General features: G+C 61.0%; 101 protein-coding genes and 4 pseudogenes (1 of these 105 running past the window's edge). 34 read left to right on the top strand and 71 right to left on the bottom strand.

Annotated features, from left to right (window positions below; all coding sequences use genetic code 11):
* Positions 1 to 525 precede the first annotated feature (525 nt).
* Positions 526 to 1,620, top strand: coding sequence for an extracellular catalytic domain type 2 short-chain-length polyhydroxyalkanoate depolymerase (locus L0U84_RS38230; protein WP_233858433.1), 1,095 nt, complete (start codon positions 526 to 528; stop codon positions 1,618 to 1,620).
* Between the two features lie 289 nt (positions 1,621 to 1,909).
* Here the strand turns inward: L0U84_RS38230 and L0U84_RS38225 are convergent, their stop codons facing one another.
* A complete protein-coding gene (locus L0U84_RS38225) occupies positions 1,910 to 2,410 on the bottom strand; it encodes a cupin domain-containing protein (RefSeq protein ID WP_233858431.1) in 501 nt (166 codons plus the stop codon).
* A 737-nt stretch (positions 2,411 to 3,147) separates the two neighbouring features.
* Here L0U84_RS38225 and L0U84_RS38220 point away from each other — a divergent pair.
* Entirely contained in the window at positions 3,148 to 3,489 is a 342-nt protein-coding gene (locus tag L0U84_RS38220) for a hypothetical protein (RefSeq protein WP_233858429.1), read from the top strand.
* Between the two features lie 455 nt (positions 3,490 to 3,944).
* Here L0U84_RS38220 and L0U84_RS38215 read toward each other — a convergent pair whose 3' ends face one another.
* From L0U84_RS38215 to L0U84_RS38165, 10 genes are all read right to left on the bottom strand, one after another.
* Positions 3,945 to 5,576: an alpha-D-glucose phosphate-specific phosphoglucomutase gene (locus L0U84_RS38215; RefSeq protein WP_233859833.1), complete on the bottom strand. Its 1,632-nt coding sequence runs from the start codon at positions 5,574 to 5,576 to the stop codon at positions 3,945 to 3,947.
* 1,044 nt (positions 5,577 to 6,620) lie between these two features.
* Complete coding sequence (locus L0U84_RS38205) at positions 6,621 to 7,946, bottom strand: MFS transporter (RefSeq protein ID WP_326491236.1); 1,326 nt, start codon at positions 7,944 to 7,946, stop codon at positions 6,621 to 6,623.
* 49 nt (positions 7,947 to 7,995) lie between these two features.
* A complete protein-coding gene (locus tag L0U84_RS38200) occupies positions 7,996 to 9,303 on the bottom strand; it encodes an NAD(P)/FAD-dependent oxidoreductase (RefSeq protein WP_233858427.1) in 1,308 nt (435 codons plus the stop codon).
* A gap of 12 nt (positions 9,304 to 9,315) precedes the next feature.
* Positions 9,316 to 9,513, bottom strand: a complete 198-nt coding sequence (locus L0U84_RS38195) for a hypothetical protein (RefSeq protein WP_233858425.1) — start codon at positions 9,511 to 9,513, stop codon at positions 9,316 to 9,318.
* Between the two features lie 367 nt (positions 9,514 to 9,880).
* Positions 9,881 to 10,891, bottom strand: a complete 1,011-nt coding sequence (locus L0U84_RS38190) for a glutamate cyclase domain-containing protein (protein WP_233858423.1) — start codon at positions 10,889 to 10,891, stop codon at positions 9,881 to 9,883.
* Positions 10,892 to 10,893: 2 nt separating this feature from the next.
* Positions 10,894 to 12,210 (bottom strand): aminotransferase class I/II-fold pyridoxal phosphate-dependent enzyme, encoded by a 1,317-nt coding sequence (locus L0U84_RS38185; RefSeq protein WP_233858421.1) that lies wholly within the window; start codon positions 12,208 to 12,210, stop codon positions 10,894 to 10,896.
* Positions 12,211 to 12,267: 57 nt separating this feature from the next.
* A complete protein-coding gene (locus L0U84_RS38180) occupies positions 12,268 to 13,272 on the bottom strand; it encodes a glutamate cyclase domain-containing protein (protein ID WP_233858419.1) in 1,005 nt (334 codons plus the stop codon).
* A 14-nt stretch (positions 13,273 to 13,286) separates the two neighbouring features.
* Positions 13,287 to 14,603 carry an MFS transporter gene (locus L0U84_RS38175; RefSeq protein ID WP_233858417.1) on the bottom strand — a complete coding sequence of 439 codons (1,317 nt, stop codon included), beginning with the start codon at positions 14,601 to 14,603 and terminating at the stop codon, positions 13,287 to 13,289.
* Between the two features lie 76 nt (positions 14,604 to 14,679).
* Entirely contained in the window at positions 14,680 to 16,179 is a 1,500-nt protein-coding gene (locus L0U84_RS38170) for an aldehyde dehydrogenase family protein (protein WP_233858415.1), read from the bottom strand.
* A 25-nt stretch (positions 16,180 to 16,204) separates the two neighbouring features.
* Complete coding sequence (locus tag L0U84_RS38165) at positions 16,205 to 17,095, bottom strand: NAD(P)-dependent oxidoreductase (protein WP_233858413.1); 891 nt, start codon at positions 17,093 to 17,095, stop codon at positions 16,205 to 16,207.
* A 208-nt stretch (positions 17,096 to 17,303) separates the two neighbouring features.
* Between L0U84_RS38165 and L0U84_RS38160 the strand changes: the two genes are divergently transcribed.
* A complete protein-coding gene (locus tag L0U84_RS38160; protein ID WP_233858411.1) occupies positions 17,304 to 18,209 on the top strand; it encodes a LysR family transcriptional regulator in 906 nt (301 codons plus the stop codon).
* A gap of 888 nt (positions 18,210 to 19,097) precedes the next feature.
* Here L0U84_RS38160 and L0U84_RS38155 read toward each other — a convergent pair.
* From L0U84_RS38155 to L0U84_RS38145, 3 genes are read right to left on the bottom strand one after another with little or no spacing between them, the layout of a single operon-like run.
* Entirely contained in the window at positions 19,098 to 19,931 is an 834-nt protein-coding gene (locus L0U84_RS38155; RefSeq protein WP_233858409.1) for an HpcH/HpaI aldolase/citrate lyase family protein, read from the bottom strand.
* Positions 19,932 to 19,951: 20 nt separating this feature from the next.
* Positions 19,952 to 21,130, bottom strand: coding sequence for a CaiB/BaiF CoA transferase family protein (locus tag L0U84_RS38150; protein ID WP_233858407.1), 1,179 nt, complete (start codon positions 21,128 to 21,130; stop codon positions 19,952 to 19,954).
* Between the two features lie 44 nt (positions 21,131 to 21,174).
* Positions 21,175 to 22,545: a 2-hydroxycarboxylate transporter family protein gene (locus L0U84_RS38145; protein WP_233858406.1), complete on the bottom strand. Its 1,371-nt coding sequence runs from the start codon at positions 22,543 to 22,545 to the stop codon at positions 21,175 to 21,177.
* A 210-nt stretch (positions 22,546 to 22,755) separates the two neighbouring features.
* On the opposite strand from L0U84_RS38145, the gene L0U84_RS38140 reads away from it, so the two are divergent.
* Complete coding sequence (locus L0U84_RS38140) at positions 22,756 to 23,739, top strand: LysR substrate-binding domain-containing protein (RefSeq protein WP_233858404.1); 984 nt, start codon at positions 22,756 to 22,758, stop codon at positions 23,737 to 23,739.
* Between the two features lie 601 nt (positions 23,740 to 24,340).
* Here the strand turns inward: L0U84_RS38140 and L0U84_RS38135 are convergent.
* Genes L0U84_RS38135 through L0U84_RS38090 form a run of 10 tightly spaced genes read right to left on the bottom strand, consistent with a single transcriptional unit; the run spans position 24,341 to position 33,653 of the window.
* A complete protein-coding gene (locus L0U84_RS38135; protein ID WP_233858402.1) occupies positions 24,341 to 25,375 on the bottom strand; it encodes a branched-chain amino acid ABC transporter permease in 1,035 nt (344 codons plus the stop codon).
* An 8-nt stretch (positions 25,376 to 25,383) separates the two neighbouring features.
* Positions 25,384 to 26,268: a branched-chain amino acid ABC transporter permease gene (locus L0U84_RS38130; RefSeq protein ID WP_233858400.1), complete on the bottom strand. Its 885-nt coding sequence runs from the start codon at positions 26,266 to 26,268 to the stop codon at positions 25,384 to 25,386.
* Positions 26,269 to 26,283: 15 nt separating this feature from the next.
* Positions 26,284 to 27,048 carry an ABC transporter ATP-binding protein gene (locus L0U84_RS38125; protein ID WP_233858398.1) on the bottom strand — a complete coding sequence of 255 codons (765 nt, stop codon included), beginning with the start codon at positions 27,046 to 27,048 and terminating at the stop codon, positions 26,284 to 26,286.
* On the bottom strand, positions 27,029 to 27,799 hold the full coding sequence (locus L0U84_RS38120) for an ABC transporter ATP-binding protein (protein WP_233858396.1): 771 nt from the start codon (positions 27,797 to 27,799) through the stop codon (positions 27,029 to 27,031). The genes L0U84_RS38125 and L0U84_RS38120 overlap by 20 nt, the downstream gene beginning before the upstream one ends.
* 54 nt (positions 27,800 to 27,853) lie before the next feature.
* Positions 27,854 to 28,543 (bottom strand): DUF2848 domain-containing protein, encoded by a 690-nt coding sequence (locus L0U84_RS38115; RefSeq protein WP_233858394.1) that lies wholly within the window; start codon positions 28,541 to 28,543, stop codon positions 27,854 to 27,856.
* 10 nt (positions 28,544 to 28,553) lie between these two features.
* Positions 28,554 to 29,801, bottom strand: a complete 1,248-nt coding sequence (locus tag L0U84_RS38110) for an ABC transporter substrate-binding protein (RefSeq protein ID WP_233858392.1) — start codon at positions 29,799 to 29,801, stop codon at positions 28,554 to 28,556.
* Between the two features lie 36 nt (positions 29,802 to 29,837).
* A complete protein-coding gene (locus tag L0U84_RS38105; RefSeq protein WP_233858391.1) occupies positions 29,838 to 31,181 on the bottom strand; it encodes an amidase in 1,344 nt (447 codons plus the stop codon).
* 2 nt (positions 31,182 to 31,183) lie between these two features.
* Positions 31,184 to 31,570 carry a cupin gene (locus L0U84_RS38100; protein WP_233858390.1) on the bottom strand — a complete coding sequence of 129 codons (387 nt, stop codon included), beginning with the start codon at positions 31,568 to 31,570 and terminating at the stop codon, positions 31,184 to 31,186.
* Between the two features lie 41 nt (positions 31,571 to 31,611).
* Complete coding sequence (locus L0U84_RS38095) at positions 31,612 to 33,093, bottom strand: 4-hydroxyphenylacetate 3-hydroxylase family protein (protein WP_233858389.1); 1,482 nt, start codon at positions 33,091 to 33,093, stop codon at positions 31,612 to 31,614.
* A 32-nt stretch (positions 33,094 to 33,125) separates the two neighbouring features.
* The gene (locus L0U84_RS38090; RefSeq protein WP_233858380.1) at positions 33,126 to 33,653 is read right to left on the bottom strand and encodes a flavin reductase family protein; all 528 of its coding nucleotides are present in this window, start codon (positions 33,651 to 33,653) and stop codon (positions 33,126 to 33,128) included.
* A 272-nt stretch (positions 33,654 to 33,925) separates the two neighbouring features.
* Between L0U84_RS38090 and L0U84_RS38085 the strand changes: the two genes are divergently transcribed.
* Positions 33,926 to 35,137, top strand: a complete 1,212-nt coding sequence (locus L0U84_RS38085; RefSeq protein WP_233858371.1) for an IscS subfamily cysteine desulfurase — start codon at positions 33,926 to 33,928, stop codon at positions 35,135 to 35,137.
* A gap of 20 nt (positions 35,138 to 35,157) precedes the next feature.
* Here the strand turns inward: L0U84_RS38085 and L0U84_RS38080 are convergent, their stop codons facing one another.
* On the bottom strand, positions 35,158 to 35,700 hold the full coding sequence (locus L0U84_RS38080) for a MarR family winged helix-turn-helix transcriptional regulator (RefSeq protein WP_233858369.1): 543 nt from the start codon (positions 35,698 to 35,700) through the stop codon (positions 35,158 to 35,160).
* A gap of 81 nt (positions 35,701 to 35,781) precedes the next feature.
* Here L0U84_RS38080 and L0U84_RS38075 point away from each other — a divergent pair, with 81 nt between their 5' ends.
* Positions 35,782 to 36,327, top strand: coding sequence for a nuclear transport factor 2 family protein (locus tag L0U84_RS38075; protein ID WP_233858366.1), 546 nt, complete (start codon positions 35,782 to 35,784; stop codon positions 36,325 to 36,327).
* A gap of 959 nt (positions 36,328 to 37,286) precedes the next feature.
* Here L0U84_RS38075 and L0U84_RS38070 read toward each other — a convergent pair.
* Positions 37,287 to 38,255 carry a D-2-hydroxyacid dehydrogenase gene (locus L0U84_RS38070; protein ID WP_233859829.1) on the bottom strand — a complete coding sequence of 323 codons (969 nt, stop codon included), beginning with the start codon at positions 38,253 to 38,255 and terminating at the stop codon, positions 37,287 to 37,289.
* A 253-nt stretch (positions 38,256 to 38,508) separates the two neighbouring features.
* Here L0U84_RS38070 and L0U84_RS38065 point away from each other — a divergent pair, with 253 nt between their 5' ends.
* Positions 38,509 to 39,426, top strand: coding sequence for a LysR family transcriptional regulator (locus tag L0U84_RS38065; RefSeq protein WP_233858364.1), 918 nt, complete (start codon positions 38,509 to 38,511; stop codon positions 39,424 to 39,426).
* Positions 39,427 to 39,509: 83 nt separating this feature from the next.
* Here L0U84_RS38065 and L0U84_RS38060 read toward each other — a convergent pair whose 3' ends face one another.
* The 4 genes from L0U84_RS38060 to L0U84_RS38045 all read right to left on the bottom strand — a co-directional run bounded on the left by L0U84_RS38060 (position 39,510) and on the right by L0U84_RS38045 (position 43,665).
* On the bottom strand, positions 39,510 to 40,967 hold the full coding sequence (locus L0U84_RS38060; protein WP_233858363.1) for an MFS transporter: 1,458 nt from the start codon (positions 40,965 to 40,967) through the stop codon (positions 39,510 to 39,512).
* Between the two features lie 129 nt (positions 40,968 to 41,096).
* Positions 41,097 to 41,483, bottom strand: a complete 387-nt coding sequence (locus L0U84_RS38055) for a VOC family protein (RefSeq protein ID WP_233858361.1) — start codon at positions 41,481 to 41,483, stop codon at positions 41,097 to 41,099.
* 1 nt (position 41,484) lies between these two features.
* Entirely contained in the window at positions 41,485 to 42,459 is a 975-nt protein-coding gene (locus L0U84_RS38050) for a hydroxymethylglutaryl-CoA lyase (protein WP_233858359.1), read from the bottom strand.
* Positions 42,460 to 42,474: 15 nt separating this feature from the next.
* Positions 42,475 to 43,665 (bottom strand): CaiB/BaiF CoA transferase family protein, encoded by a 1,191-nt coding sequence (locus L0U84_RS38045; RefSeq protein WP_233859827.1) that lies wholly within the window; start codon positions 43,663 to 43,665, stop codon positions 42,475 to 42,477.
* Between the two features lie 679 nt (positions 43,666 to 44,344).
* On the opposite strand from L0U84_RS38045, the gene L0U84_RS38040 reads away from it, so the two are divergent.
* Together L0U84_RS38040 and L0U84_RS38030 are read left to right on the top strand one after the other, a co-directional pair.
* A complete protein-coding gene (locus L0U84_RS38040; protein WP_233858357.1) occupies positions 44,345 to 44,836 on the top strand; it encodes a hypothetical protein in 492 nt (163 codons plus the stop codon).
* Positions 44,837 to 45,360: 524 nt separating this feature from the next.
* Positions 45,361 to 45,552 carry a hypothetical protein gene (locus L0U84_RS38030; RefSeq protein ID WP_233858355.1) on the top strand — a complete coding sequence of 64 codons (192 nt, stop codon included), beginning with the start codon at positions 45,361 to 45,363 and terminating at the stop codon, positions 45,550 to 45,552.
* 217 nt (positions 45,553 to 45,769) lie between these two features.
* Here the strand turns inward: L0U84_RS38030 and L0U84_RS38025 are convergent, their stop codons facing one another.
* The 8 genes and pseudogenes from L0U84_RS38025 to L0U84_RS37990 all read right to left on the bottom strand — a co-directional run bounded on the left by L0U84_RS38025 (position 45,770) and on the right by L0U84_RS37990 (position 56,645).
* Complete coding sequence (locus L0U84_RS38025) at positions 45,770 to 46,894, bottom strand: branched-chain amino acid ABC transporter substrate-binding protein (protein ID WP_233858353.1); 1,125 nt, start codon at positions 46,892 to 46,894, stop codon at positions 45,770 to 45,772.
* 48 nt (positions 46,895 to 46,942) lie between these two features.
* Positions 46,943 to 48,457 (bottom strand): CoA-acylating methylmalonate-semialdehyde dehydrogenase, encoded by a 1,515-nt coding sequence (locus L0U84_RS38020; RefSeq protein WP_233858350.1) that lies wholly within the window; start codon positions 48,455 to 48,457, stop codon positions 46,943 to 46,945.
* A 72-nt stretch (positions 48,458 to 48,529) separates the two neighbouring features.
* On the bottom strand, positions 48,530 to 48,880 hold the full coding sequence (locus tag L0U84_RS38015; protein ID WP_233858349.1) for a cupin domain-containing protein: 351 nt from the start codon (positions 48,878 to 48,880) through the stop codon (positions 48,530 to 48,532).
* 14 nt (positions 48,881 to 48,894) lie between these two features.
* Positions 48,895 to 50,277, bottom strand: coding sequence for an NAD(P)/FAD-dependent oxidoreductase (locus tag L0U84_RS38010; RefSeq protein WP_233858347.1), 1,383 nt, complete (start codon positions 50,275 to 50,277; stop codon positions 48,895 to 48,897).
* A gap of 109 nt (positions 50,278 to 50,386) precedes the next feature.
* Complete coding sequence (locus L0U84_RS38005) at positions 50,387 to 51,787, bottom strand: amino acid permease (RefSeq protein WP_233858345.1); 1,401 nt, start codon at positions 51,785 to 51,787, stop codon at positions 50,387 to 50,389.
* 148 nt (positions 51,788 to 51,935) lie between these two features.
* Positions 51,936 to 53,375, bottom strand: coding sequence for a PucR family transcriptional regulator (locus L0U84_RS38000; protein ID WP_233858343.1), 1,440 nt, complete (start codon positions 53,373 to 53,375; stop codon positions 51,936 to 51,938).
* Between the two features lie 542 nt (positions 53,376 to 53,917).
* Positions 53,918 to 54,120: pseudogene (locus tag L0U84_RS37995) on the bottom strand (integrase); the annotation flags it as partial.
* 95 nt (positions 54,121 to 54,215) lie between these two features.
* Entirely contained in the window at positions 54,216 to 56,645 is a 2,430-nt protein-coding gene (locus L0U84_RS37990) for a two-partner secretion domain-containing protein (protein WP_233858341.1), read from the bottom strand.
* 375 nt (positions 56,646 to 57,020) lie between these two features.
* Here L0U84_RS37990 and L0U84_RS37985 point away from each other — a divergent pair, with 375 nt between their 5' ends.
* The 4 genes from L0U84_RS37985 to L0U84_RS37970 all read left to right on the top strand — a co-directional run bounded on the left by L0U84_RS37985 (position 57,021) and on the right by L0U84_RS37970 (position 61,030).
* The gene (locus L0U84_RS37985; RefSeq protein WP_233858339.1) at positions 57,021 to 57,455 is read left to right on the top strand and encodes a hypothetical protein; all 435 of its coding nucleotides are present in this window, start codon (positions 57,021 to 57,023) and stop codon (positions 57,453 to 57,455) included.
* A gap of 35 nt (positions 57,456 to 57,490) precedes the next feature.
* Positions 57,491 to 59,209, top strand: a complete 1,719-nt coding sequence (locus L0U84_RS37980; RefSeq protein WP_442794133.1) for a ShlB/FhaC/HecB family hemolysin secretion/activation protein — start codon at positions 57,491 to 57,493, stop codon at positions 59,207 to 59,209.
* 151 nt (positions 59,210 to 59,360) lie between these two features.
* A complete protein-coding gene (locus L0U84_RS37975) occupies positions 59,361 to 59,696 on the top strand; it encodes a cytochrome b (RefSeq protein WP_267940132.1) in 336 nt (111 codons plus the stop codon).
* Positions 59,684 to 61,030 carry a PQQ-dependent sugar dehydrogenase gene (locus L0U84_RS37970; RefSeq protein WP_233858335.1) on the top strand — a complete coding sequence of 449 codons (1,347 nt, stop codon included), beginning with the start codon at positions 59,684 to 59,686 and terminating at the stop codon, positions 61,028 to 61,030. The genes L0U84_RS37975 and L0U84_RS37970 overlap by 13 nt, the downstream gene beginning before the upstream one ends.
* 20 nt (positions 61,031 to 61,050) lie before the next feature.
* Here the strand turns inward: L0U84_RS37970 and L0U84_RS37965 are convergent, their stop codons facing one another.
* From L0U84_RS37965 to L0U84_RS37945, 5 genes are all read right to left on the bottom strand, one after another.
* Complete coding sequence (locus L0U84_RS37965) at positions 61,051 to 61,857, bottom strand: alpha/beta fold hydrolase (RefSeq protein WP_233859825.1); 807 nt, start codon at positions 61,855 to 61,857, stop codon at positions 61,051 to 61,053.
* Between the two features lie 84 nt (positions 61,858 to 61,941).
* A complete protein-coding gene (locus L0U84_RS37960; protein ID WP_442794105.1) occupies positions 61,942 to 63,159 on the bottom strand; it encodes a pyridoxal phosphate-dependent aminotransferase in 1,218 nt (405 codons plus the stop codon).
* On the bottom strand, positions 63,156 to 63,788 hold the full coding sequence (locus tag L0U84_RS37955) for an RraA family protein (RefSeq protein WP_233858333.1): 633 nt from the start codon (positions 63,786 to 63,788) through the stop codon (positions 63,156 to 63,158). The genes L0U84_RS37960 and L0U84_RS37955 overlap by 4 nt, the downstream gene beginning before the upstream one ends.
* Before the next feature lie 15 nt (positions 63,789 to 63,803).
* Entirely contained in the window at positions 63,804 to 64,484 is a 681-nt protein-coding gene (locus L0U84_RS37950; RefSeq protein WP_233858331.1) for an RraA family protein, read from the bottom strand.
* 30 nt (positions 64,485 to 64,514) lie between these two features.
* Entirely contained in the window at positions 64,515 to 65,174 is a 660-nt protein-coding gene (locus L0U84_RS37945) for an RraA family protein (RefSeq protein WP_233858329.1), read from the bottom strand.
* A 137-nt stretch (positions 65,175 to 65,311) separates the two neighbouring features.
* Between L0U84_RS37945 and L0U84_RS37940 the strand changes: the two genes are divergently transcribed.
* Positions 65,312 to 66,223 carry a LysR substrate-binding domain-containing protein gene (locus L0U84_RS37940; protein ID WP_233858327.1) on the top strand — a complete coding sequence of 304 codons (912 nt, stop codon included), beginning with the start codon at positions 65,312 to 65,314 and terminating at the stop codon, positions 66,221 to 66,223.
* 100 nt (positions 66,224 to 66,323) lie between these two features.
* On the opposite strand, the gene L0U84_RS37935 is transcribed toward L0U84_RS37940, so the two are convergent.
* Positions 66,324 to 67,337: an AraC family transcriptional regulator gene (locus L0U84_RS37935; protein ID WP_233858325.1), complete on the bottom strand. Its 1,014-nt coding sequence runs from the start codon at positions 67,335 to 67,337 to the stop codon at positions 66,324 to 66,326.
* Positions 67,338 to 67,682: 345 nt separating this feature from the next.
* On the opposite strand from L0U84_RS37935, the gene L0U84_RS37930 reads away from it, so the two are divergent.
* Genes L0U84_RS37930 through L0U84_RS37910 form a run of 6 tightly spaced genes read left to right on the top strand, consistent with a single transcriptional unit; the run spans position 67,683 to position 72,593 of the window.
* On the top strand, positions 67,683 to 68,927 hold the full coding sequence (locus L0U84_RS37930; protein ID WP_233858323.1) for a dienelactone hydrolase family protein: 1,245 nt from the start codon (positions 67,683 to 67,685) through the stop codon (positions 68,925 to 68,927).
* 36 nt (positions 68,928 to 68,963) lie between these two features.
* A complete protein-coding gene (locus L0U84_RS37925) occupies positions 68,964 to 69,752 on the top strand; it encodes an SDR family oxidoreductase (RefSeq protein ID WP_233858321.1) in 789 nt (262 codons plus the stop codon).
* 55 nt (positions 69,753 to 69,807) lie between these two features.
* Positions 69,808 to 71,046 carry a styrene monooxygenase/indole monooxygenase family protein gene (locus L0U84_RS37920; RefSeq protein ID WP_233858319.1) on the top strand — a complete coding sequence of 413 codons (1,239 nt, stop codon included), beginning with the start codon at positions 69,808 to 69,810 and terminating at the stop codon, positions 71,044 to 71,046.
* Positions 71,027 to 71,497 carry a flavin reductase family protein gene (locus L0U84_RS37915; protein ID WP_442794104.1) on the top strand — a complete coding sequence of 157 codons (471 nt, stop codon included), beginning with the start codon at positions 71,027 to 71,029 and terminating at the stop codon, positions 71,495 to 71,497. The genes L0U84_RS37920 and L0U84_RS37915 overlap by 20 nt, the downstream gene beginning before the upstream one ends.
* The gene (locus L0U84_RS44315; protein WP_442794103.1) at positions 71,425 to 71,604 is read left to right on the top strand and encodes a flavin reductase family protein; all 180 of its coding nucleotides are present in this window, start codon (positions 71,425 to 71,427) and stop codon (positions 71,602 to 71,604) included. The genes L0U84_RS37915 and L0U84_RS44315 overlap by 73 nt, the downstream gene beginning before the upstream one ends.
* A gap of 32 nt (positions 71,605 to 71,636) precedes the next feature.
* Positions 71,637 to 72,593, top strand: coding sequence for a SphA family protein (locus L0U84_RS37910; protein ID WP_233858317.1), 957 nt, complete (start codon positions 71,637 to 71,639; stop codon positions 72,591 to 72,593).
* A 301-nt stretch (positions 72,594 to 72,894) separates the two neighbouring features.
* Here the strand turns inward: L0U84_RS37910 and L0U84_RS37905 are convergent, their stop codons facing one another.
* Positions 72,895 to 73,065 (bottom strand): hypothetical protein, encoded by a 171-nt coding sequence (locus tag L0U84_RS37905; RefSeq protein WP_233858315.1) that lies wholly within the window; start codon positions 73,063 to 73,065, stop codon positions 72,895 to 72,897.
* Positions 73,066 to 73,528: 463 nt separating this feature from the next.
* On the opposite strand from L0U84_RS37905, the gene L0U84_RS37900 reads away from it, so the two are divergent.
* Both L0U84_RS37900 and L0U84_RS37895 read left to right on the top strand, forming a co-directional pair.
* The gene (locus tag L0U84_RS37900; protein ID WP_233858313.1) at positions 73,529 to 74,836 is read left to right on the top strand and encodes an MFS transporter; all 1,308 of its coding nucleotides are present in this window, start codon (positions 73,529 to 73,531) and stop codon (positions 74,834 to 74,836) included.
* Positions 74,837 to 75,002: 166 nt separating this feature from the next.
* A complete protein-coding gene (locus L0U84_RS37895; protein WP_233858311.1) occupies positions 75,003 to 76,754 on the top strand; it encodes an IlvD/Edd family dehydratase in 1,752 nt (583 codons plus the stop codon).
* Positions 76,755 to 76,874: 120 nt separating this feature from the next.
* On the opposite strand, the gene L0U84_RS37890 is transcribed toward L0U84_RS37895, so the two are convergent.
* Positions 76,875 to 77,771 carry a LysR family transcriptional regulator gene (locus tag L0U84_RS37890; protein WP_233858309.1) on the bottom strand — a complete coding sequence of 299 codons (897 nt, stop codon included), beginning with the start codon at positions 77,769 to 77,771 and terminating at the stop codon, positions 76,875 to 76,877.
* Between the two features lie 202 nt (positions 77,772 to 77,973).
* Here L0U84_RS37890 and L0U84_RS37885 point away from each other — a divergent pair, with 202 nt between their 5' ends.
* Positions 77,974 to 78,933: an amidohydrolase family protein gene (locus tag L0U84_RS37885; RefSeq protein ID WP_233858307.1), complete on the top strand. Its 960-nt coding sequence runs from the start codon at positions 77,974 to 77,976 to the stop codon at positions 78,931 to 78,933.
* 166 nt (positions 78,934 to 79,099) lie between these two features.
* Here the strand turns inward: L0U84_RS37885 and L0U84_RS37880 are convergent, their stop codons facing one another.
* Positions 79,100 to 80,017: a LysR family transcriptional regulator gene (locus tag L0U84_RS37880; RefSeq protein ID WP_233858305.1), complete on the bottom strand. Its 918-nt coding sequence runs from the start codon at positions 80,015 to 80,017 to the stop codon at positions 79,100 to 79,102.
* A gap of 90 nt (positions 80,018 to 80,107) precedes the next feature.
* Here L0U84_RS37880 and L0U84_RS37875 point away from each other — a divergent pair, with 90 nt between their 5' ends.
* The 3 genes from L0U84_RS37875 to L0U84_RS37865 all read left to right on the top strand — a co-directional run bounded on the left by L0U84_RS37875 (position 80,108) and on the right by L0U84_RS37865 (position 83,133).
* A complete protein-coding gene (locus L0U84_RS37875) occupies positions 80,108 to 80,941 on the top strand; it encodes a shikimate dehydrogenase family protein (protein ID WP_233858303.1) in 834 nt (277 codons plus the stop codon).
* A 25-nt stretch (positions 80,942 to 80,966) separates the two neighbouring features.
* On the top strand, positions 80,967 to 81,749 hold the full coding sequence (locus tag L0U84_RS37870; RefSeq protein ID WP_233858295.1) for a sugar phosphate isomerase/epimerase family protein: 783 nt from the start codon (positions 80,967 to 80,969) through the stop codon (positions 81,747 to 81,749).
* Positions 81,750 to 81,813: 64 nt separating this feature from the next.
* Positions 81,814 to 83,133, top strand: coding sequence for an MFS transporter (locus L0U84_RS37865; protein ID WP_233858293.1), 1,320 nt, complete (start codon positions 81,814 to 81,816; stop codon positions 83,131 to 83,133).
* A 786-nt stretch (positions 83,134 to 83,919) separates the two neighbouring features.
* Here the strand turns inward: L0U84_RS37865 and L0U84_RS44095 are convergent.
* Positions 83,920 to 84,255, bottom strand: coding sequence for a hypothetical protein (locus tag L0U84_RS44095; RefSeq protein WP_326491235.1), 336 nt, complete (start codon positions 84,253 to 84,255; stop codon positions 83,920 to 83,922).
* Between the two features lie 308 nt (positions 84,256 to 84,563).
* Here L0U84_RS44095 and L0U84_RS37855 point away from each other — a divergent pair, with 308 nt between their 5' ends.
* On the top strand, positions 84,564 to 85,544 hold the full coding sequence (locus tag L0U84_RS37855; protein ID WP_233859821.1) for a glycosyltransferase family 2 protein: 981 nt from the start codon (positions 84,564 to 84,566) through the stop codon (positions 85,542 to 85,544).
* Positions 85,545 to 86,095: 551 nt separating this feature from the next.
* Here the strand turns inward: L0U84_RS37855 and L0U84_RS37850 are convergent.
* The gene (locus L0U84_RS37850) at positions 86,096 to 86,335 is read right to left on the bottom strand and encodes a hypothetical protein (protein ID WP_233858291.1); all 240 of its coding nucleotides are present in this window, start codon (positions 86,333 to 86,335) and stop codon (positions 86,096 to 86,098) included.
* Positions 86,336 to 86,384: 49 nt separating this feature from the next.
* Between L0U84_RS37850 and L0U84_RS37845 the strand changes: the two genes are divergently transcribed.
* The 3 genes from L0U84_RS37845 (at position 86,385) to L0U84_RS37835 (ending at position 89,514) form a co-directional block, all read left to right on the top strand.
* Positions 86,385 to 86,708, top strand: coding sequence for a DUF4148 domain-containing protein (locus L0U84_RS37845; RefSeq protein ID WP_233858289.1), 324 nt, complete (start codon positions 86,385 to 86,387; stop codon positions 86,706 to 86,708).
* A gap of 167 nt (positions 86,709 to 86,875) precedes the next feature.
* The gene (locus L0U84_RS37840; RefSeq protein WP_233858287.1) at positions 86,876 to 87,682 is read left to right on the top strand and encodes an FkbM family methyltransferase; all 807 of its coding nucleotides are present in this window, start codon (positions 86,876 to 86,878) and stop codon (positions 87,680 to 87,682) included.
* A 1,109-nt stretch (positions 87,683 to 88,791) separates the two neighbouring features.
* Complete coding sequence (locus L0U84_RS37835) at positions 88,792 to 89,514, top strand: FkbM family methyltransferase (RefSeq protein WP_233858285.1); 723 nt, start codon at positions 88,792 to 88,794, stop codon at positions 89,512 to 89,514.
* Positions 89,515 to 89,996: 482 nt separating this feature from the next.
* Here L0U84_RS37835 and L0U84_RS37830 read toward each other — a convergent pair.
* The 17 genes and pseudogenes from L0U84_RS37830 to L0U84_RS37750 form a co-directional block, all read right to left on the bottom strand.
* Positions 89,997 to 90,422 (bottom strand): annotated as a pseudogene (locus L0U84_RS37830) (transposase); the annotation flags it as partial.
* Between the two features lie 108 nt (positions 90,423 to 90,530).
* Positions 90,531 to 91,640, bottom strand: coding sequence for an ABC transporter ATP-binding protein (locus L0U84_RS37825; protein ID WP_233858284.1), 1,110 nt, complete (start codon positions 91,638 to 91,640; stop codon positions 90,531 to 90,533).
* Between the two features lie 18 nt (positions 91,641 to 91,658).
* On the bottom strand, positions 91,659 to 92,354 hold the full coding sequence (locus tag L0U84_RS37820; protein WP_233858282.1) for an HAD family hydrolase: 696 nt from the start codon (positions 92,352 to 92,354) through the stop codon (positions 91,659 to 91,661).
* A gap of 17 nt (positions 92,355 to 92,371) precedes the next feature.
* The gene (locus tag L0U84_RS37815; protein WP_233858280.1) at positions 92,372 to 93,247 is read right to left on the bottom strand and encodes a carbohydrate ABC transporter permease; all 876 of its coding nucleotides are present in this window, start codon (positions 93,245 to 93,247) and stop codon (positions 92,372 to 92,374) included.
* Positions 93,244 to 94,104 (bottom strand): annotated as a pseudogene (locus tag L0U84_RS37810) (carbohydrate ABC transporter permease); the annotation flags it as partial. The pseudogene L0U84_RS37810 and the gene L0U84_RS37815, both read right to left, overlap by 4 nt.
* A gap of 145 nt (positions 94,105 to 94,249) precedes the next feature.
* Positions 94,250 to 95,584 (bottom strand): ABC transporter substrate-binding protein, encoded by a 1,335-nt coding sequence (locus tag L0U84_RS37805; protein WP_233858276.1) that lies wholly within the window; start codon positions 95,582 to 95,584, stop codon positions 94,250 to 94,252.
* A gap of 98 nt (positions 95,585 to 95,682) precedes the next feature.
* Positions 95,683 to 96,459, bottom strand: a complete 777-nt coding sequence (locus tag L0U84_RS37800; protein ID WP_233858274.1) for an L-iditol 2-dehydrogenase — start codon at positions 96,457 to 96,459, stop codon at positions 95,683 to 95,685.
* A gap of 223 nt (positions 96,460 to 96,682) precedes the next feature.
* On the bottom strand, positions 96,683 to 97,966 hold the full coding sequence (locus L0U84_RS37795) for a D-tagatose-bisphosphate aldolase, class II, non-catalytic subunit (protein ID WP_233858272.1): 1,284 nt from the start codon (positions 97,964 to 97,966) through the stop codon (positions 96,683 to 96,685).
* Entirely contained in the window at positions 97,959 to 98,945 is a 987-nt protein-coding gene (locus tag L0U84_RS37790; protein ID WP_233858270.1) for a tagatose kinase, read from the bottom strand. Before L0U84_RS37790 ends, L0U84_RS37795 begins: the two co-directional genes overlap by 8 nt.
* Positions 98,938 to 99,870 carry an ABC transporter permease gene (locus tag L0U84_RS37785; protein ID WP_267940187.1) on the bottom strand — a complete coding sequence of 311 codons (933 nt, stop codon included), beginning with the start codon at positions 99,868 to 99,870 and terminating at the stop codon, positions 98,938 to 98,940. Before L0U84_RS37785 ends, L0U84_RS37790 begins: the two co-directional genes overlap by 8 nt.
* Positions 99,871 to 99,938: 68 nt before the next feature.
* The gene (locus tag L0U84_RS37780; RefSeq protein ID WP_233858266.1) at positions 99,939 to 101,525 is read right to left on the bottom strand and encodes a sugar ABC transporter ATP-binding protein; all 1,587 of its coding nucleotides are present in this window, start codon (positions 101,523 to 101,525) and stop codon (positions 99,939 to 99,941) included.
* Positions 101,522 to 102,415, bottom strand: a complete 894-nt coding sequence (locus tag L0U84_RS37775; RefSeq protein WP_233858264.1) for a substrate-binding domain-containing protein — start codon at positions 102,413 to 102,415, stop codon at positions 101,522 to 101,524. The genes L0U84_RS37780 and L0U84_RS37775 overlap by 4 nt, the downstream gene beginning before the upstream one ends.
* A gap of 21 nt (positions 102,416 to 102,436) precedes the next feature.
* Positions 102,437 to 103,252, bottom strand: coding sequence for a DeoR/GlpR family DNA-binding transcription regulator (locus tag L0U84_RS37770; protein WP_233858262.1), 816 nt, complete (start codon positions 103,250 to 103,252; stop codon positions 102,437 to 102,439).
* 278 nt (positions 103,253 to 103,530) lie between these two features.
* Positions 103,531 to 103,845, bottom strand: a pseudogene (locus L0U84_RS37765) (XdhC family protein); the annotation flags it as partial.
* Positions 103,842 to 104,549 (bottom strand): RNA polymerase sigma factor, encoded by a 708-nt coding sequence (locus L0U84_RS37760; protein ID WP_233858260.1) that lies wholly within the window; start codon positions 104,547 to 104,549, stop codon positions 103,842 to 103,844. The gene L0U84_RS37760 and the pseudogene L0U84_RS37765, both read right to left, overlap by 4 nt.
* Positions 104,550 to 104,571: 22 nt before the next feature.
* Positions 104,572 to 104,904, bottom strand: coding sequence for a cupredoxin domain-containing protein (locus L0U84_RS37755; RefSeq protein ID WP_233858258.1), 333 nt, complete (start codon positions 104,902 to 104,904; stop codon positions 104,572 to 104,574).
* Positions 104,901 to 105,428 carry a DUF4142 domain-containing protein gene (locus tag L0U84_RS37750; protein WP_233858256.1) on the bottom strand — a complete coding sequence of 176 codons (528 nt, stop codon included), beginning with the start codon at positions 105,426 to 105,428 and terminating at the stop codon, positions 104,901 to 104,903. Before L0U84_RS37750 ends, L0U84_RS37755 begins: the two co-directional genes overlap by 4 nt.
* Before the next feature lie 312 nt (positions 105,429 to 105,740).
* On the opposite strand from L0U84_RS37750, the gene L0U84_RS37745 reads away from it, so the two are divergent.
* Both L0U84_RS37745 and L0U84_RS37740 read left to right on the top strand, forming a co-directional pair.
* Positions 105,741 to 106,874, top strand: coding sequence for a substrate-binding domain-containing protein (locus L0U84_RS37745; protein ID WP_233858254.1), 1,134 nt, complete (start codon positions 105,741 to 105,743; stop codon positions 106,872 to 106,874).
* Positions 106,871 to 109,678, top strand: a complete 2,808-nt coding sequence (locus tag L0U84_RS37740; protein WP_233858252.1) for an ATP-binding protein — start codon at positions 106,871 to 106,873, stop codon at positions 109,676 to 109,678. Before L0U84_RS37745 ends, L0U84_RS37740 begins: the two co-directional genes overlap by 4 nt.
* 39 nt (positions 109,679 to 109,717) lie before the next feature.
* Here L0U84_RS37740 and L0U84_RS37735 read toward each other — a convergent pair whose 3' ends face one another.
* The 3 genes from L0U84_RS37735 to L0U84_RS37725 form a co-directional block, all read right to left on the bottom strand.
* Positions 109,718 to 110,350, bottom strand: a complete 633-nt coding sequence (locus tag L0U84_RS37735) for a response regulator (RefSeq protein WP_233858250.1) — start codon at positions 110,348 to 110,350, stop codon at positions 109,718 to 109,720.
* On the bottom strand, positions 110,347 to 111,972 hold the full coding sequence (locus L0U84_RS37730; RefSeq protein ID WP_233858248.1) for a response regulator: 1,626 nt from the start codon (positions 111,970 to 111,972) through the stop codon (positions 110,347 to 110,349). The genes L0U84_RS37735 and L0U84_RS37730 overlap by 4 nt, the downstream gene beginning before the upstream one ends.
* Before the next feature lie 254 nt (positions 111,973 to 112,226).
* Entirely contained in the window at positions 112,227 to 112,544 is a 318-nt protein-coding gene (locus L0U84_RS37725; protein WP_233858239.1) for a hypothetical protein, read from the bottom strand.
* A gap of 493 nt (positions 112,545 to 113,037) precedes the next feature.
* Between L0U84_RS37725 and L0U84_RS37715 the strand changes: the two genes are divergently transcribed.
* Together L0U84_RS37715 and L0U84_RS37710 are read left to right on the top strand one after the other, a co-directional pair.
* On the top strand, positions 113,038 to 113,190 hold the full coding sequence (locus tag L0U84_RS37715) for a hypothetical protein (RefSeq protein WP_233859941.1): 153 nt from the start codon (positions 113,038 to 113,040) through the stop codon (positions 113,188 to 113,190).
* Positions 113,191 to 113,302: 112 nt separating this feature from the next.
* Entirely contained in the window at positions 113,303 to 113,614 is a 312-nt protein-coding gene (locus L0U84_RS37710) for a hypothetical protein (protein ID WP_233858235.1), read from the top strand.
* Here the strand turns inward: L0U84_RS37710 and L0U84_RS37705 are convergent.
* Both L0U84_RS37705 and L0U84_RS37700 read right to left on the bottom strand, forming a co-directional pair.
* Positions 113,586 to 114,539 carry an ABC transporter permease gene (locus tag L0U84_RS37705; protein WP_233858227.1) on the bottom strand — a complete coding sequence of 318 codons (954 nt, stop codon included), beginning with the start codon at positions 114,537 to 114,539 and terminating at the stop codon, positions 113,586 to 113,588. The two genes, L0U84_RS37710 and L0U84_RS37705, sit on opposite strands and share 29 nt — an antisense overlap.
* 2 nt (positions 114,540 to 114,541) lie before the next feature.
* On the bottom strand, positions 114,542 to 115,343 hold the 3' portion of the coding sequence (locus tag L0U84_RS37700) for an ABC transporter permease (protein WP_233858225.1). It continues 206 nt past the right edge of the window; the window shows 802 of its 1,008 coding nt (coding positions 207-1,008); its start codon lies off the right edge, out of view; its stop codon occupies positions 114,542 to 114,544.

Genomic DNA, 115,343 nt, shown 5'->3' with positions numbered 1-115,343 from the left:
CGCCAATGATGAGCAACACCTTGGGAGCCAGACCCCGTCTGCCGCGCGGCGTTTGACTTGCGATGTCGACCGCCCGGAACCAGCCGAAGTCTGCATTACGTGGTCGGCTCCAGTCGCTCGTTGATGTCGCTCGATCCCTGTAGTTCCGATAGGCGGGTATCTGAGCGAACCCGGCACCGTCATTCCAACGTCATGGCAAGGAGATCGGCCAACGACCGAATGTGGCCGACAGTACGCGTTCGGTATCCAGCCTCGTACGCGTACGGTCGGATACCCTCGTTCGGGCCAGTGGCCGCTTTGCGGCCTCATAGCCCACTGAGTGCAACCGGCTAGAAGGAAGGGGCCTTCGTCCGAAGCGTCGGCAGGAAATTCAGACGGCAGTCTCAGTCGGCGGATTTAACCCGGCGATGCGCTAAAGTGATGGACGACCATCCCACGCGTCGGACGGCACTTGCCTGGCCTTCCCGCTGCGTTGACGTGTTCTGCCGTATGCCATGAAGGGATGACGATTCACCGGAGCGATTCATGCGATTTGTCTTGCGGCTCTTCGGCTTCGCGCTAACCGTGCCGTCTCTTTGCGGTTACGCCCAAACGCCGCAACAGTTGCCGGCGCTGAATATCGACATTACGCAGACGTCCGTCTCGGGTCTCTCATCGGGCGGCTATATGGCGGTTCAACTGGCTGTCGCGTACTCGTCGATTGTTAAGGGTGCGGGTGTCGTCGCGGCGGGACCGTACTTCTGTTCGCAAGGCAAGCTGTTGACGGCGATGACGCAGTGCTCGTGCAATCCACCGCTGCCGTGCGGCGTGTCCGCAACCAGCACCGCGGTGCCGTCGCTCGTCTTGGCTACCCGCCAGGCGTTTGCCAGAAAGTTAATCGACGATCCGGCCAAACTTGCTGGACAACTCGTCATCACGATTTCCGGACAGAAAGATACGACCGTGCCGCAAGCGGTGGTTCAGCAACTCGCCGACTACTACCGCACGCTGGGGTTGCCCCCGGCCGGTCTGTCGGAGGTATCGCTTGATAATGCAGGCCACACCATGCCGACCCTGAACTACGGCGTGGCGTGCGGCGACTCGGTATCGCCTTTCATCGGCAAGTGCCAGTTCGATGGGGCAAAGGCGATCCTTGGATGGATCTACGGTCCAGCGCCGCTCAAGCCGCGCACGGGTTCGGCGCCGACCGGCCATTTCGTGCAGTTCGACCAGACCGCGTTCCTTCCGAAGAGCGGGCGGTGGAGCGTGCCGGGCGCGGCGGGTCTTGACAGCACGGGCTGGGTCTATATTCCCGAAGACTGCAAGGCGGGCGCGCGCTGTCGTCTGCACGTCGCCCTGCACGGCTGCGAGCAGGGGCAGGACTATGTGCCGGTCGATTCATCCGGTAGCAAGCTGTATTACGGCACGACCTTCGTCAAACACGCGGGCTACGAGCGATGGGCCGACAACAATCAGATCGTCGTGCTTTATCCGCAGGCGGTCGTCATCCCGGTGACCAATCCGCTTGGATGCTGGGACTGGTGGGGCTATACCGATTCGCACTTCGCCGATCGGAAGGGCGTGCAGATGCAGGCGATCCGCGCGATGATCGACAGGCTGAGTTCGGGGGCAAATCAGTGATTCATCGCTTCCGCAAGACTGGCCACAGGACCCCGAATCAAAGGGACAAAAAAAGAGCGCGCTGTCACGTTGAAGCGTTCGCGACGCATCCCGGAAACTAACGATCGGGCTATGTGTACATTTCGGCCTTTCCGGCCATTGGGCTGATCACCGGCCAAATGTCGCATTGGGTTGCTCTGCGGTCGTTGGACGACCTGTTACTTCAAATGACAGCTTTGTGCGCTCCGCCAGAGGACGGCACCCGGCTTTGAGCTGTCTTTCGGCGAAGTGGAAAGCTGTCATTCAACGCTTAGGTCGAGGGGCGTCCTTGCGGTGGAGGCACATCCTCTTGAGCCAATTGCTGGACGGCTGGAATCGGGGCGGCAGGAACGAGCCCGTAGTCGGACATGACTGCCAACAACATCTGGCGGTCAGGCGGACCGCCGGCATTCAAAACTGCCTGTACATCCAGAAAGTATTGCGCACCAAGGTCAGGGGTAAGGACGATCAGTGCCTTGGCAGTGGTTTGATGAGGGTTACTGAATGCATGGACGGAGCCCTTGGGTGTATGCATCCACTGACCCGGCGCCAGATCTCTGACAACACCGTCAACGGAATAGCGGATGAGCCCCTCCAGAGCGTATATGCATTCTTCATTGTGGGTGTGGCTATGTGGTGGTGGTACGTTTGCTCCCGGGGCGATCGTCAACTCGAAGATCCCCATGCCCTTTTTGGCGGATCCGTCTATGAGATAGCGCACTGTCAGGCCACCAATTGTGATTGGCTCGAGAGTGGATGCGTGTGTTGTCATCGCGAATACTCCGAACGGGAAAGGTGCCGTCAGCGGAGGCGCCGGGGCAACAAATAGGAGATGCCTGGCAACCGGGCTCGGCGCAGACGGCTGGCTCGATAGTGCAAACATACTGTCTGCAGCCGAGCGCATAGGAATGTGCGGCCGCCCACGGAAAAGGCCGATTGAATGCGCAATGGCCGTTTGTGGCGGACTCCAGTCCAATACAATCGCAAGTGCCCGGCCCGGAGCAGTCATCGGGCGGTGTTCCATGAGGAAATCCCCCTTTGTTGCATCAGGCTCGGCGCCGCGTCAGTCCACCGTTTATACGCCTGCGAGAACGAAGACAGGTCGCTGAACCCCGGTTCCTGAGCAATCTCCTCGAGCGACATGCGTCGCCAGCCATTCGGTTTGTGAGTCTCATCCGAAGGAAGCTGCTGCGCTGATCGAGCAGGCGGCTCAGCAACGGGGACGATGGCGGTTCGCCTGGGCCCGTCTCCCACGAGACAGCGTGGGATAGGCGCCCCGGAACGACCCATTGACCGCTACCGCTGTCGAAAGCGCCCTCTCGCGTGGCAATTGCCGGCTAAAGCACGAACTGAGCAACCGGGAAAGACTTGGATTGAAGTCGTCCTCACACGAGGTGGCCTTTGCGTTTCGGGGACGAAGTAAACGCTAGAATCGCTGTTTGCCAGACGTAGTAGTGCAAATCTGGAACCAATAGAAATCTGAGCAGTAGTCAGTGGTGAGGAAAAGGTATGCAGAAAGGTAGGCTTCTTACAATTGCTTTCACTGTCGCTGCGGCGTCCTTCGCTGGGTGCGCGAGCATAGCCGAAAAAAACGCCGACCAGTGCGAGCAAATGATGCAAAGCAAAGCAGAACCCGCGCTCGTGTCGGTGAGCAAATCCGACCCGTCGCCTGACGGCCGCTCGGTGCTGGTAACTGGCGTGGTCGAAGATCAGCGCTTAAATACTGTCGTACCTGCAAAAGCGGAATGTCAGTTTAACGGTAAGTCGCTTGCAGCCTTTCATTGGCTAGCTCCTGCCACGCTGGCAGATTCAGGGGTCGCGCGTGCGAACACTGGGAACACGGAGCATTAGACAAACCGAAGGTGCGAGCATGACCTCGGCGTAAAAGAGAGCATGCAAAACCTTGGGGGAGATCGATTGCTTTACTATCCCTGAGTCTATAGCGTGGTTGCGCGTGCTCAGCTCTCTTCCAGGCCGGCGCACGCCTCGTGGCGTCAATGTCCAGACGCTATGACGTATCACCATTGCGATACAGCAGCGGCAAATGAAAACCGCAAACACCGCACGCGTCGGAATTTCGGACGCAGGTGATGGAACTGGTCAATGCAGGGCGCACACCGCAGGAGCTCGCGTGCAAGCTCGAGCCGGCTGCACCGCCATCCGGCAGCGACGGCAGGGATGCCGGCACCGGCCGGCGTGAAGCACGTGCTCGTGAAAGCGAAGCCGCTGGGCCCGGTGCCTGATAAGGATACCTGCGTTATCTTCACCGTCTGCCGATTCCACCAGCCAAGTTCGCAGAGCCGCGATCAGGTTACGACGGTCGGTGCGTTCCTGCCGGTGCGGACCGCGATGTCGGCCACCCGACCGGCGATGGCGATCAGGCCGGCGAGCGCCGTCTGCGTGGGGATGTCATGTTTCGAGCTGTCGACCTCGTATCGTTCAAGATAGACGCGCAGCGTCGCGCCTTCGGTGCCGGTGCCAGACAGCCGGAAGACAATGCGCGAACCTTCCGCAAAGACGAGCCTCACGCCCTGCTTCTGCGACACCGAGCCGTCCACCGGGTCCGTGTACGAGAAATCGTCGGCGGTTTCGACGATGAAGTCATCGAGTCGCTGGCCAGGCAGCAATGGCAGCTGCGCGCGCAAGTGCGTCATTAGCGCGTCCGCAGCCGCGCTGTCGATCGCCTCGTAATCGTGCCGCGAGTAGTAGTTGCGGCCGAAGCGCGCCCAGTGCTCGCGCACGATCGCCTCGACGGGTTTGCCGGTCGCGGCAAGGATGTTCAGCCAGAACAGCACCGCCCACAGGCCGTCCTTCTCGCGGATGTGGTTCGAGCCCGTGCCGTAGCTTTCCTCGCCGCAGAGCGTGGCCATGCCGGCGTCGAGCAGGTTGCCGAAGAACTTCCAGCCGGTCGGCGTTTCGTAGCATCGAATGCCTAACCCGGCGGCGACGCGGTCCGCGGCCGTCGAGGTCGGCATCGAGCGCGCGATGCCCGCGAGGCCGTCGCGGTAGCCGGGCGCGAGCGTCGCGTTCGCGGCGAGGACCGCGAGACTATCCGATGGCGCGACGCAGAAGTCGCGGCCGACGATCATGTTGCGATCGGCGTCGCCGTCCGAGGCCGCGCCGAAATCCGGCGCCGCCGCGCCGCTCATGCAGCCAATCAGATCGGCGGCGTTCACGGGGTTCGGGTCGGGATGATGGCCGCCGAAGTCCTCGAGCGGCTCCCCGTTGACGACGGTGCCTGCCGGCGCGCCGAGCATGCCTTCGATAATCGCCTTCGCATACGGGCCGCCGATGGCGCTCATGGCGTCGAAGCGCATCGTGAAGCCGCGCGCAAACAGCGCGCGGATCGCCTCGAAGTCGAACAGCCGCTGCATCAGCTCGGCGTAGTCGGCAACCGGATCAACGACCTCGACGGTCATGTTCCCGATCGTATGCGTGCCTGGCGCGTCCAGATCGACGTCGGGCGCATCGCTGATCCGGTACGCCGTAATTGTGCCGGTGCGCGTGTAGATCGCGTCGGTTACCTTTTCTGGCGCGGGGCCGCCGTTGGCGATGTTGTACTTGATCCCGAAGTCACCGTCTGCGCCGCCCGGATTGTGGCTGGCGGACAGCACGATGCCGCCGAACGCGCCGGTCTTGCGGATCACGCAACTGATCGCCGGTGTCGAGAACAGCCCGCCGCGGCCCACGAGCACCGTGCCGAAGCCGTTGGCGGCCGCCATCTTCAGGATCGTCTGCACGGCGGCGCGATTATAGAAACGACCGTCGCCGCCCAGCACGAGAGTTTGTCCGACAGTGCCCTCGAGCGAGTCGAAGATCGACTGCACGAAATTCTCGAGGTAGCCAGGCTGCATGAAAACCGCCACCTTCTTGCGCAGCCCGGACGTGCCGGGCTTTTGCCCGGGAATGGGTTGGGTTGCAATGTTTCGGATTGTCATGTCCCTTCCTTTTGCCGGGGGTTCCAGCGTTGCCTTCCTGTTTTTGCGGGGTATCCCTTTCGTGTCTTCTGTCTTCTGTCTTTTGTCTTCTGCCTTCTGGCTTCTCCCAGATTCAGCCGCGACCTCGACACCAAGCCGCAGGTCTAGCAGGTCCGTAAATTTCGCGAAGTCGAATGAGCGCCGCCAGTCAGGCGACGCGCTGGCAAAGCGTCGCGTGCCGAGTTTGTGTCGAAGTTGGGAGAAGTAGAGGCTCACCCACTCGTCGACGAACCGGTTCCAGTCCGGCAGTGGCGGTATAACGGCGTCGCTATGGACACGGAAACCGTAAGAGACTGTACGCTTTCTGAATGACGTACGCTTTCGGAGAACGGCATAGAACCGACGCACGACGTCAACCAGCCGCCTCCGCGTCAACTGCCGAGTCGTCCAAACGCTGAGCGTGCAACGGTTACTGCGTAAGCGCTCGGCTGCGCGACCGTGTATCCGCGCTGTGCCGTTCTCGTCCATCCGACGAAAGCTTCATACGATGGCTGGTGCGGATTAAAACGCTCCCCGATAACCGACGGCGGTGTTCGGCCGGAGCCGACGCTCACCTACCGACCCTCGTCGGACGGCTGTATGGTGCTAACCGGCCGTTCGCCCGAGCCGGCACCGGTGCGGCGGCTCTCACATCGGTGAATGCGTAATTACCATCCCATTCCAGCCACTCGCCCGTGCTGCGTCCCTACGGCGGCTGTCTGGTGCCGCAGCAGCCATTCGTCGGTGGCAAGGTCTACCAAAGCAGGGTGTCTGCGTCGAACCGCTGAGTCCCCCGCTGTGCCGGTCACGGATTGCACTGCCGTTACGGCACTGCTGAGAGCTTCGATGGAGCTCTGCCGCGGGCGTCATGCGGAATTTTAGCAACTCAGTCCGAGCCGTATCGGGCGCACAACGCATCATCCGTGTGCCGGCGTCAGGCCTGTTTCGTGCCGCAGAGAGTATCAGGTGAACGAACGGAGTTGGGGTTTCCGCGTACGGCTGCTTTTGACGGATTGTTGCGTCGGTCTATTTACCGCCAGCCGATTGAGCGAACATAAGCGCCGCGGCTGAAATCGAAAGCGCAACGCAGACGTAGATGGAAACAGGGAGACTCGAATTGTAGTGCTTGAAAAGCCACGTGATGATGAGAAGAGCGAATCCGCCGCCGATAACCCCAGCGAACGTGTAGGCCAGCGATGAGCCGGCGAAGCGCACCTTTGCATCGAACTGTTCCGTGACAAGGGCGGCCTGTACCCCATACATCGCCGCGTGCGCAGTCAGTCCAAAGACGACGGCACCGACAATCAGACCGACCTCGCGGGTATCAAAGAGTTCGAACGCTCCGAAGGCGGCGATGGCACCGGCAACGATTCCAAGCAGGTAGACTCGTCGCCGTCCAACCTTATCGGACAGGGCCCCGAAAGCCGGAATAAGAAGCAATTGTGCCGCAGCCCCTCCGAGCACGCCTGTGAGAGCAACGGATTTCGGCAGCCTCAGGACCTGTGACACGTAGGTCAGGCTGAACGTAGCCATCAGTGCGTAAAGAACGTCGCTTCCAATCCGCACGCCTCCCGCGACCATGAGACTCTTCATATGCAGGCGAAACACGTCCCTGATGGCCGTCGACGAACGGGCATGTTTTGCTTCAAGCTTTTCGAAATCCGGAGTCTCAGCGATGGCACGCCGAACCCACAGGCCTGCGGCGACAAGGCAAACACTGAGGACAAACGGAATACGCCACCCCCAACGCACAAAGTCGGCTGAAGGCATCGCAGACGTTGCGATCCAGAGCGTGGTGGTTGCCAAAAGCGTTCCGGCAGCCGGTCCAATCTGGGCGAACGATCCGTTGAACCCCCGCCTCTTCGCGCTGCCATGCTCCGAGGACAGGAGAACCGCGGCAGCCCAGTCGCCTCCAAGCGCCATGCCCTGCAAGAACCGCAGGCTCACGAGAAACATGGGCGCTGCGACGCCAATGGAGTCGTAAGTCGGCAGAACACCGATGGCGAGGCTCGAAATCCCCATCAGTAACAGCGTGATCAGCAGGACCGTCTTTCGTCCGAACTCGTCGCCGGCCCAGCCGAAAATCACTCCACCGATCGGTCGGGAGATATAGCCAATGGCGTATGTCGAAAACGCAAGAATCGTCCCCACCATTGGGTCGAAGGAAGGAAAGAACAGGCGGTTGAAGACCAGTGCCGCCATCGCGTTGTAAAGAGTAAAGTCGTACCACTCCAGGGTGGCGCCAGCCATGCTGGCAGCAGCCACCTTCACCATGGAGGTCCTGCCCTGCATCACTTTGCTATTTGTAATGCGAGTACCAGTCGCAGATTCACAGGGGTTTGTGTAATCCATGGATTTCGGTCTTCAATAGACGGTTTGGTAAGGGCCTAACGAGGGCTCACTAGTGAAGCTTCACCCGAGGCGCGCCCGCACGGCGGAGACTGTGTGCGAGCAGGCCCACCACCATGCGCCGCACGCCGGAGACAGCCAGCAGATGTTTTCGATAGAGCCCGGCGTACATGACGTTTGCAAGGAGCCCTTTTACGAATACGTTGCCGACGTTTGCAACTGCGGCCACGCTTCCGACAGCGGACGAAGACCCTAGCGAGACGAGTGAGCCGTGGTCCTTGTACTGGAAAACTCCCACGGCCCTGCCTTCCATGCGAGCGCGCAGCGCCTTAAAGAGAAACAGAGCCTGCTGGTGCGCGGCCTGAGCCCTTGGTGGGACCATGCGGTTTTCCGTCCACGAACAGCTCGCGCAGTCCCCGAGTGCGAAGATGTTTTCGTCGGTCTCGCTTTGCAGCGACCCGATTACCTTTATCTGATTGATGCGATTCACCGCAAGTCCATCCAGTGTGGCAAGCACATCTGGGGCCTTGATTCCCGCGGCCCAGATGGTGACGTCTGCCGGGATCAGGCGGCCGCTTTTTGTCCGCACACTTCGCGTGCTTACTTCGGTCACGGGGTCCGAGACCGAAACTTCGATACCCATCGATTCGAGCGACGTCCGCGTCGATACAGAAATCTTCGGTGGGAGAACAGGAAGGATGCGCTCCCCGGCCTCCAGGAGAGTGACTTTCATCACGCCTTGCCCTTCAGGGGCGAGCAACCCGAATTGCCGGAACGCGCTTTCCATACGACGAAGCTCAGCGGCAAGTTCAACGCCGGTCGCACCGCCACCAATGATTGAGATGCCCACGCTGTCCTTTATTCCGCCAGACGCGAGGGCGCGGTTTCTGACGCATGTCTGCAGCAGGTGTCTGCGAAGACGCTCTGCCTGTTCCAGCGTGTCAAGCGTGATCGCGTTACGTTCTGCGCCCGGGATACCGAAAAAGTTTGTGCGGCTGCCTAGCGCCAGTACAAGCGTGTCGTATTCGAGAACTCGGGCAGGAACAATTTCTTCTCCTCGCTCTTCGCTATCCATCATGGCGTTAAGGCGGATTGTGCGTCCCTGCCTGTCAAGGCCGGCCATCTCCCCATGCACAAACTCGAAGTGGTGCCAGTGAGCATGCGCGGCGTAAGTTATTTGATGGGCCTGCGTGTCGAGACTGCCTGCAGCGACTTCATGCAGCAACGGCTTCCACACATGTGTCGGACAGCGGTCGACGAGGGTGACTTGCGCACGGCCCACTTTTCCAAGCCGGTCGCCGAGTCGCGTCGCCAGTTCAAGACCGCCAACTCCGCCTCCAACAATCACGATACGATGCATCACACCCCCCGTTCAGTTGTAGCCGAGAATTGCAGTGAAAAAGACGTCCGCACGGTCACTGACGTTGCTCGCGAGGGTCGACGTCGGGCGCTGCAGCAACGAGGCGTACAGCGAGTTCTGCTGCGGTTTGGCTCGCTCCGCGCGAGTGACACCTGCAGGAATCACTTCGGCTACTTCGAGGGCAATTTGCACTACACGATGCGAATTCATTCCATCCACCTTTTGTCGAAAAACTGAACCATTTGAGCTACCAAGGTGCCCCGTCGGAAAGGCCTGATGTGTGTGACGAGAGCAGTTGGCTCTACTATAGGAAGCCTGAAACAGAAAAAAAAGACGACATGTTTTGACGGTACTCGTTAGTTTTTCTTACTGTGTGGCCAGGTTCGAAAGTCCGAAAATCGCTTGCTGGAAACGCGCGTCGGCGCCTGCCCTATACGATCACGGCAGGCGCAAAAGCCGACGGGCGGAAAGGCCGAAGGGCAACCGATTCAGATAAAAGGCAGATGGACGGAAGTCGTCCGGAGAGGTGTCTTCCCACGTATCGCGAGTCAATACGTGGGAAGCGTGTGGGAAATGGCTACTTGAACGCTGGCGCGATGATGGTCGAAATAAGCTGTACTACAGCCATATGAGTCGCCTCAGGAATGCCGTCGACGTTGCTGTCGATGACATTGGCGACCGAGTTGATAAGCCCGACGTCTACCCCTCGCCTCAGAAGTGCCGCCTCCAGCACAGGACTATGCGCAAGTGTTGTCTTGCCCATGCGCGCTGCAAATGCTCCGGCAATCGCATAGCAACCCCAGTTGGAGCAGGCAGCTGTCACCAGCACGTCCGTGCCGGTCACTGCACCGATACCGGCACTCCCGTCTGGACGCTTGTCGCCGAATTTGACGTATCTCTGAACGGCTTCCGACACGACGCTCATTCCAATCTCGTTGCCGCCGTCCCCGACCGCCACAGTCGGAATCTTCTGCGCAATTGCTTCATCGAACAGAAAGTCTATTCGGGCACGGCCCATTCCGTAGTCGACGCCACGCATACTGCAGTAGACGCCGTCGACGTTACGTCCCACACGCTCCGTGGAGAAAAAAAGCGCCGGTTGATACTTGTCGATGAGGGACCTCGACACATCTTTCGCCCCCGCTTCGTCGAGCGGGAATGGTTCCACACACACGACGGCAAGACTCCCATCGTCGCGTGCGATTTTTGCCTGTTCATAGGGCAGAACGGTCAGTCCGGCAGTGGTGAGAATGGCGGAGGTCGTTGGAATGAGCGTCTCTTCAACGAAGGTGATACAGAGCGCCTTCTTCGCAAGCGATAACGCCCTCACCACCACTGCAAGCCCGGCCGGTCCATCGTTCTCGCCGATGCATGGCGAAACCCACGCACGCGATACCGAGCCTGTTGTCACGAAGACGTTCGCCTTGTCAGGAATCGCCGCGAGCGCATCTGCTGCAGCGCCCACGAGCGGCCCCCCTTGGCGCTTGCGGGCCGCGGCATAGAGTTGCTCGACGCCGCGCCCACCGAGGTCGAGAGAGACGAGCGAATCAAGACGCTCGTCAATGGGAGCAAAGCTGGCTGTTGTCATGTTCAGTTCCCGAGGACCAGTTGCGCAATCGCGGTGCGGTCGTGGATGATCGCAGCGACCTTGTCGAGCGACGACATGACGGCGGACACAACCGCGTCAACCCCGCCGGTGCGGCCCAATGCATCCAGAGTCGGCTTCAGCCTTAGAGAGACACGGGCGCCAGGCTGACCGTGCGTATTCACGGTCAGAATGCCATGGTCCTCCAACAGGACCATGCCGAGGGCGGAGGTTGCCTCGCAGGGGACAACGACAGGCTTTTCATCTGCACGACCGGACAGCTTCAACAGCACGCGCAGCACTGCGTCCTCGTCGACCATCGGACCGAGGTCGCTACGATGAACCAGGTCTTTACCCATTTTCTGCTCAAGTGCTTCGGCAAGCTTCTGGCCCGCCGCCGATTCCTGGCGCAGATCTTCCGGCTGGTATTTCTGAAGCGAACGCAACACTGCAGCGGCGATCGGTGCGCGAGCTTCCATGCCGAATTCAGCGCCCTTTGCCGCTGCGGCCGTCACGAGTTCCTTGCGGCCCACGAGCACACCCGCGCGTGGCCCCGACAGGCCAGCCTTGTCGCAGTTCGTGACGGAAATGTCTGCGCCGAGTTGTAGGCTCAGTTGACCGCCATGTAGCACGGTGCGCAGGCGCGCACCGTAGGCCTCGTCCAGGAAGACTTTTGCGCCCAGTGCGTGCGCATACTGAATGACTTCCCTGGTAATGTGGTCCTCGACGCGTTCGAGACTACTCGTCACCGTCGTGATGACGACGAGCGCGGGCCGGATCGATTCGACAATTTTCGACCATTGCGCGTCAGCCTGAACCTCATGGACGGGAACGTTCGCAATTTTCGAGCCGCGCACGACGGACGCGTGTGAGCGTCCACCGGGCGGAACAACGGAGACAACCGGCTTGCCATCGGCCAGCGCGGCGATGGTCGCGATGATGCCCGCGCTGGTCCGGTTGAAGATGGCGACAGCGTCATCGCTTCTTCCGCCCATATGGCCAATCGCGACCTGGCGTAGCTCTTCAGCAGCCAGTCCCGGACCGACCCATTCCTCGCATAACGTCGCTATATCTTCAGCGTGGATCGGAAAGTCACGCTGATTGCCCGTAAACACGCCAATCGATTCCGCACCCAGCATTTTCACGCGACGCGCGGCCACGGCTTGTCCGTGGCGCAGTCGCAGCGCCTCGTCAATGCTCGAGCGAATAATGGAGCCGCGGGCAAAGCCTACGGTTGGATCAATCGGATTGCCAAAGCTGTCCGTCTTTGTCGAAGCCGTGTCAGAAGACAGCACTGCCTTCATTTCTTTCACGTCACTCATGTCTTACACCTGTCAATTCAAAAATGTTGCTGCTTGATTTGTGGATGTTTCGGGCCTTCAGATGGACACGCTAACGATGCTTCTGAGCAGTTCGACGAACGATGTATGTCCTTCCCAGTTGATGCCGTCTACGGCGACGTCCGCCTTCGAGGTCGCCCCGTCTCTCGCTCCGGCTTTTACCGTCGCCTCGATGAGGGCGTGCTCCAGTCTCGGTGTGTGAAGAACGCTAAGGTCTCCTGCTCTTGCCGCGAGCGCTGCGGCGATGCCGTAAGCGCCCCAGTTCGAAACAGAGGCGCTTACAACAACATCTGTCGCCGTGACGGTCACGACGCCGGACGCGTGGCCCGCGAGAGATTTGCCGCCGAGCGGGTGTACGGCGGTAATGGCATCGCGTACCGCCCCAAACCCCACTTCATTGCCGCCATCTCCAATACCGACGGTTAGCACGCCGCGCCTGCGAGCAAGATCGGCGAGCAAATAGACATGCCCGACGTCCTCCGGATTGCGGCAATCACCACGCACGCCGTGGAAATACCCCTCCTCATTCGGGCCGTCGCGTTCGACGAAGATGATGGCGCGAGGCCGATACTCTTCCATCAGCGCGTCGGCCATCGCTTGGCCTGGTTCGAGCCCCAACGGAAACGAGACCACTGAGATCGTCTGCAAGCGATCTCCTTGTGCCAGTTCCGCGTTGACAACCTCCGCCACAGCAGCGACGGGGGCTGCATGGGCCTCTTCGGTAACCAGCACGACCCGGACGCCGAACGCGAGAATCAATGCGCGAGCCAGAACCGCCGCGCCTACGGGACCATCCGTTTCGCCCTGCGGCAACTTGGGCGCGACACCTGCCCCTGTCGCGATGAAAACAATGTCGCCGCGTGAGAGGGTGTCGGCTAGTCTGCGAGCCGCGAGCGAACTGAGCGGTTCGCCGTGATGGGCACGGCAAACCTCGTACATCGGCACGACGAAGCCGGCGGGAAGTCCCCCATTCAGCGGGCGGATCTCGACGGTCATCAGCCGGTCGATACGCTCGCCGGTAAGTTGTTCGTGAGTGTTGTTCATTTTCAGGCCGGACCTTATTGATCGATAGGTTCGCGGAACGTCTCTTTCACTAACAGGACGCAAACGAGCGTGATGATCGCGGCGACGACGACGTACCACGAAACAGCCATCGAACTGCCGGTGCGGGCGACAAGCCAGGCGGCGATCAGGGGCGTCGGCGCGCTCGAGACAATGCCGGAGAGTTGATAAGCCGTGGATGAGCCGCTAAAGCGATACCGGGTGGGATACTGCTCCGCGTAGATCACGCCATGCAGAGATCCGGTTGAGGCATGGCCAATCCCGAGGCCGAGAGACAGTGCGACGGTGATCAGCACCGGATTTCCGGTGTCGAGCAGCCAGAACATGGGAAACGCATACACGGCGAAGAAGATCGCTCCAAACCCGTAGACCACCTTTCGCCCGATCTTGTCGGAGAGCCAGCCGAAGAACGGCTGCATGATCAGGTCGACAACGGCCGCGATGAGCAGTCCCGTCGATGCGACGCCACGCGGAAGGTGCAGCGTGCCCGTGATATAGGTCAGCGCGTATACCGTGATCAGAAAATACCCGACGTTCGCAGCAGTCTGGAAGAAGACCATGATGAGCGTCTTCTTCTTTTCGTTTTGCCAAACTTCCAGCAACGGAATGCGCGCTACCTTGCCTGCCGCTTTTACCTTTTCGAAGTTGGCCGGCTCCGTGACCTGGAGGCGGATGTACATACCCACGAACAGCAGCGCGAGACTGAAGATGAACGGCAAACGCCATCCCCAGGCAAAGAACTGACTGTCGGGCAACGACGATACGAGAGCGAACGCAGCGGTCGAAACGAGCAGACCGGCGGGCACCCCCATCTGCATGGTGGCGCCAAAGAGCCCGCGCCGCCCTTCTGGCGCGTGTTCGACCGTCATCAGCGCGGCGCCGCCCCACTCGCCACCGAGCGCAAATCCTTGCACCACACGCAGCGCAATAAGCAGGGCGGGGCTCCAGTTGCCAACCGAATTGTACGAGGGCAGAAAGCCAATTGCCGCCGTGCACAGCCCCATCACCAGGAGCGTGAAGATCAGCATCTTCTTGCGCCCGATACGATCGCCAAAGTGGCCGATGACCATGCCGCCGAGCGGACGAAGTATGAACGCGACTGCAAACGAAGCCATGGAAGCCAGCGTTGCCAGTTCGGGTGATAGTTCGTTGAAGAACACCTTCGGGAACACCAGTGCCGCGGCCGTTCCGTAGAGAAAGTAGTCGTACCACTCGACGGTCGTGCCGATAAACGAACTCAGCGCCGCTCGCGTCGAGGTGGCGCGCGACTCGGCGTGCGCGCCTTCTGTGGTTGCTGCCAGATTTGCATTCATCGTCTCACTCCAAACCTGAATAGGGTCGAGTCTGGTGGCGACCCGGTCGATAGCCGGGCCGTCCTTGATGCCGTCGTTAGACGTTGATCGTCACGCTTTTGCGGGAGGTATAAGCCTCGAGTGCGCCTTCGATCGAATACTCGGCGCCAATGCCGCTCTGCTTGGCGCCACCGTAAGACATGCCGGGAATCTGCCCGCCTGCGCGGTTGACCTGTAGCCAGCCGGCGTCGATCTGCTCGGTGGCCTTCAGTGCTTTCGTGATGTCGTTGGTGAAGACATAGGCGGCGAGCCCGTAGACGGTATCGTTCGCCCACCGGATCACTTCTTCCTCATCCGACCATGGAATTGCCACGAGCACAGGACCGAACACTTCCTCACGCGTGACGCGCCACGCGTTGTCGACGCCGGCAAAGATCACCGGTTCGGGGAAGAAACCCTTCGCCTCTTCCACAGGCGGCGGCAACGAACCGGTCAGGACGTGCGCGCCCGCATCGATGGCTTCCTTGATGAACGCCCGGACTTCCGAATAACGCTCCGCGTTGATGATCGCGCCGATATCGTTCGATTCGTCGAGCGAGTCGCCAATCTTCAGTTCCTTGACCTTCGCGACGAGCCTGGTCATCACAGCATCCCACACGTCCTTGTGGACGTAGAGCCGCGAGCCGGCCGTACACGACTGACCCTGACGCGCGAAGCGCATCGCGTTGATGATCCCGGTGACGGTGGCGTCGATGTATTCCGGCGTCGCGGCGTCGGGATAGACGATGCAAGGGCTCTTGCCGCCGAGTTCCAGCGTGGCATGGCCGATGCGATCCGCGACGGCGTGCCCCACGAGTTTGCCAACTTCGAGCGAACCGGTGAACGACACCTTTGCGACGTTGGTATGCGCTGCAAGCGGCGCACCGGCATCAATACCCGTTCCCGTGACGACGTTGAAAACGCCTGCGGGGAAGAGACCGGTCGCAAGTTCGGCGATCTTGATGACAGCCAGCGGAGCGTCCTCGGCAGGTTTCAGCACCAGGGTGTTGCCAGTGCCGAGTGCCATGCCGATTTTCACGGCGGCCAGCACGACGGGCGAGTTCCACGGAATGATGGCGCCGACTACGCCGAGCGGCTCGCGCGTGGAGTAGCTGAAAAGGCCCGGGCCCAGCGGCAGCGTTTCGCCTTTCTGCTCCGCAATGACACCGCCGTAGTAGCGCAGGACCTCGGCAGCGCCAAGCACTTCCGGCCGGCTTTGCGTGCGCAGTGCATTGCCGCTTTCCGCGGCGAGTACACGCGCGATCTCTTCAGCGTTGGCCGTCACGCGGTTGCCGAGTTCCGTCAGCAGCGCCCCGCGGGCGCGGGACGCGAGACGACGCCACTTCGGGAAGGCGGCTGCAGCGGCTGCGACAGCTGCATTCACGTCGTCGGCATCGCTGGCGCCGATGGTCGCGAGCTTTTCGCGGCGCGACGGGTTTTCAACGTCGAGGGTTTTACCCTTGGCTGGTGTACACCATTCGTTGTTGATCAACAGGCCGGTGATGCCAGCCTTCGGCAGGATAACTTCGGCGTTAGGGGTATCGGTACGTGAGTTCACAGTGAGTCCTTCAATCTTTGGATGATTACTGGGCCGCCGGCAGGCTCAGACGCACGCCCAGCAGTTCTTCATAGATTTCATTGACGCTCGTGGAATCCTTGCCGCCCAGGCCCTTCGCGCGGGCGGCGTTGTACGTCTGGAGAACAAGCTGGCCGAGAGGCATCGGCAGATTCGAGAACTCATCCAGACACAGCTTGATGTCCTTGTGCATGAGGTCGATGGCGAAGTTCGCCGGGCGCTCGGCGGTGAACAAGGTCTTCGGCAGGTAGTCGAGCATCTTGCTGCCCGCGAGCCCTGCGCTCAGCACGTCGCACAGGACATCGAGCCTCGCGCCAGCCTTCACGCTTGCCGTCAGCACTTCGCCTAGTGCGACCGTGTTGATTGCGGTGAGCAGGTTATGGCTGATCTTGGTCAGTTGGCCTGCGCCGATATCGCCACAATGGACCACTCGGCCGGCGAGCACGTCAAAGATGGGCTTGAGCTTTTCAATCACGCCTGGGGCGCCGCCAACCATCAAGACCAGCTTGCCATTCTCGGCACCCGCAACACCTCCGCTGACCGGCGAGTCGACGAACAACACGTTCTTTTGAGCAGCCTCTGCGGCAATTTCCTTCGTCGTCGCAGGATCAACCGTGCTGAAGTCGACGATGATTGCGCCTTCGGCTGCTGTTTTGAGCACGCCCTCACTGCCGGTCACTGCATCACGCAGCGTCTTTGGGCTTGGCAGGCTCAGGAGGATCCGCTCTGCGTCGACAGCCGCCTCGGCGGGATTCTTCGTTGCCGTCGCGCCTTTCGTTGCGAGCGCGTCCATCGCGGCCTGGCTCGGATCGTACACACGGACCTGGTGGCCTGCTGCGACCAGGCGCGCGGCCATCCGCCCTCCCATCCGTCCCACACCGATAAAAGCAACCTTCATTCTTTCCTCCAACGGGTCTCTATAGATTGAACCTGCGACGCTCAGGCTTAGCTAAGTCACTGTCTGCCAAGGGTTTTCCCTTGTCGCTGCGGCCTTTTGCGTCCCGGTGATGTGACTATAGAAAGTCCCGTTAAGAAAAAAAAGACGACACTTTTTGACGCTATGGGTAAGTTTTGGTTACGATTAACGGTCGACCACGGAGTCGCTCATGCTCAATCTCAGCCGTCTTCGCCTGCTTCACGAACTGTCCGTCCTTGGCACGATCTCCGCAGTAGCGGATGCCGTGCACCTGACGAGACCGGCCGTGTCGCAGCAGCTTGCCCAACTCGAAGATGAACTTGATACCGTTCTGATTGAACGCTCGGGTCGGGGGGTCCAACTGACCCCCGCAGGGCGGCGCCTTGTTGCTCGAGCCACGGACCTGTTCCAGATGGTCGAGGAAATCGAAGCCGAGGTAGCCGCGGCCAATTTGGAGGTCAGTGGTGAAGTGCGGCTGTCGGCGTTTGGATCGCTCGCCAGCAGTGTGGTGCCACTCGCCGTCAAGCATCTGCTGGACTTGCATCCTCGGTTGAGCGTGATTTTCACTGAACTGGAACCGTCGGAGGGGTTGCGCGCCGCAGCCGCGAAGCAGACGGATATCGCGATCGTCGACGACCTTGTTAGCGCGGAAGCGCTCGCAAGCGTGCTGGAATTTCTTCCATTGTGCGTTGACCACTTCGATGCGGTCGTGTCTGCAAACCACAAGCTTGCCGGGCGCAAGTCGGTTCAGCTCTCTGACCTGGCTCACGAGCGGTGGGCGCTGAACCAGTCTGCTGCCACCTACCACACGTTTTTGCTCAACGCCTGCTTTGCAGGTGGCTTTACGCCCAAGGTCACGACGAGCAGCCGGAACATGGCGGTGACCCTGGAAATGGTGAGAACCGGCGGGGCTGTTGCGGTGCTGCCTCGCCTTGGGCTTCGCCACGCTGAGAAAGATCCAGACTTTTCGATACTGCCCATTGACCCGGTTCTCAATCGTCGGGTCTTTATGGCGCTGCCCAAAGGTACGGCAAAGCGTCCGGCGGTAGCGGCAGTTCTCGACGCGCTTACCCTGGCGGCCAACGAGCACCATTGAGATAGCGGGCTGTCGGTCGGTGGCTTCAACTTTCAGTGGGGATGTAGCTGCTCCACACCCGTGGAACCAATTCCAAACTCAATTTCCCAACGGCTGGTTTTCAGGTCGCAACGGCGGAAGCCTGACGGTCAGGCTACATGCACAATTCGGCCAGAGCCGACATTGGGCCGGGCTGAGTTCTACGTCAGCGATAAGGCGGCGGATTGCTGACGGTCGTGGCACCGACCAGCCGAACGACAGCTTCCTCGATCGGCGAACTCACACTCCCGACCCAACTCGGTCACTCACCGCCGGCGCTCGTCAATGACCGCTTTCAGAGGCGGAGCCGCCGTCGTTTGATTATTCTCACCGTGTCAGTGCGGGCTCGATGGCGTCATAGCGGTGACGAGCTAATTGCGCCCCGTCCTGGGACTTCTCGGGGAGTTGCGCTTGCACAGCGGACCAGCGGCTTCGATTCATCAATGGATGCCTTCCTCACGAACGCGTTGTCCCGCGGAGGGTGCGATCGGTGCCGAAAGGTTGCGGGAACCGGATGGGACCGCAGATTCACCACTTTGTATCTTTGAATGGCGCATGCAGGTCCATCCAGTCGTAGGGCATGCTTGCCGCGATCCAAGGCCAAGTTGCTGCGTCATCTATGGCTTGGCCAGCTGATTTGGTCGCTCCGGGGAGCGCCACGTGGCTCCGCTCTGTCTCATCATTCGCGCATCGGCCCGGCTCATTAATCAAATCCGCGCTTTCCATCGGGACTCTCTCTTCAGTTTATTGACGGAAGTCGTCGCAGAGGGAAGTAATGCTGACGGCTATCTGGAAACTTGCAGCAAAGCAATGCGCAAGCTGTGATTTTTGATAGAGCCTTACTGCGAATCACACAGTAAGGGGAAGGCGTTACGCCAATGGCGCTGGCAAGCTCGCCAGAATCTCGCGTGCTTTCAGAAGGACGGGCGTGTCGATCATCTTTCCGTCGAGTGCGACGGCCGCACCGCCACTCGCCTCGGTCGCTTCGACAACGCGTCGGGCCCACGCCACCTCATCATCACGCCACGCGAACGCCGCATGCACGGCCGCAATCTGCTTTGGGTGGATGCACAGCTTGCCGCGAAATCCCAGGCGTCTCGCCCGCCGCGCCTCCTGTTCTATGACGGCCGCGTCGTCGAATACGGTAGTGACGCCATCAATCGGCGCGGCAATGCCAGCGAGTCGCGATGCCAGGGTCAGTCGCGTACGAAAGTAGAGCAACTCGTCACCGTCGCCTTCGATGCCAACGTCGAGCTGGAAATCGATTGTTCCGAACATCAGACGTTCAATACGTGGTGCGCTCGCGATCGCATCGAGTGCGGCAAACGCGCGCGCGCTCTCGATCAACGGCACGATGCGCAAGGCGTCGTGGGCGCCGGCGGCCGCGACGATCAGCGTCGCAGCATCCTCTGCTTTCGGCACGACCAATCCAGCTACACGCGGCAACGCGCTAAGTGAGCGCTCGTCGGCGAACCAGTCGGTCGTGACCGCGTTGATACGCACGTAAATCGGCGTGGGTGATGCCGAGTCGTCGGGTGCGTTTCCAGCAAGCCATTCACGGACTTGCGCGCGCGCTGCAACTTTGTCGGCCGGTGGCACGGCATCTTCGAGGTCGACTATGACGGCGTCGGCACCTGCGGCGAGCGCTTTCTCAAAGCGCTCAGGGCGATTACCAGGAACGAACAACCAGGAACGGATTGACATGATCGGGGTCTCTTTCGGCATCAAACCGTGTGCTCGGCGTGCATTGCGTCGATCTGAGCGTGGGTCAGGCCCAGTTCGGCGAGAATAGCGTCGGTGTGTTGCCCCAGTGCGGGGATCGGATCCATGCGCGGCGAGAACGACGCCGGCATGCCCGGCGGCAGAAGCGCAGCGACCGGACCGTTCGGCGCTTGCACTTCGGTCCAGCGACCGCGAGCTGCCAACTGCGGATGATCCCAGACGTCGTGCATCGAGTTCAGATTGGCGTTGGCAATGCCGATCGCGTCGAGACGCGCGACCAACTGTGCCGCGGTCAGCTGACTGAACACGTCGTTGATGATGCTGCGCAAGGTATCGCGATGTTCAATCCGCAGTGGATTCGACCGAAAGCGCGCGTCGTCGGCCAGTTCCGGCTTCTCGAGGACCTTCTCGCAGAATACCTTCCACTCGCGCTCGTTCTGCAAGCCGAGCATGACGGTCTTGCCGTCGCCGGCCGGGAAAGGCCCGTACGGATAGATGGTCGCGTGTGCCGCGCCGGCGCGCGGCGGTGGCGCCTGATCGTCGATCGCATAATACAGAGGGAAGCTCATCCACTCGACCATGCATTCGAGCATCGATACGTCGATGCGGCAGCCGCGCCCGGTCTTCTGACGTTGCAGCAGCGCGGACAGGATGTTGGTGTACGCATACATACCGGCCGCAATATCAGCAATCGAGCAGCCGGCCTTTGCGGATTCCTCGGGCGACCCTGTCACCGACAGAAAACCGGACTCGCTCTGGATGAGCAGGTCGTACGCCTTCTTGTTGCGATAGGGGCCGTCGGGGCCGTAGCCCGAGATGCCACAAACGATGATCTGCGGATATTTCCCGGACAGGGCCTCGTACGACAAGCCGAGCCGGTCGGCGGCTCCCGGCGCGATGTTCTGCACGAGTACGTCGGCGTCGGCCAGAAGACGATGCAGCACGTCCTGCGCAGCCGGCTGCTTGAGGTCGAGTGAAAGGCTTTCCTTCGAACGGTTGGTCCACACGAAGTGTGACGACATGCCGTCGACCCGTGCATCGTAGGCGCGGGCGAAATCACCGACGCCGGGGCGCTCGATCTTGATGACCCGGGCGCCGAGGTCGGCCAGTTGACGGGTGCAGAACGGCGCCGCGATAGCGTGTTCGAGCGAGATGATTTTGATGCTATCGAGGGGTCTCATGACAACAGTCTCCGAATACTGATAGTGAAAGGCTGGCGTGGGAATCAGACAATCCTGGCGAGCACGATGAGGCTCAGCGTGATCGTGATTGCGCCGCCGATACGGGTGGCAATCTGTGCGAACGGCATGAGGCGCATGCGATTAGCGGCGGTGAGGATGGCGACGTCGCCGGTGCCGCCCATGCCGCTATGCGTGCCCACGACGATGGCTGCGTCGATCGGGTACATCTTCATGCGGCGTGCGGTGAAAAATGCGGTCGCCATCAGCGTAGCCACAGTCGCGACGATGGTCACGACCGTCGGCACATTGAACGAAGAGATGATCTTCTGCCACGGCGTGATGACCACGCCGATTGCGAACAGCAGCGGATACGTGACCGCCGTCGCGAAGAACTTGTAGACCACACCCGCACCCTGTTCCAGACGGGGCGAAAACACGAAGAACACCTTCGCCGCGACTGCAAGCACCAGCATCACCACCGGACCGGGAAGGCCCAGCGTGTTCTGCGCCAGTGTGCCGACGAAATACAGGCATACGGCGATCATGCCGGCTGCGGCGATGTCGGTGACATCCATCGGCGCGCTGGACTTTGCGCCTTCAGGCAAGCCGTCGTTGCCCGAGCGCATCAACTGGCCGTTGCCTGTCAGCGACGGATAGCGCTTGCCAATTGCGTTGAGCACGCCCGAAAACACAATCGCCGTCACGTTGCCGATCATTACGGCCGGCATTGCCTGCGCGAGCAACTCGCCAGCCGGGTGATGCAGCACTTCCGAATAGCCGAGCGTGAGCGGAATGACACCCTCGCCAAGACCGCCCGACATGACAGGGAGCACGACGAAGAAGACCGTATGGAATACGCCCATGCCGAGCATCGTGCCGACCGCTGTCCCGACCACGCCGGCGACCACCGAGCCTACGGCCAGCGGCACGAACATACGCAGGAAGCCGGCGATCAGAACCTTGCGGTCCATGCTCAGGATGCTGCCAACGATAATCGCGGGAATGAACAGGTACAGGAAGTTCCCGGCCTTCCAGAATTCGACGATTGGCTTGACCACAGCCGGCGGCAATGCTTGGGTGAAGACCAGGTAGGACGGCAGAAACGTCACCAGGATCACCGGGCCGCCAATGCTACGGAACACCGGAATGCGCTGGCCGATCTCCATGCATGTGAAGCTACATATCGCGAGTAAAGCAATGATCGGTGAGAGTTCGGCCGATAGTTTGCCCGTTACCGCCGTCGCGATCAGCGCGAGGGCTAGCAAAATATGCACGGGCAAAGGAACGATGCCGATGCGCATGTCCATCAATCGCCACCATGCGTCGCGAAGCCGGTGCACGCTGCCGGTCGAGGGACAGTTGTCCGACGGGGCATGCTCGGTCGCGCCAAGGTGGGTGCGTTCAGGTAACTGCATTTGCTTGTCTCCAATCTGTGTGTTTTCTGAGGCCAACTATAGGCGCGCAAGACGGGCTGGAGGAAATACTGAATTCGGATGCGGGTATAGACGTGATCTATGGCTTGACACTGGAAGCGGGATCGTCAGCCCAGAATTTAGCCGAAAATTAGTGTTTATCCTGACGCCATATAGCGGTACGCTATGGCCTTCTCCTGTATTGTTTTGGTCATGGATATCCGGCAACTGCGCAACTTCATCGTCATCGTCGATATCGGCAGCCTGTCGAAAGCGGCCGAACGGCTGCTGATCGCACAGCCGTCGCTCAGTCTCCAGATCCGCACCCTCGAAGAGGAATTGCAGACGCAATTGCTGGTTCGCAGCGCGCAGGGAGTGGCGCCAACCGAGGCCGGCAAGACGCTGTATCGCCATGCGCGCGCCGTGTTGCGGCAGATGGAGCAGATTCGCGAAGAGGTTCGCGACGGCGGCGGCAGTGAGGCAGGGCCAGTCGCGGTGGGTTTTCCGACAACGATTGCCGCAATCCTCGCTGTGCCGCTGTTCCAACGGGTGCGTGAGCAATATCCCGGCATCCGCTTGCAGATCTTCGAAAGCATGAGCGGCTACATCAGCGAATTGCTCGCTAACGGGCGGCTCGATCTCGCGATGCTGTTCCGCGACTCCGAGACGCGCGGCATCTCGGTCATGCCGTTATTCGACGAGGAGATGTACGTGATCGGCGGGCATTTGGTGTGCCCGGAGATATTCGATGTTGCCCCGCCCGAGCCGCGCGAGAGCGGCAACGACGTCGCGAGCGGAACGTGCGAATTGGCACGGCTGGCGAATGTGCCGCTGGTTGTGCCGAGTGCATCGAACGGATTGCGCTTGCTGATTGAGCGCAGCTTTTCGCAAGCCAATGTCGAGCTAAACATTGTCGCCGATATCGACTCGCTGCCGACACTCATCGATATCGCACGCGCCGGCGATGCGTGCACGATCCTGCCAGCGTCGGCGCTGGCGCCGCGCGATCCGACCCTGCGGCCGAAGGCGTTGCGCATTGTGTCGCCGCAACTGCAGCGGCCGGCAAGCGTGTGCTGGTCGAACTCGCTGCCGGTCGGATCAGCCACACTGGCCGTGCGGCAGTGCATCGCCGACCTTATTGTCGAATTGCAGGCCGATGGTCACTGGACGGGAATTAAGCTGCGCCCGCAAGCGTAGCGTTGAACTCTCGCTTGCGACGCCTCCATCCTCGCTCGCGTCGATAGCCGCTTGTACAGTCAGTCGGGTGTGCCCACCCGAATACACTTTCTTGCTTCCAGCCATTCATAGCTTCGCCTACCCGGCTGCCCCCGCTCGCCTTCGTTTGTGTAGTCGAACGGCCGCTCTGTGCCGACGAGCGGCCGTCTCAATGTCCTTGCGCGGGATCGGACGAAAGTCCCTTTCTGGCCGGTCACGTCCCGACAGCGAGTTGCGCCGGACGCGACCGGCCGTCTAGCCTGCGCGACGCCCTGATTGAGGCTAGAGCTCGCACCTTCCCGCGGGCGAATAGAGCGTTGATCGTGGAGACGGCGCCACCCAGTACTGGGCTGCAGAAAGCATGCGGCAATCTCTCGTCACTATTTGCAGGTCGAGCAGTGCTTTGGCCGGGGTGGTCCCAAACCACCGATATATGAGAGCGCCGAGCACGAAGCGCGGTGACGACCGCAAGAGCGAAAACGACGATTGCCACGGGTCAGGCAGAGCCGCCCCACTCCCGCCGTTCCCAAAAGGAAATTGCAACGTCGGCTTAGGACTGCAAAGTCAACGCTGGCTTGGAGCGCTATCGCGCTTCGACGGGTCGTACGCCATCACGCGTTACCGGATGTCCAGGCAATCTGCTCCCTTTACTGCCGCGACGCTCGACCCACCGTCCGATTTCCCCGACGATGCCGCGCCGGAACACCAGCACGCAAGCGACGAACATCACCCCGGTCACGATGCTGGCCGAATCACCCAGCTCTCGAAAGCCCGCGATGCGCGTTACCTCGGCCAGCCAGGTTCCAAACGCGGCAAGCTTCGTCTCCAGCCCGACGACGATCACCGCGCCGACCGCCGGCCCCGCGCGCGTGCCGAGACCGCCCAGCAAGGTCATCAGGATCACAGTGCCCGACATAGTCCAGTGCACGTCGGAGAGCGTGGCGAAGCCGAGCACGAGCGTCTTCATCGCGCCCGCAAGCCCCGCGCACGCGGCCGATATGACGAATGCCAGCAGCTTGAAGCGATCGACGTCGTAGCCGAGCGAAACCGTGCGCGCCTCGTTCTCCTTCAAGGCTCCGAGGATCCGGCCGAACGGCGAGTCCATCATGCGTGCGAGGACGGCAAACGCGGCAGCCGTGAGCACCAGCACGACGTAGTAGAGCGTCAGGTCGCTGTCGAGCGAAAGCACGCCGAACAGTCGCCCGCGCGGCACGCCTTGCATGCCGTCCTCGCCTCCCGTGAGCGGCGTCTGCACGCAGAAGAAATAGATCATCTGGGCGAGCGCGAGCGTAACCATCGCGAAGTAGATGCCCTTGCGGCGGATCGCGAAGAGGCCGATCACGAAACCGAGCGCCGCACCGACGCCCGCGCCGAGCAGCAACGCGGCTTCAGGCGGCAAGCCGTGATCGCGTAACGCGCCGCCCGCCACGTAGGCCGCGACGCCGAAGAACGCCGCATGCCCGAACGACAACAGACCGACATAGCCGAGCAGCAGGTTCAGCGATGCAGCGAACAGCGCGAAGCACATCAGCTTCATTAGAAAGACCGGATAAGCGCCGAGCCACGGCGCGGCAGCGAGCGCGGCCAATCCGACGACGAATGCAAAGCGGTTATGCATGAGACACCTCACTTCGATTGACCGAACAGCCCGCTGGGACGCACGAGCAGAACCAGCACCATGACGGCGAATACGACCGTCGCCGACGCTTCCGGATAGAACAGCTTCACCAGACTCTCGAGCACGCCGAGCGCGAGGCTCGTCAGCACCGATCCGGCGATCGAGCCCATCCCGCCGATCACGACGATCGCGAAGACGGTGATGATCATGCTCTGCCCCATCAGCGGCGACACCTGCACGACCGGCGCGGCGAGCACGCCGGCGAACGCCGCGATCGCGACGCCGAAGCCGTAGGTCAGCGAGACCATGCGCGGCACCTCGACGCCGAACGCGGCGACCAGTCGCGGGTTCTCGGTCGCGGCACGCAAGAGCGCGCCGAGCTGCGTGCGCTCGATCGCCCACCAGGCGCCCACGCAGACCGCGAGCGACGCGATCACGACCCATCCGCGATACGCCGGTAGCATCATGAAGCCGAGATCGACGGCGCGCGCGAGGCTGTCGGGCGCCGCGTACGACACCCCGGAGACCCCGTACACCGAACGCGACACGCCTTCGAGGATCAGCGCGATGCCGAGCGTGAGCAGCAAGCCGTACAGAGGGTCCAGCTTGTACAGGCGCCGCAGCATCGAGCGCTCGACCATCACGCCGAGCGCACCGACAGCGAGCGGCGCGACGGCTAGCATCAGCCAGTAGTCGAGGCCGAAGTAATGCGTGCCCATCCACGCGAACAGCGCTCCGAGCATGAAGAACGCACCGTGCGTGAAGTTGATGACGTTCAGCAGCCCGAAGATCAGCGACAGGCCGAGACTCAGCACCGCATAGAAGCAGCCATTCATCAGGCCGAGCACGAGCTGGCCCGATACCGCCTGCAGCGGCATACCGAAGATTTCCATGATGTTTCGCTCCGGTCAGATGTTGAGCAGTGCCTGCAGCGCGGCCGCTTTTTCGTGAAGCCTGGCCGCCTCGAAGGTATCGACGATCCGGCCGTGCTCCATCACGTAGAAGCGATCGGCGAGCGGCGCCGCGAAGCGGAAGTTCTGTTCGACGAGCAGCACGGTGAAGCCGCGCGACTTCAGCACCCTGATGACGCGGGCGAGCGTCTGCACGATCACCGGCGCGAGCCCCTCGGAGATTTCGTCGAGCAGGAGAATGTCCGCGCCGGTACGCAGAATCCGCGCGATCGCCAGCATCTGCTGCTCGCCGCCCGACAGCCGCGTGCCCTGGCTCGCGCGACGCTCGGCGAGATTGGGAAACATCTCGTAGATTTCGTCGAGCGACATCGGTGTACCCCTCGCGCGTGGCAAACGCGGCGGCAGCATGAGGTTCTCTTCGCACGAGAGGCCCGCGAAGATTCCGCGTTCCTCCGGACAGTAGCCGACGCCCAGCCGCGCCACCCCCTGAGGCGGCATGCCGACCGTCTCGCGGCCGTCGATGACGATCGAGCCGCGCCGCCTATCCGTCAGCCCCATGATTGCCTTCAACGTCGTGCTGCGGCCCGCGCCGTTGCGGCCAAGGAGCGTGACGACCTCTCCGCGCGCCGCGCGCAGGTCGACGCCGTGGAGGATGTGCGATTCGCCGTACCAAGCTTCGAGGCCCGTCACATGCACTGCGTCGCCGGATGCGGCGGCGGCATCGACGGCGCGCTGCAGCGGTTCAATGTTCGAGCGATCCATCTTCGGTCCCCATGTATGCTTCCTTCACTTGCGGGTTGGCGGAGACGGTCTCGTAATCGCCTTCCGCGAGAATCTCTCCGCGCTGAAGCACGGTGATCCTGTCCGCGATGCTCGACACCATCTTCATGTTGTGCTCGACCATCAGGATCGTCCGGCCCGCGGATACCTTTTTGATCAGCGCCGTGACGCGATCCACGTCCTCGTGACCCATGCCCTGCGTCGGTTCGTCGAGCAGCATCAGAACCGGGTCCATCGCGAGCGTCGTCGCGATCTCGAGCGCGCGCTTGTGGCCATACGACAACTCGCCGGTCCTCAGATCCGCATAAGCGCTCATGCCGACGTCGTCGAGCAACTCGAGCGCGCGACCGCGCAGACGCCCCAGCATCGCGCTGCTCCTCCAGAAGCGGAACGACACGCCGAGCGGCCGCTGCAACGCGATACTCACGTTCTCGACGGGGCTCAGATGCGCAAACACCGCGGAGATCTGGAACGACCGCACCACGCCCTGTCTCGCGATCGCCGCGGGCGCCGCGCGGGTGATTTCACGGCCATCGAAGAAGATTTGCCCCGACGTCGGTGCGAGGAACTTCGTCAACAGGTTGAAACACGTGGTCTTGCCGGCGCCGTTCGGCCCGATCAACGCGTGGATCGTTCCGCGGCGAACCCGCAGGTCGATGCCGTTGACCGCCGTGAAGCCGTTGAATTGCCTCGTCAAGCCCTTTGTCTCCAGAATCATGTCTGCATGCGTCATCGCGGCTCCTCCTGCCAGATTCGATGCGTGATCTGTTGCTATGCAATGAGCGCGTCATCCGGCCACCGGCAGCGTCTCGATCCGGTACGCGTGCCGCAGCGTGCGTCCGAGCACCGGGTCCTCCAGCACCGTCTCGAAGCACTGGGCCGCACGGATTCCGCCGATGGCCGCGAGCGTTCCGCACAGCATCGCGGTTCCGTCGACGAACTCGCCGCCGCGTTGCGCGAACTGGCCGAGCAGGTCTTGCGGCGAGCGCATCGCGCTGACCCTGCCTTCCTGATAGAGCACGCGCTCGCCGTCGATCGTCGCGTAAGAGCGCAGCAGCAGCTCGTCCCAATGACCGGCCACGTCGCTCAAGCGCCACAGCGTGTTCGAGCACGGCTTGTCGCACATCTGCTTCGACACGGTGATGCCGTACGCCTCGACCTGTCTGTCCGTATGATCCGAGGCCACGCCGACATACACTTCACCGCGATCCTTCACCAGCACGAATTCCGCTTCGCCGCTGCTCTCCTCGCCCGTCACCTGCATCGACGCAAGCGGGCCGAGCCGGTCAGCCGCGACACGATAGAAGACCGGCGTATAAGCGGGCCGTTTGATACCCAGTGCTTCGAGCTCGCGGATGTGTTTTTCCATCGCGTCGACGTCGCGACCGGTCCAGCCCGCGATGACGAGCGTATCGATCGAAATGCCGCGCTCGGTTTGACCGTCGCGCTCTTCGATCCTGAATGTGATGGTTTTCATCAAAGCTCCTCTATTTCGCTGCGACGACCTTGCCCGCGGCAAGCGCGCAATGGCTCGCGCTGAGCGGCGCATAGGCTTCCTGCGCGGGAATCGTCTGTTTGATCGTGTAGTAGTCCCAAGGCTTCTTCGACTGCGCGGGGCTCTTCACCTCGGCGATGTACATGTCGTGCACCATCAGCCCGTCGGCGCGGATCACGCCGTTGGTCGCGAAGAAATCGTTGACCGGGGTCTTCCGCATCTGCGCGAGCACGGCATCGGGCGCGTCGGTGCCGCTTGCCTGCACGGCCTTCAGGTAATGCAGCGTCGACGAATACACGCCCGCCTGAATGAACGTCGGCATGCGGCCGGTCTTTGCGAAGAAGCGCTGCGACCAGGCCCGGCTCGCGTCGTCGCGGTCCCAGTAGAACGGTGTCGTCAGCATCATTCCCTGGGCGTACTTCAGGCCGAGGCTGTTGACATCGCTGATGAACATCTGCAGCGCGGCGATCTTCTGCTTGCCCGGCGCGTTGATGCCGAACTCGCTCGCGGTCTTGATCGCGTTGATGGTGTCGGCGCCCGCGTCGGCGAGACCGATCACCTGCGCACGCGACGCCTGGGCCTGCAACAGGTTCGAAGACAGGTCAGCGGCTTGCATCGGATGCTTCGACTCCCCGAGCACCTTGCCGCCGGAAGCGGTCAACGCCGCTGCCGCATCGTCCTTCAGCGACGCGCCGAGCGCATAGTCGACAGTCAGGAAGTACCACGACTTGTCGCCGGCGCGCGCCATCGCCTTCACGAGGCTCGTCGTCAGCGCATAGGTGTCGTACGTGTACTGGATCGTGTAGGGGGAGCACGCCTCGTTGCTGAGCTTCGTCGTGCCCGCACCGCTCACGATCGCGATGCGGTGCTTCTCTTTCGCGACGTTCGACACCGCCAGCGCAACCGACGACGGCAGCAGGTCCTGCACCATGTCGACATGCTCGTTATCGAACCATTCGCGCGCGACCGTCGCGGCGACGTCCGTCTTGTTCTGGTGATCGGCGCTGATTACCTTGATGGGCGCGCCGAGCACCTTGCCGCCGAAATCGTCGACGGCCATCTGCGCCGCGACGACGGAGCCCTTGCCGCCGATGTCCGAAAAAATCGACGACATGTCGGTGAGCACGCCGATCTTCACGACGCCGTCGCTGATGCCGGCGGCGTGAGCCGCCTGGAAGGCGAATGCGCACGCCACAGCGATGGCGGCGGACGCCGCACTGCACGCGGGTTGTCTGAACATGAAAGTCTCCTTGATATGTAGTTCGGAAAAAGCCGGTCAATGCGGACGCACGACGGCCTCGACACCGGCACCGATTGCAAGCAACTGACGATCGCTCATGTGCCTTCCCATCAACATCAGTCCGACCGGTGCATCCCCTGACGCATGACAGGGAATCGACACCGAACAAAGGTCGAGCATGTTGGCGATCGACGGATTGCGCAGCAGCAGCCGGTTCGTCGACGTGTAGACGGGCTCGTCGTCGAGGTCGGCGATGCGCGGCGCGATGATCGGCACCGTCGGGCAAACGATCGCGTCAAACGGACGCAGTTCATCTTCGGCCTCGCGGCACAGGCGCGAGCGCAGCGCGCGATTGAGCAGGTATTCGGCCGTGCTTTGCCCGCTGCCGAGCCGGATGCGCGCTATCACGCGCGGGTCGTAGGCGTCGGCATGGCGCTTGATCAGTCCGACGTGCCACGCCCATGCCTCCGCAGCGACCAGTCCGCCATGCTGGCCGAGCGCGGCAAGCTGTCGCCAGCTTTCGAACGACACTTCGCGCACGATTGCGCCCGCCGCAGTCAGCCGTTCGATCGCCCGCTCGAACGCGGCCGCGACGTGCGAGTCCATGTCGTCCAGCACGATGCCGGTGGGCGCGGCGAAGCGCAGTCCATGCGGAGCCTGCGACACGATCGCTGCCGCTTCGGTATCGCCTGCCATGATCGAGTCGAGCGCGGCGCAGCACGCGACGCTCGGCGCGATCGAACCGATCGAGTCGTAACTCGACGACAGCGGCACGGTGCCTTGCAACGGGATGCGCGCGGCCGTCGGCTTGAATCCCGCGAGTCCGCACAGCGCGGCCGGTATGCGGCACGAGCCGCCGGTATCCGAGCCGATCGCGGCGGCCGCCATGCTGTCCGTCACCGACACCGCCGCGCCCGACGACGAGCCGCCCGGAATGCGCGCCGCGCTCCTGTCGAACGGATTCGCGGGCGTGCCGTAGTGCGGATTGATGCCGGGGCCCGAGTACGCGAACTCGGTCATGTTGGTGCGGCCGACGAACACTGCGCCCGCCGCTCGCAATCTGCCGATCGCCACCGCATCGTGCATCGCCGGTTCCTCGGCAAGGACGTGGCCGCCGGCGCGCGTGACTTCGCCTTGCACGTCGAAGAGATCCTTGACCGAAACAGGAATGCCCGACAGCGGACCGGCGACGCCGCAGCGGCGCAGCGCATCGCTCGCCGCCGCCTGCGTCGCGGCCGCCGCGCTTACGCCGTGCGGAAAGACCCGCCGGCCTTCGCCCGATGCATCGCCGATCCGTTCGATGCACGAGGCGACGAGCGTCTCGGCCTCGAGACGGCCGTCGGCAAGCTGGGCGCGCAATGTGTCGAGAGCGGGCAACATGATCAGGCCGGATCGTAGTAATGCACTTCGAGGAGCACGCAGCCGCCGTTCGACTTGAACGGGCCGTGCCACGCGCCGGGCGGACGCACCGCGTACGTATAGCCTTCAAAGGGCTTGCCGCCTTGTCCCTGCTCGTCGTTGCCGACCGTCAGATCGCCTTCGACCAGAAACACTTCCTCCCAGTAGTCGTGGACGAACGGCTTCGTCGTGTGCATCCCGGCGGGCAGGCGCAGAAGGCGCGTGCGGCTGCCGCGCTTATTGCCGGTGTCGAGCGCGCCGGACAGGATCAGCTCCTGTGCGCCGGAACCGGGCGCATAGCCTTCCGGTAACTGCCAGCCGTCGGCCATGTCGAGTCCGTGAAACTCATCGTGAAGTTTGTTGATAGCCATGTGTTTCTCCTATGGGGGACGTGGATTGCGTTGAAGCGGTATCAGGCGGCCTGGCGCGTCTTTGCCAGCTCCGCATCGAGCGAATAGCTGGACAGCATGCTGTCGACGAGACCGGTCGCGCGGCGCCAGTCGTAGCTGCGATACGCGTGACCCTTGGTCACAAACGACGCGCCCGCATAGAACAGCTCGTACTGGTTGTGACGCGATGCGAACTCTGAGCCGACCGCGTCCCACGCGAGCTTGAAGAACTTCACGCGTTCCTCGGCGCTGCAGACGGGCGACTTCTGTGTCTTCTCGATGATGCGTGCGAGCTCGGGGTTCTCGAAGTCGCGCGCGCTGGACGGAAGCATGATCATTCCGCCTCCCGCGAGTTCGCGCAGCGTGGTGAGGATTTTTGAATAGAGCTGCTGCGTGAGCACCTGCGAGCTGTACAGCATGTTGCGATCGGGGACGAAGTAGCCGTTGACGACGCTCCCCTTCGCTTCCATGCCGTACACGTAGGCTTCGACCATCGATGCTTCCGATGCGAGCTGACCCAGGATCTCGCGCACCTGCGGGAACGCGTTGGTGCCGTTGACTTCCGAAATCCTGAGACCGAGCCCGACGAGGAACCGCAGCTTCGTCATCAGCCGCACCTGACATTGATAGTTCTGGTAGACGTGTGCGGGCGTTGCATGAAACTGCTTCGCGCACATCGACACATCACCGGCGACGAAGATCCGTTCCCACGGCACCTTGACGTCGTCGAAATACAGCACGGCATCGTTCTCGTCGTACCGGCTCGACAGCGGATTGTCGAACACCGACTGCGCGTGCTCTTCGTACGACTTGCGCGACATCACCTTCATGCCCTTCGCGTTCATCGGAATCGCGAACGACAGCGCGTACATCTCGTCGCCTTCACGCAGCGGCTGAATGCAGCTGCAGAAGACTTCGTTGGCCATGATGCCGCTCGTCGCGAGCATCTTCGCGCCGCGCACCGTGATGCCCTCCGCGTCCTGATCGACGATGCCCACCGCGAGATACTTGTCTTCCTGCTCGTGCGCCGACTTCGACTGATTCGCCTGCGGATTGACGATCACGTAGGTCAGAAAAAGATCGTTGTCGCGCGCGTATCTGTAGTAGTCGCGCAGCGCGCCGGCGCGGGCCGGGTCGTACTGCTCGAACAGATCGATGCCCATGACCATGCCCGAGATGCAGGACGCGACGTGATCCGGCGAGCGGCCCATAAAGCCGAAGTGGAGTTCCGTCCACGCTTCGAGAGCCGAGCGCCGCTCAACCAGTTGCTCGTACGACGTCGGCAGTTCCCAGATGCGGCTCACGCGATGGCCGGAATCCGGCGAAACGAACGTCATCTTCTCGACGTTCTCCGGGCGTGCCTGATAGTCATAGAGGCTCGCATAGCTGCGAATCGAGTTGCGGAACGCGGGATGCACGGTGACGTCGCCGACTGCCTTGCCGTCGAGAAAGACCTGACGTCCGTCGCGCAGTGATGCAATGTGTTGAGTGCCGTTCTTGATCATGATGTTCTCCAGGAATGAGTTCGTCCGCCGTTTCAGGCCGACACTGCGGGCACGCCGTCGAGCGTGTGATAGCGGCCGCCGAAAAAAATGAGCGGGCGTCCTTGCGAGCGCGTCTGGTGACGCGTCACGCGGCCGACGAAGATCACATGGTCGCCGCCGTCGTATTGCGCATAGGGCTTGCATTCGAAGGTCGCGAGCGTGTCGGGAAGTACCACCGGCTCGTCGCGGGGGTTTGCGACATCGCGCCAGCCCCATTTGTCGCCGTTGGCCTTTGCGAACCGGTTCGACATGTCCTGCTGCGACTCTTCGAGCACGTTGACCGCGTAGCTGCCGGCCACGCACAGATCGGCGAGGCTTTGGCTGCGCCGGTCCACCGAGAACAGAATCAGCGGCGGATCGAGCGACACCGAATTGAACGACGCGACCGTCATGCCGATCGGCGTGCCTTCGCGCCTCGGCGCCGTGATGACCGCGACACCCGTCGCAAACATGGACAACGCAGCCCGGAACTGACGCTGCACTTCCGGATCGGCGCTCGGCCGTACGATGCTGTCTTTCATCTCGCTCTCCTTCGCGCCGCACTTCCGGCGGCACTTTCACAAGAATCTACAAAGCCTTGTTATTTAGCTTTGTTACATAGCTTTATTACAGGACAACAAATTCCAACGTTCAAGCTATCGTTTACCCTCGTAACAAAAGCTTTGTATAAAAGACAACCCTACTCGACGAATGGGTGTTGGCCAGATCAGGCAGGCGGCTGGGCTACACTGCGCGCACACTTCTGTTACGAGGCTTCTCGCGTTCGAGAAGACGCTGCACTGGAGCTCGATCAATGACCTCACGCCCCATCTACATGGACTACAGCGCGACGACGCCGGTCGATTCGCGCGTGGTCGAAAAAATGGTTCCGTACCTTTACGAGCGCTTCGGCAATCCGGCATCGCGCAGCCACGGTTACGGCTGGGATGCGGAAGAAGCGGTGGAAACCGCGCGCCGCCATGTCGCCGGTCTGCTGCATGCGGACCCGCGCGAAATCATCTGGACTTCGGGCGCGACCGAAGGGAACAATCTCGCGATCAAGGGCGCGGCGAACTTCTCCAAGACGCGGGGCCGTCACATCGTGACGGTGAAGACAGAGCACAAGGCGGTGCTCGATACGTGCCGCGAGCTCGAGCGGCAAGGGTTCGACGTCACGTATCTGGACGTCGGGCACGACGGATTGCTCGAAGTCGCCATGGTGCGCGCGGCGCTACGCCCGGATACGGTGCTCGTGTCCGTCATGATGGTCAATAACGAGACCGGCGTGATACAGCCGATCGCCGACATCGGCGCGATGTGCCGCGACAAAGGCATCGTGTTTCATTGCGACGCTGTGCAGGCGGCGGGCAAGATCGCCATCGATGTCGGCGCGCTCAACGTCGATCTTCTGACGGTTACCGCACACAAGGTCTACGGCCCGAAGGGCATCGGCGCGCTGTATGTGCGGCGCAAGCCGCGCGTGCGCATCGAAGCGCAGATGCACGGCGGCGGTCACGAACGCGGCATGCGATCGGGCACGCTGCCGACGCATCAGATCGTCGGCATGGGTGAAGCGTTTCGGCTTGCGAACGAAGAGATGGAAGTTGAAAGCAGGCGCGTCGGCGCACTGCGCGACAGGCTGCTCGCGGGTTTGATGGAACTGGACGAGGTCTATGTCAACGGCGACCTGAGGCAGCGCATCGCGCACAATCTGAATGTCAGCTTCGCTTTCGTCGAAGGCGAATCGCTGATCATGGGGATCAAGGGCGTCGCGGTGTCGTCGGGATCGGCGTGCACGTCGGCGTCGCTGGAACCGTCATACGTGTTGCGCGCGCTCGGCCGCAGCGATGAACTTGCGCATAGTTCGATTCGCTTCACGCTCGGCCGCTTCACGACCGAGGCGGAAGTCGACGCGGTGATTCGCCAGGTGCAGGAAACCGTGATCAAGCTGCGCGTGCTGAGCCCGCTGTGGGACATGCATCTGGAAGGGATCGACCTGCGCGCGATCCAGTGGGCCGAGCACTGATCATGCGGGCCGCGGCGCGGTCACGACTTTTCCTGTCGCGCGATCAGATGCGCGAGATCGAGCGTCGCGCGATCGCCGTTGGCGACGAGCCGGTCGACGACCGAGCACAGCGCCTTGAACTCGGTCTTAGTCACGCCTTCGAACAGCACGTTGTTGATGCGCTGCTGCGTCGCGGCGAGTTCGCGGAGCAGCTTCAGCCCGTTCGATGTCACGGTCAGGCGCATCTTGCGCTTGTCGTCGGGGTCCGAGCGTTTGTCGATGAAGCCGAGCTTCTTGAGCTTGCCGGTTTCGATCGTGACGAAAGCGCCGCTCAGATGCAGGTGGTCCGCGAGCCGGTTCACCGTCACCGCCTCGCTATGCGAAAGGTGCGAGACCGAGACGAGCAGCGAATACTGTATGCCGGTCAGGCCGATGAGCGTCCCGAAGCCGTCGCGCACGGACAGAAGCCGCGCCGCGAACGGCAGAAGACCGTTGATCAGATGGCGGAATTCGGTGTCCGCCCCGTCGACGAGACATGCTGGATTGGTAATCGTCAGAGCGGATTCGTCGATCTGCTTCGGCATGGTACTCAAACTCCTGGATGCTAATGTAGTTACCTTTTAAAAATAATTATACGGCAAAGCTTGAAAAAGGAGGTTTAAGCCATGAACCCTTCAATCTCGACCTCTGCTGCCCGGTCGCTGCTCGAATGTTATATCCGCGCGAAGGATCAGAACCGGCCCGATCTGATCTTTGACTGCTTCGCCGCCGATGCCGAACTGACGTTCGAAATCGCAACCGATGCAATCGATTTTCCCCGCAGCGTGACCGGCGCCGCGGCGATCGCCAAAACGCTCGTCGCTGACTTCGGCGAGCGGTTCGATCGTTGCCGTACCTATTACATGTGTGCCGCGCCGGAAGTGGACGCGGATGGCGTCTGCACGATGCCGTGGCTCGTCGCCATGCGACAGAAGGATAACGGCGCGCTGCGGCGTGGAAAAGGCGAATATCGGTGGCGCATCGCGCGCATGGGCGACGGGACCGACAGAATCGTCGAGTTGCACATTGCCATCGAGCGCATGGATACGATCGACGATCCGGGCTCGGCCAGGCTTCGGTCGTTACAGGACACGCTGAGCTATCCGTGGCTGACGCCGGCGGAACTGTTGCCGCGAATGGACTCGTTGATGGGCGTCGTTCGCGGGAAATGACCCGCATGCGCGGCGAGCCGATCTCGGGCACTTGGAACCTCGAGAAGTCTATGATCCGACGACCGGTCTGAGAAGTGAAGCGGACTTCCGCGCGGCGCTAAGCAGCGGATCTTGATTGGCGGCTCATGGCCGACTGCACTCATTCACAGAGGTCGCCCGAAGCTGCCGTTGAAGATTTCAACGGCAGTTCTGCAGAACTTTCATTGAACTGGTGCTCCCGTTAAGGGTTGTTCGCTGCCTGCCCTGATTCTGATCACTGTGAGCGCGCGGCGACGCGTGCGGGCAGGCGGCGAATAAGCCTTAACGGGAGTGTGAGTTCGCCGATCGAGGAAGCTGTCGTTCGGCTGGTCGGTGCCACGACCGTCAGCAATCCGCCGCCTTATCGCTGACGTAGAACTCAGCCCGGCCCAATGTCGGCGCTGGCCGATGACTCGACCTCCAAGCCCGCGGACGCAGCATGGGGAGATCTAGAACGGATCGACTCGGAACCCGAATCCATTGCTTGATAGAACGCGACAAGAGTTCGGTTCTCCATGTGCGGTGGCCGAAAACGCCCGCATTGTTCGCGTCAGGATGCCGATAGTGTGATCCTCATGGAACGGAGAATGGGCAAGTAGTTTGACGAACTGCGTTGCCCCCCGATTGAATCCGAAGGATCGCCGGCCATCCGGAGATCTGCCTGGTGAGCAGCGAGGCGCCCAGTATGACGTTGAGAAGCGCCTCGGCGCCATCAATGAGTTATGTCGACGTACTCCGCCTCCATAGATGAATGGGCGGCTGATTTCGGAGTGAATCCGCGCGTAGCTGAAGTTACGCCTGTGGATGCGTAGTCAATCTCCCCCTCATATTGCGACCGGGCGCAATCCCTTCTCGTCTTGAAGGTGCATCGACACATGCAATTGGCTTGTATATCGTGCCACCGTGGACCATGGCGATTTCGGGTTCAACCCGGCCACGCGCTATTGCGCCGTGACGACATTGACCGGCCTGCCTTCGACGAACGCAACCATATTGCCGATCAACTGATCAGCCAGGCTCTGGATGGCTTCATCGCTTGCCCAGGCCACGTGAGGTGTCAGGATGAACGCGGGATCACCAAGCACTTCATTGAACGGATGCCCTGCCGTCAGCGGTTCCTCGGTGACGACATCGAACCCTGCGCCAGAGATCTTGCCAGACTTCAGCGCGGCAACAAGTGCGGATTCGTCGACGAGGCCCCCGCGGGCGGTATTCACAATCAGCGGTCTGCGTCGTCCTTCACCTATTCGTGTGAACTCGGCCTCGCCGATCAGGTTCCGCGTGGCTGGCGTCAACGGACAGTGCAGAGTGATGACGTCGGACTGCTCGAGAAGCTCGTCGAATGGCGTGTATAACGGTCCCATATCCGTTCGGCCCTTGTAGGCGGAGAAGAGCACCTGCATACCGAGCGCCTTGCCGATGTCGGCGACAGCCCGGCCCAGAACGCCGTCACCGATGATCCCGAGGGTCGCTCCCTTCAGATCCCTGATCGGGAAATCGAAGAAGCAGAACTGGCCCGACTCGATCCAGCGTCCGGCCCGAACGGCGTTCCGGTAAGCGACGAGGCTCCTCCGCAGAGCGAAGATAAGCGCGAATGTATGTTCCGGAACGGTCTGCAGCGCGTAGTTCCGTATGTTGCTCACGACCACGCCGCGGGAGTGACAAGCCCTCAGGTCGATGTTGTCGGTTCCGGTCGCGGCAACTGCAATCATCTTGAGGTTTTCCGCGCCTGAAATGTCACGCTCGGAAAGCTTCACTTTGTTGGAGATGACAATGTCGGCGTGTCGGATGCGAGATGAGACCTGCTCCGCCGTCGTGTGTTCGAAGAGCTCAAGCTCGTGTGGAAATGGCAGTTCCTTCAAGGTCGTCTGCGGCGAAATCGTAGCTCGGTCGAGGAAGACCACTCGCATCGGACGTGTAGGGCGTTGCATATCTGAACCTCTTGTTGAACTTAGACATGCGGACACTGAGAGGTCGCAATCCAGTCAGCAGCCGCGTTTCAAAACATTGTGCACGGCTCCAGTCATGCTTAGGTTGCTGCTTGCTCCACGATGCTTGCCGGGCCGGAAAGGGTTTGGAAAATCGCCAGCATGGCATACAGCACAGGCGGTGTAGACTTGGCCGGTTCCGCCTCGCCCAATCGCCTCCGTTGGAATCTTCGCAATGGTCAACCCCACGCACTTCGATCTGCAATCGCTCAGAGTTTTTCTGCTGGTCGCCGAGTATGGCAGCCTCACGAGAGCGGCTGACCGTGGCCAGCTCACGCTATCAGCAATCAGCAAGCGCATCGCCGAGCTCGAGAGCGTGACGGACTGTGCGCTTCTGATTCGCCGGCCGCGTGGCGTCGAACTCACGGCGGCAGGACGCGGCTTGCTCGAGCACGCAACCCGTCTACTCGACCAGGTGAACAGCATGGCCAGCGATATGAGCGATTTCGCCACCGGCGTGCGGGGACACGTGAGGTTGTGGGCCAATACGTCGTCCATCGTTCAGTTCCTGCCGGGTGATCTCGCGCGGTTCCTCAGCGCCAACCGGTCGATCAAGGTCAGCCTCGAGGAACGTCTCAGTGGGGAAATTGTCGATGCGGTGAAATCGGGAAAGGCCGATCTCGGCGTATTCGCGGACAATGTGCCTGCGCACGGCATCGAGCGGCGTGTATACCGGAGGGATGAGCTGGTCCTACTTGTTCCGCAATCTCATTCTCTGGCGCACGAGGAGATTGTCAGCTTCGGGCAGACGCTCGACGAGGACTACGTCGGACTGAATGCGGGCAGCTCGCTACTGGCCAGGATGACCGATGCCGCGTTCGAAGCCGGTCGACCGCTCAAACTCAGGATTCAGGTGTCGAGCTTTGACGGCATTTGCCGGATGATCGAGGCCGGACTCGGAATCGGCATCCTGCCGCGCGCGGCAGTGAGGCCGGAGCTTCTCGCCACCGCGCTGCACATGGTGAGACTCGCGGATTCGTGGGCACACAGAACGTTGTGGATCGGCGCAAGCGATTCGGTGATGTCCGCGGAGGTCGCCAGGCTGTTCGACTTCCTGTCCGGCGAGTCGGAACCGGGAACGAAGCCGGTTTAGTCACGCTTCGCAAGCGTCGTGGACAGCGATCGTTGGATGCCGCCCACGACCCGTGATGTTGTTGCCGTTTCCTCGCGCGACTTTCACACCGGGTTGATTTCGTCCTGGCTGCGCCGCGTCGTCAACGGGCCAAGCGCGCGCACCGTGATGGCGACGATCAGGAGTGCGGCGGAGATGACGCCAAACATGGCACCCGGGCCATGCTGGTTCAAAACCGGCAACAGAATGAACGGCAGCGAGCCGCTCACGATACGGGACAACGCATACGTGCTGCCGATCGCCGTGGAGCGCACACGTGCGGGGAAGATTTCTGCCTGGTAGATGTGATACGCGTTGCTGAACACGTTTGATGCGCAGGTCGTGAGCACACCGAAGGCGACAATCAGGAACGTGTTGTCGGAATAGGCAAAGCCGAAACCGAACACGGCGATCGACAGAATGGCGGTGATGACGAGCGTGCGGCGCTCGACCCAGTTGAGCAACGGGATCGACAGCAGGGACCCGACGGGATAGCCGAGGAACGACAGAGCCATAAACAGCGTTCCGTCGGTGACGTCGAATCCCCGGCTTTTCACCACGGTGCTCGCCAGCGTTCCGAAGCCGTAGTAACCGAAAGCCTGAAACAGGTGGAATATGCCCAGCATCACGTACCGCCTGCCGTACGGCGCCTGACGCAGGACGGCGATACGCTCGCGCAGTCCCATCGCGTGCGGCTTTGCAGCGCCTTCGGAGATGACTGCGGGCAGGCTCATGCCTGCACTCTGGGCAAAGCGGCGCAACTCGGCGCACGCTTCATCGACGCGGCCGCGGGCCAGCAACCAGCGGGGGCTTTCCGGCAGTCTGTGCTGGACGAAGAGAATGAATACACCACCGAGTCCACCAATGGCCAGGATGATGCGCCATCCCGCCACGGTGCCGACGTGAAGTGGATTGAGCCATACCGCAAGAAAACCCACAAGAGGGACCGCGACATACGACACGGTATAGGCCCACGCGGCCAGCCGGCCTCTGCGTTCCTTGGGCAGGATTTCGGACAGGTAGCTGTCCGCAACCGGGTAGATCGCGCCTACCCCGATGCCTGTCAGAAAGCGGCAGAGCACGAGCATGTCTGCGTTGACGGAAAATGCGCCGACCAGCGAAAAGGCGCTGTACCAGACGAGATTGAATACGAATGCCTTGCGGCGGCCGATGCGATCGGCGAGGCTGCCGAGGCAGAGCGAGCCGAAGAACATGCCGATGAAGGCCGATGCCAGCAGCAGCTTGAAATCGGCACTTTGCCTGTTGAATCCAAAGTCGTGCTGCAGCGCGGATCCGATTGAACTCACGAGGAAGATCTCGTACATGTCGAAGAAGAGGCCAATGCCGACGACCCACACAACGAACCTGTGCAATGCACCGGCCGGCATGTCGTCCATCAGGCTGCCGAGGGTCGCGCCGTGAGCGCTCTGACGGATGGCACGCTGCGTGGCGCTATCGCCGGGCAGCGGTATAGGCGTAACCGCGGCCGCGTCGCCGCGCAGGTCGAGCTTGTTGATATCCATGGTGTCTCCTGTTGGCCAGAGTTGGTGCTTTAGCGATTACTCTGGAGCCATGCAACGCTTGATGTGTATGTCCATGACTGAGCTGCCCGGGGTCTTGGGTGCCCCGGTGCGAGAGCGGTCGCTGTGGCGCTACTTCAGCAGCTCGGAAATCTCGATCAGGTTAAGGTCCGGGTCTCGCACGTAGACCGACCGAATCTTCTGCGTGGCGCCCGTACGCTCGACGGGGCCATCAACGATCGGCCAGTCCACCCGCTGCAGATGCGCGACGACATCATCGAGCGGAACCGCGGCAATGAAACAGAGGTCCAGTGCACCCGGTACCGGCACATGGGCCTTAGGCTCGAACTCGGAACCACGTACATGCAGGTTGATCTTCTGATTGCCGAAACGGAAAGCCAGGCGGCCCGCACCGAACGTCTCCAGATCCATCCGGAGCACTCGCGTATAGAAATCCTTTGTTGCCTCGGGGTCGACACAGGTGAGAACGAGGTGATCAAGATGGTCAATCAACGCCATTTCATGCTCCTTGTTGCATAGGTGCGCGCTGTTCTGGAATGCCGTCGGCTGCGACGGCGGGCATCGGGTGGAGGTCAAGGCGGCGACCGGCCTTCAGCAACTGGCTCGGGACGTCGTGGCCAATGAGGTCGGGCAGGAGGGCCGCTGCATCGAGTGTCGCGGCAAGATCGACGCCGGTGTCGTACCCGTCCAGCGACAGCATGTGCAGGAGCTCCTCGGTACAGACGTTTCCCGTCGCACCGGGCGCGTAGGGACAACCGCCGAGCCCGCCGAGCGATGAATCGAAGCGGTCAATCCCGGCATCGAGAGCGGCGAGCGTATTGGCCAGCGCCATGCCGCGGGTATTGTGAAAGTGCAGCGTGAGTTCGAGCTGGGGAAAGGTGTCGATTGCCTGGCGGCAGAGATTGCTGACTTGCGATGGAAAGGCCATACCCGTGGTATCGCACAGCGTGATGCCATGCACATCCAGATCGGCGAACCGACGCATCCAGCCCAGCACCTCAGCGACGGGGACATCGCCCTCCATCGGGCAACCCATCGCTGTGGAGAGCGAGACATTGATCGCAACACCGGTCTGGCGCACGACGGCAACGACGTCGCGAAGCTGCGCGAACGACTGTTCCCGTGTCATGCGCAGATTAGTCCGGTTATGGCTCTCGCTGACCGACATCACGAGATTGACCTCGTCGATGCCGCAGGAGAGCGCGCGTTGCGCACCGCGCACGTTGGGCACGAGTACCGTATAGATCACACCCGGTACACGTGTGATCTGCTGCATCACGGCTTCGGCATCGCGCAGCGCCGGAATCGCTCTCGGCGAAGTAAAAGACGTGACTTCGATTTTCGCGAAACCGCATTGGCTCAGACGGTTTACCAGTGCGATCTTTGCGTCCGTATCGACGAATCGTGCTTCGTTCTGGAAGCCGTCGCGCGTGGCGACTTCGTGGATGTAGAGCTTCTTTCCTGATTTCGACATGTCGTCGACTCCTTGCTAGATAAGGCCGCGAGAGCGCCACGCGCCGCGGGTGTCTGCATCGAAGCCCAGTGCGTCGAGCACGTCGTCGGTGTGCTCGCCGAGTGCCGGGGCGGGATGTGCAATGGTGCCGGGTGTCTCGCTCAGCTTCGGTACGACACCTGGCACCTGGACCGGCGTACCATCGGCGAGTTCGGCGTCCACCAGCATCTCGCGCGCCTTGTAGTGCGGGTCGGCGGCGATGTCAGCGACGTCGTAGATGCGGCCGGCTGGAATCTTCGCTTCGTTGAGTGCGGCAAGCACGTCGTCCAGCGAATGCCTGGCCGCCCACTCGCCGATCGCGGCGTCGATGCGCTCGACTTCCTTCACTCTGCCGTCGTTCTGTGCGAGGGCCGGGTCAAGGCCGAGATCAGGCCGGTCAATCAATTCCATGAGTCGGCGAAAAATGCTGTCGCCATTGCCTGCAATCAGCGCGTATTTGCCGTCGCGACACTTGTAGGCGTTGGTGGGCGCAATGCCGGGAAGACTGCTGCCTGCCGGTTGCCGGACAGTGCCGAAGACGGAGTATTCGGGAAGCAGGCTTTCCATCATGTTGAAGACGGATTCGTACAGCGCGACGTCGACCACCTGACCCCGACCGCCCTGTTGTTCGCGGTGCCGAAGCGCGAGCAGTATGCCGATGACGCCGTGCAACGCGGACAGCGAGTCGCCGAGCGATATACCCACGCGCACCGGCGTGCGGCCCGGTTCGCCGGTCAGGTGCCGCAATCCGCCCATTGCTTCGGCGACGACGCCGAAGCCCGGCCGGTCGCGATACGGCCCGGACTGCCCGTATCCGGAAACGCGCAGCATGATGAGACCGGGATTGATCTGTTTCAGGTCTTCCCAGCCGAGATTCCAGCTTTCGAGTGTGCCTGGGCGGAAGTTTTCGATCAGCACGTCGCTTTGCGCGATCAGGCGGCGAGCGACGTCCTGGCCCTCGGTGGAGCGCAGATCGAGCGTCACCGATTTCTTGTTGCGGGACTGCACTGCCCACCAGACGGAGGTCCCTTCATGGAGCAGGCGCCATTTGCGCAGCGGATCGCCCGCTTGCGGCGGCTCGATCTTGATGACGTCTGCGCCGAACTCCGCCAGCATTTTCCCGGCGAAGGGGCCAGCAATGAGCTGCCCCATCTCGAGTACCCGAACACCCTCCAAAGGCCGCTTCATCACCGTGTCTCCTTTCATCGACTTCATGGCGGCTATGGTGCGGGATTTTCGCGAGCGCGATAATCGATCGATGATCAAGCATCCTTTCCTGGGGGGAAAGGCTCAGGAGCCGCGTCCGCGAGACTTTGACGGGACTACCAGGGCTTCGACGTTCATTCGTGGATGGCTGCTGACCGCTTTCACCCGCTGAACTACTACGTTCAGGGTTCTTCGACGTCCGCCGTCATTCACATGACTGTGAGCGGGCCGTGGCGCGTCTGGGCATGCGTCGAGTAAGCCCTAACGGGAGTGTGAGTTCGCTGATGCAGGAAGCCGCCGCCCGGCAGCTCGATGCTGCCACCGTCGGTCTGTTCGGCAGTAGGCGCAAGTGACAATTTCTGATCGCGTCCGGCCGGTTTCACTTCTGAGCTCTCCCTCGACCCGACTCGTCACGACGAATTCATACCGCTCTGGACGGCTGTGAAAGACGGTCGCCTGGCAGACACGATCGTGGTCCAGCCGCGACGCCCGCCGCGTCAGCAGCGGCGCGCACACATCGACTTCAAGACAGGTGGCAACGCCCCCCCGGAAGACCCGCGCCGCACTGGAAACGTCTGTCTCGAGATCGAGTCGCCAGGCTGGTTTAGTAAGATAGCGCTACTGCACAAACTTCAATGAACTCGCCACTTACAGACACTCAATGGACATTTTTTACTATTGGCAGAAACTCGAGCAAAATCTGAAGGAAGGACCGCTCGGCTATTTCGGCTCGAACAATACAAAAATTCTGGAGCTGACACAGCGATTGCCCAAGCGTATCTGGGTCTTCAAGACTCCGAGAGGAATGAAGGGTTCCATCCAGTTAGTCGGATCACTCCTCGTCAGCGAGACACCGCGCGTCGCGGTCAAGACCGACTATACCAACGTGATTTACTACGACCCGTTCTCGTCCGAGTCGGTAATGTACATCGACTCGGACACACCACAGCGCATCCAGGAGGTCTCTGGATACTTCCAGTACCGGTTTCACTCTGCCTTCAGCTCAAACTTTCAGGGAGACGCCGGTCTGCAGGCTATGGAGTCGAACGTAGTGCGCGGGTTGGAAGCGCTGGTCGCTGACTGGGACACGTGTCAGATGCTCGACCGCGTCAAAAATCGCGAGAAGGTTCAGCCCATCAATCCTTTCGCATGACATTCGCGCCTGACAGAGGCTTCGTTGCGTGACCTGTCCGGTAGCTGAGTTGGCGCGGCTAGCCGCACTGTTGGTCGCCGCTCCGCTCACGAAAGCCACCTACCTGCTTGTCGATCCAGTCGCAAAGGCGTTTATCGCTGCGCTTTTCCTCCACGTCGGCCGCCGTCTCGCCAATTCGATTCGGTCTCCCGCCTCAAGACCGAGCTGGTGGCTCACGTCCACGGGGATCGTGACCTCGCCCTTCGAAGTGATAGTTGCTGCTGTCATGGTGGGTCGATAACTGACGCGTTCCCCGCGGCAAGTTTGAGCCGCGGGGTGCGCTCTTCCCAAAGTACCCCGGTCGCGCCTAATCGTTGCGACGTGTTTTCTAACAATGCGCGGAAGCGCACACAACGGGGCAGATCGGCGACCGTCAATCAGGCTTCTCAAGGGCTTACCAACGTTACACTGCCTTCAGAGCCCTGCCCCTCCAGCGCCTGCGTACGCTCAAGACACTTCTTAACACGTCGCCCGAACGAAAAAACATGGACATGCGAGTCAGTTACGAACACAGCCTTGCTTCGCACCCGGACCAGTTCATCGTTCAGGTCCCGTCGCAGCTCGTGACCGATGTCCCTGCCGACCTCCCGCGCGAGTTACTGCCCGACTACATTGCCAACCTCATCATTACGCGGTCGCCGACAATCGGAAAGATTCGCAACCTCAGGATTCTCTAAGCTGCGAGCCCCACTGAGCATTCCCGTTGCGAGCCTTGCACCACTTTGCTCATCAGGGAACAACTGCCAGGGTTGTGTCAGAGAGGAACATGCCGCCAGTGCCGGAAAGGCCGCATTACTGCGCAAAGACGGGACCGGGCTGCGAGGACTTTGCTGCAGCCCGTCCTCTGACGCTTATGCCTCGACGGGCGTACTTACGAAGTCCGTGAGACTTCGCCTACCTGACATAAGGAACGGGCACGCCATTTCGAATGACATACACCGTTGTTGGCGCGCCCTTCAGATTTCCCTCAGCATCAAAGGAATACGTGCCGGCTATGCCCTTGTATTGTTCGTTCGCCAGTTGTGCGATCAGTTTGCTTTTATCAGTCGTGGTCCCGGCTTTCGTCATGACGTCGGCCAACATCTTGACTCCATCGTAGTAGTTGACCGCATAAACTTGCATATCAGTATGATAAGTGTCCTTGTACTTCGCAATAAATTTCTTACCTTCGTCAGTCTGGTCCAGGGCGGTCCCACCTTGGGAACAATAGACAATCGAGGCCGCATCGCCTGCCACCTTTCCCATGTCGGCTGTACAGATGGCGTCTCCTCCAAGTAACTTCGCTCTCAGACCGCGCTGCCGCATCTGTTTAACCATGGGCGCAGCTTGAGACGCATAGCCGCCGAAGAAAATCACATCAGGGTTCCTGGCTTTGAGCGCCGTGAGGATGCCGAGGAAATCAGTTGCCTGGCCGTTGGTGAATTGCTTGTCGACAATTTCCAGGCCGTGTGCCTTGGCCGATTCCTCGAACTGTTCTGCGATTCCCTGCCCATACGCGGAACGATCGTCGATGATCGCAACCGTTTTGACCTTCAACTCCTTCGCCGCAAAGTCTCCCATTGTCCCGCCAAGCTGCGCATCACTGGCGCCGATCCGGAAAATGTTTTTGAAGCCCTGCTTTGTGATCGACGGGTTCGAGGCGACGGGCAGGAGCGGAACCCCGGCGTTGTTGTACACGCGAGATGCGGGAATCGCCACGCCCGAGTTGTACGGCCCCAGCACCGCGACGACGTTGCGGTCAACGAGGATCTGCGCTATCTGCACGCCCGTCTTGGGGTCGGCCTGATCATCTTGCGATTCCAGCTTGAACGTGACCTTCTTACCAGCTACCACCACCCCTTGCCTGTTGAGTTCATTGATAGCGAGGCGCGCGCCATTTTCATTGTCCTTGCCGTTTGCCGCTTGAGGCCCCGTTAGCGGAGCGGAGTGTCCGATCACGACAACTTCTTGCGCCATTGCCGGCAGCGTGAGAGCGACCGCCGTGCAGGCCGTCGTGCTAAGAGTAATGAGTTTGCGCATGCTTTGTCTCCAAACAATAGGTAGGTGTTATTTGTAGGCTTCAGAGGCTCATTTGGCCGTCGGCATCGCGAACTCGGCGCCCTTTTCGATGCTCTCGGACCAGCGCTGCATGATCGACTTCTGCCGCGTATAGAAGCGCACGCCTTCTTCACCATATGCGTGCATGTCGCCGAACAGGCTGCGTTTCCAGCCGCCAAACCCATGCCATGCCATCGGCACCGGAATCGGCACGTTGATGCCGACCATCCCGACTTCGATCCGGCGGCCGAACTCGCGCGCGATATGTCCATCACTGGTGAAGCACGCGACTCCATTGCCGAACTCGTGCGCATTGATCAGCTCGACCGCTTGCGTGAAGTCCTTGACGCGCACACAGGCGAGCACCGGTCCGAAGATCTCTTCTTTATAGATGCGCATCTCCGGTGTGACGTTGTCGAACAGCGTGCCGCCGGTGAAGAAGCCTTTTTCATGACCCGGCACTTTCAGTCCGCGTCCGTCCACGACCAGCGTCGCGCCTTCCCTGACGCCCTCCGCGATATAGCCTTCGATCCGCTCGAGCGCCTCGCGCGTGACGATCGGACCCATTTCGGCGTCCTGCTCCATACCGTTCTTTACGATCAACTCGCGCGCGCGATCCGCGAGGCGCGGCATGATCCGATCAGCGACGTCGCCCACCAGCAACGCGACCGAAATCGCCATGCAGCGTTCGCCGGCCGATCCGTAGGCGGCGCCCACCAGCGCGTCGATGGCCTTGTCGATATCGGCGTCCGGCATCACGACCATGTGGTTCTTCGCGCCGCCCAGTGCCTGGACGCGCTTGCCGTGCTTCGCGCCCGTTTCGTAGATGTAGTTCGCGATTGGCGTCGAACCAACGAAGCTGATGGCCTTGACGTCCGGGTGCGTGAGCAATGCATCGACGACCGTCTTGTCGCCTTGCACGACGTTGAATACGCCACTGGGGAGCCCGGCCTGCCTGAACAGATCAGCGATGAACAGGGATGCCGAAGGGTCACGCTCGCTCGGCTTCAGGATGAACGTATTGCCCGCCGCGATGGCGACGGGGAACATCCAGCACGGCACCATACAAGGAAAGTTGAACGGGGTGATGCCCGCGACGACACCCAGTGCCTGGCGCGTTGTCCAGTTATCGATCCCGGTGGAAACCTGTTCCGTGTAATCACCTTTGAGCAACTGCGGAATTCCACAAGCGAACTCGATGATGTCGATCCCGCGCGCGACTTCGCCCTGCGCATCCGAGAAGACTTTGCCGTGCTCCGCGGTAATGATCGCCGCGAGTTCGTCGCGATGGCGGTTCATCAGATGCAGGAAATTGTGCATCACGCGCGCACGCCGGATAGGCGGCATGTCAGACCAGGCCGGGAATGCCGCTTTGGCGCTGCGCACGGCCATGTCGACGTCGGCGGCGTCGCCGAGGACCAGCTTGCGGGCCGCTTCGCCCGTCGCCGGATTGAAGATCGGCTGCGAGCGTGCCCCTGCTCCTCGTACGCGCTCCCCATGAATGAAGTGCACCACATCGGACGTATCGTTGAAAGCGGCTGTCATGTCTGTTCCTTCGATTAAAATTTCGGTGTGCAAAACGTAGTCGTCGTCCGAGCGACGGCGGCGTGGATCGTCTCAGTAAATTGCGTAGATCTTCCGAACCGGCTCGAGGACATCCCAGCGACCGGTCCAGCCGGGCGGCAGGATCACGAGGTCGCCACTGGCGATCTCGGTCACTTCTCCGGTCGAGTCGTCGGTGAGCCTCGCACGGCCGGAAATGATGTACGTGAATTCGGTATCGGGCCGGTTTATGACCGGCCAGCCTCCGGGCTGGCATTCCCATATACCCAGATTGCCGAGCGCCTCGGGCGCGACAGACCGCACAGCGATCTGGGGATCGCCGCTATCGGCTCCGGCCCGCTGGCCGGCCGAGGCGAGTCGAGCCGACGCAATATCGGCGGCTTTGACGATGGTGAACTTCGCCATGTATCACTCCTTTTTCAATGGGCACCGGTCAGCTTTTCGAGAACCCGTGCTGCACGCGATGGTTGGTTGGTTACACGTTCTTCAAAATCACTGAAGCCCGCCGCTGTGAGACCGCCATTGACGCCGATCCAGCGGAAAGGCTCCGGCTCCCATGCCGGAGAGCGATGGTTGACCACCGGCAACTGGTTGATCTCGTCTTCGCGATCGAGAATAAGATTGCGCAGGATCCGGCCTGCGAGGTTACTCGTGGCGACTCCATCGCCGACGTAGTTTCCCGCCCAGGCAATGCGCGCGTCTCGGTCCATACTCACGGTCGGGCACCAGTCCCGCGACACCCCCAGCGCGCCGCCCCAGCGATGCGTGATGCGGGCATCGGCCAGTGCGGGAAAGAACTCGAGCATGGCGGCGTGGATGTTGGCATGCACCTTATCGACGAGATCATCCTCGAAAGAAATTCTGGAGCCGAAGCGGTATGGCGCGCCGCGGCCGCCAAACACCAGTCGGCCTTCCGCGGTCACCTGTCCGTACACCCTCAGGTGGCGCATGTCGTTGAACGCCAGGCGATGATCGAGCCTCAGCCGCTGGCGAAGCGCCTGAGGCAACGGCTCCGTCGCCAATACCAGCGAGTAAAGCGGAATGACGGAGCGGCTGTTCTCCGGCAGCTGGCAGGAAAATGCCTCAGTCGCACGCACCACTGTCTTTGCCTTGACGGCACCATGCGCCGTGCTCACTTTCCCGGGCGCGATGTGAAGAGCGGCCGTCTTCTCGTAAATGCGCGCGCCCATGGCCTCTACAACGGCTGCCAGTCCACGCACCAGCTTGCCGGGATGGATCAGCGCGCAGTGCTCGGTGTAGAGGCCTCCGAGCACACGCTCGGCGCCGATCCGCGTCGAAGCCTCCTTCGCATCGAGCGCGCGCCATTGGTTCGGCAATCCGAAGCGGACCGACGCATCGACCGAGGCCTGAATTCGATCGAACTGAGGCTGGCTGCGTGCAAGGGAAAGAAAGCCTTCCTTGGCATAGTCAGCATCGATGCCTTCAAGATCGAGCACGCGCCCAATTTCATTCACGGTCTCGTTCATCGCTGCCTGCAGATGCAATGCCGCGGCGTGCGAGTACATGTGCGCCACGCGTTCTAGCGAGATCGGAAATATCGCCGACGCCCACCCTCCGTTGCGGCCCGACGCGCCGAAGCCGACCGCTTCCCGCTCCAGCAGGACGATGTTCAGCGATGGTTGCGCCTTCAATAGATAGTACGCAGTCCACAACCCTGTATAACCTGCGCCGACGATGACGACATCGGCCTGCTCTTCCCGCTCCAGCGTGTCCCGCGCGCGCGAGTGCTCATACCACAGCGGGCGGTTGGGAAGTTGCGTCAGTTCTTGCGCGGATGGCATCCGTTTCTCCTACCAGTCCTGGTTCTTGTTCATGCAATTCGAGCGCATTTGCAACTGCGGCGATTACCGTGTGGGACCAAACCGCAGGCTTGAATCGTCGATTTCGGTGTCATGTGCGATTTGCCGCCGAAGGTGTCGCGCTCCGCGCCTGACTCCGCTTGCCCTTGGCGCAAAACACCGGGTAAGAGGCCACGATGACGATCAGGGCGACGACACTTTGCAGAAGGCTGATCTGGCTTTTGGGATCTAGCGCCATGCTCACCAGTACGGCGACGATGGTGACGGTCACGAGAAGCGGCAGCCACGGATGGCCCCACATCCGGATCTTCAGCAGGCCCCGACGTTCCCATTCGCCCCTCAGCTTGAGTTGTGACAGGCAGATCATCAGATAGACGAACAGAAACACCGCACCCGACGAATTGATCAGGAACAGGAAGACCGTGTCGGGCCACAGTGCTGCGATCACCACACAACCGTACCCGACTAGCGTCGAAGCGATGACGCCCCGGGCAGGTACGCCACGACCATTGACACATCCCAGCCACTTCGGCGCCTCGTTGTTCGAACTGAGGACCAGAAGCAGACGCGACGACGTATAGAGTCCAGCGTTGAGCACGGACAGCACGGCCACGAGGATGACGGCGGTCAATACGGTTGCGGCGCCCGGGATGCCGATCTTCTCAAGCGTGGCCACGAAGGGGGATTTGCCTGGCACGATGTCCGTCCACGGCTGGGCCACGACAATGAAGAACGCGGAAAGAACGAAGAAGATCAGGATGCGGGCCATCACCGTGTTGACTGCACGCCGAACGTTGCGTTCGGGATGCTCGGATTCCGCGGCGGCAATGGTGGCTACTTCGACGCCGGTCATGGAGAAGATCACGACCACGACGCCCGTGAACAGTTTCCCCACGCCTTTGGGAAAGAAGCCACCGTGAGCGGTCAGGTTGGAAAACGTTGCTGTCGATCCTGGCCAGAAATGGAAGACGTAGGCGCCCGCGATGATCAGGAAAGCGGCAATGGCCACGATTTTCACGCCCGCGAACCAGTATTCGGCTTCTCCGAATGATTTGACGGACAACAGATTCAGCGCCGTCATCATGACCATCAGCCCTAGCGAGATGATCCAGACGGGAATGGCGGGAAGCCATGCATGGATGGTTTGTCCGCCTACGACGGCCTCGAACCCAACCACGATGACCCAGAAATACCAGTAAAGCCATCCCATCGCATAGCCAGCGACATCGCCGTAAGCGAGGCGCGCATAGTCGACGAATGAACCCTTCATGGGTTGAGCCGCGGCCATTTCGCCCAACATGCGCATGATCAGGGCGACGATCAATCCTGTGATGGCGTAGGTAATGAATGCACCGGGGCCGGTCGACGCAATGACCGCGCTGGAGCCTACGAACAAGCCGGCTCCGATCACGCCGCCGAGAGCCAGCATACTGATATGCCGGGTTTTAAGAGAGTGTTTCAGCCGCGGATCGAGCTCCGTCTGGATAGGCATGGATTGTCTCCTGGGAATGAATCTGTCTTTTGTGACCTCCATTAAAAGCAATACGCGCGGGCCAGGCTATGCGCAAAATTTCGTCTCGAAGAACGGCTTTTGTACAAATGTATGACTATCCGTCTGAAGATTCCGACTGGCCGCCGGACTACAACAGGTTGGCCGCCTTGCCGGCCTTGACCGCGAGCCACAAGCGGGTGATGCCGTCGGTTGTGGTCGGTTTGACGCCGATCAGTTGTTCAATTTGTTTGAGGCGGTAGACAAGCGTTTGGCGGTGGATAGCCAGGTCAAAGGCGGTGGACTTCCAGTTGCCATCGTTCTCGAGAAACCTCGTAAGCGTCGCGAGCAGTTCGCTACCATGGACGCGGTCGTACTCGATCACGGGACCGAGATAGCGGCCAACCAACGCGCTCGCCTCTTCGAGTGATCTCGGCATCGTGATGTAGCCAGTTTCGATTTCTCCGTAGCGCACGACACCCGTTCCGACTTCACGTGCCTGTGCCAGCGCGAGGCGCGCCTGGCGCACGCTCTCGCGAAAGCCGGCTGCCTCAGTGACGGGTCCACTGATGCCGAGCACGGCGCCCTCGCCCAGGTCTAACCGAAAGCATTCGAGCGTGTCGGCGTGATCCTGAGCCAGCGCCAGCAGCACGTCATCGTCGAGCAGCAACGGCGGCCGCGCGTGCAAAGGCGGCGCATGGTGGATCTCGGTGACGCTCCATGGGCCGTGCTTTCCGGGACAGACCGCGAGCACGACGAGCGTGCCCGTCAACCCGCGGCGCTCCAGCATGGGACGAAAAGAAAACTCGGCCTCGCCCTTCAACAGGCTGCGCAAGAGTGCCGCGCCTTCTTTGCGCAGGTTGTCGCGGTCAATCATCATCCGCTCGAGCTCGATCTCGAGCAGGCCGAGAAGAGAGCGCACTAGGAGCGGATCCTGCAAAGCTTCCGCGTCCCGGCGATAAATAACCAGGTTCGCCCTCGCCCGGCCGCCGATAGCAACGCGTTCCACAAAAACCGCGTTGGTTTCATCAGAAGCTGGCAAGGGGCTGGAGGAAACGATGATCGAGCCGCTGCGAGCATCTTCGATTGCGAGTCCGAGTCGCAACCGATCTGACAAAACAGTGAGTCGTCCGGCCATGTCCGGCACGTCGCGCAGCGCGCTCGCATAAGTCTCGAACAGTTGTTCGCTGGCTCTGAAACGATCGCGCTGGGCTTGCAGCACACTTTCGATCACATGCTTGGACAACTGCACGAATTCAAGCTCGAAGCTCCCTGCCAGCACCGGGAACATCAGGCGGTCTGCTGTTTCCAGCATCTCGGGTGACAGTTCCGGCGCATCAGCCCGGCGTGCGACGACTAATGCACTCGCATTGCTCTGGGCCAACTTCTCCAGCCAGGCAATCTGGTCTGACGCATTGCGTGGCAGGCCCGCACCCGTCGTCATGACCAGATTGCCGGCAGTAATCCATCTCCAGGGATCGGGAAGATCGACGGCATGGGCCCAGGTGATTGTCCGCATCAGTCCGGACAAGCCAGCAAGACCAGCCAGCTTCAGAGATTTGGTATCGAGTAACTCCTGCACGGTAATCATGGCTTGCAGTGGATAAGTAGATAGCGGGGATGATGTGAACGACCAGAGTACCGGCGACCGTCGTCGGCATCCGCTGTGTCATGTCGTCCACTTTGAAGCGTACCAAGGCTGGGCTTGCTGTGCGTCCTGCTTATCGTACCGTGGGTAGCGGGCGCCAATTCGGCGCTGCGAGGTTTTCGCCCAGAACCGGTTAGGCATGGCACGGCGGCTGCACACCAGACCGCAACTAGACTGTCCACCATGGGTGCCATAGCAGAAGCGCTGATTGTGCTCATCGAGCCGCACTGCCCTCATGGCAAGGCTGACCGCCGCCCAGTGTTTGCGCTCTGGAAGATGCCGCATTCATTTTTCTGCAGTAGTAGTTTCAGGCGGCTCAACCTGATTCGGATTTTGGATGGGGACGATGCCGGACGATCGATTGCCCACGGCCTGGACCGACCGTTGATGGTTGCGTATCCGACGCCGGAACGTCTGAGCGAAGAATCGGATGAACGTCGCTTCCAGGCCGGTCAGCGACCACTCGCTAACCGGCCTGGGACAACCTACACCTCTGTCTGTTCGGCCATTTCGAGTGCGTCATCCACCTCGATGCCGAGGTATCGCACTGTACTTTCAAGCTTCGTGTGGCCGGCGAGTCGTGAATTCTGCTCGGGAACAGGAAGTCAGTTGCATGCAGCCCCGCATGCCCTATCCATGCTGCCACGCTCTCGCGAGTCTGTTCGGTAATCTCGAACTGTACAGGCCGCGCTGCTCCTCTCCGAGCACAGCGGACATTTGCAAGGCGAATCGTCGGCGTGTTCGCGGCCTTTACGGACGCGTGCCTTGACGCAAGTTCGTGTGTCATTGCGCCGTTTGCCAGCGCAGCACCGGATGCGTCGCGCCGGCAGGCATCGCCCACACCCCCGTCGGGCTGAAGTCATACCCCACGAACGATGTCGGCGTGCTCATCTGAGCGGTGGTCAGCCCGTTCGCCGAGGGAATCGGCGTACCGTATTTGACGCCGATTGTGGCGCCCGTGGTGCTGGTGTTCCAGTACACATCGTTCGTAATCGTGCCTACGTTGTCCCGCGCGATGCCGAACGATCCATACAACGGCTGGATGACCGGACCGGTTGCGAATGACTGGGTGATTGTCCCTGAGTTTTCGACGACGAGGGCGGCCCCGCCGCAATGCGTATTGGTGGGGCGGCATCCCCCATACCTTGTCGTGCCCGTTGCATAAGACTGGCTGATCGTGCCACTGTTAGAGCCGACGAGGCCGCCACCGCCCGTATTGAAATAACCCCCCACTGTGACAGACCCCGTGGCGAACGACTGGCTGATCAGGCCGCTATTCACGCCCACCAGACCACCGCTCGACCCCGGCGAGAGCACATCGGCGCTGCTCGAAGAACGCAGGACCGAGCCGGCGTTGACGCCCACGAGCCCACCGGTTGCCCCACTGTCAAAAAGGCTCCGGTTGCCATATCCCGTGACCGTGCCGGCCGTGCTCACGCGCAGGACGGTACCGTTGTTCAGGCCGGCGAGTATGCCCATATCGAAGTCCGCCGTCGATACGAGCCCGCTCACGTTTGCCGCGTTCGCCGTGCCCGAAATGTCGAGGTTGCGTACGACGCCCTGGGTACCGATCACACCGAACATGCCCACTAGTGGCTGCGGTTCGGTCGCGGAGTACAACAACCCGCCCAGCGTGAGCGAGGTGATCGTATTGCCTTGTCCGTCGAACTGCCCCGTGAACGGTGTGTTGCTATTGCCGATTGGAACGAAGGGGCTGTTGCTCGTCGCGCTCGCGTCGATGTTCCTGCCGAGCGCGTAGTTACCGGCGAGATCGTTGCCAACCTTCGTCAGATCGGTCAGGGAGTTCACAAGCCTGTACGTGGTGATCTGCGTAACGAGGCCGCTGAATGCGGACGGTTTCCATGCCGGGTTGCTCAGCTGCGTACCGGCAACGTGTGTGCCGTTCATGTCATAGAAAGCGCTCAACGCACCGGTGCTCTTCGACCAGTCGAGCGTGCCGTTGTTGGTGACGCTGCCGCCGTTGTCGATGCCGGTTGCGTCGGCGCGCAAGCTGAGATTGCCCGCGCCCTGGTTCGCGATCGTCGCGCCTTTCCCGATCGACACGTTGCGGTACGCGTCGAGCGTCAGTGAAGCGGCACCGCTCCATTTCAGGTTCGATGCGACGTTGATGTCTCCCGTCGCGCCGGTCGTGGTCACATTGACGGAAGTGCCTGAATTCAGGCTGCCGCCCAGTGCGCGTGCAGCGGATTGGTCGATCGTGAAGGCGGGCGTCGAGAGATTCCATTCGCCCGCATGCACGGCTGCCGTGGCGCCGAATGCCGCTTGCGCCGCGTCGGTATCGACCGTTCCGCCGCTGCCGTTCGCGTTGGTGGCCGTGATCACGCCCGACTGCTCGACCCTACCTTTGTCGGCGACGAGCCACACATGGCCGTCGCGATTCGCCGTGCCCGTCGCCCGGATGCGCGTGCCACCGCCGGCGAGCGCGAACACGTTGCCGTCGGCAGCCTGCAGGCTGATCTGCGCGCCTGCAATGCTTCCGCTGTTGACGACCGTACCCTGGCTGCCGGTCTGAACGAACACCTGTTTGCTGCTGGCCGAGTCCTGCAACAGCACCTGTTCGCCGACGGCCAATTCAGCCGTGCCGTTCGGCGCCGTGATAGAGCCCGCGTTGATCACGACGCGTCGTGAGATCAGGAAAATGTCGCCGCCGGTCGAACTGATCTTGCCAAGGTTGATTACGCTTGCGTCCGAATTGCCCGACAGAACAAGTGCGCCGCCGTTCATGAACGCGCTGTCGCTTGCGTCCAGGGTGGATGCAACGAAGCGTCCGCCCGTCGTCAACGTTCCGGACGGCCCCACGACGACGCCCTGAGGATTGATGACATACAGGCTGCCCGTTGCGCTGAGCCTGCCGAGTATGGCGGAGGGTGAACCACCTGTCACCCGGTTCAGCGTCGCGCCATTGCCGTTATTGAACGTGACGCTGTTGTTCGCGCCGATCGAGAAGCTGTTCCAGTCAATCACACCGTGTGTCGAACCGGGTTGTGTGATCACCAGTCCGTTGCTCGTGCCCGCTATCGTACCGGTGCCGGCGACGTACCGGCCGCCCGTTGGTAGGATGCCTCCCGCGCATGCCACGTGCGTCAAGCAGAGTTCAGCGAGCGAAATGCCGATCGCGAGCCAGATGCGTCGGGCTGAATGCTGACAATGCGGTATGCGTCGCGGGGGCCGAGACAGTACTGGACGTGTCATACATCCCTCTTTCCGCTTGGGCGCGGATTAGTTGCCGAATGATCTTCCGATGTGTCATCTACCGTCGGCTGAACGGTAGAGCATCTATAAACGGATCAGAGACCTTGCTCGACTTTTATGTTCGGTATCGCACAAAAGGCTTTGCGCGATGCGTTCGCGGGCTTGACTGACTCGGACGTTCAGCCTCTCAGTGCCAACGCCAACAGATCAACTGGCCCCCAGCAGATATTATGAGCACTTCGGGTTTGGCGAGTATCCGCCGCATACAGATCTGGCTCACTGGATCGTGCCCCCGCGCAACCAGACACATCGCTGCGATAACGGCGTACTTTGCATGTCCGGGGAAACGTCACGCAGGAGTCCCGAGGCCGTGCATTGACCGCATTTACCTGGACTCACTTCGTGACGACGCAAGTTGAATTGCATCCTTTGCCCAAAAAGGCTCGACTGTACCCGGAACGAACGAACAGATCGGAGGTCACCAGTGCGGACTACGCACTTGAATCGACGATTTGCCTGGAGATGCTCGCCCGGGCAGCGCTGGCAAGCGTTTCACCCGTGTTGCTCGCCGAAGACAGAGATTGGCGGAACCTCTCCTATGCATTTGGCCACACCCCTACATCCAAGAAATTTGTGCCCGGTTCGATCGGAGTAAAGGAAGCACGTTCCCGGCTCAGCGAACCAGAGCCGAACGCGACTCAAGAGATCACCAATTTCTGCACGGATCAATTCAACAAACGCAACGCGGAGTTGCATTCTGGCGTGTTGGCATTTCATGGATCCGGGTCTTCGGCTTGGCAACCTCGATGAAACCGCGATCCGCCGACTGCACGCGTCTTCTGATAATGGCGGCGTGCATCGCTGTCATCATGCATCCCTCACCGGCGGCGGCGCAGGCATGGCGCGACCTGGCACCGCAACCCACCCCACCGGTGCCGCGACGCGCATCGTCACCGTCGTCATCAGAGACGCAGACCGAGTCCGCGCGGATCGCTGTCGAACGGCTGGCCAGGCTCATCTTCGAACCCGCCGGCGCGTCTACGGCTTCATCGCCGACGCCGGCAGCACCCATCGTCGCGCGAGGATTGCCGGTACTCGACGACGCCTTCCTGCAGAGCTTCGCGACGGACCTCGACAAGCCGCTGACTTTCGGCCGCCTCGCCGAAATACGGCGCGCGGTGGTCGCGCACTACCGGGCGGCGGGAAAACCGCTCGTCGACGTCTACGTGCCGGAACAGGACGTCAGTTCGGGCGTCGTGCATATCGCCATTGCCGAATTCAAGCTGGGTCGGGTTCATGCAAGCGGCAACAGCTACTTTTCGAACCGGCTCCTCGAACGTGAAATGCCGCTCGAGCCCGGCGCAGCGATCCCGCAAGCGGCGGTGTCGAAGGGGCTCGCAGTGCTGAACGCGAATCCTTATCGACGGGTCGATGCTGTGTTCGCGCCCGGCGATGCCGCGGACACCACCGACGTCGTGTTGCAAACCGAAGACCGTTTGCCGCTTCGGGTCAACGCGGGTTACGACAATGAAGGCGTGCCCGACCTCGGCCGCGACCGCTTTTTTGCAGGTATAGGCTACGGCAACCTGTTTGGTCTCGATCAGCAGATCGCCTATCAATTCACGGCCAGTAACGATTTCTTTAGCGGCAATCCGGATATCGAAGGCCGCCCCAACCGCGCCCGCTTCACCGCGCACGCGCTGAATTACACGGCGCCGCTGCCATGGCTCGACAGTATCGAGTTGTTCGGCGTCTACGCGCAAAGCACGCCACGCCTGCCCGACACGTATGGGCAAACGGGCATTTCCGCGCAGCTTAGCTTTCGCTACGACTTGCGTCTGCCCACCATCACGGACACGGCACAGTTGATCCAGATCGGATACGACTTCAAGCGGAGCAACAACGATCTGGAATTCGGCGGCTCGCAGGTTTTCAACTCGAATACGCACATCCATCAATTCGTGCTGGCTTACGATATCAGCAAGCCGACCGAGGTTGGCACGGCGCACGCCGCGGCGACACTCGTCGCCAGTCCGGGCGGATTCGATGGCAACAACCAGGACGCGGCATTCAACGCGGCGCGGCAGGGCGCCACGCCCCGGTACGTCTATATGCAGTTGACGGCGTCCCGTGCCACCGGGCTTGGCGCTGGCTTCACGCTGATCACGAACGGAACGTTCCAGTGGACTCCGAACACTCTATTGCCGAGCGAGGAGATGGGGCTCGGCGGGGAGTCGAGTGTGCGAGGCTACGACCCCTATGTGACGCAGGGCGATCGCGGCTGGAACATTCAGACCGAGGTACGCACGCCGGCGATCCCGCTCGGCGCGAGCAATGCGGCTGTGCAGCCCTTCGTGTTTTTCGATGCGGGCCGGGTATGGAACACGATCGACCAGCCGGCGGAAAATAACCCCGGTCTGCTCGCGGGCGTCGGCGCGGGCGTGCGCTTCCAATGGTCGCGGTTTGTGGATTTTCGCTGCACGTATGGCGCGCCTTTACGCTCGGCGACGTCAAATGGCTCGAAGGCGCCGATAGTGCTGTTGTATGTGTCGGTCGGAACGTGAACCGTCGATGGTCAACGTCTAGCCGCACCAACGGGTCATCCGTCGTCAGCCCCGATTAACCGTCGCAGACTGCGAGGTCGAGCGCCGCATTTTGGGTCGGTCGATCGACTCTTGGCGACCAAGCCTCGGCGGCCCTCAGGGACATTGCGGCATGTCAGTCGCGCGCACGCTGCACTGGCTAACCGTCCTGTTGGTCGCTATTCAATTTGTGATCGGCTGGACGATGCCGGATGTCCACAAAGACACGCAGCCCGTTAATTTGATCGCCTGGCATCCTGGCGTGGGCGCGACGCTCGTCGCCGTGATGGCAATCCGGGTGATCTGGCGATTGACGCATTGGCCCACGCCAGATGAGCTGCCGCGGCTACTCAGCGTCGTCTCGCGCATAGCGCATGTTTGCAGGCAACGTCACGGGCCGGCTTCTTGCTATTCCTCCCAAGCATCAACAATTAACGCTCTTCGCTGGGAACCCGCATGCGCCTGCTAAACCGTGTGGCTATTTCAATGGTATTGCCACTGGCCTCCTGCGCGCTCGGACCATCAAGTTCGAGCGACGCGGGCTTCGGCGCGTCGCCCGCCATACCGGCCCCGGAATCGTCGTTGGTTCCGATGGTCAACATCGCGCCCGTTCAGGCGCGACCCGACGGTTTCACGCCCACCGCTCCCGCTGGCTTTCTCGTCACCAGGTTTGCCGGTGGCCTCGCGCACCCGCGCTGGCTTTACACGCTGCCCAATGGTGACGTACTGGTAGCGGAAAGTGACGCGCCGAACGAACACGATGAAGGCAGCAGCCTATTCGGCTGGGTCAGAAAGCAGGTCATGAAGCGCGCAGGCGCCGGTGTGCCGAGCCCCGATCGCATTGTGCTGTTGCGCGATGTGGACGGTAGCGGCGTCGCGCAGACCCAGACCGTGTTTCTGCGCCGCCTGCACTCTCCGTTCGGGATGGCGCTCATCGGCAATCAACTCTATGTTGCCGATACGGACGCTCTGCTGCGTTTCGACTATGTGACGGGCACCACCCAGATTACAAGCCCTGGCGTCAAGATTGCCGACTTGCCGGCCGGGCCGATCAACCATCACTGGACCAAAAATATCCTGGCCGATCGCTCCGGCAAGCATCTGTACATCACGGTGGGATCGAACAGCAACGCAGGGGAAAATGGAGTCGACGCCGAAGAAGGTCGAGCGCGCATCCTCGTGTTCGACATCGACACCGGCCATGTGCGGCCCTATGCGACTGGATTGCGCAACGCCAACGGACTTGCCTGGCAACCGGAGAGCGGCGCGTTGTGGACGGCAGTCAATGAGCGGGACGATCTCGGCAACAATCTTGTCCCCGACTACATGACCGCCGTGAAAGATGGCGCTTTCTATGGCTTTCCCTACAGCTATTACGGCCAGCACATCGACACCCGTGTCAAACCGCAACGCCCCGATCTGGTTGCAAAGGCCATCGTGCCGGACTATGCGCTCGGCAATCATACGGCTTCGCTAGGTCTGGTCTTTTACGACCGGACGCTTTTCCCGTTTCATTATCGTGGAGGCGCATTTGTTGGCCAGCATGGATCATGGAACCGGAAACCGCGTACCGGCTACAAGGTGGTGTTCGTGCCGTTTGTCGATGGAAAACCTGCTGGCGTACCTGAGGATTTCCTCAGCGGCTTTCTGACGGCAGACGGCTATGCCGTGGGTCGACCCGTTGGCGTCGCGCTGGACGCGCATGGGGCCTTGCTGGTGGCTGACGACGTCGGTAACGCGGTATGGCGAGTAGCGCCGCTTAACGACGACAAATCGGCCGACATCGAGCCGGCAGGTAAATGACACAGCCATATAGCGGGACGTCACTCAGCACGCTGATGAAACCCGGCAATGGTCCTCCACATCAGCGGGGGATTTGAATACATCGGGAAATGCCCGCAATCCGGGATTTCAGCCAGCTCGACGCCCTGTTCGCGGATATGGCTCAGGTACGAGAGCGTTGCGTTCTGATCGCCGTACATGAACATCCGCGGGAACGGCAGGCCGAGGAACTTCGTCATCAGGTCGCCGTTGTCCGACAGGTCGACCATCGAACGGAAAATTCCGCCGACAGCTTCGGCGCGCACCTTGTGCCAAAGGCTCGCCGAATAGAGCGCGCTCGCATATGCCGGGGCAAGCCGGGCGCGCTCGATGAAGTCGCGGAAAAACTGCTGTCCGCCGTCGCGCGGATGCTCGACGATCTGGCGACTGAGAAAGCAGTCCTCTGGCGCGATATTGCCTTCAATGTCGACGAAGCTGATCACCCGCTCCGGATACCGGTGCGCAAGCATCAGCGCAGTCAGCCCCCCCATCGAATGCCCGACCAGATGAAAGCGGTCGAACCCGACCCGATCAAGTACAGCAAGCGCCGTTTCCATCAGGAACGCAATGCTGATCCTCGACAGGTCAGCACAATGCGTCTCGCCACAACCCGGCGCGTCATACGCCACAAACGGATGACCGGCGAATTCCCGAAAGCGGACGATGTCGGCATAGTCCTCCTTCGTCGATCCGAACCCATGCAGGAACAGGATCGGTGCCTTGTCACCCTCGCGATGGATGGCCGACACGTCCAGCGCAGTACCATCGATGGAAAACACGAACTGCGCGCGGTTAAATTCTGCTGGCATCTTCTTTACTCTTCGGATAAGGATCGCTTCGCGCCGGTCGCAACACATCGCGTGCTGTCGAGACCAGCCACCGCCGCGACGGGTTCAATTTGTCAGCGTCTGGCAAAAATCCTGAATGGCCACGCACGCGCGCGACAGCGACTCTTCATCCAGCGCATAAGCAATACGGATGTAAGGCCCGAGACCGAACGCACTTCCATGCACGGTCGCGACGCCCATCTCGTCGAGCAATGCGTTGACCACGGCCTCGTCCCCGTCCAGGCGCGTTCCGGCCCGGGTCGTCTTGCCGATCAAGCCTTCGCATGACGCGAACGCATAGAACGCGCCCTGCGGCACTGCGCAGTGCAGGCCCGGTGCCGCGTTGATCTGCCTGACGACCAGATCGCGCCGGCGCTGGAATGCCTCGCGCGAATGCCGGATGAAGTCCTGTGGACCCGTCAGTGCCGCAAGTGCTGCGTACTGCGAGATCGTAGACGCACCGGAAGTCTGCTGTCCCTGCAGCTTTTCCATCGCTTCTATCAGCCAGCCCGGACCGGTGCCATAGCCGATGCGCCAGCCCGTCATCGCGTAGGCCTTTGACACCCCGTTCATCGTCAGCACACGCTCACGCAGGCGGGGCTCAACCTGCGCGATCGTGAAAAATTCAAGGTCGTCGAAGATCAGATGCTCATAGATGTCGTCGGACAGCACCAGGACCTGCGGATGTGCGAGCAGCACTTCGGCCAGCGCCTGCAATTCCTCGCGGCGGTAGACGGCACCGGTCGGGTTCGACGGCGAGTTCAGGATCAGCCACCGGGTCTTCGGCGTGATGGCAGCCTGCAATGCATCGGCCGTAAGCTTGAAGTCGCTCGTGGCGCCGCACGGCACGATCACGCACTGCGCACCGCAAAGCTGCACGATCTCCGGGTAGCTCACCCAGTACGGCGCCGGCACGATGACCTCGTCGCCTTCGTTGAGCGTGGCAGCCAGTGCGTTGAAGATCACCTGCTTGCCGCCGCTGCAGACGAGCGTGTCGCGCCAGTCGACGTCGAGCCCGTTTTCGCGCTGGAATTTCGCGGCGATCGCCTCGCGCAGCGCGCGCAGCCCGGCTACCTGTGTGTATCGCGTATGACCGGCCCGGATTGCGGCGATGCCCGCTTCACGAATGTGCTCCGGCGTGTCGAAGTCGGGTTCGCCGGCGCTCAGCGAGATCACGGCTGCACCGCTCGCACGCCGCGCCGCGACACGATCCATGACCCTGTAGGTCGCCGACGGGCGTGCCGCGGCGAGGAAACGGTTCAGCCCTTCAGACATCCCGGTCATTGCTTCTCCCTCCAGCCCGTGAGTCCCATCAATTCCAGCGTGCTGCTGCCTTCGCGCAATGCGTCCATCATCTTCGCCTCGTTGTCGGCGCGTGCCTGCCCCTGCGCAAGCGTCGGTGCGACGTGCGCGGCCGGGATCACGAGCACGCCGTCATCATCCGCGACGACCAGATCCCCGGGCGCCACCGGCGTGCCCGTGAAGCTGATCGGCCGGCCCACTGAAGGCGAACTCGCCTTGATCGTGCCGCGCATGGAGATGCCGCGGGAGAACACCGGGAAACGCCGCGCCGTCAGCGCCGCGATATCGCGCACGCCGCCATCAATGACCAGGCCCGCCACGCCGGCCGCCTCGGCCGCCACAGTGAGCACCTCGCCCCAGTAGCCCGCGACGAAGTCGCCAGTGGATATCACCAGGATGCTGCCGCGCGGCACCCTCTCCATTGCGATGTGGATGGCCAGGTTGTCGCCCGGCGAGCATTCCAGCGGATAGGCTGGGCCAGCGACCGAAGCGCCCGCCCAAACTGGGCGGATGGCGCTATCGGCGGCGCTGGTAGGGATGCCTGAAGCCTCAAATAGCGTGGAGGTGCCGAGCTTGCAGGCCTGTGCGAGTTGTTCTGCGCTGTAGGTCATGGTGCTTGCTTCTTCCTATTCCTTGGTCTGGAGCTTGTGGTAACCCAGCGCGGCGCGCGCTTCGCCCAGGGTCTTGCCCTGTGCGATCTGCTCGCGGATGCGCGATTCGACTTCTTCGATCTTTCGGGCGGCTTCGGCCACCTCGCGGGCGCGACCACGCGGCACGACGACAACGCCGTTAGCATCGGCCACCACGATGTCGCGTGAAGCCACGCGCACGGTACCGATGGCGACCGTGGTGCTCACCGATTCGACCTGCACGCGATCCTTGCCGGTGCGCATGAAGCGGCCTGCGCTGAACATCGGATAGCCGTCGCCCAGCGCCTTGCTCACGTCGCGGCACACGCCGTCGATCACCGTGCCGGCAATGCCGCGTCGGCCCGCATACTGGGTCATGATGTCGCCCCAGACGGTGCAGTCGGTGCGGCCGTCGTTGTCGATCACGACCACATCACCCGGTGCCACGTCGTCGATGAAGTCGCCCACCGTCTCCGGCGGGTTGCTCGCCGGCACGTACTTGACCGTGAAAGCCGGGCCCACCACGGCCTTGCTGTAGTCGGCCAGCGGCATGATGTCCAGCGCCTGGCCGTGTAAGCCCAGCTTGTCCATGGCGTCAGAGACGCCGGGGGTATCCAGCCCTTCAAAGAGGGCCACCAGTTCCTGGTCTTCGGGATTAGCCCTCAGGGAATTTGCCATTTGAGATGCTCCAAAAGAGGATGGGGGGTGTCACTGGGCGCGAATCGCCTCGAATTCCTTGTCGTGCATCACCTCGGCGACCGAGCGGCCGGCGCGCACAGCAGCGACCATGCCGTCCTGGCGGCGGGCGATGCGTTCACCCAGATCAAGCACGTCCCCGATGCGCGCCGCAGGCACGAAGACAGTGCCGCAGCGATCGGCGATCACGTAGTCGTCTTCGTGGACGGTCACGCCCGCCATCTGCACCGGCTTGCCCGCATCGATCTGGATCACCCGGTTGCGGGCGCTGATCATGGTCACGCCGCGACCGAAAACGGGATAGCCGATCGACTCGCTGCCTTCTATGTCTCGGCTCAGTCCGTCGATGACCGAGCCACGGACCTGCTTCGCGGTGGCCGCATTGGCGAGAATGTCGCCCCAGCACGAGATGCCAACCGCCCCGCCGGCAATGACCAGCACGCGGTCGTCCGTGGTCACCGCGTCAATGACCGGTGAAATCAGATGCACAGTCGGCTTCGCGTCGGCTTTTGGTCCGAGCTGGATAGTGCTCGCCCGTCCCACGATCTTCGGGCAGTCCCATAGTCGACGCAGCCCGTAAGTCGCACCGGGCAGACCGAGAAAATCGAGAGCGTCAGAGACTGTGTTGGTGTCCAGCGCCGCGAGGCGGTCAAGAATCGAAGTCGGATTCATCGCACGAGGTTCCTTTGGAAAGTGCGACAATCCTCGCGTGGCCGGATTGATATGTAAATTCCGCATTTTATCTCGGTGATACGATTTTCGGAACACGTATGGTGGGCAATCCACGACTCTCGAAGGAGACGGTCAACATGCGCAATACGATTGACTTCAGGCTGATCCGGCAGCTATGGATGTTCCTCGCCGTCGCCGAGGAACAGCACTATGGGCGGGCGGCCAAGCGGCTGAACATGTCACAGCCGCCGCTGACAGAGCAGATCAAGGTGCTTGAACAATCGCTCAAGCTTCAGCTTTTTCATCGATCTCGCCAGGGCACGCAACTCAGTCCCGCGGGTGCGGCGATCCTGCCGGCCGTCCGGCAATTCGCTGGCCAGGTGGAACAACTCGAACGTGTAATTCGGGAAGTGGCGGCCGGTCAGACAGGCGTGCTGCACGTCGGCGCCATCACCTCCGCCATGCTGGAAACGGTGCCCTCGGTGCTGGAAGCACTCAAGCGCGCTCACCCGCACCTGACCGTATTCGTTCGCGAAATCGATAGCGTCGAGGCCATACCTGCGCTCGAAGCCGGTGAACTCGATCTGGCCTTTGTCCGTGTAGATGGCGAGGTGGGAAGCGGGATCGCCACCCTGCCGCTGGCCGAGGACCGGCTGGCCGTCGCGCTTCCAAAGGATCATCCGCTGGCCGCCCAGTCCAGAGTGCGATTGCAGTCCCTGGCAAACGAACAGCTCGTGATGTCGTCGCGCCAGGTCAGTCCGGTCTACTTCGATCTGCTGACGTCGGTCTGCCGTTCCCACGGATTAACTCCGCGTGTCACCCACGAAGTACGTTCAGTGACGTCACAGATTGCGTACGTCGGATGCGGACAGGGTGTGGCGCTGGTCCCATCCTCGATGCGCAAACTGGCACCCGAGAATGTCGTCGTCCGGCCTCTGAAAGAAAGGGTCGTGGTCGTAACGGCGGCTTTGGTGTGGAGTACAAAGCGCCACCATCCGATGGTCGACGAAGTCGTGGCGCGATTGACTAAAGGGGCAATGAAACGGTGAGCACTTTGCATGCGTCGACCAGCTGCTTACGGCGACCCAGCAGGAAGAATTGCGCAGTTTCTCCACGCGTGCCACTAGTCGCAGACGCTCAGTCTTTGGTTCAGCCGGAACGGCTTCGTAGCGAAACAGAGGGCGATTCGCCAAACGCCCGCTTATATTCCATTGCGAACCGTCCCAAGTGGGCGAACCCCCATTTGAGTGCGACGTCGGTAACGGAAACCGGTTCGACAGTCGCTCCTCGCAATTCATCGCGCACACGTTCGAGACGCAGTTGTCGCACCCAGGCCATCGGGCTCACGCCGTGGCAATTGCGGAAACCAGAAAACAGGGCGCTTGCACTCACCCCGGAATACTCGGCAAGCCGTTCGATCGTCAGGGGTTCATGCAGATGCGTAAGGATGTATTCCTCGACCCGCTTCACATAGAAAGGCGCAAGCGGTGCGCGCGAGGAGCGTACGCCATCGCGCGCGGTGTTGGCCTGCCCGTAGACGAGCGCGTTGAGGACGGTGGATACGAACTGCTCGTAGGCCAGCGGATGACGCAGCGGGTGCGCAGGATCGCTCAACGCACTCCCCAGCAAGGGTAGCAACGGCAGAAGGCACCTGCTCGACGGCGACGTCAGGTCGAATGCCGGCTCGAACTCCACCACCCTACGCTCTTCGGTACCGAAATGACGCGCGCAGTGGTGTTCGATCGCTTCGCGCTCGATGCGCAGTACGACTTGGGGACAATCCATCCAGCGCATCCGCAAAGGCAGCGTCGGCGATACGAGCGAAGCAACGTTCGGCGTCGAATCGAAACGATGGTCGCCGCATTCCACTTCAGCGCCACCGCTCAAGGGGATCTGCAACAGGAAGAAGTTGTCGAGACGTTCGGGGTCGATCCTCACATCGCCGCCATAGTGCAGCAGATTGAGCGACAGACTCCCGTGCCTCGCGTGATACATGCGGCTCTGCAAGGATTGCGAAGCACTCAGCAGGGCGAGCTTGTGCGGCTTGAACACGGAGCCGACGCACGCGCGCACCTCGTCAAGGTCGCCCGATTCGAGCAACAAGGTACCGCTATTGAAGCAGGCCGCGCCGACCAGCGCATTCGCAGCGGGAAGAGGCTCCATAGCAGTTCTCCAATTACGTCACCATCTGCACCTGAGCCGTGCGCGATTTTCCCCACTTCAGGAGCCGTCTGCGGGAAGCGGATAGCCGAGTGCGGATTCGGACAGTTTCCTTTCGGTGCGAAAGAAAGCCGCAAGAAACAGGCCATCTTCAGATAGCTGCGTACTGTAGGGCCGGCACACGCCGGCAACCATCCTCATTTACCCGCGCCCCGTCTTGCAGGGGTTTTCCCTCGTTCCGCATGTTTCTGGATTCCCCGGATAGCCGTTGCATGAAACGGATAGAGCCAGTCGTTTTGTCGCGGAACACTGGGGGCACTCGAGCTGCAACCCTATCGGAGAGCCCCAATGAAAGGACGATACATCGACATTCCCGCACCGGACGGCTGCACGTTCCGGGCGTACCTGACGACCCCTGCTAGTGGCAAAGGTCCCGGAATTGTGCTGTGCCAGGAGATCTTCGGTGTCAACGCGACCATGCGCGACGTCGCCGACTACTACGCCGAAGAAGGCTATACGGTGCTGGTGCCCGACCTCTTCTGGCGCGTCGAACCGGGCATCGAGCTCGGTTATACGGAAGCCGGTTTTGCCCGTGCATTCGACCTCTATCAGCAATATGACGAGAACACGGGCGTCGAAGATATCCGCGCAACGCTCGACGTACTCCGGACATTGCCTGAATGCCAGGGCGAGATCGGTGTGCTCGGTTTCTGCCTGGGCGGCAAACTGGCCTGGCTCGCGGCCTGCCGTCTGCCAGTGGCGTGCGCCGTCAGCTACTACGGCGTGGGCATCGAGCAGGCGCTGGATGAAGCGGCCAATATCAAGGGGCGCCTCGTCCTGAACATCGCAGCACTCGATCGCTTCTGCCCACCCGAAGCGCAGCAGCAGATCGCGGCGGCGCTAGGCCATATGGAGAACGTCGAGGTGTATGTCTATCCGGGCGTCGATCACGCGTTCGCCCGCAAGGGCGGCGACCACTTCGACAAGGCATCCGCGATGATGGCGCACGAGCGCGCGGTGGCCGCGTTTCGCAAGACGATGGGTCCGCACTACGATTTGTCGGCACTGTGGGAAGAGCACCTCGCCCACGAGTTCGCGACACGCGACGTCGATGCCACGATGGCAACGATGGTGGCCGAGCCCTACGTCAACCATATTCCGACGCTGACCGGCGGTGTGGGCTACAAGCAATTGAAGCGTTTCTACCGCCACCACTTCGTGCATGCCAATCCGCCTGATACCGCCATCACGCCGATCTCACGCACTGTCGGCGCAACGCAGATCGTCGACGAAATGCTGTTCTGCTTCACGCACACCACCGAGATCGACTGGATGCTGCCCGGCATTGCGCCCACGGGCAAACGCGTGGAGATCCCGTTGCTGGCCGTGGTGAAGTTCCGCGGCAATAAGCTCTACCACGAGCACATCTACTGGGACCAGGCCAGCGTGCTGGTGCAGATCGGCCTCCTCGACCCGAGTGGGCTACCAACCACAGGCGCCGATACCGCCCACAAACTGCTCGACGAGACCCTCCCGTCGAACACGTTGATGCCGCGCTGGCAGGACAGCGACCGCGCCGACGATGCCCATTGACCGCATGAACCTCTGAAGAACATGGAGCAAGCCATCATGACCTCACTCGCAGGCAAGACCGCCATCGTGACGGGCGGAGCCACGCTGATTGGCGCGGCCGTCGCCCGGGATCTCGCAGCCGCTGGCGCCAGCGTCGCCGTGCTCGATATCGACGTTCAGAACGGCAGACGCATAGCCGACACACTCGGCGCCAACGGCCTCTTCATCGAAACGGACATCACCAGCGACAGTGCCCTGGAGCAGGCGGTTGCGAAAACCGCGCAGCAGCTCGGCGGCATCGACATCCTCGTCAATCTGGCCTGCAGCTATGTCGACAACGGCATTCAGGCAGGTCGCAATGACTGGCTTGCCGCGATGAACGTGAACGTGATCTCGGCGGTCATGCTGGTCAAAACCGTGCACCCGTATATGGTCAAGCGCGGCGGCGGCTCGATCGTCAACTTCAGCTCGATCTCGGCTGAGTGCGCGCAAACGGGACGATGGCTCTACCCGACCTCGAAAGCCGCGCTCAAGGCGCTCACGCGCAACATGGCCATGGACCTGGCCCAGGACAGGATCCGCGTGAATTCGGTTTCGCCCGGCTGGACCTGGTCGCGCGTGATGGATGAACTCACGCATGGCGATCGCACAAAGACTGACCGCGTGGCGGCGCCATTTCATCTGCTTGGACGTGTCGGCAACCCGGAGGAAGTCGCGCATGTCGTCACCTTCCTCTGTACCGATGCAGCGAGCTTCGTGACGGGCGCCGACTACGCCGTCGATGGCGGCTATTCGGCGATGGGTCCCGAACAGGCGGCGCCGGCCATTCCGAAGCTGGCTGAGTAAGGCCGGGCGATCCGCAAACACACTCCCTTCATCTATCGACTTCGAGGTATTCGCCATGAGAAAGATCGCCATCATCGGCGCCGGCCAGTCCGGCCTGCAACTGTCGCTTGCCCTGCTCGAGCGTGACTATCAAGTCACGCTCCTGACCAATCGCGATGCCGAGCAGATCCGCACCGGCAAGGTCATGTCGAGCCAGTGCATGTTCAATACGTCGCTGCAGATCGAGCGTGACCTCGGCCTGAACTGGTGGGACGACTCGTGCCCGCCCGTGGAAGGTATCGGCCTTGCGGTGCCGCATCCGGACGTGCCGGGCCGCAAGCTGATCGACTGGTCCGCGCGTCTGACGCACCCTGCGAAGTCAGTGGACCAGCGCGTCAAGATGTCGGCCTGGCTCGAAGCCGTCGGCCAGCGTGGCGCCGACGTGCGGATTTGCGACGTTGGCGTGCCCGAAATGGAAGCGCTCGCGAAAAGCCATGACCTCGTGCTGCTCGCGGCCGGCAAGGGCGAGATCGTCAACCTGTTGGGCCGCAACGCCGAACGCAGCCCGTTCGACAAGCCGCAGCGCGCGCTGGCATTGACCTACGTGCGAGGCATGGCACGGTCGACGTCCTTTTCACGCGTGCGATTCAACATGATTCCCGGGGTGGGCGAGTACTTTGTGTTCCCCGCTCTGACCACGACCGGTCCCTGTGAAATCATGGTGTTCGAAGGCGTTCCCGGCGGTCCGCTTGATTGCTGGGCGGGCGTTAAGACACCGGAGCAGCATCTCGAAACCAGCCTCGCTCTTCTCCGTCAATATCTGCCGTGGGAAGCCGAACGCTGCGCCAACGTAGAACTGACCGACCCCAACGGCACGCTGACCGGTCGATTTGCGCCCACTGTGCGCAATCCTTTTTTCAGATTGCCATCTGGCCAGAACGTATTTGGCATGGCCGATGCGATCGTCGTGAACGACCCGATCACGGGCCAGGGCTCGAACAATGCCGCCAAGTGCACGAAGGTCTATCTTGACGCCATCCTTGAGCACGGCAGCGCCGCCTTCAGCGAGGACTGGATGCAGCAGACCTTCGACCGTTACTGGTCGTATGCGCAAGCGGTCGTCAAATGGACGAACTCGCTGCTCACGCCACCGCCGCCCCACATTCTCGAGTTGCTCGGTGCAGCCGGTCAGTTTTCTTCGCTGGCCTCGACGATTGCCAACGGCTTCGACGACCCGCGCACGTTCTCGCCATGGTGGTTCGATCCGGCTGCCTGCTCGGCTCTGATCGCCGAACATGCCAAGCGCGCGGCGTAATCGACACAACAGGAGAAAGCTCATGTCAAGCACACACGAACCCACCGCCGCTAAACCCGATCACCTTCTCAATGCGATGCGGCAACTGCGCAACGCCTTCGGGCAGTATCCGACCGGGGTCACCGTCGTCACGGCTGCCGCGCAGGACGGACGCAAGATCGGTCTGACCGCGAACTCTTTTGCGTCACTGTCGCTCGATCCGCCTCTCGTGCTCTGGAGCATCGGCAAGTCTTCGCCCAGCTGCCCGGACTTCGTGAATGCCGGGCACTTCGCGATCACGTGCTCGCCGAAGACCAGATCGAACTGTCCCGCCAATTTTCGAAGTCGTCGCCCGACAAATACGCTGGCGTGGCATGCCGCGAAAGCATCGGCGGCACCATGGTGCTGGAAGGCTGCAGCGCACACTTCGTCTGTCGTAACCTGGCGCAGCACGAAGGCGGCGACCACCTGATCTTTATCGGGCAGATCGAGCACTACGAAGCGGACGGCCACGCGCCGCTGGTCTTCCATTCGGGGCAGTACGCCGCGGTTGCAGATAACGCTCCTGTTTCTGATTAATTTATTTAGCACTCTTTAGAATGGGAATTTACATGAAGCACCGTCGCTCCCACAAGCTGCTCTTCTGCCTCGCTGCAACTGTCCTCGCTTTCAACACGCCGGCAATTGCCAGCGACCTGCCCAACATCAACCTTGGTTTCACGAGCTTTCTCGATGGCGCGCCGCCAGCGGGGTCCGGCTGGTATGCAACGCAGTATCTCGAGTACTACACGGCAGACCGCATCAACGACAATGCCGGCAACAAGGTCGCTCTGCCGAAGCAGAACATCGATATCTTTGCGGGCCTGACGCAACTCGTTTACCAGTCGCCGCTCAAGATTGCCGGCGCGCATCCTGGCATTGACGTGATCCTGCCGTGGGTGGCATCGGCCCATACCGACGACGGCATGGGGGACGTGGCGCTGAACGCGCGCACCGGCTTTGGCGATTTGCTTATCGGGCCGTTCATCCAGTTCGACCCGGTCATGGGCCCCGACGGACCTCGTTTCGCGCAACGTTTCGAATTCCAGATCATTGCACCAACGGGTGCCTACGACCCGAGCAAGGCGATCAGCCCGGGCAGCGGCTTCTGGTCAGTCGATCCGTACTGGGCGGCGACTGCCTGGCTCACGCCCAGGTGGACGGTTTCCTGGCGCCTGCACTACCTGTGGAACGCCACGAACAATCGGCCCTATCAGGGCCTGGGAGCGGACACGACGTCATCTCAGGCCGGGCAGGCGCTGCACGCCAACCTCGCCACGGAATACGAGGTAAATCCGGGTTTGCGCATCGGCCTCAACGGTTACTGGTTGCGCCAGATCACCGACATGAAGGTCAATGGGCAGGATGTGGCTGGACAGCGTGAAGCTGTATGGGCGATCGGTCCGGGTGCGATGTATAGCTTCTCCCAGCATGACCACCTGATGTTCAATGCGTATTTCGAGGCGGATGCACGCAACCGGCCCGAGGGAACGCGCCTGGTGCTGCGCTACGTGCATCACTTGCAGTGACGCGCTTATCAAGATTTCGCGAGGGGCTGCGCTCGGCGAGACTCCGAAATCGCGGCCATCAACAGGGCGCGCTCATCCATAGCGCCGGGCTTCGCGGGACCACGCCCAAATCCGGCGACGACCGTCGTGCAGCGTACATGGCGTTCTGCGCTCGTCCTGGACGTCGCGTAACGTGACCGTTGTTGGGACGCCAGCCGCGATCTCGTGAGCAGCCGCGGGAACATGCGCCAAGCGACTGGTAGAGCATGGCCCACCGCATGCTCCCTGGCTGTTAGGGAATGCCTGCCCACACGACTATTCTTCAAATCGCGTCGGCAGGCCGATGCTCATCCGTATCCACACAGCACACCAGCACTTCCGCCGGCTTCTTGCCGGTGCTCAGAGAGCGCGGCGAAATCGCGCTTGTCTCCGCCTCAGCCGTCTTCGTCCCGACCGCCGCCACTGCAGCCCCCACCGTCAGTGCCACAGGCATGGCTCCCATCACCTCGGACCGCGGCACCGCCTTCGGCCCCGCCGCTTGCGCATGTGTCGCCGTCGCGGCGGATGGACTTACGGGCATCGCCTGCATCGTGAACGTATCGCGACCCTTCCGGGCACCCGGAAATGCAAACACTCGCGCGGCCTATCCTGCTTTCGATACGACAACTCCCGGCCGCGTGGCGAATACCGTCCCGCCAATCGGCACCAACCGTAAAACGGCAAACCGAAAAATTTTTTCGTTCTGAACGATATGCCATCACCTTCTATGCCCGAAGGCGCTGCTGCATATTTCAACCATGGATAGTCAGAGGCAGAGTCCCCATGCCTGACTGCGATCCGGTTCGAGCGGTTCAGCGAATTCTGAAGGTCAACAGTACAGGCAAAGCGCCTCCAGTCATGAGGGGCGGCATGCCGTCGTCGAACGCTCAATCACGACGACTAATCAGGAGACAAAGATGTCCTCACATCCCGCAATGTCTGTGGATGCCAATCGCGCGTCCGCGGATGCTACGTTTCGAAAGGCGGCCTGGCGCTTCATGCCACTTCTATTCGCCTGTTACGTGGTGGCTTACCTCGACCGCGTGAACGTGGGGTTTGCAAAGCTCCAGATGCTGAACGATCTCAACTTCAGCGAGGCAGTCTACGGTCTAGGAGCAGGCCTGTTCTTCGTCGGCTACTTTTTCTTCGAAATTCCGAGCAACTTGTTGCTTCACCGGGTCGGTGCGCGCCGCTGGATCGCGCGCATTATGGTGACCTGGGCTGTTCTCTCGCTCGCAACGGCGTGGGTCACAACCCCAACCATGTTTTACGTTGTCCGTTTCCTGCTTGGCGTCGCCGAAGCCGGGTTTTATCCGGGCATGATTTTGTACCTGACTTACTGGTTTCCGTCTCATCGGCGCGGAAAGATGATGGCCGTTCTCACTGCGGGCAATCCTGTGTCAGGCATGCTCGGCGGCCCCCTCTCGGGCCTCATCATGCACTCTTTCGCTGGAGTCGCAGGTCATGCCGGATGGCAGTGGCTCTTCATTATTGAGGCCGTGCCGGCAATCGCGCTTGGCATCATTGTCTTCTTCTTCCTGGACGACCGCGTGAAAGATGCGAACTGGCTCAGCGACGAAGAAAAGGCGCAAATCATGCAGGAAATCAATGGCGACGCGGCTAGGCGCACTCATGGCTCGGTCAAGGACGCATTCTCCTCCGGCTGGGTTTGGCTTCTGTGTCTTATCCTATTCGGCATCATCATGGGGTCGTACGCAATCGGCTTCTGGCAGCCGACCATCATCAAGGCTTCCGGCGTCAACGACCCGCTGACGGTCGGATTGCTCACCGTGATTCCGTACACCTGCGCTCTCGTCTCCATGATTCTGGTTGGTCGTAGTGCCGACCGTAAGCGCGAGCGTCGCTGGCACGTTAGCGCCCCTGCGCTGGTAGCTGCGCTTGGATTCTGTATCTGCGCGTTTAGCGGCAACCAACTTGTGCCCGCAATGATTGGCTTGTCACTCGCCGCGGCGGGCATCATTTCCGCACTGCCGATGTTTTGGGCGTTGCCCACCTCGTTCCTCGGGGGCACCGCTGCGGCAGCGGGCATCGCACTCATCAATTCGACCGGCAATCTCGCCGGATTTGTAAGTCCTTCGGTGATGGGATGGCTCAAAACCGAGACGCATTCTTTAACCTCAGGCTTGTACCTTGTTGCAGGAAGTCTGGCGCTCTCGGCGGTACTGATTTTGGTGTTCCTCCCAGCACGGGTGGTGAACCGGTGATGGATGCAGGTTGGCTGCAAACCGCCGTAGTTGCGCATTGATCGTTGGTGCACCACTTAATCGATTCGTTAGAACGCGCTCAATGCGTCCAGGTGCGCCCACTTCCTCACAGGTCACAACCAAAAGAGTGGGCGACAGCGAGCAAGTGCAAATTTTGGAGAAAGTCATGGCTGACAAGATAGATCCCCCGCAAACCCCCACTGAAGCGACTGGCATGAGGCGCGGACTTACCTCGTACGGTGACCAAGGGTTCTCGCTGTTCCTTCGAAAGGCGTTCATCAAAGGTGCTGGTTACACGGACCAGGCCCTTGACCGCCCGGTCATCGGAATTGTGAATACCGGCAGCGGCTTCAATGCATGCCACGGAAACATGCCGCAACTTGTTGAGGCAGTGAAGCGTGGTGTCATGCTGGCAGGTGGCTTGCCGGTCGACTTCCCGACCATCTCTATTCATGAGAGCTTCTCCTCGCCGACATCGATGTATCTGCGCAATCTGATGTCGATGGACACGGAGGAAATGATTCGTGCGCAACCGATGGATGCGGTCGTACTCATTGGCGGGTGCGACAAGACTGTGCCGGCGCAATTGATGGGCGCCGCCTCTGCCGGCATGCCTGCTATCCAACTCGTCACTGGCGCGATGCTCACAGGTTCTCATCGAAGCGAGCGCGTTGGCGCATGCACGGACTGTCGGCGCTACTGGGGCAAGTTTCGTGCGACCGAAATCGACCAGGAAGAAATCAACGACGTCAACAACCAGCTCGTGGCGAGCGTGGGAACGTGTTCAGTCATGGGTACAGCGAGCACGATGGCGTGTATCGCCGAAGCCCTCGGCATGACTGTTCCCGGCGCAGCGACCCCGCCTGCGGTGACGGCTGACCGTATCCGAGTCGCGGAGCAAACCGGTACGACCGCCGTCAAGCTAGCCAGCGAACGACTGACCATTGACAAAATCCTCACGCCAAAGGCTTTCGAGAACGCGATGCGCGTGCTTCTGGCTATTGGTGGGTCCACCAACGCTATTGTGCATCTGAGCGCAATCGCCGGGCGCCTGGGTCATAAGATCGACCTCGAGACGCTCGATCGGATGGGTAAGGAAACGCCCGTTTTGCTCGACCTCAAGCCGACGGGTCAGCACTATATGGAGGACTTCCATAAAGCGGGCGGAGTCGCCACTCTGCTTCGTGAATTGAAGCCCTTGCTGCATCTCGATGCAATGACCGTAAGCGGCCACACGCTCGGCGAGCAGATTGAGGCAAGCGGCCCCGGGTTCAGGCAAGACGTGGTGCGTTCGTTCTCGCAGCCTATCTATCCACAGGGTGGATTGGCGGTTCTCCGCGGCAATCTCGCTCCCGGCGGCGCAATCATCAAGCAATCTGCGGCTGACCCGAAGTTGATGGAGCACGAAGGCCGTGCAGTTGTGTTCGAGAACGTCGAAGACCTCATCAATCGCGTCGACGACGAATCATTGGACGTGAACGCTGACGATGTCCTGGTTCTCAAGAACATCGGGCCGGTGGGTGCGCCGGGAATGCCAGAGGCCGGGTACATTCCGATTCCCCGTAAGCTCGCGCGGGCTGGCGTGAAAGACATGGTCCGCATCTCCGACGGCCGCATGAGCGGAACTGCGTTTGGTACGATTGTCTTGCACGTTACGCCCGAGGCGGCCGCCGGGGGGACGTTGGCATACGTTCGAAACGGTGACCGAATTCGTCTCAGCGTTCGGAATCGCGAGGTGTCGCTTCTTGTCTCCGACGATGAACTGAAGCAGCGTGCAGAGGATACGCCGATCAAGCGACCGACAGCCGACCGTGGTTACCGCAAGCTCTTCTTGCAGACAGTGACGCAGGCGGACGAAGGGGTGGACTTCGATTTCTTGCGAGCAGCCAGTCTTCAGAAAGACAACCCGTCTGCGTAAGCATGCAGGTCCGAGGCAACGAGAAGTGTCTCGGACCGCACGATGTCATCGTGTCAGGCACGCCAGCAAAGGAGCGTGGAGTCTTACACAGTTCCGAGACTCCTCACGGTTACGCCGGCTTCACGCCAGCATGTCGTCGTGAGGTCGGTTAAACGTGGTCGCTGCGGCCTGTGAGAACAGCTTCACTAACGCAAACCGAGGCGAGTGCCGCGCGATAGCAAGTCCGATACGACGTACTGGTGCGCGTTCGGGAAGCGAAATACGAGCGATAGCGAGCCCGCTTGTCCACAATGAAGGCCAGTCGGGCACCAACGATACGCCGAGTCCCTTGTCAACGAGCGTCGCGATTGCGAGCAATCCGTCAATTTCGAGTCGCTGCCTGGGATGCAAATCATGGTCTCGTAAATAGCGGTCTGCCAATTGACCGCCGAGCACAGAACGAGCGTATCGAACAAAGGGCTCGGACGTAAGTAGTTCATGTGCATCTCGTCCAGCCATCGATTCGTGCGCCACCACGATGAGTGGCTCTTCAGTCAGCGGGTGCCATTCGCATGTTTTAGGCATGGCGAATTGAGGCTCGACAACGATGGCGACGTCGAGCTCGCCGGAACAGACCTTCTTGCAGAGATCGACCGAACTTCCTGTATCGACAAAAATCTTGAGGTCGGGGTACGAGGCATAGACGCCCTGCAAGACGGACGGCAGTATGCTGACCATGGCCGACTGGAACACGCCGACCCTCAGTTCGCCGATTTGCATCTGGCCATCTTGCGCTACGGCCTGCATATCCCGCACGGCACGAAGAAGTGCATGCGCGCTGTCCAACACCTTCACGCCTTCTGCAGTGGGTCCAACGTTGCGTCCTGAGCGTTGAATCAGCGTGGTTCCAAGGCTTTCTTCGAGCGAGCGAATCCGCGCGGCAACTGCTGTCGCCGTCAGCCCAAGGCGTCGCGCTGCTTCGGCGATGGAGCCACTCTCCACCACGGCGACGAAACTCTGCACATAACGAATGTCCATAACCGATTCTATGACACAGGAGCACTTCTTTGGTAGCCGCCGTCGCTGGCGCTCCTCGAGATAGGGCGAAGCAGCGTTCGGACCGCGCAAATATTCTTCGGTCTGAAATCGAGGATTTCTTGTTCTCCGAGGCGACATCCTCGCGATACTTCCGGATTCGAGGTACTCACCTTCCAAGAGTCCGCATATCCAGGAGACAACCATGACGATATTCAACGACAAACGACGGTCAGCTCTGAAAACGCTCGGCGCTCTGGCTGCGGCCAGTAGTGGTGTTTCACTCGCGGGATGCGCGCATGCACCTTCGAGCCCGGTTGTCTGGTCGGCTGGCACCGAGCCCGCCCGAGTGAAAATGCCGCCGAACGCCACCGACTGTCACCACCATATCTATGACCATAGCTACCCATGGGCGCCAGAAGCGACCCTGAAGCCAGGAAACGCGACGGTCGCGGATTATCGTCAACTCCAAAACCGTATTGGAACGAGCCGCAACGTCATCATTCAGCCCTCCAGCTACGGCATCGACAATCGGCTGTTGCTTGCGGCGATTGCACAGTTTGACGGACGCGCACGCGGCGTTGCTGTGGTCAATACGAGCGTTACGCAAGCGCAGCTAGCTGAGCTGCACAAGGGCGGCGTGCGCGGTATCCGATTTAACCTGGCGCCGCCTGGGACCACGACACTCGAAATGGTCAAGCCGCTAGCGAAGCGTATCGCCGCGATGGGATGGCACATTCAGGTCAATGCGCCGGCAGCTTATCTCCTTGATGCCAGAGGCACATGGTATGACCTGCCGTGTCCAGTGGTGTTCGACCACCTCGCACACATACCTGAGCCCGATGCCGTTCATCATCCGGCATTTCAAATGGTGTCCGAGTTGCTTGTAAGCGGCAAAGCGTTCGTGAAGCTAACAGGCTTCTACAACGACACGAAAGTCGGACCTCCGAATTACTCTGACAGCGTGGCAGTCGCTGCGGCGTACGCGCAAGCGGCACCGGACCGCGTCCTGTGGGGGAGCGATTGGCCGCATCCGACCGAACAGCCACTCAACCGTATCCCCGACGACGCGTTGTTAGCAAATTTGCTTATGGTAGTGGTGCCAGAGGAGGCTCGACGAAACAAGTCGCTGGTCGACAACCCTGCGGGGCTGTATCAGTTCTGACGCCCGTCAGCGTGCACGCGATAGTGACAGCCATCTTTGCTTGAGTTCCCCTTCACAGGGTCCGTGTCAGTACACAGGACAACACGGTTATCTTCGGTATCCGCACCATCAAGCATCTGCGGAAATACATGGTGGTATTGGAATGAGTGCATCGCGAGGGTGTCGCTCATGATTTCCACAACGCGAACTCGCCGTGCGCGAGTTCCTGCTTGAGAAAATCGATGCACACGCGCACCTTCGCCGATTGCGCGGCGCGCGCCGCCGACATCGCCCATACGTCGGCCGGTTGCTCCCACGCAGGCAGCACGCGCTCGAGCGTGCCCTCCGCGAGCGCTTGAGCCACATACGACTGCCCGACCATCACGATGCCGTGACCATCGCGGGCCCAGCGCAACACGACGTCGCTGTGATTCGAAGCCAGCGGTCCCGTGACTTTTACCGTGCTCCAGCCACCCGGCCCGAGAAGACGCCACACGCCGAATGGCTCGTCGCGCTCCCGAAAGACGAGGCAGTCGTGCTGGGCGAGTTCCTCGACGCTCTTCGGTCTGCCATGCGCGTCGAGGTAGCCGGGCGCCGCGCACAGCACACGGGGACTGACGGCAATGTGATGCGCGATCAATCCCGGTTCCTGTGCCGCGCCTACGCGGATGTCGAGATCGAAACCCTCGTCGACGATATTGACGCGCCGATCGACCAATTCCAGCCAGATTTCGAGTTCCGGATAGCGCTTCTTCATCAGCGACACAATCGGCGCAATGTGACTGCGCCCAAGGCGCTGGCTCGAACTGATACGCAGCGACCCCCTGGGATTTACCCGCAGACTGGACAGATCGTCACGCATCGCATCGACGTCCTGGAGGATTGCGCGCGCCCAGCGATTGACCGTTTCGCCATCCGTCGTGAGCGACACACGGCGTGTCGTGCGGTGGAGCAGCTTCACCCCGAGGGTCTTTTCCAGCAAGGCGATGCGCTTGCTGACGTGGGTCTGCGAATTGCCGAATTCGTGCGCCGCGGCGACGAAACTCAGCCGCCGCGCGACTTCGCAAAACAGGCGGAGATCGCCGAGCATCGGTTCATTAAGCATGATCTGGTGATTATGGGGTGCAATATCGGATAATAATAGTTCGAATCAGCGATAGTAACCTTGGATCATGCTTTGAAAACGGAGCCAAGCATGATCAATGGCAAGACCGGGCTCGTCGCCCACATCGGCTATCCGACGCACGCCTTCAAGTCGCCGATGATCTACAACCCCTACTTCGAACACGCCGGCGTGAATGCCGTCGTCGTACCGATGGGCTGCACCCCCGAGCATTACCCGGCCTTCCTCCGCTCGATCTTCACGCTCGAGAACATCCGCGGCGCGCTCGTCACCATGCCGCACAAGGTGACGACCGTTGGCTTGCTCGACGACGCCACACCCACAGTGAAGATTGCCGGATCGTGCAACGCAGTGCGACGCGCGGAGGACGGACGCCTCGTCGGCGACATGTTCGATGGCGAAGGGTTCGTGCGGGGAGTACGGCGCAAGGGCTGCGAACTCGCAGGCGCACGCGTGCTTGTCGTGGGCTGCGGCGGAGTGGGATCGGCGATCGCCGCATCGCTGGCCGCGGCGGGTGTGGCCTCGCTCGGTCTCTTCGATGCGCGGGCCGAATCGGCACAAAGCCTGAAAGAGCGCCTCACAACGCATTACCCGAGGCTCGAAGTCACGACGGGCAGCAACGATCCGGCCGGTTACGACCTCGTTGTGAACGCGACGCCGATGGGCATGAGCGACGGCGATCCATTACCGGTGGATGTAAAGCGCATCGCGCCTGAGACCTTCGTCGGTGAAGTCGTGATGAAGAACGAAATGACGGCCTTTCTGAAGGCCGTACAGGCCCGCGGCTGCCGCTTCCAGGTTGGCTCGGACATGCTGTTCGAGCAGATTCCCGCCTACCTCGAATTCTTCGGCTTTCCGACAACCACGCCGGACGTGCTGCGTTCTGTCGCGAAGCTGAGCTACTGAACCCTTTGCAAGGCAAGGAGACGATATGACGACGATCCCCCGATTCGGCTGGTGTGGACCACTTCAGAACGCCGCACTGATGAAAGAGGCCGGGCTCGATTACATCGAGGCGCAACTGGTGCCGATGAAGCTCGAAGACGATGCGGCCTTTGTGGACGCCAAAGCACGTGTAGGCGATTTACCGTTGCCTGCGCTCGCGTTCAGCTACCTGTTTCCGCACGATGCGCGCATCGTTGGGCCCGAAAAGGACGAGCGGCGCAATCGCGCGTATTTCGATCGCGTCGTCGAATTGATGACGATGGCACGCGCACGGATCGTCGTGCTCGGCAGCGGTTGGACGCGCAACATCCCCGATGGCTGGTCGCAAGCCCAGGCGGAAGACGAATTCCTGAAGACGCTTTCATGGTGCGCCGATGCGTTGCACGGCACGGGCGCGACGCTCGTCATCGAGCCACTGAATCGCAAGGAATCGAATCTGGTGAACAGCGTCGGCGATGGCGCGCGGCTCGCAAAGCTGCTGGGGCGCGACGAAGTGCGCGGTCTCGCGGATTTCTATCACATGGATGAAGAAAGCGAGCCGCTCGATGAACTTCAGACGCACGGCGAATGGCTCGCGCATATCCATCTCGCGGACACGGGTCGTCTGAATCCCGGTACGGGCACCTACGACTATCCGACGTTCTTCGGCAACCTCAAGGCGTGCGGATACGACCGACTGCTGAGCGCCGAATGCGGCTTCAAAGGAGAACCGCTCACATCGATGCGCGAGAGCGTTGCGTTCATGCGGCGTGCGTGGAACGACGCCTGACCATTTCATCGAATCATCGAAGGGGCCGGTACAGGCCCGCAACCCTCGAAGGAGGAGACACATCATGCAAGCTGATTCCCTCGGCAACGCGGCCGCCGATCGCGCGGCCGACAAGGCGACGCGTCGCCTGATCCCTTTTCTGCTGTTGATGTACGTGCTGGCGTTCCTCGATCGCGCGAATGTCGGCTTTGCGAAGCAGGCTCTGCACGACGTCGTCGGGATCTCCGACGCAGCGTTCGCGTTCGGCGCAAGCATCTTCTTTGTCGCTTACGTGCTGCTCGAAGTGCCGAGCAATCTCGCGCTTCACAAGGTCGGCGCGCGCCTATGGATGTGCCGCATCATGGTGACATGGGGACTCGTGTCCGCCGCGACGATGTTCGTCAAAGGGCCGACGAGCTTCGTGGTGCTGCGCTTCCTGCTCGGCGCATGTGAAGCAGGCTTTTTCCCAGGCGTGATTCTTTACCTGACCTACTGGTTCCCGGATGCGCGTCGCGCGAAGGCAATGGGTCTGTTCTACTTTGGGGCGCCGCTCGCGTTCATGTTCGGCTCGCCGTTGTCGGGGTTTCTGTTGCGCTTTGACGGCGTGCTCGGCTTGCACGGCCACCAGTGGATGTTCATGCTCGAAGGTCTCGCGGCGGCGGCGGTCGGCGTGTGGGCGTATTTCTATCTCGACGACAAACCCGCCGATGCATCGTGGCTCGACGCCGACGAAAAACGCGAACTCACCGCCACGCTAGCTGCCGAAGATGCAGCGAAGGCGTCGCACAGTCCGCATAGTCTGGGAGCGGCTCTAGCGAATCGCACCGTGCTTTATTTCGGGCTCGTGTTCTTCCTTATCCAGATGGGCGTGTCCGTCGTGGTGTTCTATCTGCCAACATTTATCGGCAAATTGCTGGGCACGGGGCCGAACACACTGGTCGGCCTGGTCGTTGCGATCCCCTGGGCATGTGCGCTTGTTGCAACCTACGCCGTGCCGAAAGCAGCCGGGCGTACCGGACGTCTGACACTTTTCGGCTGTGCAAGCCTCGCTGTCGCCGCTTTCGCGATGTTCGCGTCAGCCGGCGCTTCGCCGGCCATCTCGGTGATCGCGCTGTGCATCGCCGTCGCGGGGCTCTGGGCTGTGCAACCGATCTTCTGGACGATGCTCACGAACTGCGTCGGCGGAATCGCTGCCGTGTCGGGCGTCGCAATGGTGAACACCATCGGCAACGTCGGCAACTTTGTGTCGCCGAACGTCAAAGCGTGGGCCGATGCGAGCTTTGGATCGAATGTCGCGGGGCTCATCGTGCTGAGCGGCGTTGTGCTGTTGGCGGCCCTTCTTTTTATTGGGGCACGTGGTACCGCGGGTCGCCGGGGACCGGTCGACGAAAGGGCGGTCATTTGAGGCGGCGTGGGCAGTGCCCCGCACCGTCTTGACAGCACTGGCCACGTTCCAGGCGGTCGTGGCTCACGATCGGCATGCCAATAGTGCAGGGAAATCATTGGGAGTATGACCGCTCTCCTCCAAAATGCGCCGCAGCGGTCGTCGGAGGGCGATTAGCCGCAATGGTTCGGGAAGATGCACCTGTTTGTGGATGTCGCCGAACCGACCTTCAGCCGCCGCACAGCCCCTGTTCGGCGACCGGCGGCTTCGGCCGAGATTTGCCGGGTTGCTTTCTGTTGCTGACTGGCCGTCCGGCAGTAGGCATCGTTAGATCCCTGAACGGCACCACCTAGCCCAGGCCGGAAGCGAACATCGGTCAAATCCGTCCACAGAGTGCGCCAAGGTCGGGTACCACAATTGAACTCCCATTATCCCTGTGGGAGATTGTGATGAACACCGAAAAATCTCGCGAGGCATGGAACAAAAGCAAGCTGGTCGGCCAGAAGCCACCGCTGAAGCCAGAAAGACGTCCAGGCCATCGGGATCCATCTTCAAAACGCCCATGCTGTTCGCAACCTCGCCCTGTTCAACCTTGCACTCGACAGCAAACCGCGTGGTTGTGATCTTGTCAGTCTGCGAGTCCGCGAAGTGACGCACGGCAATCAGGTCCTGGCGAGGGCACAAGTCATTCAGCGAAAGACACAACGTCCTGTCCAGTTTGAACTGACCGAGTCGACCCGGAAGGCGGTCGGCGCGTGGCTTGAGAAGGCTGCCCTGAGGTCGGAGCAGTACCTCTTCCCAAGTCGCCTATTGGCGCCCCCCATCTTTCAACCCGCCAATACGCCCGGATGATACGTCGATGGGCAGATGCCGCGGGGCTTGATCCGACAGCGTATGGCACGCATTCGATGCGGCGTACCAAGGCAACGCCAGTTCACGCCCGAGATGGGCGAGCTGCTCTGCGACTTCCTTGCTCCGTTTTCCACGAATACCAGGGCCGCACTCGAGCTGCTCCGGCGGAGTGGCGGTGACGATTTCGCGCGCAAGGCCGACGTGAAGTTTCCCTGCTCGCACATAAGTTCGACTGCCTCCATCTGCCGCGGCGGCCTCATCAACTTCAACCAAAGCGTTGGCATGCGCCAATACCTCACCAGTTTGCGCCGGTTCCTCTCATATTGGTGCAGCGAAGCATATATAAAGACTTTTTAGAGTACTTCGTTCCTGCCCGCATGCTGGTCGACTTGGTCCTGTGGTTGCGCTGCGACGGCCTGGGCCCAATTGTCTGCTTATTTCGGTTCCTGGCGATCCTCGTAGACCAGGACGGCTGGCACTTCAGGTCGGCCCGGTTTGCCTCCACAACATCATTCGTGATTAGCTAATTTCTTCGCGAAACAAGCGTTTGCGATATAGACGGTTAGTTCACGCCGCGCTTAGCTCCAGGAGCATTGTGTATGTCCGCACCGAGAATCAGCGTTCTGCTGCCTGTCTACAAGGTCGAAGACTATATCGAGGACTGTCTCGACTCGCTGCTGTCGCAATCCTGCACCGATTTCGAAATCATCGCCGTCGACGACAGCAGCCCCGATCGCTCCGGTGAAATCGCCGCCCTGGTTCTCGGGCAACAGGATCGCATTCCCTGGAAGCTCGTCAGAAACATCGACAACAAAGGACTCGCTGAAACGCGAAAAATCGCCGCATCGGAAGCGCGCGGCGACTACGTGCTCTGCGTTGACAGTGACGACCATGTCCATCGCGATCTCATTCGCACCGTGCTGCGCGAAGCCGACCAGCACGACGCAGATGTCGTCATTTTTGCCGCCGAAAGCATCAGCCCCGATGGCACCGTGAACTATGACATCGATTCCGGCGACGGCATCATCACTGGCGTGGAAGCCGTCCAGAAAATTCTCGAACTCAGGCTGCCAGCCTTTTGCTGGAACAAGCTCGTGCGCCGCTCCATCTTCGTCGCGGCCGAGCATCCGTGCGGTCTCATCTTCGAAGACGTTTGCGTGTCGGTACAAACGCTCGCCAACGCGAAGGTGGTTCGCCTCATTCCCGACAAGCTCTATTCATACATGCTCCGTGAATCAGGAATTTCGAGACGCTTCAACCCGCAGGTCGTCGACCTTTTTGCCATCATGGACCGCGTGGAAAAAAGTACTGCTTCCCTCCCGATTACCGACTACAAGCGGCTCTTCTTCCGGCTCAAATACAGCTGGGCATTCCGCGCGATCGCGTTTCAGACCGCGATTACCGCGCCGACCTACCGCCTCGCGAGCCCCATTTTGCAAAGTGTATCGGAGAAGCTGCACGTGAAGCACCTGCTCGGCATGTTTGCCGATCGGCATCTGAAACTTTCCATCGTTATGACCATGCTCAAGATCCATCCGTGGATCTTTTATTGCGTCGTAAGACGATTCAACCGCCGCTGACACGGCAGAATGCGCCATACGGCCGATCATTTAACGCCGAGCGCGTTGGAGGTGCACGAGATCGCGTGACCGAATCGAACGTGCCCTTCTTTCCCCCAGTAGGCACGCGGAGAGTACTGGGAACTTGCAGTTAATTGTGCCGCCTAAAATTTTGCGTATTCGTCGCTGTTGAGTGGGCATCGGTTATTGCTCGCCGCTCGAATTTGAAAACCCGCATGCGCCAAAGCAACCAACATCGCTGCGCTTTGCATTCCTGTTCTCACTGCTCCGCGCCGTGAGGCCAGCTATCAGCGACGCAAGGGCTGTCATACGCGAGATGATTGTGCTCGATGGACCGTATTAATCATGTTGGCCGGTCAATGGACCAGCGCGGTGCGACGACGTTGTGCCGCACAGAAGGGGCGGACTGCGGACGAGTCACGGTTCGACAACGAAGTGTCAGTTTAAGAACCTATGAGGGCTCATCTTCATGCGAGGAACTAGGGCGTTGATGTGTGCGCGTCTCTTTCCTGTTTTAATAAGGCTTCTAAAACATCGCTGGACGACGTGATCTAGCGACGTGCCCACTCAATGGCGTCGGCTTCGGCCAAAACCTTGGTCGGCTTGTCCGCACAGCGAGAGAACTCGATCTTCGGAACTATGATGGGTTTCGCGCAGTCGTCTTGACAGGAAAACCGCGCTTCGGCCGTCCATCCGTCGACGGCGGAACGCATCGGCTTTCGCGCGCGACCGACGAGGTTCGTATCGAAGTTGAAGGCGTGGATGCCTAAACTTTCCTTGCCAGTGATCAAGCCATGCTTCAGTATTACCCAACCTTGGCATCCACAAGGAGGTTCCCCCATGAGAACAATTGCTATGGCGATCGCCGTGATGTCGGCGCTCGCGGTGCCAGTCGCCGCACTCTCTCAGACGGATGCGACCCCCACTCGTGCGCAAATACGCGCCGAGCTACAGCAGCTGGAGCAGGCCGGCTATGACCCAGGAAAAGGAGAAGTTCCGAATTATCCGGCAGATATCCAGGCGGCTCAGGCGCGCGTATCGAGCCAAAACGGCACTACTGCTTATGGCGGGGCGACGTCGGGCACATCCGTATCCGGCTCTCGCGCTACTACCCATCCCGCTACTACAGAGGAAATGAAGCAGCTTTATTTTGGAGGTGATTAGCAGGTTCCAATTCTGGCCGCATGTATCCAGCACGCGACGTAAGCGGCACGACGGAGACACGGGAATCGTTAGGGTGGGAGAGGCGAATCTACCCTCACCCTTGGCGGAACCGTACAGGCATTTCGTCCACGGGTGCCCCTCTCGGTAGAACCACGCGGAGATTCGATATGCACGACCTTGTGAAATCCACCCTGAAGGAGATATTGCCGCCGGGGCTCGTACGATTGCTGCGACCTAAAAATCGGTCTCTCGATGCTTGGGGAACCCCTCGATACGGTCTGCATGGGTTGAAGCTTCCCGGCGGACAGCACTTCAATTTCCGACCCTCAATATCGGACCGGGCGGTGTGCAAACAGATTTTTTTTCGACGCGACTATGCAACGGACCATCTTCTCCGGTCGCAAGAAATAGTCGACTTTTATCGGGCCTGTCCGGATCCGATCATCGTCGACGCAGGCGCCAACATCGGGGCTAGCGCGGTCTGGTTTGCGCTCACGTATCCGAAAGCGAAGATTCTAGCTATCGAGCCGGATGTATCGAACTTCGAATTTCTCAAGAGCAACTCGATTCCGTTCCCATCGATAGTCCCGCTGAATGCCGCCATTGCATCGACCAGTGGTACGCTTTATCTGGACGATCCCGGGGGGGGCGCCTGGGCATATCGTACGGCTCAGCAGCCCACCAATCACTCGTACCCAGTCGAAGCGATGACGTTGAAACAGGTGATGGCGAAATCGAGCGGAACGCCGTTCATCCTGAAGATTGACATCGAGGGTGCAGAGGAGGACCTCTTTTCGCGCCCCTCCGAGGACATAAACAGATTTCCGCTGGTGATCATTGAACTGCACGATTGGATGATTCCACGGAAATCGAACAGTCGGAACTTCTTGAAGTGGCATGTCGAAATGCAACGTGATTTTGTATATTCCGGCGAGAACGTTTTTTCGATTTCCAATGCGATTCGACCGGTGTGAATTGACGCCAGGTGTCGGGAGGTCGTCACTGCGCTTCGCTAACCGGCACGACCATCCCGGCTGGGTCGAAAAACAGCCGTCGATTCGCGTACAAAGATCCCCGAATCTCGACCAGAGTACCCACATCTGTTCGGGGCCGAATGGCGCCCTTCGAAGTCGCTTTGCCGGAACTTCTTCGGGCGACGACGATAGCTAAAGGGGATGAAATGACAAGCGCCAGGCTTGGCAAACATGAATTGCTACCGTTGCCGTAGCGGATCTGTAGCACACGAAAATTCACTCTCAGAGCATTAGCCGACCGCTACGCAAATGGCGGAGAACGGCTGAGATTTTTTTCTCGAGTGGCTAACGCATTCGGCACCGAATGTATGCCGGTAGGCCAACTCATGCCCCATTTGTCGCTCGGCTGTCGGGACCATCAGTCGTGCATACCGGAGGCGGCAAACGGCTTCCAGTTGATAAGACCGTAGTGCGGATACGGAGGCAGCATGGTGACCAATTCGCTCTTGCAGGCCAACCATCTGGCCATAGGAGCCGCTGGGATTTTCTCGGCCCGATACGCCAAGCAGCAATGCATCGGTCTGGGTATCGCGATCCGCCAGCCGAGTATTGATCGTAGACGGCGACCATGGCGCGCGTACCGCGTTCGGCAGATTGCTGCGCGCGTCTGGTTATCTCGTCGAATCGCTGGACAGTCCTGAGGCCTTGCTAGAGGGCGCCGATCTGATGAGCTAGCCCGTCCACCTCGTGCTGGATCTGATAACGCCACGCATGACTGGGCTGGAAGTCCAGCAATGACTCGCCGGCCCCCCTTGCAGTCGTCGACCAGTCCAGCAGCGCGACGGTTCAAACGTCTCGTCTCCATCCATCAAGTCTGGGAGCCGTGTGTGGCAAGTGCTTCAAGAAAACGAGCTCTATTGCGCCGAACTCAACAAATGGACGCGAAACGAAGTGCTGATCGCTTTCGGGCGAGCGTTCGAAACGGCCAATTTGAAGCCGATGAATCGTGCATGGTTCACGGAATGCGGACGAGCGGTGAGAGCGAAGAAATGCTTGTAAATCGCTCGAGATCGTCTAGGCTACGGCGATAGGCGCAGATCGATCACTGAATGCAAGCCACCATGTTGACTTTCAAAGACATTCCTCACTCTATATGGCTTATACGAAAGACCTGGATAACGAGGGGCGCTCGCCTGTACTATTCCCAATATGGAGAAGATGCCGTACTGCGCGAGATCATCAGTCCGTCCTTCAACAACGGTGTTTATGTGGATGTGGGCGCTTACCATCCCATTAAATTCTCGAACACATATGCGTTGTACCGGCGAGGTTGGCGTGGCATCAACATCGATATGGATCCGGTGAAAATCGAGGCATTCAAGCTTGCGAGGTCTGATGATACCAACGTGTGCGCAGCAATCTCTAACGAGAAGGCAACGCGGCAGGCCTACAGTTTTTCCGCTTATGGATTGACTTCTACCATAGATCCCGGAGAAGTCGCGCGACGAACCGAAACCCCTATCTCCGTGAGGAACGTTGAGACGACGACGCTCAATGAAGTGTTGGAGAATAGCTGTTACTCCGCGCGGGAGATCGATCTACTTTCAATCGACGCGGAAGGTCACGACTATCATGTGCTGCGGTCAATCGATCTCAAGAAGTACAGGCCAAAAATTGTCATCGTGGAATCGACATTGATGTCGATGAATGACATCATGAACTCGGCAATTTATCGTTATCTCGTGGAGCGCGACTATCGGCTAATCGGTTGGACCCATCTATCACTGATCTTCCGGATAGAAAGATCGGAGATATTTCGCTTCCAGTTATAGTTTGCATCAGAGAAGTTAGTGGCATGAATAGAAGTCGTTCCATTATGGACTCGTGCTATCCAGGTAGCGAAAACCCATAACTCCTCAGATGCACTTTGGGCTGCCACTCACCAAATCGCCTATAGAGAGAGTTGATAGCCGAATTGTCCATAAGATCCCGGGTCTGCTGGAGCAAAGTTTCCAATGTCGATGTTCATTGACGCGCGGGGCACTGTCACTGCGCGCAGAACCCCATCCATGCCGGATGCTGGCACGGACGGCCGCGCGAACACTATGCGCACGAAGAGTTTCGTGACTCCGATAGCAGGCGGGATGCCGCAACATTTCCGAAGCCGCCGGATAGCTTCACAGGTCATCGCACTGCTCAAAGGTGGGCGACGCATGTCACTTACTCCCGCACTAGTGAACAATCGGCTGAACGGCTTTCTTACCTTCCCGACCCGTCGTCTCTCGTCCGCTCGGCAGGCATAACGGGTCGGGCCTTATGCACCCGCCAGTCGCATCGCTTTCATTGTTCTCGAGAACCCCAGTATTCTTAGCACTCGCATGAGGTTGTAGCTCAGCACATGCAGGCTCATCTCGGTACCGACGTTGGTCAGCCTGCGTGTCAGGAAGTGCGTGTAACCCATCCAGTGCTTGAACGTCCCGAAGACCTGTTCTACGGTCCGCCTTCGGACTGTCATCGCATCTGGCGTTTTGTCGAGCCGCCGCTGGACTACCTCCAGCACTGATTCGTGCTCCCATCGGGAGATTCGTCGGTACACGCTCGGCGTGCATTGCGACTTCATGGGGCACTGGGGACAAGCACTGCTCCTGTAAGAGCAGCGTTGCAGTCCCTTTTCCTCCCTGGTAAAGCGGTAAATCGCGCGTTGGCCGGCGGGACATTGATATTCGTCATCTCGTGTGACCGGGAATCAGCCACGCGAGCAAGTCAAACCCTTGTCGAGAATCCCCCCGGTTGCCGAGGTTTGAACCCATACTCCACTAGAAAATGTACTTGTCTGAATCAAAATGTCTTAAGCCGCCAACGCATGGCCGCCAAATCTTCTGAACGCGATGCCGGCAGCATCGAAGACGTGGCAATGGTCGGACGACGCCGTCAAGTTCAGGCTGTCACCGTGGGCGTGACGTTCCAGCGGAGGGATCCGAGCAATCAAGCCGTCAGGTGCGAGCGAACTTTCTGCGTAAAGGTAAGCGGCGTCACCCAAGGATTCCACGGCCATAACCTTCGCTGCCAACCCGTCCGAAGACGAGCCTACGAGGAGGTGTTCAGGCCTCACGCCCACCGTCACTTTGTCGCCGGGGCGTGCCTTGCCCGCGTCGACGGCTGCGAGCTGCATCGCCCCCGTTGCATATCTGACCATGACGCCGTCCTGTCCGACCGAGTCGACTGTCCCCTCCAGGAAGTTCATTTTCGGCGATCCAATGAAACCCGCTACAAACCTGTTCGCCGGCGCATGGTAAAGCTCGTTCGGCGTTCCAACCTGCTCGATGTTTCCCGCCGACAACACGACAATCTTGTCCGCGAGCGTCATCGCTTCGACCTGATCGTGTGTCACGTAGATCATCGTGGTCTTGAGTTCGTCATGCAGTCGCGCGAATTCAAGCCGCATTTTTACGCGCAGTGCAGCGTCAAGGTTCGACAGCGGTTCGTCGAACAGGAACACCTTCGGCTTGCGCGTGATTGCGCGACCGATTGCAACGCGCTGACGCTGGCCACCCGATAGCTGCTTGGGCTTGCGTTCCAGCAGATGGTCAATGTGAAGGATCTTCGCTGCATTGCGCACAGCGGCATCGATTTCAGGTTTTTTCGCGCCCGCCAGCTTCAGGCCAAACGCCATATTGTCGTACAGCGACATGTGCGGGTAGAGCGCGTATGACTGGAACACCATCGCAATGCCCCGCTTGGCGGGTGGCACCTCGTTGACACGCACGCCGTCAATATCGAGGTCTCCACCGCTGATCTCCTCGAGTCCTGCGATCATCCGCATGAGCGTCGACTTGCCGCATCCGCTTGGACCAACAAATACGACGAATTCACCGTCCCTGATATCGAGGTTGATATCGCGCATGACTTCATTCTCGTCATAGCGCTTGCTTACGTTACGCAAAGTCAGACCTGCCATGGTGCGTCTCCTTTTCCTTCATTCCGCCGTTACCGGCGGCCAGCTGAATCCGAGCTCCCTTGTCCACGCCTTCGCGAGGCCAGGAAGATCACTCATTTGATTGAACGTAACCTCGACCCCGACACTACTCAGTTTGAGAGCCTGCTCTCCTGGGTCATGCGCGCCTCCGGCATATCCGAGCACTGTCATCCCGGCCGACACTGCCGCCGTTGCGCCCGCGACACTGTCTTCAACGACAAGGCATCGCGCGGGCGAGATGGCCAACTTTGTTGCGGCGAGAAGATATACGTCCGGCTCTGGCTTCGGATTGGCCACCAGATCTGCGGTGAACAGCCTTCCTTCAAAGAATCGCTTTAAGCCGGTGCGATCAACGGTATGGGCAACGTAATCCGAGTAGCTGTTGCTGGCGCATGCTTTCAGCAGAGGGATGCTCGCCAGCGCAGCATCGATCCCTCGCACCATCGGAGCGAGGATCGCGGCTGCTCTGACTTCGCGATGAATTGCCTCAATTTCCTCAAGCGTCAGTGTCTTGTCGAGTGTTGCCGCCGTTGCCTCTAGGACCCGTTCAGTCCGAAAGCCAAGCAGCGGCGTCACAACCGGCTCGATCTCGATGCCAGGCCAGAGAGCTTTGAGTTCGCGAACTATTGTCGCGCCCGCGATGGTCTCGCTATCGACGAGCACGCCGTCGCAATCGCAGATCAGAGCAAGGTGCATTTCTCCGCGATTGTCCGTCACTTGACCGCCCCGAACGTGAGCCCGCGCACCAACTGCTTCTGCGACAGCCAGCCGACGATCAGGATCGGCGCGACCGCCAGCAACGAAGCGGCCGACAACTTGGCCCAGAACAGTCCTTCAGGACTCGAATACGACGCGATGAACACCGTCAGCGGTGCCGCGTTCGAGCTCGACAGGTTGATGCTCCAGAACGCCTCGTTCCATGACAGGATCACGAGCAGCAGCGCGGTCGACGCGAGCCCGGGCAGCGCCATCGGCATCAGCAGATAGACGATCTCCTGCCACGTCGCCGCGCCGTCGATCCGCCCGGCCTCGAGAATGTCGCGCGGTATTTCGGCGAAGTACGTGAACGCCATCCAGACCGCGATCGGCAGATTCATCAGCGTATAGACGATGACGAGACCCGACACCGTATCGAGCAGGCCGCTGCTTTTCCACAGCAGATAGATCGGCACCAGCACGCCGACCGACGGCATCATCTTCGTCGACAGCATCCACAGCAACACTTTCTGCGTGCGCCGCGTCGGGAAGAACGCCATCGCGTACGCGCACGGCACCGCGAGGATCAGGCACAACAGCGTGACGCCGACCGAGATCAGGATCGAGTTCCACGCGAACGAGAAATAGTTGCTGCGCGCGAACACCTCGCGGAAGCTGTCGAGCGTCGGCATGAAAAACAGCGACGACGCGTAGGCCTGCTGCTCGGTCTTGAACGCGGTGATCGTCATCCAGAAGATCGGGAAGAACAGCAGCAGCGCAACCAGCCAGGCGAGCACGCCGGGAATCGCGCGCAGCACCGGCTCAAAAGGCGACTTGTGCGGCAGCGCGACCGGCTGCGTCGTCGATGCAGGAGTGGAGGCAACATGGCTCATTTTTCGTACTCCCCTTTCAGGTTCTTCGCGAGCATCCGCACGAGGAAGAACGACACGATATTGGCCAGCACGACCGCGAGAATGCCGCCCGCGGACGCGAGACCAACGTCGAACTGTTGCAGGCCGAGCGCGAAGATCAGGTACGACAAGGTGGTGGTCGCGTTGCCCGGACCACCGCCCGTGGTCGTGTAGATCTCGGCAAAGATCGACAGCAGGAAAATCGTCTCCATCATCACGACGACCGCGATCGCGCGTCGCAGGTGCGGCAGCGTGATGTAGAAGAACATCGAGAACGGACCCGCGCCGTCGATCTTCGCGGCTTCCTTCTGCTCCTGGTCGAGCGACTGGATCGCCGTAAAAAGAATCAGGAACGCGAACGGCAACCACTGCCACGCGACGATCATGATCACCGCGGTCAGCGGATAGTCGGCGAACCAGTCGATCGGCTGCATGCCGAGCGCGCGCATGCCCTGAGCGACGAGCCCGTAGACCGGGTGCAGGATCATGTTCTTCCAGATCAGCGCGCTGACCGTCGGCATCACGAAGAACGGCGCGATCGCGAGCAGGCGGGCCACGCCCTGACCGTAGAACTTGCGATCGAACAGAATCGCCATCAGCACGCCGCCGACCACGGTGATCACGAGCACCCACACGATCAGCTCGATCGTATGCGCGATCGACGGGCCGAACGACGGATCGGTCGCGAGGTAGCGGTAGTTGTCCAAACCGGCGAAGCCGCGCAGATCGGGATTCAGCAGGTTGTAGTGCGAGAACGAAAACCAGATCGTCATCGCAAGGGGGATCGCCATCCACAATACAAGGACGCCGACGGACGGCAGGACCAGCCAGCGTGCAGAAGACGCACCTTTCTGATCGAGTCCGCCGGGTTGCGCGACCGGCGGATGCGCGGAAGTAGCAAGTTGCTGCATGATCGTCTCACCTGGAAGTGTGTGGTAGCGCTGGGAGTTGCCAGCGCCACCACAATTTCAACGCATTCCGGCCTTACTTCTGGTAGCCCGCCTGACGCACTGCGCGATCGGCGGTCGCATTGCCCGCCTTCAGGGCCGACGCCACGTCTGTTTGCCCTGCGACTACGCCAGCGATGTCCTGGCCCACGATCGTGCCGAACGACTGGAATTCAGGAATTCCCACGAACTGGACGCCGGAATACGAAACCTTCTTGAGCGTCGAATCATTCGGGTTCGCCGTCTCGATGGCCTTCAGCACGAAATCGCCAAACGGTGCGGCCTGCTTGTACTCAGGACGTGCGTAGGTCGATTTGCGTGTGCCGGGCGGAACCGAGGCCCAGCCTTCATCTTTCGCGACCAGTTCGATGTATTGCTTCGACGTTGCCCATTCGGCGAATTTTTTCGCGGCATCCTGCGACTTTGAAGTCTTCGGAATGGCGAACGACCACGACCAGAGCCAGTGCGAGCCCTTTGGCGTCACCGCAACCGGCGCGGCTGCAAAGCCGATCTTGTCCGCGACTTGCGACTGGGCTTTGTTGTAGAGCATGCCGGCCGCGACCGTCGCATCGATCCACATCGCGCACTTGCCCGAGGACGTCAGCGTCAGGTTTTCGTTGAAGCCGTTGGAGCTGGCTCCAGGAGGGCCGTCTTTCTTGAGCAAGTCCGAGTAGAACGTAATGGCCTTATTCCACTCGGGCGTATCGATCTGTGCCTTCCAGTTCTCGTCGAACCATCGGCCTCCATACGTGTTCACCACCGTCGAAACATAGGCCATGTTCTCGCCCCAGCCTGCCTTGCCGCGAAGGCAGATGCCGTACTGCTCCCTGGACTTGTCGGTGAGCTTGTCGGCGAACTCCTTGATCTGATCGTAGGTCGGCTGGTCCGGCATCTTGAGACCCTTCGACTCAAAGAGGTCTTTGCGGTAGAACGTCATCGAACTCTCGACATAGAACGGGAGCGCCCACAACTGGCCGTTCGACGAGAGACCATCGCGTGCCGTCTTGACGACGTCCTCGAGGTCATAGTCGGCCGGCAGGTTGTTCATCGGCGCGAGCCATCCGCGCTTGCCCCATTGCGGTGCTTCATACGTCCCGATGGCGACGACGTCGAACTGGCCGCTGTTCGTAGTGATGTCGGTTGTCGCCCGCTGGCGCAGCACGTTTTCTTCCAGAATCACCCAGTTCAGTTTTATGTCCGGGTTAGCCTTCTCAAAATTGGCGGACAGCTTCTTCAGTTCGAGCATGTCCGGGTTGTTGAGGGTTGCGATCGTGACGGTCGCCGCGCTTGCCAGTTGGGCTACGCAGAGGGCGACGCCAGCGAATAACGCCTTGCGCAGGAACGCACGGCTCGTGGGGGTACTCGTCTTCATGTGTGTCTCCGATGTTTGTTCGCTTCGGTTGGGGGTGCTACTCCGTGCGCCGTCCCGCGGTTCTCGATCCAGTAAGGCGGCGTCCTGCCAGCTGTGAATCAGCTCATCCAGTTGCCGCCGTCCACGTTCAGCGTTTGTGCGGTGATGTAGTCCGCGTCCGCGGAGGCCAGGAACACCGCCGCACCCGTCAACTCGTCCGGCCGACCCATCCGGCCCAACGGCACTGCCTCGCCGACCAGACGCTTCTTCTCGCCAAGCGGACGGTTTTCGTACCGGGCAAAAAGCGCGTCGACTTCTTTCCACATCGGTGTGTCGATAACGCCTGGCGCAATGCCATTGACATTGATGTGATGCGGCGCGAGCGCAAGCGCGGCCGACTGCGTGTAACTGATGACGGCGGCCTTGCTCGCGCAATAGTGGGAAACCAGTGCTTCGCCGCGCCGGCCAGCCTGCGACGCCATGTTGATGATCTTGCCGCCGCCCCCCTGCTCGACCATCTGTTGCGCGACCCGCTGCATCAGGAAGTACATCCCCTTGACGTTCACCGAGAAAATACGGTCGAAGATTTCCCACGATTCGTCCAGCAGCGGACGCATGTCGAACACAGCAGCGTTGTTGAAAAGAATGTCGACGCGGCCGAACTGCTCGACGGTCGAACGCACAATAGCTTCGATGCTCTCGCGCTTCGTGACGTCTGCCTGGAGCAGTAGCGGATTGGCCTTGTCGGCATCCGCATAGGTCGACTCGAGCGCCGCCTTCGGCTTGACATCGACAACAACGACTTTCGCCCCTTCTTTCAAATAGCGTCGCACGACCGACTCGCCGATTCCTGTTCCACCACCCGTGACGATGGCAATCCTGTCTTTCAGTTGCATCCTGCCTCTCCTCAGATTGGACATTGAATCCAATGCCCGTTTAATCATTACATCAGTAGACCTATCTATCACCGAGGGATTTCATCCGGTTCATCACCCGGCTCGTTGCCAGTACCGGTTCTCTTCTTCCCGCCAACAGACTCCGTGCCGTGTCTAAATCCCCGACCGAAGCAATTGATTCAAACTTCGTTATTGCTTTCGATCGATTCTGGACCGCAAAGCATCACACCTTGCATGCTGCGGCGTACACGTCGATGACTTCGCGAATCCTGCTCTGAATAAGGCTCATCGGTGTGGCATCGATATTCCCGTGTCTGAGCTGCCTGTATTGTTCCGGCAGGTAGAGGCTAAGCAGATTTTCAGAGATGACTGTGCCCGTCAGATTGCTGATCAATTTGCCGACGGCAGCATCGATTTCCGGGTCCGCCCAGTAGTAACGTACGCGGTCGCTGTAGCTGTACGTTCTCAGTAGCCGTTTTTCGCGGTCGTCGCCGTGGTAGTACTTCTCCCAGTTTCCGGGTTTGGAGAGCATGACTCTTTCCACCACATCGCGAAGCTTTGACCTCGCTTCCGGCGCGACGAGCTCGTTCTCGATGTCCGCCAGCGCATAAAGGGCCTCGCGCAGCGCGAAGGTAACGCCGGGGCCCACTTTCAGAATCACGAATCCGTCCCTGACTAGTGCGGTGAGCGCTTCCGGCGTTTGGTAGTCAGTGGAGTGCGCCTCGAAAACCATTCCGGGTAGCTGCTCCAGCACCCCGGAGAGCTTCGTCGCCAGCTCAGGCTTGTAATCCACGACCTTCGTGTGATCGAATTCCACGCCGGGCTGGACGACGAGCGCAATCACGCGCTGCCACGCAGCGTCGAGCCCGCGGTCGCGCCACGCATTACGATGAACCGCGACGGTATCCAGCGCGGCGTCCGGACCGGTGACTTCAACGCTCTCCAGTTCCTCCGCAGCGCCACCCGGAACGGGCACCTCTGTGCCAATGATGTAGACCGGCTTCTCGCTTTTGCCCTCGCGCGAGGCCGCCATTTCTGCGATCGAGCACAGACGCGAGGCCCGCTCGGCGACGACATCGTCCGACAGCCGTGCGGGGTCACCGGCGCAACTCATGCTGGTGTCGAGGTGGATCTTCGTGAACCCGGCCGACACATAGGCGTCGATGAGCGCTTCCGCGCGTCGCATCGCCTCCTCGGCCGGCAGGCTACGCCATGCGTTGGGTCCAAGGTGGTCACCGCCGAGAATCAGCCTTGTTCGCGGCAGGCCAACCCGATCAGCGATCAGATGGACGAAGCGCACGAATTCGGCTGGTTTCATGCCCGTGTAGCCACCAAACTGGTCCACCTGGTTCGATGTCGACTCGATCAGAAGTGGTGTATCGTCGTCGAGCGCCTGTTTCATCGCCGCGCCCAGCACCCAGGGATGCGCGGAGCAGATGGAATAAATGCCCTTGAGTTTTTTCGCTGCGCCTTCATCGCCTGAGAGACGCGAGACTACGTTAGCCATGAGCTTGCTCCGACGGGTTCGCGATGAATGCATCGAGTTCAGCCAGCGTCGCCGTCCCTTCCATCGGACCGCGGAAAGTCACCGCGCGAGCCCCAGCCGCGCAGGCGTAGGTGAGCGCCCTCTCGATGCCAAAGCCTTGGGCACGACAGGCGATATAAGTCGCACCAAAACAGTCGCCGGCTCCCGTCGGATCAACCTCAGTGACAGGCACGGCAGGGAGATTGAGTTCGGTTGTGCCGTCGTAGTAGCTGCATCCGTTCTTCCCTCGCTTGACCACGACTTCACGCACGCCGCGCTTCAACAACTCTTCGACGGCTCCCTGCTCGTTGCTTGCGCTCGCGAGCAGCATCACTTCGTGACCGCTCGGCATGAACACATCCGTGTAGTCGAGGATGAAGTCGAGCGCTTCCCGCATCTCGGGAATACGCAGCATCTCCTTGCGGATGTTCGGATCGAAGCTCACCGTGCCGCCGTGCCCTTTTACCGTCTCGATCACCTTCTTCATCGCCTCGATGATGCGAAACGAGAACAGCGACGATCCCATCACGTGAAAGTGATTGCATTGCTTCAGCAGATCGTCGCGGATGTTGCCGACAGACAGGTGCCCGGAGGCACTGTTCGCAATGTTGTAGATAAAGTCGCGATCGCCGTCCTCGCGATACGTGACAAATGCGCTTCCTGTCGTCGCAGTCTTGATGACGGAAATGCCCGAGACATTGACGCCGTCGGCCCGAAGCCGCTCGACATTGAGCACGCCGAAGTCGTCGTCGCCGACACAGCCGATCATCGCGCAGCGGCTACCGGTTTTCGCGACCTGGTCGATGAAGATCGCGGGCGCTCCACTGGCATAGGGGCCGATCAGAGCGCCGGGTCGACGGAAAGACTGTCCGCGCTCGGTGGCCATGATCTCGACCAGGATTTCGCCCATCGTCAGGATGTAGCCGGACTTGCCGGCCTTGTGCAGTTCGGTGTTAGCCATGGCGTTTCTTCGTTTGTACGTCGATGCAAACGGCGACGAGAATGACGACGCCCTTCACGATCAGTTGATAAAAGTACGGCACACTCAGCAGGTTCATGCCGTTGTTGATGACGCCAATGATCAGTGCGCCGATCAGCGTCCCTGCGATCGTGCCGTAGCCACCGCTCAGGCTCGTGCCGCCGAGCACGGCCGCCGCGATCGCGTCCAGTTCGTAGCCAAGTCCGGCATTCGGTTGCGCCGAATACAGCCGTGAAGTCATCAGTACGCCCCCGATACTGGCCATCAGCCCGGAAATCATGAAAACGAAGATTCGGAGGCGCCGGACGTTGATACCCGAATACAGCGCGGCTTCACGGTTTCCACCGGCGAGATATGCCTTGCGACCGAATACCGTTTTTGCCAGGATGAAATGGTTGACGCCCAACAGAATGAGCAACACCCAGATGGGGATCGCGATGCCGAGAATGGTCGAATTGCCGAGCGCCGCGAACCGGTCATCATCAATCGAGATCGGCACGCCCGTCGACGCGATGTAGGCCAGCCCCCTGAAAACGCCCATCGTCGCGACCGTCACAATGAAAGACGGAATCGTCAGCATTGCGGTCAAGGTCCCGTTGACGAACCCGAGAACCAGACCCGCAGCCATCGCAACCAGAACCGCAAGCGCAGGATGCAGTCCATGCTGCATGGCAAACGCTGCAATGGTTCCAACGAGCGCCATGACTGCACCAACGGAAAGATCGATATCGCCCAGCAGCAGCACGTATGTCATGCCGAAGCCAAGAATGGCGATGATCGACACTTGCATGACGATGTTCAGCAGGTTTCCCAGCGACAGGAAATTCGACGACAGGACCGAGAACAGCACGCAAAGCAGGATGAGACCGCAGACGATTCCGCCATAGTGACGGACCCACTTCGACATCGCGGTAACGCTGCGCATGCGCTCGCCCGTTTCGCCCTGGCCGGCGTTCCCTGTGAGTTCGGATGGTTTCATGCTTGTGCTGCTCCTGTTGCAAATGACATCACAGTCTCCTGAGTCAGCCCTGCCGTTGCGAATTCCTTGACGAGGCGCTTCTCGCGCATTACGACGAGCCGGTCACTCATCGCTAGCGCTTCCGGCAGTTCAGAAGAAACAAGAATGATCGCGGTGCCGGCGTCGGCGAGTTCGCGCATCACGCGGTAGATCTCGAACTTCGCGCCGACGTCGACGCCGCGCGTCGGCTCATCAAGAATGAGGACCTTGGGTCTAAGCGACAGCCACTTTGAAAACACGACCTTCTGCTGATTGCCGCCGCTGAGATCAGCGACCGCCTGATGGGGTCCTGCAGTCCGGATCTTCATACGGGTAATCGCTTCTCGCGTTTCGTTCTGCTCGAACCGGCTATTGAGAATGCCGAAGCGGGAACCCTTGCGCTCGAAGCTCGCCATCGTGACGTTTTGCGCGATGGAGTGCATCAGCACGAGGCCTTCGTGCTTTCGGTCCTCAGTGACAAAGGCGATCCCTGCGGAGATGGCGGCCTCAGGCGAGCGCAGACGGAGCGCCCTGCCACCCATGACGATCTGCCCGGTCGGGCGACTCATACCGAACAGCGCTTTCATCACGTCGGAGCGTCCGGCACCGATCAGGCCAAAAAAACCGAAGATTTCTCCCGGTCGGACATCGAAGCTGATGTCGTGGAACCTGCCTTCGATCGTCAGGTTCCTGACCTCCAGCAGCGGCGCTTTCCCGGCATTCAGGGGCGTGACGCGCGGAGGATAGACATCGCTCATTTCCCGTCCGACCATCAGGTTGATCAGCGCTCCGATCGTCGTCTGGCCCTTCTCGTGCGTACTGATGTATTGACCGTCTCGCATAACGGAGATGTCATCCGAAATCCGCATGATCTCCTCCATCCGGTGCGAGATGTAGACGACGGCCGTCCCTCTTGCCGTGAGCTTCGTCACGATGTTGAAGAGCACTTCGGCTTCCCGGTCACTCAGGGACGACGTCGGCTCGTCCATGATCACGAGTTCCGCATTACGGCTGAGTCCCTTCGCAATTTCGACGAGTTGCCGCTGGGCCATGGACAGTTTCGCCACAGGCGCGTGGGCGTCGATTTCGATTCCAAGGTCATCCAGCAGATTCTGCGCTCGTCGGAAAAGCGATGTGAAGTCCACTATGCCGAACCGCCGCGGCTCGTGGCCCGCGAAAATGTTTTCTGCTACGCTCAGATTCGTCGCGAGGCTCAGCTCCTGGTAGATGATCGAGATGCCGGCGGCTTGCGATTCAGACGGGTTGGCGAACGTGACACGCTGCCCGCGCAGAAGCAGTTCGCCACGGGTCGGCTCATGCACCCCCGCGAGAATCTTCATCAGCGTCGACTTTCCCGCACCGTTTTCTCCCAGGATCGTATGGACACGTCCGCTTCTCAGCGTCAGCGAGACGTTCCTGATCGCCTCGACCGGTCCGAACGACTTGGCGATCGACTTCAGTTCAACCAGCGGAACCTCGGTACGCTCGCCAAAGCGCGCATCCCGCAGCGTCGAGCTTGTTGCGCCCGACGTATGGATCCGCGGGCTGATCGGGCTCGCGTTCATTTGGTGGTTTCGTGCAGATAGACCCCGGGTGTCACCGGAATCAGCTTCGCAACCTGCTGCTTCTCGGCGACTTTCACTGCCGTGTCTACAGCAACCGCACCCATCTTTTCGGGGTACTGACGAATCACGCCAACAAAATTGGGATTTTTGTCGACGGCTGCGCGCGCTTCGGGCATGCCATCAAACCCGATGACCTTGACGTGATTGCCTGCGGACTTTCCCGCGACCGCCGCGGCCATCGCTGCATCGTCGCCAAATCCGAAGATGCCGTCGAGGTCCGGGTGCGCCTGGAGCATGTTCTGCGCGGTCGTCAGCGCTTCAGCTCGAGTGATGCCCGGCTGGACGGCGACAACCTGCACGTTCGGGCACGCACCGAGCGCCTTCTTGAACCCTGCAACGCGGTCGATCACAGACTGCACCGTTGGGTAGTCGATCACACCGACCTTGCCTTTTCCACCGAGTACTTTGCACATGAGCTGACCGGCCATCTGCCCGCCCGCGTAATTGTCGGTTGCGATATGGGACGCCACCTCGACGCCTTGCGCCCCAATGTCCACCGTTATCACGGGGATACCCGCCTTCTGCGCCGTCATCACGGCAGCCTTGACGCCCTTCGAATCAACGGGCGACAGGACAATCACATTGACCTTGCGTGTGACGAAGTCCTGCACGTCGGCGATCTGCTTGCTCAGATCCTGGTTGGCGATCGAGATATCGAGTTTCGCATTGTCTTTCTGCGCTTCCTGCTTCATTGCATCCGCCAGAGCGACATAGAACGGATGTTGCTGGGTAAGGAGCGAGGCTCCAATCGTTACCGGTTCAGCGTGCGCGAAAGACGCAGCGACTGCCGTAGCAAGGACGGCTGCGATATGTTTGGGCATCACCTTCATGTGTCTCATCCTCTTTATGGGTTAGATCGTGGACTTGCGGAACTCAAGGATTCCGTTTTCTCTTCTGTAAAGCTCGAGGCCGTTGCCTGGCATCAACTCCATGGTTGGCGGGTCGATACCGTCATCAATCAGTAGCGCGTCGACGTCGCTGACCTTGGCGAAAACTTCGCCCTCGCGCTCATTCAGTTGCGGCTGGTAGGCGACGACGATCGTTCTTTCAGCCGCCTGTGCAGCGGCCTGGAACACCCGCGCCACCCCCTGATCCGCGCACAGCAGATGGCCATCCCGGTCCAGTCCTGATGCTTCGAGAAAACAGAGATCAATAGACCGTCGGGTAATCGAAGCCTCTGCATCGGGACCTGTCATGGCCGAGGTGCCGAGCTCCAGTTGGCCGCCTGTCAGTGCCAACTCGCAATGCAGAAAGCGTTGCGCCGTTTGAACCATCCCGACGTCGTGGACGAGAAGTGCCAGATTCGACCGATCCGACAGGAACGGCAGTATCTTGTGGACGATTTCACCGGTGCCAACCATCAGCGACTCATGATCGCCAACGGTTTCGGCCGCAAAACGGGCAATTGCCGTCTCCGACGCCTTGCGGGTTGCTCCATCGGCCACCGGAGCCAGAACGTTCTCGCCAGGTTTTTGCGCGAGATAGCGGGCCTTACCGAAGGACCGAAGCAGATAGCGCTGCTGTTCGAGATACGTCAGATCGGTACGGATCGTGACGCTCGATACGTCGAATATCTGACTTAGCTCTTCGACTGAAACCTCGCCGCGCTTGCGGACCAGTTCAACGATTTGAAGCCGTCGCCTCAGCGAACTCTTGTTTGCCTGCATGTCTCCGATCTCGAAAGATGTACTTTTGTTTTGAAAGAGTTTAGTTTCGACTCGAAAGAAGGTCAAAGTAATTTTCCATCACGCAGAGTAGGGGTTTTCCCGGGTTCTTCGCGTCCGGCGTGCCGCCTGAGTGAGGCGCTTCAGGCATCCGGACCCCCGCGAGCTGCCAGCTGCGTGGTCGGTTGGCGGGTCCGCGATCAAGTCCAGTGATACGGCGGAATTGCGGCAACTTGCAGGTGAACAACGCGAGCGCACCACGAAGGCCAAAGAGCCCTGCTTCAGAGCCTTGATTCCGTTTCCGATTTTCCTGCGTGCACGTCTTGCAACCGCCCTATGGGTACTCGATTCCGGCTTGCAGTGACCGCAGCGACTATCGACAGCGCTATCTCCGGAGGCGTGGTGCCACCGAGGTAGAGGCCAACAGGAGCGTGGAGCTTTTTCAAAGAAGATTCGCTCAGGCCGAATAGCCCGAGGCGTTCGCGTCGCGCCTCGCTGTTGCGCCGCGACCCAATCGCGCCAACGTAGAAAGCCGGCGATTCCAATGCCTCAGTCAAGGCAAGGTCGTCCAGCTTGGGGTCGTGTGTGAGCGCTACGTGTCGCGCAAGCGCGCCAGGACTGCCGCGACGACACTGTCGCAACGCGTGCCGCCAAACTCGAAGATCTCGGGACCTAGCTTCTCGACTTCATCGGCGAGCGACTCACGCAGTAACACTTTTGCCCTGAAATGACGGCTACGCACGGTGGCCTCGGAAATGTCGAGGCACTGCGCGGTTTCCTCGACGCTCATCTCTTCGACGGATCTCAGCACGAACACCGTACGAAAGCCCGAGGGCAGCGCATCGAGCTTGCGCTCCAGCAATGCGCGGATTTCCGCGCGTGCGGCCGCCTGATCGGGTGCGCTGTGGTCATAGGTAGTCATCGGGTCCATGGCAGTAGACATCTGCTCGTCGTCGGGACAATCGTCCAGCATCGGCAGCACGTTCTGGCGGCGTGCGTCGCGGCGCATTCTCGCAAAGCATTCGTTCAGCACAAGACGCGACAGCCACGTGAACAGCCGCGCATCGCCGCGAAACTGTGCGATCGCCTTGTATGCATTCAGATACGCGTCCTGCAGTGCGTCTTCCGCTTCGGCGTCGTTGCGCAACGTGGCGCGCGCGAGCCGGTAGAGGCGCCGGTTATGGCGGCGCATCAGCAGTTCGAACGCGTCGTGATCGCCCGCGACGATGCGGCGCACGATCTGCACGTCGTCGTCGGCGGCGGGGACGGGGATCGGTACGTTGACCGTCAGGCCGTCCATTGTGTCGTCCTTTTCGATATCGTCATCGTGTCGGCTCGACAATCAGTGTGCCATGCATCGTCGGATGGAAGATGCAGCGGTACGCGTAGCTCCCCGGCTTGCTTGCGCGATAACGCCATGACGCATCGGGCGCGATGCTCTTCGAGTCGAAACCCTTCGCGTAGGCGCTTGCAGTATGCGCGACGAGGTCTTTGTTGACCCACACGACCTCGTCGCCGCGATGCACGGTCAAGGTCGGCGGATTGAAGCGCATCTGTTCGATGGTCACGACATAGGTGCCTGCGAACGCTGGCGCGGCGGCCGCGAGCCACGCCAGCGCGCAAGCATGCCGGATGGCAGTGCGAATGCCGCTCATTGCGCTTTCGGCAGCGACGACTGCACCATCTTCGCGTGGTCGAGATGCGCAACGAACGCGGGCCGGACCTTCACCAGCAGCGCTTTCAGATCCGCATTTTGCGCGCTCGGAATCAGCGTCTTGTCGAGCGCATCGATCACGGTCTGGTGATATGTCACTTCATGGTCGATATACGCGCGATCGAACTGTGCGCCCTGCATCGTCTTCAGGTTCGCGACGTTTTCCTCGCCGCCCTGCTTAAGGCTGTCGCTTGTCTGATTCGTTTCCGGCTTCACGCCGAGCTTGTTGACGAGATCGACAGCGGACTTGTTGACGGCCGTATGGTCCTTGACCATCTGCTGCGCGAACGCCTTCACGGCTTTCGAATGTGCTTTCGATTCCGCGAGTTTGCCCGCGTCTATATCGGCCCGATTCGCCGCGACGACGATCGCCGCGATCTGCGGATCGGTTGGGCCCGAGCCCTGAGCCCAGGCGCAAGTGCTCGCTAACGCGAGCGTGATGAGCAACCAGCGTGTGGATTTCATCTGACGTCTCCTCGATATGGCAATGGGCCTCCCCGTCTTCGCGAAGGGCCGGCGTGTGAACGCTATTCGAGGAGTTAGATGTCACGTGCCGCAAGCCTGTTCCGGCACGTGTCGGCTGTGGGCTCGCCGCGATGGAGGGCCCCGTCGAAATCGCTTCAGCGGCAGATCGAAATCACTGGACAGACGACCAGCGCCAGGGCACGACCCATGAGCCGCAGAAATCAGGTTGTAATATCCTGCTCAGAAGGACCTCCGCGAGCGATTTGGGGCGACACCGATCGAGCTCGACGGAGCCCACTAAGGGGGAACGTCATGAGGAGCTTCCTTCTGGCATTGGCATGCGCGGGTGTGCTGTCGGGCGCCGCGGCGCAGGATTTGGTGCGTGACCCAGCATCCGGAACCGCCGCCGCCGCGACAGACCTCCTGGCCGTTGCAAGGCGAGTGGTCGATGCCGCTTCGCGGCCCGCTACGCCCTGGAACGGGCCGCGCACCGGACCTCGTGCGCAATCTGGAAAACACATCGCGGTCGTCGCCGAGGATTTGCGCAACGGCGGCGTCCTCGGTGTGGTCGATGGGGTGCTGGAGGCGGCCAGGGTGATCGGTTGGCACGTAAGGATCTTCGACTCCGGAGGTGCGGACGACCTGCGTCTAAAGGCGCTCGCGAATGCGCTGGCAAGCCAGCCCGACGGCCTGATTCTCGCGGGCGCCGATGCGCGCGCGCTGCTTCCTGCCCTGCGGCCGTTCGCCGAGAACGGCATCCCGATCGTCGGCTGGCATGTCGCGGCCCAGGCCGGACCGGTGCCAGGCACGCCGGTCGCGATGAACGTGTCGACGGATCCCCTCGAGGTCGCGCGCGTGACCGCGCTCGCGGCCATCCTGCAAACCGGCGGACATGCCGGCGTCGTCATCTTCAGGGATCCCGGTTTCCGAATTGCAAAGGACAAGGCGGATGCAATGGCTGCCGTCATTCGCGAATGCAGTGGCTGTACCCTGCTTGAAGTGCGTGACGTGGCGATCTCGCGCAGCAAGGAACTGGTGCCGGGGGCGACACGCACCCTGCTCGCGCGCTACGGCCCGCGCTGGAACTGCGCGCTGGCAATCAACGACATTTACTTCGACTACGCCGCCCCGGTGTTGACTCAGGCGGGAATGCCGAACGCTGCGATGATCATGCTGTCGGCCGGCGACGGCAGCGAGTCCGCCTTCCTGCGCATCCGCACGGGCACGTTCCAGACGGGCACCGTGGCCGAGCCGCTGAATCAGCACGGCTGGCAACTGATCGACGAAATGAACCGGCTTTTCGCGGGCGTTGGCGTTACGGGCTACGTGACCCCGGTGCATCTCGTCACAGCGGACAACGTCACCGCGGACGGCGGCAATCGTCTACTCTACGACCCTGACAACGGCTATCGCGACATTTATCGCCGGATCTGGCAACGACCGTGAAACTGCCCTTCCCACAATCGCTTACCGCTCAATTTTCGCTCGTCGTTTCGTGCCTGGCCGCGCTGGTGGTCGTCGTCGGCGCCACGACGATTTACTCGTTGGCCGGTTCGGCCCACTCGATCCGTCAGTTGGCCGAAGAGCGGCTGGCGCGCCTCGCGGACGCGCAGGATCTGGTACAGCACACGCTGACGATCGAACGCCTCGCATTGCAGTTGTCTCGCGACGATACGATCGATGCCGTGCGCGAGACGCATCGGCATGTGCTCGAACAGTTGGCATCCTTCGACCGCCTCGTTGACCGCCTCGCCTCCGCGACCTCGAACGACGACCCGGGGGTCGACGCGCTGACGCTATATCGGTCGAGCCAGCGCTTTCGCAACATCGTCAACATCGAGGCGCAGGTGCGCGAGACCGCGCTCGGCCCCCGGGATGCGCCGGCGGACGGGCAACGGCCGGGCGTGTCGCTGACGAGCCTCGACAAGGACCTGCGCGGCGCGGCCGAAGCGCTTGCGGTCGCGGCGCAACGGCAGTCCGATTATTTGACGCGCGACTATCGCGAAGCAGTCCAGGATCTGGCCGCTCACGCGGATCGCACTCGCAAATGGGTGGCGGGTGAAGTCGCGGTGAGCCTGCTGCTCGCCTGGCTGATCGCCCGCGAATTCCTCGGGCGCCATGTCGTGGCGCGCCTGCGCCGCGTCAGCCACTTTCTGCGGCACGGCGATGCCGGGAGCACGCAGGCCGGCGTCCCCGTGCGCGGCGGCGACGAGATTGCCGATATGGCGCGTGCAGTCGAGCAGTTCCTTGAAGACCGGCGTCAGCGCCGCCAGGCCGAAGATGCGTTGAAGGAGCTCAACGCCGGACTCGAGGCGCGCGTCGCACAACGCACGGCCGAGCTCAGTACGGCGCTTGCGGGCCAGGCGGCCGAGATCGCGGAACGGCAGCGCGCCGAAGCCGCCGTCCGGGAAAGCGAGACCTTTCTCAACAGCATCATCGAAAACATCCCGGACCTGGTCTTCGTCAAGGAGGCCGCAACCTTGCACTACGTGCGACTCAACAAGGCGGTAGAGCAAATTCTTGGCTACCGCCGCGAGGAACTCCTTGGCCGGTCCGACTACGACCTGTTTCCCGCAGAGGAGGCGGAATTCTTCACGCTCAAGGATCGGGCCGTGCTGGAGTCGCGACAAATGATCGATGTGCCGGAGGAGCCGGTTCATACCCGTCATGGCGTGCGCCTGCTGCACACGATGAAGATCCCGATCGCCGATGTCCGCGGTGCGCCGCAGTTCCTGCTCGGCATCTCACGTGACATCACGGATCACAAGCTTGCCGAAGCGGAATTGCGGCGCTACCGCGAGCACCTCGAAGACATGATCCGCGAACGGACCGCGGAGCTGGCCGTTGCCAAGGAACATGCCGATGCGGCCAACCAGGCAAAGAGCGACTTTCTAGCCCACATGAGCCACGAACTGCGCACGCCGCTGAATGGGATTCTTGGCTACGCGCAAATTCTCAAACGCGACACGCGTCTCGATCAACGCCAGATCGACGGACTCAATGTAATCCAGCGCAGCGGCGAACACCTGCTTATGCTCATCGACGACATTCTGGATATCGCCAAGATCGAAGCCGGAAGAATGGAACTCAATCTTTCCGACGTTCTGCTCGAACAGTTCGTCTACTTCATCGCCGAGTCGATACGGGTGAAGGCAACCGAAAAAGGCCTGGCGTTCGCTTGCGAGATGCCGCCCGATCTGCCCGCGGGTGTGCGAGTAGACGAAATACGGTTGCGCCAGGCGCTGCTCAACCTGCTCTCCAATGCGATCCGATTTACCGAACAGGGAAGCGTGCGTCTGAGGGTGGCTTTCATACCGCCCGCGCGACTGCGTTTCGAAGTGCAGGACACCGGCATCGGCATAGATGAAGCGCGACTGGAGGAAATCTTCCGCCCTTTCGAGCAAGTCAGCGACGACCGCCACCGCTTTGGCGGTACCGGGCTCGGGCTCGCCATCAGCCGGCAACTCGTGCGCCTGATGGGAGGTGTGATCCGTGTCGAGAGCCGCCGCGATATCGGTAGCACCTTCTCGATCGAGCTGGACGTCCAGGTGGTGACGCCCCCCGCGACGCTCGCCGTGTCCGAACGGATCGTGAGCGGCTATTTGGGGCCGCGCAAGACTATCCTGGTCGTGGACGACGTGGCCGAGAACCGTGCCGTATTGGTCGATATGCTGGGGCCGCTCGGATTCGACATGGCGGAGGCTGGGAATGGATCCGAAGCTCTGGAGAAAACCCGATCCCTGCATCCCGCGCTCGTCCTGATGGATGTGGTCATGCCCGGGATGGACGGGCTCGAAGCCACGCGTCGCCTGCGCGAGATGCCCGAGTTCCGGGATCTACCGGTCGTCGCAGTCTCCGCAAGCGCCTCTGGGACCGATGCGGCGCACGGTCTCGCTGCCGGCGCAAACGCTTTTCTCGCCAAACCGATCGACTTCGAACGGCTATTGCACCATGTCGCAGCCCTGCTGAATGTCGAGTGGATCGACGAAGCCAGCGAAGCACAAATACCCGCTGCTGCTCCTTTTACCGCACCCTTGATTGCACCGCCGCCCGAGGAGATCGAAGCGCTGCACTACCTGGCGCGACTCGGTGACATGCGCGCCATCGTGCAACACGCCCAACGCCTGACCGAGCTCGACGAGCGCTATCGGCCTTTCGCAGACCACCTCTGCCGCCTGGCGAAGGCCTACCGGTCCAAGACGATCCTCGCGTTCGTCGAGCAATATCTGGAAAGAAGGCTCATCCGCTGAGCTGCGCCGCGGACCATGAACCGCATCGTCCTTCGTTGTCTACTCGACGATCATTCCGTGGCGGATCGCGTACCGGATCACCTCGGCGTTGTTCGAAAGACCGAGTTTCTGCATCAGCCGCATCTTGTGTGTACTGATCGTTTTCGCGCTGAGGGCACATGCCTGGGCGATTTCATTGATGCTTCTGCCAGCCGCGAGCATCTGCAGGACCTGGAATTCGCGATCCGACAGGACTTCATGCGGCGGCACGTCGCCGCGCTGGGTATCGAACACCATCGCATCGACGAGCTTCGGATCGATGAAACGGCCGCCGTCCGCGAGCTTGCGGATCGCCGCGAGCAGCACCTCCGGGTCGCTGTCCTTGGTCAGATAGCCCGTTGCTCCCGCGCGCAGCGCGCGAGACGCGACCTGTGCCTCGTCGTGAATGCTCAGCACCAGCACGGGCAGCGAAGGATGCTCCGCCCGGACTCTTCGGATCAGCGCGACGCCGCTGATGCCGGGCATCGTCATGTCGAGCAATAGAAGATCGACAGCGCACGGGCGCAGCTTGTCGATCACTTCCGCCCCTTGTGCCGCTTCCGCCGCAACGACGATATCGCTCGTGGTCGCGATGATCTGTCTGAGTCCGCCACGAACGATCGCATGATCGTCCGCAATGAGGATCCTGATCATGTTCGTGTTCCGCCATCGAGCGGAATGTGAATCGAAACCACGGTGCCCGCACCCGGCGAGGTGTCGATCGAAAGCGATCCGCCAATCAGCCGCGCGCGCTCGTTCATGCCGAGCAGGCCATAGGAATAGTCGCGGCTCACTACTTGCTGGTCGAAGCCGCGGCCGTCGTCACGCACATGCAGAAGGAGCTTCGCCGCCGTGGAAACGAGCGTCACCTCGACACGTGTGGCGTCGGCATGACGCGCGACGTTCGTCAGCGAAGCCTGCGCGATGCGGAACAGCGCCGTCGCATGCGCATCGGACAGCGCGGGTTCACCGCCTTCGATGCGCAGTTCACACGCAATCGCATTGCGGCGGTTGAACTCGTCGACAAGCCATTCGAGCGCGGACACGATTCCGAAGTTGAGCGCGGCGGGCCGCAGGTGGCTCGCAACGTTGCGCACCATCGAGATCGTGCCTTCGACCAGTTGGCGCATTTCATCGGCTTTTTTTGTCGCTTCCGGGTCGTGCGTGATGCGCATCTTGAGCAGGGACACGTCCATCTTGAGCGCGGTCAGCAATTGCCCCAGTTCGTCGTGAATCTCCATCGCAATGCGCTTTCTCTCCTCCTCGCGGATCGCCTCCATGTACGCGTACAGGTCGCGCTGCTGCTCGCGTGATTCGACGAGCTCCTGTTCCATCTGCTTGCGCCCCGTGATGTCGTTCAGGCCCACATAGATCGCGGGAGAATCGTCGTAAGTCGCGACACGCGCCGTCGCCATCACCCAGAGTCGTGTACCGTCCGGGCGCCGGAACTGTACCTCCGTGTTGCGCAAGCTGCCGTTCGTGCGCAGATGTTCGATCAGACGCTCGCGCTCGCCCGGCTCGGCGTAGAAATCCGCGATATTGGCTGACAAGCCGTCGTCCATGCCAAAGAGTTCGCGCAACGGCGGGTTCGTGTAAAGGATGCGCCCATCCGGCATCGACGTGATGCACAGCGGCACCGGACTCGTTTCGACGATCGCGCGAAAGCGAGCCTCGCTCGCCTGCAGGCGCTCGTCCGCGCGCCGCCGCTCGTCGATCTGCGCCTGCAAGTTCGCGTTGGCGCGGGCCAGTTCTTCGGTGCGCAATGCGACACGTCGCTCGAGATCGTCGCGCGCGTGCGAAAGCGCAGCTTCCGTTTCCTTGCGCACGGCGACTTCCGCCAGCAGTTGCCGGTTCTGCGCGAGAACCTGCTTGTGCATCACCCGCAGCTGGAGGTGCACGCCAACGCGCGCGACCGTCTCATCGACGCGCAATGGCTTGGTCACATAATCGACTCCGCCCACCAGAAAGCCTTCGACGCGGTCCTCGTTGTCCATCAGCGAGGTCATGAATATGACGGCGATATCGCTGGTGCGCTCATCACGCTTCAAGCGCCGACAGGTCTCGAAGCCGTCGATGCCCGGCATCTTCACGTCGAGCAGGATCACATCGGGTTGCGAAAAGGCGGCGCGCTCCAACGCTTCGATACCGTCGAGCGCCACCAGCACGCGAATGCCGCGCACCACGAGACTGTCGACAACCACGCCAAGATTCCCCGGCGTATCGTCGACGATCAGAATCGTGCCAGTGCACGCGACCGGCGCGGCGAGATGACTCATGATGCGGTGTTCCCTTCGAGATACCGCTTAGCGAGTTGCAGGAACTCGCACCGCCATGCGTCGAAAACGTCGAGCGCCATATATCCCCGCGAGTGCCGCCGTTGTGGATGTCCTATTCTGCACTCGATGCCAACGCCTGGTCTACCGCACCCTGCCTCGGGTTCAAACGTCCGATGAAACAGAGCGCGCCGCAGCCTCGGCGCCGCAGCACGCTGCCTGCATGCTGTTCCGCGCTTCGCCTGCGCTTCAGTTCGCTAGTCCGGCGCCTCGCCCGCCACCGCCATCAGCCGGACCGTGCGCGGTGAGACCAGTTCGTCGATCAGATCGGCCGCTTCGCACAGCGCGCGAAAGTCATACTCGTCGATCTGATCCGCGTGATGACGCCGCAACTCACGCATTGTTTCGCCGAGGCGCCTGAGCGCGTTGGGCGTGCTGTCGATCAGTGGCCAGCAGTGCATCAAATACGCAAGCGATGTCACGCTGCGCGCCTCGCACCAGGTGTCGAACAGTCGCAGACATATGGAGTCGATCTGCTCGACGACGTTTTCCCGCTCCGACAGATAGCCCATCATGACGCATCAATTCGACATGGCATTTCGATGGCTCATCATCTACGACCAGAACGTGTGTCGCATTCGGCGCAAGCTGGAAAATCAGGGTGTGACATTCTGATTCGCGTGTCAGGAAATCCCGAATTCCATCCATTCAGAAAAAGCCTCGCGAATGGGTAAAAACCCTAAATGCCGGTCTGCGTGCTGTTTCTGATTCAGGAAGTCCTGACAGCTGAAATCAGAGCTTCCTGAGGCGACATTCCGCTGGCGCCGATTGGACGCACGCACCAATCGCCATAGCATCGATTCATCGTGGATCGAGGAGTTAAGTCATGGCGGCCAACAGATCGCTGCGTTCTCAGGTCGAAAAACTCGTTGGCCCGGCGCGAGCCCGCGGGGCGCGCGTGAGTCTGCTGGAGCGCTCCCGCTCAGGTGCAACACGCAGCGTGCGCGTTCAGATCGATTGGCCGACCGGGGCGTTTTCAGTCTTCCTCTTTCGCCACGCCGACGGCGCATGGCACGTATTTCCGCCGGGCCAGCGCCGTCCAGAGATGGGGATAGGCCGCGTCGCGGCCTGATCGTTCGGCAAGCCTGGCTCGAAGGCTACTTCAAGGCGGGCCTGACGCCAGCCGAAGGCGCCATTCTCTTCTCCGGCGTCGTGCATTGAGAGGTGAACGGTGAGGTTCGAAGCGTTCGATGCCCGCCCGTCGCGAATCGATTGGACGCTCTGCAGTTTCGGGCTGTAGAGGTTAGGGCTCGAAAAACGGTGAAGTCAATCAATGAAACATCACATTGTCGGACGTTATCGCGGATTCGTTATCGAAGCCCACATCGAGCCGCGGACAGCCCGGTTGTCCGGTGCAATCGCGCTAACCTATCGCGTGACGTGGTCGTTGCGTAGAGCGACGCGAAAACAGGACGTCGCCGGTGACTTCGCCGATGCCACTACCTACGAGTCGGAGAGCGTTGCTCTCACGTGCGTCGACCGCGAGGCTCGCGCTCTTATCGATGACATGCTGTCGCGCCGAGGAGTTGAAGGGAACGGCAATCCAGACCCAATGATCAAGCACTGCGTCGAAGCGCTCCCTTGAACGACCAACCGTTGAGCGCGAGGAAGACGAGCAGCGTTGCGCCGAAAATGCATTGGCGCCCCGCTTCACCGATCTGCAGCGCGGTCAGCAAACTCGTGAGTACGGTCAGCAACACGGCGGCGATCGCGACCGCGATGTAATCGCCCCGCCCCCCTGCGAGCGACACACCGCCGATCACCGCTACGACGACGCTCGGCAGCACATAGGTCGTCCCGAGCCCGAGAAACGCCTGACCGACGTAGCCGACGAGCAACACGCCCGTCACAGCGGCGATGCTTCCGCTCGCGACATAGACCGCGATCCGGATGGCTCGCACTCGCGTACCGGCAATGGCGGCCGCGACCGGATTCGCGCCGGTCGCCATGAGGCGACGCCCCCACGCCGAATGGTCGAGGAAACGCCACATCAGCACGCCCGCGACGAGCCATATCAGCGCGACGCTCGGCATGCCCCCGACCGTCCTGCCGGCGAGCGCCGCGAGTGCGGGACTTGCCGCCGTGTTGACGTGCATGACCGACGACCAAACGATCAATCCGCCATCGATGAGACTCGCCATTGCGAGTGTCATCACGAGCGGCGGGATGCATAGCAGCGTGATCCCGACGCCGTTGAGCGCGCCCACCACTGCGCCGGCCAGCGTCGCGACGGCGAACGCGGCCGGCAATCCCGCCGATGCCGGTCCGAGCAGCGCGGCGCCAAGAATGCCCCCCAACGTCGCGGCCGCGCCGACCGACAGGTCGAGCCCCTGCTCTCCCGCGATCATCACGAGCGATTGCGCGATGGCGAAGAGCCCCAGAAACGTCGCGATCTTCAACTGATTGGCGACCTGGCCCAGGCTCGCGAAACCCGGCACCGCGAACTGCCCCGCGATCAGCACGATCACGGTGAGCGCCAGCAAAAAGGCCCGGCGCGAATTCGGTTTCATCGTCATCTCCCTTTCGCGCCCACGAACGTGAAGCCGAGCGCAATGACGATCACGGCCCCCTTGAACACTTCCTGATAGTTGCTCGGGATGCCGGCGAAATACACGACGTTGCCGATCAGCGTGAGCACGAGCGAGCCGCAGACGGCGCCGATCATCGAGCCGCGCCCACCCGCGAGCGAAATGCCGCCGATCACCACGGCCGCGACAGAATTCAGTGTGTACGGCAGTCCGAGACGCGCATCTCCAGACGCGGTCTGTGCGCTCAGGCAGACCGCCGCCGCGAACACGAAGAGCCAGGCGAGCAGATAGCCGAGCAGCTTGACGAGCCGGACATCGATGCCGGCCTTGAACATCGCGTCGGCGTGACTGCCGGTCGCGATCAGCCGGCGTCCGAAGCGATGCCGCTGCAGGAGCACCCACAGCGCGAGAGCGGCGAGCACGGGCAGCGCCGCGAGCGGAATCACGAAGACGCGCGCCGCGAACCATTCGCCCAAAGCGTCGGGCACGGCGCCACCCGGCTGTGGGATCAGCAGGAGCGCGCAGCCGAACCAGACTGCCCCGGTCGCAAAAGTCGCGATCAGCGCGCTTTGCTTCGCATAGCCAACCAGCAGACCGTTGCACGCACCGGCGAGCAGCGCGGCGGCCAGCGCGGCGAGACACGTCGCGCCCATCCCCCAGCCCATCAGAGCAGGCGCGGCGGCGAGCACGCAGTTGACGAGCGAGATGCCCGCGCCCATCGACAGATCGAGCTCTCCCATCAACACGACGACCGCCTGCGCCATGCAGATGAGAATCACCGGCGCG

The organism is Paraburkholderia sp. HD33-4 (genome assembly GCF_021390635.1).
Lineage (GTDB): Bacteria > Pseudomonadota > Gammaproteobacteria > Burkholderiales > Burkholderiaceae > Paraburkholderia.
Note: the sequence above shows the minus strand (reverse complement) of the source record. Positions and strands in the feature narration are given on the sequence as shown.

Coding starts and splice junctions, on each gene's coding strand:
- L0U84_RS38010 (WP_233858347.1), bottom strand. CDS start 50,277: ATGCCATCCGCGCAAGAACTGACGCAACTTCCCAACCGCCCGCTGTGG.
- L0U84_RS38030 (WP_233858355.1), top strand. CDS start 45,361: ATGGACATGCGAGTCAGTTACGAACACAGCCTTGCTTCGCACCCGGAC.
- L0U84_RS37885 (WP_233858307.1), top strand. CDS start 77,974: ATGACGATATTCAACGACAAACGACGGTCAGCTCTGAAAACGCTCGGC.
- L0U84_RS37980 (WP_442794133.1), top strand. CDS start 57,491: ATGGCGGCGTGCATCGCTGTCATCATGCATCCCTCACCGGCGGCGGCG.
- L0U84_RS37800 (WP_233858274.1), bottom strand. CDS start 96,459: ATGCAACTGAAAGACAGGATTGCCATCGTCACGGGTGGTGGAACAGGA.
- L0U84_RS38095 (WP_233858389.1), bottom strand. CDS start 33,093: ATGATCAAGAACGGCACTCAACACATTGCATCACTGCGCGACGGACGT.
- L0U84_RS37955 (WP_233858333.1), bottom strand. CDS start 63,788: ATGACCTACAGCGCAGAACAACTCGCACAGGCCTGCAAGCTCGGCACC.
- L0U84_RS37920 (WP_233858319.1), top strand. CDS start 69,808: ATGAGAAAGATCGCCATCATCGGCGCCGGCCAGTCCGGCCTGCAACTG.
- L0U84_RS38190 (WP_233858423.1), bottom strand. CDS start 10,891: ATGACAACAGCCAGCTTTGCTCCCATTGACGAGCGTCTTGATTCGCTC.
- L0U84_RS37845 (WP_233858289.1), top strand. CDS start 86,385: ATGAGAACAATTGCTATGGCGATCGCCGTGATGTCGGCGCTCGCGGTG.
- L0U84_RS38060 (WP_233858363.1), bottom strand. CDS start 40,967: ATGGATATCAACAAGCTCGACCTGCGCGGCGACGCGGCCGCGGTTACG.
- L0U84_RS38115 (WP_233858394.1), bottom strand. CDS start 28,543: ATGAAAACCATCACATTCAGGATCGAAGAGCGCGACGGTCAAACCGAG.
- L0U84_RS37965 (WP_233859825.1), bottom strand. CDS start 61,857: ATGCCAGCAGAATTTAACCGCGCGCAGTTCGTGTTTTCCATCGATGGT.
- L0U84_RS37735 (WP_233858250.1), bottom strand. CDS start 110,350: ATGATCAGGATCCTCATTGCGGACGATCATGCGATCGTTCGTGGCGGA.
- L0U84_RS38160 (WP_233858411.1), top strand. CDS start 17,304: ATGCTCAATCTCAGCCGTCTTCGCCTGCTTCACGAACTGTCCGTCCTT.
- L0U84_RS37785 (WP_267940187.1), bottom strand. CDS start 99,870: ATGTCGAAGTGGGTCCGTCACTATGGCGGAATCGTCTGCGGTCTCATC.
- L0U84_RS37945 (WP_233858329.1), bottom strand. CDS start 65,174: ATGAATCCGACTTCGATTCTTGACCGCCTCGCGGCGCTGGACACCAAC.
- L0U84_RS37770 (WP_233858262.1), bottom strand. CDS start 103,252: ATGCAGGCAAACAAGAGTTCGCTGAGGCGACGGCTTCAAATCGTTGAA.
- L0U84_RS38120 (WP_233858396.1), bottom strand. CDS start 27,799: ATGACGCATGCAGACATGATTCTGGAGACAAAGGGCTTGACGAGGCAA.
- L0U84_RS37880 (WP_233858305.1), bottom strand. CDS start 80,017: ATGCTTAATGAACCGATGCTCGGCGATCTCCGCCTGTTTTGCGAAGTC.
- L0U84_RS38070 (WP_233859829.1), bottom strand. CDS start 38,255: ATGCGAGTGGTCTTCCTCGACCGAGCTACGATTTCGCCGCAGACGACC.
- L0U84_RS37725 (WP_233858239.1), bottom strand. CDS start 112,544: ATGATGGGCTATCTGTCGGAGCGGGAAAACGTCGTCGAGCAGATCGAC.
- L0U84_RS38025 (WP_233858353.1), bottom strand. CDS start 46,894: ATGCGCAAACTCATTACTCTTAGCACGACGGCCTGCACGGCGGTCGCT.
- L0U84_RS38165 (WP_233858413.1), bottom strand. CDS start 17,095: ATGAAGGTTGCTTTTATCGGTGTGGGACGGATGGGAGGGCGGATGGCC.
- L0U84_RS37705 (WP_233858227.1), bottom strand. CDS start 114,539: ATGAAACCGAATTCGCGCCGGGCCTTTTTGCTGGCGCTCACCGTGATC.
- L0U84_RS37790 (WP_233858270.1), bottom strand. CDS start 98,945: ATGGCTAACACCGAACTGCACAAGGCCGGCAAGTCCGGCTACATCCTG.
- L0U84_RS38180 (WP_233858419.1), bottom strand. CDS start 13,272: ATGAACAACACTCACGAACAACTTACCGGCGAGCGTATCGACCGGCTG.
- L0U84_RS37935 (WP_233858325.1), bottom strand. CDS start 67,337: ATGGAGCCTCTTCCCGCTGCGAATGCGCTGGTCGGCGCGGCCTGCTTC.
- L0U84_RS37890 (WP_233858309.1), bottom strand. CDS start 77,771: ATGGACATTCGTTATGTGCAGAGTTTCGTCGCCGTGGTGGAGAGTGGC.
- L0U84_RS38050 (WP_233858359.1), bottom strand. CDS start 42,459: ATGTCGAAATCAGGAAAGAAGCTCTACATCCACGAAGTCGCCACGCGC.
- L0U84_RS38200 (WP_233858427.1), bottom strand. CDS start 9,303: ATGCATCGTATCGTGATTGTTGGAGGCGGAGTTGGCGGTCTTGAACTG.
- L0U84_RS37900 (WP_233858313.1), top strand. CDS start 73,529: ATGTCCTCACATCCCGCAATGTCTGTGGATGCCAATCGCGCGTCCGCG.
- L0U84_RS38105 (WP_233858391.1), bottom strand. CDS start 31,181: ATGTTGCCCGCTCTCGACACATTGCGCGCCCAGCTTGCCGACGGCCGT.
- L0U84_RS37870 (WP_233858295.1), top strand. CDS start 80,967: ATGACGACGATCCCCCGATTCGGCTGGTGTGGACCACTTCAGAACGCC.
- L0U84_RS38135 (WP_233858402.1), bottom strand. CDS start 25,375: ATGCATAACCGCTTTGCATTCGTCGTCGGATTGGCCGCGCTCGCTGCC.
- L0U84_RS38215 (WP_233859833.1), bottom strand. CDS start 5,576: ATGACAATCCGAAACATTGCAACCCAACCCATTCCCGGGCAAAAGCCC.
- L0U84_RS37855 (WP_233859821.1), top strand. CDS start 84,564: ATGTCCGCACCGAGAATCAGCGTTCTGCTGCCTGTCTACAAGGTCGAA.
- L0U84_RS38175 (WP_233858417.1), bottom strand. CDS start 14,603: ATGAATGCAAATCTGGCAGCAACCACAGAAGGCGCGCACGCCGAGTCG.
- L0U84_RS37940 (WP_233858327.1), top strand. CDS start 65,312: ATGCGCAATACGATTGACTTCAGGCTGATCCGGCAGCTATGGATGTTC.
- L0U84_RS38125 (WP_233858398.1), bottom strand. CDS start 27,048: ATGGATCGCTCGAACATTGAACCGCTGCAGCGCGCCGTCGATGCCGCC.
- L0U84_RS38130 (WP_233858400.1), bottom strand. CDS start 26,268: ATGGAAATCTTCGGTATGCCGCTGCAGGCGGTATCGGGCCAGCTCGTG.
- L0U84_RS37825 (WP_233858284.1), bottom strand. CDS start 91,640: ATGGCAGGTCTGACTTTGCGTAACGTAAGCAAGCGCTATGACGAGAAT.
- L0U84_RS37760 (WP_233858260.1), bottom strand. CDS start 104,549: ATGGACGGCCTGACGGTCAACGTACCGATCCCCGTCCCCGCCGCCGAC.
- L0U84_RS38040 (WP_233858357.1), top strand. CDS start 44,345: ATGGACATTTTTTACTATTGGCAGAAACTCGAGCAAAATCTGAAGGAA.
- L0U84_RS37905 (WP_233858315.1), bottom strand. CDS start 73,065: ATGCCTGTGGCACTGACGGTGGGGGCTGCAGTGGCGGCGGTCGGGACG.
- L0U84_RS38000 (WP_233858343.1), bottom strand. CDS start 53,375: ATGATTACCGTGCAGGAGTTACTCGATACCAAATCTCTGAAGCTGGCT.
- L0U84_RS38080 (WP_233858369.1), bottom strand. CDS start 35,700: ATGCCGAAGCAGATCGACGAATCCGCTCTGACGATTACCAATCCAGCA.
- L0U84_RS37835 (WP_233858285.1), top strand. CDS start 88,792: ATGCAAGCCACCATGTTGACTTTCAAAGACATTCCTCACTCTATATGG.
- L0U84_RS38005 (WP_233858345.1), bottom strand. CDS start 51,787: ATGCCTATCCAGACGGAGCTCGATCCGCGGCTGAAACACTCTCTTAAA.
- L0U84_RS37930 (WP_233858323.1), top strand. CDS start 67,683: ATGAAAGGACGATACATCGACATTCCCGCACCGGACGGCTGCACGTTC.
- L0U84_RS38220 (WP_233858429.1), top strand. CDS start 3,148: ATGCAGAAAGGTAGGCTTCTTACAATTGCTTTCACTGTCGCTGCGGCG.
- L0U84_RS37950 (WP_233858331.1), bottom strand. CDS start 64,484: ATGGCAAATTCCCTGAGGGCTAATCCCGAAGACCAGGAACTGGTGGCC.
- L0U84_RS37750 (WP_233858256.1), bottom strand. CDS start 105,428: ATGAAATCCACACGCTGGTTGCTCATCACGCTCGCGTTAGCGAGCACT.
- L0U84_RS38150 (WP_233858407.1), bottom strand. CDS start 21,130: ATGAGACCCCTCGATAGCATCAAAATCATCTCGCTCGAACACGCTATC.
- L0U84_RS38075 (WP_233858366.1), top strand. CDS start 35,782: ATGAACCCTTCAATCTCGACCTCTGCTGCCCGGTCGCTGCTCGAATGT.
- L0U84_RS38020 (WP_233858350.1), bottom strand. CDS start 48,457: ATGACAGCCGCTTTCAACGATACGTCCGATGTGGTGCACTTCATTCAT.
- L0U84_RS38185 (WP_233858421.1), bottom strand. CDS start 12,210: ATGAGTGACGTGAAAGAAATGAAGGCAGTGCTGTCTTCTGACACGGCT.
- L0U84_RS38045 (WP_233859827.1), bottom strand. CDS start 43,665: ATGAAGCGGCCTTTGGAGGGTGTTCGGGTACTCGAGATGGGGCAGCTC.
- L0U84_RS38065 (WP_233858364.1), top strand. CDS start 38,509: ATGGTCAACCCCACGCACTTCGATCTGCAATCGCTCAGAGTTTTTCTG.
- L0U84_RS38015 (WP_233858349.1), bottom strand. CDS start 48,880: ATGGCGAAGTTCACCATCGTCAAAGCCGCCGATATTGCGTCGGCTCGA.
- L0U84_RS37960 (WP_442794105.1), bottom strand. CDS start 63,159: ATGACCGGGATGTCTGAAGGGCTGAACCGTTTCCTCGCCGCGGCACGC.
- L0U84_RS37915 (WP_442794104.1), top strand. CDS start 71,027: ATGCCAAGCGCGCGGCGTAATCGACACAACAGGAGAAAGCTCATGTCA.
- L0U84_RS38100 (WP_233858390.1), bottom strand. CDS start 31,570: ATGGCTATCAACAAACTTCACGATGAGTTTCACGGACTCGACATGGCC.
- L0U84_RS37990 (WP_233858341.1), bottom strand. CDS start 56,645: ATGACACGTCCAGTACTGTCTCGGCCCCCGCGACGCATACCGCATTGT.
- L0U84_RS37795 (WP_233858272.1), bottom strand. CDS start 97,966: ATGGCTAACGTAGTCTCGCGTCTCTCAGGCGATGAAGGCGCAGCGAAA.
- L0U84_RS38225 (WP_233858431.1), bottom strand. CDS start 2,410: ATGACAACACACGCATCCACTCTCGAGCCAATCACAATTGGTGGCCTG.
- L0U84_RS38055 (WP_233858361.1), bottom strand. CDS start 41,483: ATGGCGTTGATTGACCATCTTGATCACCTCGTTCTCACCTGTGTCGAC.
- L0U84_RS38145 (WP_233858406.1), bottom strand. CDS start 22,545: ATGCAGTTACCTGAACGCACCCACCTTGGCGCGACCGAGCATGCCCCG.
- L0U84_RS37840 (WP_233858287.1), top strand. CDS start 86,876: ATGCACGACCTTGTGAAATCCACCCTGAAGGAGATATTGCCGCCGGGG.
- L0U84_RS37715 (WP_233859941.1), top strand. CDS start 113,038: ATGGCACGTATTTCCGCCGGGCCAGCGCCGTCCAGAGATGGGGATAGG.
- L0U84_RS38110 (WP_233858392.1), bottom strand. CDS start 29,801: ATGTTCAGACAACCCGCGTGCAGTGCGGCGTCCGCCGCCATCGCTGTG.
- L0U84_RS38140 (WP_233858404.1), top strand. CDS start 22,756: ATGGATATCCGGCAACTGCGCAACTTCATCGTCATCGTCGATATCGGC.
- L0U84_RS37755 (WP_233858258.1), bottom strand. CDS start 104,904: ATGAGCGGCATTCGCACTGCCATCCGGCATGCTTGCGCGCTGGCGTGG.
- L0U84_RS37820 (WP_233858282.1), bottom strand. CDS start 92,354: ATGCACCTTGCTCTGATCTGCGATTGCGACGGCGTGCTCGTCGATAGC.
- L0U84_RS37745 (WP_233858254.1), top strand. CDS start 105,741: ATGAGGAGCTTCCTTCTGGCATTGGCATGCGCGGGTGTGCTGTCGGGC.
- L0U84_RS37975 (WP_267940132.1), top strand. CDS start 59,361: ATGTCAGTCGCGCGCACGCTGCACTGGCTAACCGTCCTGTTGGTCGCT.
- L0U84_RS44315 (WP_442794103.1), top strand. CDS start 71,425: ATGGTGCTGGAAGGCTGCAGCGCACACTTCGTCTGTCGTAACCTGGCG.
- L0U84_RS37730 (WP_233858248.1), bottom strand. CDS start 111,972: ATGAGTCATCTCGCCGCGCCGGTCGCGTGCACTGGCACGATTCTGATC.
- L0U84_RS37895 (WP_233858311.1), top strand. CDS start 75,003: ATGGCTGACAAGATAGATCCCCCGCAAACCCCCACTGAAGCGACTGGC.
- L0U84_RS37780 (WP_233858266.1), bottom strand. CDS start 101,525: ATGAACGCGAGCCCGATCAGCCCGCGGATCCATACGTCGGGCGCAACA.
- L0U84_RS37710 (WP_233858235.1), top strand. CDS start 113,303: ATGAAACATCACATTGTCGGACGTTATCGCGGATTCGTTATCGAAGCC.
- L0U84_RS37775 (WP_233858264.1), bottom strand. CDS start 102,415: ATGAAGGTGATGCCCAAACATATCGCAGCCGTCCTTGCTACGGCAGTC.
- L0U84_RS38205 (WP_326491236.1), bottom strand. CDS start 7,946: ATGGATTACACAAACCCCTGTGAATCTGCGACTGGTACTCGCATTACA.
- L0U84_RS37815 (WP_233858280.1), bottom strand. CDS start 93,247: ATGAGCCATGTTGCCTCCACTCCTGCATCGACGACGCAGCCGGTCGCG.
- L0U84_RS37875 (WP_233858303.1), top strand. CDS start 80,108: ATGATCAATGGCAAGACCGGGCTCGTCGCCCACATCGGCTATCCGACG.
- L0U84_RS37910 (WP_233858317.1), top strand. CDS start 71,637: ATGAAGCACCGTCGCTCCCACAAGCTGCTCTTCTGCCTCGCTGCAACT.
- L0U84_RS38230 (WP_233858433.1), top strand. CDS start 526: ATGCGATTTGTCTTGCGGCTCTTCGGCTTCGCGCTAACCGTGCCGTCT.
- L0U84_RS38195 (WP_233858425.1), bottom strand. CDS start 9,513: ATGAATTCGCATCGTGTAGTGCAAATTGCCCTCGAAGTAGCCGAAGTG.
- L0U84_RS37805 (WP_233858276.1), bottom strand. CDS start 95,584: ATGAAGACGAGTACCCCCACGAGCCGTGCGTTCCTGCGCAAGGCGTTA.
- L0U84_RS37970 (WP_233858335.1), top strand. CDS start 59,684: ATGCGCCTGCTAAACCGTGTGGCTATTTCAATGGTATTGCCACTGGCC.
- L0U84_RS37865 (WP_233858293.1), top strand. CDS start 81,814: ATGCAAGCTGATTCCCTCGGCAACGCGGCCGCCGATCGCGCGGCCGAC.
- L0U84_RS38155 (WP_233858409.1), bottom strand. CDS start 19,931: ATGTCAATCCGTTCCTGGTTGTTCGTTCCTGGTAATCGCCCTGAGCGC.
- L0U84_RS37925 (WP_233858321.1), top strand. CDS start 68,964: ATGACCTCACTCGCAGGCAAGACCGCCATCGTGACGGGCGGAGCCACG.
- L0U84_RS38090 (WP_233858380.1), bottom strand. CDS start 33,653: ATGAAAGACAGCATCGTACGGCCGAGCGCCGATCCGGAAGTGCAGCGT.
- L0U84_RS38085 (WP_233858371.1), top strand. CDS start 33,926: ATGACCTCACGCCCCATCTACATGGACTACAGCGCGACGACGCCGGTC.